Raw genomic sequence first — 111513 nt, forward strand, 5'->3', positions numbered from 1 at the left:
GCACCTTCGAAGGTGCCCCCGGGGAAGAAGGTGGCCGGGATGCCGATCCGCCGTCCGTCGGCATCCCGACCAGCTCTGGGGGGCGCGGCGTGCTGCCCGTGTCGCCGGAGCGGTGGGGGAGAGCGAAAGCGCTCTCTGGGGAGAACATCTACTCGCTTCCGGGAGGTCGAGTCAAGAGAGATCGGATCTCTCGTGTCATATATCAGATATTTAACCCGGTTGGCCGCAGTCGTGATGTACCGGCCGCTGGGACGTCGTGAAAAGGTCGGATCACAGTATTGACCGTGCCCGGAACCCAGGAGTACACCACCGAGTGGACCAGACCACTTGGAGGTCACTGATGTCAGCCAAGTTCCTGCGCCGGGTGCTCGCCGCGTGCGCTTCGATGCTGGTGGTGGCCGGGCTTCTCGCCGCACCCGCGTCGGCCGACCTGCAGAAGCCGTCCCAGCAGTGGCTGCGCGACAGCCAGGCGGGCCTGTTCCTGCACTGGGGCATGCGCACGTCACCCGGCTACACCAGTTGCAGCGCCTGGGAAAAGGCGATCACCGACGGCGGGTGGAGTCCCGCCTACTGGGTCACCGAAGCCAAGAAGCTGCACGCGTCGTACCTCGTGCTCGCGTCGTTCCACAGCCGGCTCGGCTACTCGCGGGCCTGGCCGTCGAAGATCCCCGGCAGCTGTACCACCAAGCGGGACTTCCTCGGCGAGCTGATCGCCGCGGCGAAACCCCAGGGGCTCAAGGTCATCCTCTACATGACCAACGACGCCCAGTGGCACGACGAGGGCGGTCACGAGTGGCTCGACTCGGCGGGCTACTCGAAGTACAAGGGCAAGACCGTCGACCTCGACAGCCAGAGCGGCTTCGGCCAGTTCAGCTACGACAACTTCTTCGAGGTCATGAAGAACTACCCGGACCTCGGCGGGTTCTGGATCGACAACGACAACGCCTACTGGGAGTCCCACGACCTGTACCAGCAGATCTACCAGCAGCGGCCGGACTACTTGCTGAGCAACAACAACGAAGACACGCCGATCATGGACACGATCAGCAACGAGCAGAAGACCGGCATGACGCCGTCCTACGACTACCCGCAGGCGACCTACACGGCGATGCCGCGGCTGACCGAGGCCTGTTTCAAGCTGCCCGACACCGGCTCGTGGTGGTACGGCGGCTCGAACTCGGCGGTGAACAAGGCGCTGAACATCGGACGTCTGGTGACGAACTCGGGCTCGTCGATCAAGTCGCTGATGGCCGAGACGGCGATGGTGAACGGCAAGTTCCCGTCGAACCAGGAAGCGTTCAACAACTTCGCGAACACCTACCTCGCCGCGATCTGGGAGTCCCTCGGCGGGACCGAGGGCGCCGGGTACATGTACGGCGGCATGCAACCCGGCTTCTGGAACGACGGCGCGCACGGCGCCATCACGATCAAGGGCGACACGCAGTACGTGCACGTCCTGACCAAGCCGTCCGGCAGCACCCTGAAGATCCGCGACAACGGCTACCGCGTCTCGAAGGTGACGAACCTGCGCACCGGCGCGGCGATCTCCTTCAGCCAGGGCAGCGGCAGCCTGACGCTCAGCGGCCTGTCCGGCTGGGACACCTACGACACGGTGTTCAAGGTCGAGACGGCCGGTCGCACCGGCACGTACGACCCGAAGACGTTGACGCTCAAGGCGAGCGCGTCCGCGAGTGGCCACAGTGGACAGGCCGCGAGCGACGGGGACTACCTGACGTACTTCGACAACAACAAGACCTTGCCGGTCAACCTCGACTACGACCTCGGCTCGGCGAAGAAGGTCCAGTACCTCGGCCTGAACCAGCGGGAGGACTCGGTCAGCTACGCCCGGTCGGACAGTGAGCAGTCCGCGCGGATCAAGGCGTACAAGGTGTTCGTGTCGAGCGACGGCAAGAACTGGGGGAGCGCGGTGAAGTCCGGCACGCTCCCGAGCCACCGCGGCGTCCAGTTCGTCGATCTCACGGCGGTGACGTCGAGGTACGTCCGCTTGCAGGTGACGAGCACGTACGCGGCGTCGAGCGACAGCACGCGCTACAAGCGCCTGCGGATCGACGAGACCTGGCTGGGCTCGGACTACGCGACGACGGCCGGCTGAGCCAGCAGGTCCAGGGTCAGCGCCGCGGTCCAGCCGAACGACCGGGCGCCGTGCCCGGCGCCGGTCAGCGGGTCGACGTACTCGGCGAACTCCGTCCGGGACGCCGTCTCGACGAGGTCGTCGCCCAGCCGGGCGGCGAGGGCGTGCTCGCCGTGGCGCTGCAGCCCCTGCCGGACCAGCCAGCCGACGTTGGCCCACGACGGGCCGCGCCAGTAGCGGCCCGCGTCGAAGTCCGCCGCGGTCAGGTCGTGGCTCGGGACGCCGTGGACGCGCCCGAGCCGGAACCGCGGCCCGGTGGCCGTCGCCAGCAGGGCCGGGGCGACGGCCAGGTCCGGCAGCAGCAGCGGCAGCAGGCCCGCGCACGTGTGTGCGCGGGTCCGCTCACCGGTCCGGACGTCCCGGGCGAAGAAGAAGCCGTTGTCCCACAAGGTTTCCTGCATCGCCTTTTCGACGCGCGCCGCGGCTTCGCGGTGCGTGGCGGCGGCCGCGGGCAGGCCGAGTTCGACGGCGATCTCGGCCAGCGCCAGCTCGGCGTCGGCCAGGATCGCGTTGAAGCCGGGGTCCTCCACGACGAAGTCGCCGAAGTCCTGGTAGCCGCTGTCCCGGTAGTCCGCGGCGAGGCGGACGTACCGGCCGTAGTCGTCGTCGCTCGGCCGGTCGGCGGCGGCGCCGTGCTGCAGGTCGCGGCGGACGAACCCGGCCGACGGCGTGACGCGCGCGAGCGGCTCGTCCCAGGCCGGGCTGTTGTCCATGCCGGACTCCCACGGGTGCACGATCGCCGCGAGCCCGCGCCCGCCGGCGTCGCGGTGGGTCCGCAGGTACTCGTGCCAGGCCCGCAGCTTCGGGTACAGCGTGGCGAGGAACGTGTGGTCGGGCTCGGCCTCGTGCACCGCGAGCACCGCCCGCGCGTGCACCGGCGGCTGGATCAGCCCCGACGTCCGCCGCGCGCGCCAGAAGTCCGGGCCGGGGAAGTACGCCTCGGGCGGGGTGTCGGGGTTGAAGAGGATGTGCGGGACGCGGCCGTCGCGCCACTGCGCGGAGAACAGCGTCAGCAGCTCACGGCGGGCGCGCGAGGGCGACAGGTGCCGCAGGCCGATCGCGATGAACGCCGAGTCCCAGCTCCACTGGTGCGGGTAGAGCGAGCGTGAGGGCACGGTCGACGAGCCGAGCCAGTTGTCTTCCAGCACAGCCGCGGCCCGCCCCCATGTTACGTCCATGTGTCCAATCTATCTCCGACTTGTGTATTGTCAATGGACAAAAGTACGGGGGAGGGCGATGACGACCAGCGCCGGCGAGCTGTTGCAGCTGGTCAGGACCGGGCAGGCGACCACGCGGAAAGTCCTGCTCACGCGCAGCGGGCTGTCCCGGACGACGCTCACCGCGCGGCTGGACCGGCTCCACGCGGCAGGCCTGCTGATCGAGGGCGCTCAGGAGGACTCCACGGGCGGCCGTCCGGCCCGGCGGCTGCGCTTCGACGACCGGCACGCCGTCGTCCTCGCCGCGAGCGTCGACACGATGCACGCCGAGGCCGCGCTCACCGACCTGTCGGGACGCCGGCTGGCCCACCGCGCGGGCGACCTGCGCGTCGCCGACGGGCCGGAGCCGGTGCTCGGCCGGATCGCGGAGTGGTTCGAGGAGATGCTGGCCGGGGTCGACCGGCCGGTGTGCGGCGTGGGGATCTCGGTGCCGGGGCCGGTCGAGCCCGGCGGCGGGCGCGTCACGCAGCCGCCGATCATGCCGGGCTGGGACGGCTACCCGATCGACGCCTTCCTCGGTGCGCGGTTCGGCGCCCCGGTGCTGGTCGACAACGACGCGAACCTGATGGCGCTGGGCGAGCACCGCGCCCGCTACCCGGACACGGCCGCGCTGGTCGTGGTCAAGGCGTCCACCGGAATCGGCGCCGGCCTGGTGATCGGCGGCGAGGTGTACCGCGGCATCGACGGGGGCGCGGGCGACATCGGGCACGTCCGCCTGCCCGGCCACGAGGACGCGCGCTGCTTGTGCGGCTCACTCGGCTGCCTGGCGGCGGTGGCCGGCGGAGGCGCGCTGGCCGCCCGCCTGACGGACCTGGGCCTGCCGACGACGTCGGGCTCGGGAGTCCGTTCGCGGATCCTGGCCGGCTCACCCATCGCGGTGCGGCTCGCCGAGGAGGCTGGGCGGCAGGTGGGGGAGGTGCTCGCGACGCTGGTGTGCGTGGTCAACCCGGGCGTGCTGGTGATCGCCGGAGATCTGGCCGAGCCGCATTTCGTGGCGGGGGTCCGCGAGGTGCTGTACCGGCGCGCGCTGCCGCGTTCGACGCGGAACCTGCGGGTCGAGATCGGGGGGCGCGGGGAAGCTCTCGGTGGGGCGGTGGCCATGGTCGTGGAGGCGCAGTTCGCGCCCGCGGCGGTGGATCGCCGGCTCGGGACGACGGGCTGACGGCCGAACTACCGTCACCCGCGGACTGTCCCGAGTGGACGGAGCAACCGACTTTCGTAGGTGGCAGGAGCCCCGCCCACCTGATCCGCAATACGGCCACAAATCGGACTTACCTCTCATCAAGTATTATTCCTCGCGTAATCCGAGTGACAAATCGGATTTCCGTACCACGCGCGGGACCCCGTGAATTCGCGACCAGATAACGGTTCCGCAAGTACTTCCCCGCGAGCGGAACACCGATCTAGTCTCGTCCGGTGTTCCAGGCCCATTTCCTGGGGGCCGCTTTCGAAGAGGGAGATTTCTGTGCGAAGAAGCTCCACCCTGCTCCTTTCGCTCGCGGTGGTGGGTGGCCTGACCGGCGCCCTGCCGGCGACGGCGTCCGCGCAGGGGCGTCAGGACATTCCGCAGTCGCACCCGTTGTGGGCGAACGCGCAGGCGAAGGTCGCCGACACGGCGCCCGCGTCCAAGCTGAGCTTCCGGGTCTACCTGAACCAGCGCGACAACGCCGGCGCCGAGGCGCTGGCGCAGGCCGTGTCCGACCCGGACAGCAAGACCTACCGCCAGTACCTCAGCCCGGACCAGGTGCGTGACCGGTTCGCGGCCAGCGACGCGACGGTGAACGCCGTCAAGACCTGGCTGACCGGCAGCGGGTTCAGCGTCGGTGACGTCCCGTCGAACCGCGCGTACGTCGAGGCCACCGGCACCGCCGACCAGACGCAGAACGCGTTCGGCGTCAAGCTGGCCAAGTACAAGGTCAAGGGCCAGACCCTCCGCGCCGCCGACAAGAACCTGTCGGTGCCGGCGAACCTGGCGGCCGACGTCCTCGGTGTCGTCGGCGTCGACCAGGCGACCAACCTGTTCAAGCCCGACCACGCCACCGGCTCGGCGACGCCGGCCGACGTCCCGCCCGGCCCCGGCTTCCGCAACGCGCGGCCGTGCAGCGCCTACTACGGCGAGAAGATCGACACCACCGATCCCGCCTACAACGGCAAGCACCTGCCCTACGCCCCCTGCGGCTACACCCCGGCGCAGCTGCGGTCGGCCTACGGCGTCGACAAGGTCGGCGCGGACGGCAAGGGCACCACGATCGCCATCGTGGACGCGTTCGCCTCGCCGACCATCTACTCCGACGCGAGCACGTACGCGAAGAAGAACGACCCGCAGCACCCGCTGAAGCAGAGCCAGTTCAAGCAGCACGTGTTCCCGGCGAACCCGGTTCTCGAGCCGCCGGACCAGTGCGACGCGGCGGGCTGGTACGGCGAGGAGACCCTCGACGTCGAGGCCGCTCACGGTCTCGCGCCGGGTGCCGACATCCTGTACGTCGGCGGCGAGTCCTGCGAGGACAACGCCCTCGACGTGGCGCTGAACTACGTGATCGCCGGCCACAAGGCCGACATCGTGTCGAACTCCTACGGCGACACCGGCGAAGACATCCCGGCCGACGAGGTCAAGGTCTTCAACCAGATCTCGCTGCAGGCGGTGCTCGAGGGCATCGGCGTCTACTTCTCCTCGGGCGACAACGGTGACGAGGTCGCGCGCCTCGGCACGCCGTCGCCGGACTTCTCCGCCTCGGCGCCGTGGATCACCGCGGTCGGCGGCACGTCCATCGCGATCGGCAAGGACGGCAAGCGGATCTTCGAGACCGGCTGGGAGACCAGCAAGTCGCTGCTGACCAACGGCGTCTACGGCCCGGCCAACTACACCAGCGGTTCCGGTGGTGGCACGAGCCGGCTGTTCGCGCAGCCCTTCTACCAGAAGGGTGTCGTGCCGGACGCGCTGGCGAAGAAGAACCAGACCGGCAACAACAAGGGCCGTGTGGTGCCCGACATCTCCGCGGTCGGCGACCCGAACACCGGCTTCCTGGTCGGCCAGACGCAGACCTTCCCGGACGGCGCCTACTACGACCAGTACCGGATCGGCGGCACGAGCCTCGCGTCGCCGGTGTTCGCCGGCATCATGGCGGTGGCCGACAGCTTCGACCACTTCCACCACGGCTTCATCAACCCCGTGATCTACAAGCTGACCTCCCGCACCTCGGCGATCAGCGACGTGAAGCACGTGGACGCCGCCGTGGAGCGCGTCGACTACGCGAACTCGGTCGACGCTTCGGACGGCCTGCTCACCTCGGTGCGCACGCTCGACTACCAGGGTCTGACCATCCACACGACCCCGGGCTACGACGACGTGACGGGTCTCGGTACGCCCAACGGGCTGCTGTTCCTGCTGCTCGTCTAGCGAGTGATTCCCGAAGGGCCCCCTCGTCGCTGCGGCGAGGGGGCCCTTTCACGTCCGGAGCGGGATGGCCGCCCGGACTGTCGTCCCGCCGTCGTCGCTCGTGACGTGCAGCTCGCCGCCCAAGGCTTCGACGCGGTCGCGCAGGCCCGCCAGCCCGGTTCCGCCCTCGAGCGACGCGCCCCCGACACCGGCGTCGCGGACTTCGAGGCGCAGCTCGGCGCCCTCGACCGCGATCCGCACGACCACGTCGTCGGTCCGCGCGTGCTTGAGGGCGTTCGTCAGCGCTTCCGACGCCACGAAGTAAGCCGTGGCCTCGACGGCCGCGTCCAGCCGGGGCACCGTGCCGACCTTCAGGGCGACCTCCATCGGGATCCGGTCGGCCAGCGAGCGCACCGCCGCGACCAGGCCCGCTTCGGTGAGGATCGCCGGGCGGATCCCGCGGGCCAGTTCCCGCAGCTCGGTGATCGCCGTCTGCAGCTCGTCGACCGTGCCGGACAGCAGCGCCCGGACCTCGGCCGGCAACGCGCCGCCGTACCGCCGGCCGGTCATCCGCAGCAGCAGCACCACGCTCACCAGCCGCTGCTGGGCGCCGTCGTGCAGGTCGCGTTCCAGGCGGCGGCGTTCCTCGTCACCGGCCGCGACGAGCCGGGCCCGCGACGCCCGCACCTCGGCCAGCCGCTGCTCCAGCTCCGCCGTCAGCCGCTGGTTGTCCAGCACCAGGCCGGCCGCCGCGTTCAGCGCGTCGATCGACCGGCTGTCCTTCCACACCTCGTCGTCCTGCACCAGCGCGGCCAACCCGGTGCCGTCGCGTTCCAGCAGCAGCCGGATCATCTCGGCGTTGCCGACGCGGGCGCGCAGCACGCCGGCCAGGAACGCCAGCGGCCACAGGCAGAACAGGATCCGGTAGACCTGCAGCAGCGGCTCCGACAGCGGGTGCCCGTCTCCGAGCGCCGTGCCGACCCCCGACGCGAGCGCGCCGGACAGCGCGATCGCGATCACCGGCGACAGCAGCCGCCGCTGCGGCAGCCGGCCGGTCAGCCACCGGTAGAGCAGCACGGTGATCACGCCGAGGCTGATCGCCGTGGCGGTGAGCTCCAGCACGCGGTCGGCGATGCCGTGGCCCGCGTGGCCCGCGGAGATCGCCAGCAGGTCGCGCGGGTCGTCGCCGAAGAGCAGCCCGAGCACGCCCAGGCCGAACACCACCAGGTAGGACGCGGCGACGAGCAGCCGTTCCCACCGCGACCGGAGCCTCCCGTGCGGGAAGGCGAGCACGAGGTGCGCGATCACCGGGCCGGACGCGGCGCGCAACGGCACGGCGATCGTGTAGAGCACCGGGTCCGGGGTGAACTGCAGGTCCTCGAGGAACACCGCGACACCGGCGAGCGCGATGAGCACGCCGATCGGGTTGGCCGGGCGCCGCACGTGCGCGACCGCGCCGGCCAGCAGGAACAGGAACCCCGTGGCGGTGCTCAGGGCCGTGTCGAGCGCGGAGTGGGCGCCGTCGGCCACCTTCAGCGTCAACGCGGTGACGCCGAGCGCGAAACCGGCGGCCAGCAGGCCGGTCATCGCGAGCGTCCGCGGGTGCTCGGCCACGCAACCCTCCCGTGGGCCCCGCCGGGTGATCCTGACGGGTGTGTGCGGCGGTCCGGCAACGGCCAACCGTGATTCGCCCGTTCGGGCCGTCGCGTTACACCACGCGGCCGCGCTTTAGGGTGAACGCGACAGGAGGCAGCACATGAGCGGCTTGGGTGCGGAGGTCTTCGGCGGGCGCATGCCCACCGGAGGTCGTGACCTGGCGATCGAGACCCACGGCATCGCGCCGGTGCCCGAGGGCAACCGGTTCGGGCGGCCGTGGCGCCTGTTCAGCGTGTGGTTCGCGCCGAACCTGACCATGACGGCGGTGTTCACCGGCACGCTCGCCGCGGCGTACGGCCTCGGGTTCTGGACGGGCCTGGCCGCGATGCTCGCCGGCACCGTGCTCGGGTCGCTGCCGGTGGCGTACCTGTCCACCTGGGGACCGCGCACCGGCACCGGCCAGCTGCCGCTCGCCCGGCTGCCCTTCGGCGGCGGCGTCGTGCTGCCGGGGCTCCTCCAGTGGCTCGGCTCGATCGCCTGGGACGCGCTGGTCGGCCTGTTCGGCGGTGAGGCGCTGGCCGAGCTGACCGGGCTGCCGTTCTGGGCGGCGGTGCTGATCGTGCTGGTGCTGCAGTGCGCGCTCGGCGTGTTCGGCTACGCCCTGATCCACCGCGTGCAGGCGGTGATGAGCGTGCTGCTGGTGCTCGCCTTCGCGGCGCTCGCCGTGAAGGTCCTTTCCGGACACCCGATCGCGACCGCCGACACGGCCTCGGGCGCCGACCTGGCGGGCAGTGTCGTGCTGTTCACGACGATCACGCTGTCACTGGCGATCTCGTGGGCGCCCTACGCGTCGGACTTCAGCCGCTACCTACCCGCTTCGACGTCCTCGCGAAGCGTCTTCTGGGCGACGCTGCTCGGTCTCGTCGTTTCGTACACGATCGGCGAAACCCTGGGGCTCGCGCTGGGGTCGTCGCTCGGCGACCAGACGGCCACCGGCGTCGCCGCACTCCTCGGCGGCGGCTTCCTGGGCGCGCTGGCGCTGGCGGTGATCGCGCTCGCGGCGGTGTCGTCGAACGCGATGAACGACTACAGCGGCTCGCTGGCCCTGCAGACCGTCGGCGTCCGGCTGCGACGCCCGGTGTCGGCGGTGATCGTCACGGTGCTCGCGTTCGCGCTGATCCTCTGGATGCACAGCGGCGAGCTGGCGGCCAAGTTCCAGAACGTGCTGCTGTTCGTCAGCTACTGGATCCCGCCGTTCCTCGGCGTCGTCATCCCGGACTGGCTCGCCCGGACCCGCGGCGGGCGGCGCGTGGACGTGCTGGAGTCGACGTCCGTGCGTCCCTGGGCCGCACTCGTGGCGTTCGTGGTGGGGTTCGGCGCGGCGGTGCCATTCATGAACACGTCCCTCTACACCGGACCGGTCGCCTCGGCGCTGCACGGCGCCGATCTCGCGTACTACGTCGGGCTCGTCGTTTCGCTGGCAGCGTACTTCCTGCTGCGGCGCCGCCTTGACCTCAAGTAATATAGAGGTTTGACGATGGTGTGGTACCCCTCGAAGGAGGAACCATGCCAACCGCACTCGTCACCGGTGCGTCCGCGGGCCTGGGCCGCGCCCTCGCCGCCGCACTGGTGAGTCGCAAGTGGACAGTCATCGGCGACGGCCGGGACGCGGCCGCTCTGGGTTCCGCCGCCCGCGAGACCGGCTTCACGGCCGTTCCCGGCGACGTCACCGACCCGGCCCACCGCGCCGCGCTCGCCGACGCCTGTCCGTCTCTGGACCTGCTCGTCAACAACGCCAGTTCCCTGGGCGTCAGCCCGTTGCCGCCGTTGGGGAGCTATCCCTTGGCGGAGCTGGAAAACGTCTACCGCGTGAACGTGTTCGCGCCGCTCGCCCTGACGCAGCTGCTGCTGCCCGCGCTGACGCGCGCCCGGGGCACCGTCATCGACATCAGCTCGGACGCCGCCGTCGAAGCGTACGAAGGCTGGGGCGGGTACGGCTCGGCGAAGGCGGCGCTCGACCAGGTCACCGCCGTGCTCGGCGCGGAGAACCCGGACCTGGCGGTGTACGCGGTCGACCCGGGCGACCTGCGCACGGCGATGCACCAGCGCGCGTTCCCGGGCGAGGACATCTCGGACCGGCCGCTGCCGTCGTCCGCGGTCCCGGCGTTCCTGCGGCTGCTGGATTCGCGTCCGCCCAGTGGCCGCTACCGGGCCGCCGACCTGCTGGTGAGCGCATGAACATCCGGTTCGACCTGCCGGACGAGCTGTCGGCGTCGGCGCCTCCCGAGGCGCGCGGCTTGGCGCGGGACGAGGTCCGCCTGCTGGTCGCGTCGCCCGCGGGCGTCCACCACACGGTGTTCTCGTCCCTGGGTTCGCACCTTCGGCCGGGGGACCTGCTGGTGGTCAACACCTCGGGAACGTTGCCGGCGGCGGTCGACGCCGTGCGTGCGGGCCGGCCGATCGTGGTCCACTTCTCGACCTCGCTCGACGACGGTTCGTGGGTCATCGAGCTGCGCGCGCCCGGCGGCCCCCTGCTCGATGGCCGGGCGGGGGAGCACCTCGAGCTGCCCGGGGGCGCGTCACTGACGTTGCTGGCTCCGGCTTCGCCGGGGGTCGCGCGGTTGTGGCGGGCCGCGGTGGCGATGGAGGGTTCGGTGCCGGGGTTCCTGTCGGCGGCGGGCCGCCCGATCCGCTACGGGTACGTGCCGCGGGCGTGGCCGTTGCCGGACTACCAGACGGTGTTCGCCCGCGAGCCGGGAAGCGCGGAGATGCCCTCGGCGGCGCGGCCGTTCTCGGAGTCCCTGGTGGTGCGCTTGGTGACCGACGGTGTGCTGTTCGCGCCGCTGGTGCTGCACACGGGGGTCTCGTCACCGGAGGCGGGCGAGCCACCGCAGGCGGAGCGGTTCCGGGTGCCCCCGACAACGGCGGCGCTGGTGTCGTGGGTGCGCTCCCAGGGGGGCCGGGTGATCGCGGTGGGCACCACGGCGGCGCGAGCACTGGAGTCGGCCGCCGAGGGGACTGCGGAGGGGTGGACGGATTTGGTCCTGGGCCCCGAACGTCCGGCGCGGGTGGTGGACGGGATCGTCACGGGCTTGCACGCACCGGACGCGTCCCACCTGCTGTTGCTGGAGGCGGTGGCGGGAAGGGACCTGGTCCAGCGAGCGTACGACGCGGCGGTGGAGCGCCGGTACCTGTGGCACGAGTTCGGCGACGTTTCCCTGCTGCTGCGCCGGTGACTCGGTGTGGCGTTTGGTGCTGTGGGGGCAGCGGTGTTGCGCTGCCGGCCGAGCGCCCCCGCCCCAGAGCAGCCCCCGCCCTCTCCGGGGGTCCGGCCCCGCATCCAGCCTACCGGCGCCACCCGACGAAAAGCCGGAAAAACGACAGCCCGGGCCTGCCCCTCCACATCAGGCCCGGGCTGTGGACAAAGGCGAGCCGCTACCGCCGCGCCGGCTCTTCGCGACGTCGGGCTCGCAGCAACCCCGCCACCGATACCACCGCGATCCCCAGCCCCACCCCGGTGACGATCGAAGCCACCAGGCTCGCCTCGCCCGTGACCAGGCCGAACGCCCCGCCCAGGTACACCGGGATGCTCACCGCCACCGGCAGCCAGTTCCGCAACGAAAACGCCCGGTCCGACGCCAGCCACAGCACCAGCGTCACCGCCGCCCCCGTGAAGACCGGGATCGCCCAGACCACCAGGCTCGTCACCGCGTCCATCCCCAGTGACCTGAACCACTCGAACGTCGCCTGGCCCATCCCGATGAACAGCACGACCAGCGCCACGCGGACGCCGGTGGCTCCCTGGCCCCGTCGGCTTGTCATGTTTCCTCCCGAATTCGTCGTCACTCGTACCACGTTCAGGTGACGTCGGAGGTTGCCTCGGTGCGCCGGACGGTTCGCCACCGCGCGAGCGCGACCAGCAAGAAGATCACCAGCGGGACCGCCGTGAAGACGAGCACGAACGTGTGACCGCGGGTCGCCGACCCGGTGACCAGGCCGGACAGGCCGAGGACGGTGACCGGGGCGGCCAGGCCGAGCAGCGGGGCCGTCCGGCGGGCCGGGCGCTTGCCCGTGAACCGCCAGAAGAGGAATCCGACGGCCACGCAGGCCGGGCCCAGCGCGGCCGCCAGCACCACGGCCGTCCACTCGCCCAGGCCGATCGCGGTCAGCCAGTCGGCCCCGATCGGCCCGAGCGCGAAGCCCGCCCACACCGCGTACGCCACCAGGACCATCAGCCGGATCTCCGCGACCGTCTTCATCCGTTCCCCCTCGAAGTCGTCCGACTACCACCACGCGCGAGGGGGCCGGGTGGTTGCCTATAGGCGCACGCCGATACCCGTGTCAAGAAATCTCAGCGGATTTCCCGGGATGCGGATGGCTATGCGCCTGAGTGGGTGACCGTGCGAACCTCGCCCCGACACCGATCCCGCGAAAGGCGACGCTGACGTGCGCACCCACCACAGAACCCGCTTCCTGGCCTCGGCGCTGGCCGCCCTGACCGCCGTGGGCGTGCTCGCGGGCTGTTCCCGCGCCGCGGAGAACACCGCCGCCCCGGCCGCGAACGCCGGTGCCGCCGGCGAGGTGCGGCTCGGGTACTTCCCGAACGTCACGCACGCGCCCGCGCTGATCGGCGTCAAGAAGGACTTCTTCAAGCAAGAGCTGGGCTCGACCAAGCTCACCACCCAGACCTTCAACGCCGGCCCCGACGAGGTCAACGCGCTGCTGGGCAACTCGCTCGACATCGCCTTCATCGGCTCGGGCCCGGCGATCAACGCCTTCACCAAGTCCAAGGGCACGATCCAGCTGATCTCGGGCGCCGTCTCCGGCGGTGCGCAGCTGGTCGTCAAGCCGGACATCACCGGCGTCGACCAGCTCAAGGGCAAGACGATCGCCACGCCGCAGCTGGCCAACACCCAGGACGTCGCCCTGAAGAAGTTCCTGGCCGGCAAGCAGCTGACCGACCAGGTCAAGATCACCAACCTGGACAACTCCAAGACGCTCGACGCCTTCAAGAAGGGCGAGCTCGACGGCGGCTGGCTGCCCGAGCCGTGGGCGTCCCGGCTGGTCCTCGACGCCGGCGCGAAGGTCCTGGTCGACGAGAAGGACCTGTGGCCCGGCGGCCGCTTCCCGACCACCGTCGTCATCGTGCGCAGCGAGTTCCTGCAGCAGCACCCGGACACCGTCAAGGCGGTGCTCAAGGGCCAGCTCGCCGCGATCGACTGGGCGAAGGCCAACCCGGCGGACGCCAAGACCGTCGTCAACAGCGCGCTCAAGGAGCTCGCCGGCAGCAGCCTGAGCCAGGGCGTCATCGACCGCGCGTTCTCCGGCATCGAGCTGACCACCGACCCGATCCCGGCCGAGTTCCCGCAGCTCGCGCAGGACTCGGTGACGGCGGGGGTGGTCAAGTCGGCGGTCGCGCTGAAAGGCTTCGCCGACTTCGGCCCGCTCAACGACGTCCTCAAGGAGAAGAACCAGCCCGCCGTGAACGCGCCCGAACTCGCCAAGTGAGAGGCACCCAGCGATGACCACGACCCTCCCGACCGGCCGGAGCAGCTTCACCGGCGCGACCGCGGTCCGGCTCGACGGCGTCCGCAAGACGTTCGGCCCGGCCGGCCGGGCGGTCGTCGCGCTCGACGGCGTGGACCTCACGGTCGCGCCCGGCGAGTTCGTCTGCCTGCTCGGCGCGTCCGGGTGCGGCAAGAGCACGCTGCTGAACCTGGTCGCCGGGCTGGACGCGCCGTCGGCGGGGGAGATCACGCTGAACACCTCGCGGCCCGCGGTCATGTTCCAGGAGGCCGCGCTGATGCCGTGGCTGACCGCCGCCCGCAACGTCGAGCTGCCGCTGCGGCTGGCCGGCTTCGGACGCGCCGAGCGCCGCGAAAAGGCCGCCGAGCTGCTGGAGCTCGTCCGGCTGAACGGCGCGGGCGGCAAGCGGCCGCACGAGCTGTCCGGCGGGATGCGGCAGCGGGTCGCGCTGGCCCGCGCGCTGGCCGCGACCCTGCGCGTCGGCGGCGACCCGGAGCAGGCGCTGCTGCTGATGGACGAGCCGTTCGCCGCGCTCGACGCCATCACCCGCGACGTCCTGCAGGGCGAGCTGCTGCGCGTCTACCGCAGCACCGGCACGTCGGTGCTGTTCGTGACCCACGACGTGCGCGAAGCCGTCCGGCTCGGGCAGCGTGTCGTGCTGCTGTCGTCGCGGCCGGGCAAGGTCGTCCGGGAGTGGACGGACGTCCCGCTGGCCGACGCCGAGGAGCTCACCGATGAGATCACCGGGCACCTGCGAGAGGTGATCAGTACCCATGCCGCAGCTTGACCGGTCCGAGACGGACGCTGTCGAGGACCTCGACGCGGTCGGTGCCGGACTGGATTCGCTCGACGCCCCGGTCGGCGAGCGCCGCCCGAGCTTCTGGAAGCGGTTCGCCTGGGGTTTCCTGCCGCCGGTGCTCGCGCTCGTCCTGCTGATCGTCGTCTGGCAGGTCCTCTGGGCGGCGGCGTTCTGGTCGGAGGCCCAGCTGCCCGCGCCGCTGGCGGTGTGGGACGAGTTCTGGGGCCGCGTCGCCGACGGCCAGGTGTTCGGCTTCGTCTGGACGTCGGTCCACCGCGCCGCGCTCGGTTTCATCGCCGGCGTGGTCATCGGCACGCCGCTGGGCCTGGTCGTGGCCAAGGTCCGGGTGGTGCGGGCGGCGATCGGGCCGCTGCTGAGCGGGCTGCAGAGCCTGCCGTCGGTGGCGTGGGTGCCGGCCGCGATCCTGTGGTTCGGCATCAACGACGGCGCGATCTACTTCGTCGTCCTGCTCGGCTCGGTGCCGTCGATCGCGAACGGCCTGGTGTCCGGCATCGACCAGATCCCGCCGATCCTGCCGCGCGTCGGGCAGGTGATGGGCGCGAACCGGCTCTCGTCGGCCCGGCACATCCTGCTGCCCGCGGCCCTGCCCGGCTTCCTGGCGGGGCTGAAGCAGGGGTGGGCGTTCTCGTGGCGTTCGCTGATGGCCGCCGAGCTGATCGCGTTGTCGCCACAGCTGGGCGTCGGCCTCGGCGCGTACCTGAACCAGGGGTCGTCACTGAACAGCATCGAGACGGTGATCGCGGCGATCTTCCTGATCCTGCTGGTCGGCGTCGGGATCGAGCTGCTGGTGTTCCGCCCGATGGAGCGCGCGGTGCTGCGGGCTCGCGGGCTGACTTCTTCGCTCTAGTTCCCCGCCCGATGTCGAAGCCTGGTCGCCGGCGTCGACGTCCCCTTCGAAAGCCGACGAAGGGAGCAGGCGATGGTTGTCCCGGTGCTGGTGGCGGCGGTGGCCGCGGTCGTGGTGAGCGCGGTCTGGTACACGGTGTTCGGACGGGTCTGGGCCGAGCTGAGCGCGGCGGGCGCGGCGGCGCGGCCCTCGCCGTGGCGGATGGGTGCGGAGTTCGGGCGGACGCTCGCGCTGGTGGTGGTGTTCGCGGTGCTGGCGGCGGCCACCTCTTGGCCGGTGCTCGGCCTGGCGGTGCTGGTGTGGGCCGGGTTCCCGGTGATCATCCTGGCGGGTTCGGTGCTGCACGAGCGTGTCCCGGTCCGGCTGGCCGCGTTGCACGCGGGCGACTGGCTGGTGAAGATCGTCGTCGTGGCACTGGTGCTGGGAGGGTGGCGATGACGGAACCGCTCCTCGACGGGATCGCGTTCGGCGAGTCCCCGCGCTGGCACGACGGCCGCCTGTGGTTCGCCGACTGGCTGGCCCACGAAATCGTCGCCGTCACCCCGGCGGGACAGCGCGAGGTGGTCTTCCGCGCGGACTTCCCGACCATGCCGATGTGCTTCGACTTCCTCGACGGGCAGCCGCTGGTCGTCTCCTCGTCGGACGGCCTCCTGCTGCGGCTCACCGAGTCCGGTCCGGTCACCCACGCCGAGCTGGGCGAGTCGGGATACAACGAGATCGTGGTGGCGCGCGACGGCGGCTGCTACGTAAACGGGGGCGGCTTCGACCTGATGGCGGGGGAGGACTTCCGGCCCGGGCTGGTCCTCCACGTGAGCCCGGCGGGCGAGGTCCGCGAGGTCGCCGACGGGATCGCGTTCGGCAACGGCATGGCCCTGACCCCGGACGGCTCGACGTTGATCGTGGCCGAGTCGTACGCGAAGCGGCTGACCGCGTTCTCCGTCCGGCCGGACGGCTCGCTGACCGGCCGCCGGGTGTGGGCCGACCTGGGCGACGGCGTCCCGGACGGCATCGCGCTCGACGCCTCGGGCGCGGTGTGGGTGTCGGACGTCCCGAACCGGTCGTGCACCCGCGTCCGCGAGGGCGGTCGGGTGCTGGAGCGGCTGACGTTCGCCCACGGCTGTTTCGCCTGCGCGCTGAGCGACGACACGCTGTTCGTGGTGACCCAGGAGTGGCGGGGCGTCGGCGGCGTGGACGCGGCGGACCGGACGGGCGAGATCCTGGCCCACCCGGTTCCGGTCGGCCGCTCAGTCCTCCGGTGAGTCGACGGCGACCTCGAGGGAGAGCTGCTGGAGGAGGTGCAGGACGTCCGGCCCGGGGTTCTCCTCCTCGTAGGCCTCGACGACCTTGACGAACCCCATCAGCAGCCCGCGCATGACCGCCTCCTGGCGGTGCGCCAGCTCGTCGACCGCCTGCTTGACGATGTCCTGGACGTCGGCGAGGTACTCCGGTGGCACGGGGGAGTCCGCCGTCATCGTGAAGTCGAGCGCTCCTTCGAGCAGCTCGGGGTAACCGCTCGCGCCGGCCTCGCCGTCGTTCTCCAGGTTCTGGCGAAGTCGGTAGACCGACGCCAGCAGGCCGATACCGGTCTGCACCAGGTCCGTGTCCTCCATCACGGAAGCATGGCACGCCATCGGCGCCCTCGCCGTCGACGGAGACGACTCGACCCCGGGCCGGCGGCCCGGGGTCGAGTCGTTCGCTTGCCGGCTCAGCGGCCCCGGCGGCCGCCCGCACGGGTGCCGGACGAGAAGGCCGCCGCGCCCCCACTCGAGCCGGAGCCCGAACGGCGGCCGCCCGCGGCCGCGGGAGCGCCGGAGCGTCGTGCCCCACCCGAAGCGGCCGGGGCGCCGGAGCGTCGCGAACCGCCGGAAGCGCCCGCCGACCGGCCGGAACCCTGGCGCTCCGACCGCGGCTGCTGCGCCTCGTCGCGGCGGGCCTGGCCGTTCGCGCGGGAACGCTGGCCGCCGCGGTTCTCCTTCGGCGTGGCGGGAGCGCCACGGCGGCCGCGGCCGCCGCCCGGCGCCGCGCCCGAAGCGGTGACCTTCTTCGGCCGGTCGTCCACCGGCGGCCGCTTCGGCGACGCCGTGAACGAACGCTCACCCGGGGCCAGCTCCGCCAGCAGCGGGTGACCCGGGCCGAGCTGGGTCGTCGTCGGCTTGATGCCGGCCTTGCGCGTCAGGTCGCGCACGTCGCGGACCTGCGCGTCCGTCATCAGCGTCACGACCGTGCCCGACGCGCCCGCGCGCGCCGTGCGGCCCGAGCGGTGCAGGTACGCCTTGTGCTCGACCGGCGGGTCCGCGTGGATGACCAGGCGGACGTCGTCGACGTGGATGCCGCGGGCCGCGATGTCGGTCGCGACCAGCGTCTTGGCGGCGCCGGACGAGAACGCCTCCAGGTTGCGGGTGCGCGCGTTCTGGCCCAGGTTGCCGTGCAGCTCGACCGCCGGGACACCGGACGCCACGAGCTTGCGCGTCAGCGCCTTCGCGCGGCTCTTCGTCCGGGTGAACACCAGCGTGCGGCCCGGGGCCGCGGTCAGGTCGACCAGCACCGGCAGCCGGTGGGTCTCCTCGAGGTGCAGGACGTGGTGCTCCATCGTCGACACCGGCGACTGCGCCGAGTCGACGCTGTGCGTGATCGGGTCGTTCATGAAGCGCTTGACCAGCACGTCGACGCCGTTGTCCAGCGTCGCGGAGAACAGCATGCGCTGCCCGCGCGACGGCGTCTGGTCCATGATCCGGCGCACCTCGGGCAGGAAGCCCAGGTCGGCCATGTGGTCGGCCTCGTCGAGGACGGTGATCTCGATCGCGTCGAGCTTCACGTGGCCGGAGCGCATGTGGTCGGCGAGCCGGCCGGGGCAGGCGACGACGACGTCGACGCCGTCACGCAGCCGCGTGATCTGCGGGTTCGCGCTCACGCCACCGAAGATGGTGGTCGTCTTCAGGCCCAGCGGCTTCGCCAGCGGCAGGATCGAGGCTTCGATCTGGGTCGCGAGCTCGCGGGTCGGCGCCAGGATCAGCGCGCGGGGGCGGCCCGGCTTGCGCCGCGTCGGGCCCGCCGAGAGGCGCGCCAGCAGGGGCAGGACGAAGCCGTAGGTCTTGCCGGAGCCGGTCCGGCCGCGGCCGAGCACGTCGCGCCCGGCGAGGGTGTGCGGCAGGGTCGCCGCCTGGATGGGGAAGGGCTCGGTGACGCCCTGCGCGGCCAGTGCGTCCACCAGGGTCGTGGGCAGGCCGAGTTCAGCGAAAGTGCTCATAAGTGCATGCGGGCGCCACTGCGCCCTGGTCTCCGTAATCTGAGAAGGGTTGTCCTGCCCGGCGCAGACCGGTCAACGGCCGCGGCGCGTGGTAGTCGACAACAGCAGCGGGCCGAGGCAGAACTGAGCGGCCCGCAAGATCAGTGTAGCCGGTGGGAGTGACGTACCCCTAGTGAGATTGCCCGCACTCGAGGAGACTTGCTAAGTTACCGGTCGGTAATCGAAGAGGAGTGCCATGCTGCTGAACCCGCACGAGTACGACCCGAGCCACTTCGACGCGGAGACGCGCCGGCTGCTCCGGGCCACCATCGACTGGTTCGAGCAGCGCGGCAAGGCGAAGCTGGCCGAGGACTACCACGCCCGCACCTTCTACGCGGACTTCCTCGAGTTCGCGGGCAAGGAAGGCCTGTTCTCGACCTTCCTGACGCCGGCCGCGAACGCCGGCGGGAACCCGGACAAGCGCTGGGACACCGCCCGCGTCGCCGCGCTGTCGGAGATCCTCGGGTTCTACGGCCTGAACTACTGGTACCCGTGGCAGGTCACGATCCTCGGCCTCGGCCCGGTCTGGCAGAGCGGCAACGACGTCGCCCGCAAGCGCGCGGCGGACGCCCTCGACGCCGGCGGCGTCGGCGCCTTCGGACTGTCCGAAAAGGACCACGGCGCCGACATCTACTCGTCCGACCTGGTACTGACGAAGGACGGCGACGGCTACCGCGCCACCGGCTCGAAGTACTACATCGGCAACGGCAACTGCGCGCGCACGGTGTCGGTCTTCGGCCGCATCGACGGCGTCGAGGGCCCGGACCAGTACGTCTTCTTCTACGCCGATTCCGAGCACCCGAATTACCACGTGGTGAAGAACGTGGTGCCGTCGCAGATGTACGTCGCGGAGTTCCGGCTCGAGGACTACCCGGTGCACGCCGACGACATCCTCCACGTCGGCGCCGAAGCCTTCAGCGCCGCGTTGAACACGGTCAACATCGGCAAGTTCAACCTCTGCTTCGGCGGCATCGGCATGGCGACGCACTCGCTGTACGAGGCCATCACGCACGCGCACAACCGCGTCCTGTACGGCAAGCCCGTCACGAACTTCCCGCACGTGCGCCGCGAGTTCGTCGAGGCCTACGCGCGGCTGACCGCGATGAAGCTGTTCTCCGACCGCGCCGTCGACTACTTCCGCAGCGCGCACGCCGAAGACCGCCGCTACCTGCTGTTCAACCCGATCACCAAGATGAAGGTGACGACCGAGGCGCAGAAGGTGATCGGCCTGGTCGCCGACGTCGTCGCGGCCAAGGGCTTCGAGGCCGACACGTACCTCGCGATGTCCAAGAACGACATCGATGGCCTGCCCAAGCTCGAAGGCACGGTGGCCGTGAACCTCGCGCTGATCGCGAAGTTCATGCCCGCGTACCTGTTCGCGCCGCAGGAGTACGCGCCGGTCGGGACCCGCACCGACGCCGCGGACGACGAGTTCCTCTTCCGCCAGGGTCCGGCGCGCGGCCTGTCGAAGGTCCGCTTCCACGACTGGAAGACCGCCTACGCCGGCGCCGCGCACATCCCGAACGTCGCGCTGTTCACCGAGCAGGCGGGGTACCTCGTCAAGCTGCTCACGGAGGCCGCGCCGGACGAGGCCCAGCAGGCCGACCTCGACTTCGGGCTCGCGCTGACCGAGCTGTTCACGCTCATCGTCTACGGCCAGCTGATCCTGGAGCAGGCCGAGATCACCGGCCTCGACGAGGAGGTCGTCGACCAGATCTTCGCCGTGCTGGTGCAGGACTTCAGCGCCGCGGCGGTCGACCTGAACGGCAAGGCGAGCTCGACCGACGCCCAGCAGGCGATCGCCCTGGCCGCGCTGCGCAAGCCGGTGGTGGACGCCGAGCGCTTCGAGAACGTCTGGACGAGGGTCCGCGAGCTTTCCGGGGTCTACGCTATGCACCCGTGATGGCCAGGAAGTACCAGCTCGGCGTGATGCGCAAGGCCGCGAACGTCGTCGTGACGGCGTTGCTGGAGCGCGGGATCCCGGTCAACGGGCGCACCGGCTACCTGCTGACCACGCGAGGACGCAAGAGCGGAGTGGACCGGACCACTCCGGTCAACGTCCTCGAGGTCGGCGGTGACCGCTGGCTCGTCTCGCCGTACGGGCAGGTCGGCTGGGTGCACAACCTGCGCGCCGACGCCACCGCCCGGCTGCGGCGCGGCCGCACGCGCGAGACGTGGTCCGTCGAAGAGGCCGACGCCGCGGCGGCCGGGCCGGTGCTGCGCGCGTACGTGCGCAAGATCCCCGTGACGGCGCCGTTCTTCGACGCGAAGCTCAGCGACTCCGCCGAAGCCTTCGCCGCGGAAGCCGATCGACACCCGGTCTTCCGGTTGGCAAGATCGCGAGGGTGAACCGAGAGCGGGCGGCGGAACTCATCTGGGATGCGTGGCAGACCGGGAAACGCCTCGACGGCCTTCCCGACGACGCCCGCCCGCGCGACCTCGCCGAGGGCATGGCCGCGCAGACGGCGCTCGCCGCGCTGGCCGGGCCGGTGTCCGGCTGGAAGATCGCCGCGACGACCGCGTACGCCCGCCAGTACCTCGACGTCCCCGGCCCGCTGGCGGGGGTGATGTTCGAGCGGTTCCGCCACGCCGAGGGCGAGCCGGTGCCGGCCGACACGATGACGATGGGCGTCGCCGAGCCCGAGTTCGCCTTCCGGCTCAAGGCCGACCCCGGGCTGTCGCCGTCGCTGACCGCGGTGCTCGACGCCGTGGACACGATGGTCCTCGCGCTCGAGATGCCGGACAGCCGCTACACCGACCACCGGCACGCGGGCGGGCCGCAGCTGCTGGCCGACGTCGCGTGCGCGGGCCGGTTCGTCGAGGGGCGGGCGGTGCCGGGCTGGCGCGACCTCGACCTCCCGCGGCAGCAGGTCGTCCTGCACGCCGACGGCGAGGAGTTCTCGCGCGGCAGCGGCAGCCTGGTGCTCGGCGACCCGCGGCTGGCGCTGCACTGGCTGGCGATGGAACTGCCCCGCCACGGCCTCGCGTTGCGCCCCGGCGACATCGTGACGACGGGGACGGCGACCCCGCCGTGCCCGATCCACGCCGGCGGGCAGGTGGTCGCCGACTTCGGCGCGCTGGGCGCGGTCGAGGTGCGGTTCGCCGGGGGAGGGTAATTCGGCGGATCCGGGGCTATCGTCGGCGCGTGGGCGAGCGCGGCAGGCCACGGCACCCCGACCGGCTGACCCCCGCCGAGTGGCGGGTGGTCGACGCGGTCCGCCACGGCCTGAGCAACGGCGAGATCGCGAGGCGGCGCGGCACGAGCCGGGACGCCGTCAAGTTCCACGTCGGCAACGCCGTCCGCAAGCTCGGCCTGACCGGACGGGCCGAGCTGCGCACGTGGCGCGGCGCCGCGGCGGACAGTGCGCTCGCGGGCCGGGTTTCGGAGGAGGCACCGATGCTGGGACCGATCGGCCAGGTTTCGCGGACCGTGACGGATCTCGACCGGGCAAAGGCGTTCTACGGCGACGTGCTCGGCCTGGAACACCTCTACACGTTCGGGGACTTGGCGTTCTTCGACTGCGACGGCGTCCGGCTGTTCCTGACGGCGGGCGAGCCGCGCGGAGCGGAGTCGGTGCTGTACTTCACGGTCCCGGACATCGACGCGGCGTACGACTCGCTGCGCGCGCGGGGCGTCGAGTTCGTCGGCGCGCCGCACCTGATCTTCCGCCACGAGTCCGGGGTGGAGGAGTGGATGGCGTTCTTCACCGACCCCGACGGCCACGCGACCGCGATCATGGCGCGCGTTCCGCCTGGTTAGAGTGACCGGGTGCTGACGTTCCGTGCCGGGTTCGTGGTGTTGGCCACGGTGGTCTTCGTGCTCGACGCGGGGTTCTGGTGGTTCGCGCGGGCTCAGCACCAGACGACGGCCCGCATCGGCTTCCTCGTGGCGTTCGTCGTGCTGCTGGCGCTGCTCGCTTTGGCCGCCGGGCTGGTCCGGTGGGAGATCGCGGCCCCGCTGGGAGCGGCGTCGACGTCCGGCTTGTTCTTCGTGGGGGCGGCGGCGATCTTCAGCGTGGGCTTCGGGTTCCTGCTGGCGGCGGTGGTGGAGGCGGCCCTGCTGAGGCGGCTGGTGCTGGACGCGTCCCCGGTGGGCTGGCGCGGCGGAACCGGGGTGATCAGCTCGGCGGCCGCGGTGGTGCCGGGGGTGTTGTTCGTGGTCGGCTTGGCCGCGCTGCGCTGAGCGCGACGGGATCGCAGAGGATGCTTTGCAAAGGGCTCTCTGCGGTTTAGGCTGAGCCCATGACCGAGGATCGCCGGACCGGGGCGTCACGACCGATCGACGCGCGGATGCTCCGGGCGCTGGCCCACCCGCTGCGGATGCGCATGCTCGACCTGTTGCAGGCGGACGGTCCCGCCACCGCGACCGGGCTGGGGAAGCGGGTCGGCGAAAGCTCCGGAACCACCAGCTGGCACCTGCGTCTGCTGGCCGGAGCCGGCCTGGTCGAAGAGGACACCGAACGCGGGAACAAGCGCGAGCGCTGGTGGCGCTCGGTGGAGGAGTCGACGCGGATGCGGGCCGCGGACTTCATCGACGACCCGGACCTCGCCGCTCCCATGGACATGTTCCTGCGGTCCGTGATCGAGCAGCGCTACCAGGCGGAGTCGCAGTTCCTCAGCGAACTGCCGAGGTGGGTGGGGGAGTGGTACGACAAGGCCGTTTTCGGCGACGCGAGGTTGTCCCTCACGCCCGAGGAAACGGTGGCGATGAGCGACGAGATCGACGCGGTGATCAACCGCTACCGCCGGGACGCGCGCCCGGGCGACCACAGCGTGATCGCGCACTGGTCGGCGTTCCCGCGGCAAGCGCAACCAGAGGAACCCGACACATCGAAGCCAGGCTGAGGGGGACGAACGTGGTGCACTTCTTGATGGCGGAAGACCTGGTCCGCGAACGAGAGACCGAGCTGAGAGCGGCGCGGCGCCAATCTCGCGGGCGGACCGTCACGCGACGGCAGCGCCTCGGGTGGCTGCTCGTCGAAACGGGCCTGAGGCTCGTGGCGAGCCGGGATCGGACGCGCCGCAGTCAGGCAGCGGTTTCTGCGGTCACGTGACACGGCTGGTGGTGGGCCTGGCCGCGCTACGCCGACCCGGGCGTGCCCCCGCCACTCCTAGGGGGGCGTGCCCTGGTCCAGTCTATCGGCGCTCACCGACGAACCTGGCCGGAAAGCCACCGACCGGCGGAGTTGTCCACAACTCCGCCGGCCTGTGGATACCGAGGTCCTACTTGCCGAACCCGGCGCGCCGCAGCGCGTCCGCCATCGAGCCGCTGCCGCCCGAGCCGGAGCCGGAATTCCCGCCCCGACCGCCACCACCACCGGAGCCGCCGCGCTGACCGCCCCCGCCGCCCGAACCGCCACGACGCTGACCACCGCCGCCACCGCCTTGACCCCGGTCACGACCCCCACCGCCGCCACCGCGGTTCCCAGCCGGGGCACCCGGCTCGTCGTCCAACCGCAGCGTCAGCGAAATCCGCTTCCGCGGCACATCGACGTCCAGAACCTTCACCTTCACGATGTCCCCGGGCTTCACGACTTCCCGAGGATCCTTCACAAAATTCTTCGACAGCGCCGAAACGTGCGCGAGCCCGTCCTGGTGCACGCCCACGTCGATGAACGCCCCGAACGCCGCCACGTTCGTCACGACTCCCTCGAGCCGCATTCCCGGCTTCAGGTCGCCGATCTTGTCCACGCCCTCCGCGAACGTCGCCGTCTTGAACGCCGGGCGGGGGTCGCGGCCCGGCTTGTCCAGCTCCGCCAGGATGTCCGTCACCGTCGGGAGACCGAACGTCTCGTCCACGAACTGCGCCGGCTTCAACGACGACAGCGTCCGCGTGTTGCCGATCAGCGAGCGCAGGTCCGTGCCCGTCGCCGACAGGATGCGCCGGACCACCGGGTACGCCTCCGGGTGCACCGACGACGAGTCGAGCGGGTCGTCGCCGTCCGGGATGCGCAGGAAGCCCGCGCACTGCTCGAACGCCTTCGGGCCGAGGCGCGCGACCTCCTTCAGCGCCGTCCGGGAGCGGAACGGCCCGTTCGTGTCGCGGTGGGAGACAATGTTCTCCGCCAGCCCCGTCGTGATGCCCGAGACGCGGGTCAGCAGGGGCGCCGACGCCGTGTTGACGTCCACGCCGACCGCGTTCACGCAGTCCTCGACCACCGCGTCGAGGGAGCGCGACAGCGAAACCTCGGACAGGTCGTGCTGGTACTGCCCGACACCGATCGACTTCGGGTCGATCTTCACCAGCTCGGCCAGCGGGTCCTGCAGCCGTCGCGCGATCGAGACCGCGCCGCGCAGCGAGACGTCCATGTTCGGCAGCTCCGCCGAAGCGAACGCCGACGCCGAGTACACCGACGCGCCCGCCTCGGACACGATCGCCTTGGTCAGCTTCAGCTCGGGGTGCTTCTTGATGAGCTCGATCGCGAGCTTGTCCGTCTCGCGCGACGCCGTGCCGTTGCCGATCGAGATCAGGTCGACCTGGTGCCGGGCGCACAGCGCCGCCAGCTCCGCGATCGACTGGTCCCACTTGTTCGCCGGCTGGTGCGGGTAGATGACGTGGGTGTCGACGACCTTGCCGGTCGCGTCCACGACGGCCACCTTGACGCCGGTGCGGAAGCCCGGGTCGAGGCCCATCGTGGCGCGGGTGCCGGCCGGCGCGGCCAGCAGCAGGTCGCGCAGGTTGGCCGCGAAAACGCGCACGGCGTCGTCCTCGGCCGCCTGGCGCAGCCGCATCCGCAGGTCGATGCCCAGGTGCAGGAGGATCTTGGTGCGCCACGCCCAGCGCACGGTGTCGCCGAGCCACTTGTCGCCCGGCCGGCCCTGCTGCGTGATGCCGAACTTCGCGGCGATGCGCGTCTCGTAGTCGGTCGGGCCGACCTGCGGCTCGTCGGTGGGCTCGTCCGGCGACATGGTGAGGTCGAGGACCTCTTCCTTCTCGCCGCGCAGCATCGCGAGGATCCGGTGCGAGGGGAGCTTGGTGTACGGCTCGGAGAAGTCGAAGTAGTCCGAGAACTTCGCGCCTTCCTCCTCCTTGCCCGCGCGCACCTTGGCGACCAGGTGACCCTGGCCCCACATCTTCTCGCGCAGGTCACCGATGAGGTCGGCGTCCTCGGCGAAGCGCTCGACGAGGATCGAGCGGGCGCCGTCGAGGGCGGCCTGCGCGTCCGCGACGCCCTTGTCCGCGTCGACGAACACCGCGGCCGCGGCCTGCGGGTCGGTCGTCGGGTCGTTCAGCAGGCCGTCGGCCAGCGGCTCGAGGCCCGCTTCGCGCGCGATCATGGCCTTCGTGCGACGCTTCGGCTTGAACGGGAGGTAGATGTCCTCCAGCCGTGACTTCGTGTCCGCGGCGAGGATCGACGCCTCGAGGGCCTCGTCCAGCTTGCCCTGGCTGCGGATGGATTCGAGCACCGCGAGCCGGCGCTCGTCGAGTTCCCGCAGGTAGCGCAGCCGCTCTTCGAGCGTGCGCAGCTGCGCGTCGTCGAGCATGCCGGTGACTTCCTTGCGGTACCGCGCGATGAACGGGACGGTCGAACCGCCGTCGAGCAGCTCGACGGTGGCCTTGACCTGTCCTTCGCGCACGCCCAGTTCTTCGGCGATCCTCTGCTCGACCGACACGCTCACTGCTACACGCTCCTGCTTCGCCTGGTTCCGATCGTCTCATTCTGCCGTTTCCGCCACCCCGACTTTCGGATGGGGCTCCTTGACAATCATATTGGTCTAGTCCATTTTGTGGTGACCTGCCTCACCGCCTTCGTGGAGGTCGCCCGTGGTCCCCAAGGTTCGTCTAGCCCTGCTTTCGTTACTTTCCGTGGTCGCGCTGAGTCTCGGCGTGACGTTCGTCCTCGCCGGCAACGCCTCGGCGGCGAACATCCTGGCCAACCCCGGCTTCGAAGCCGGCACCTCGGGCTGGACGTGCACCTCCCCGCCGACCGCGGTGAGCAGCCCGGTCCACAGCGGGAGCCGTGCGCTGAACGTGACGCCGACGTCGTCGGACAACGCGCAGTGCTCGCAGACGCTCACCGTCTCGGCGAACACGGCCTACAAGCTGTCGGCCTGGGTCCAGGGCAGCTACGTCTACCTGGGCGTTTCCGGCTCGGCGACGACCAGCACGTGGACCCCGGGCACCAGCGGCTACCAGCAGCTGTCGCTGAGCTTCACGACCGGCTCGAGCACGTCGCTGACGGTGTACCTGCACGGCTGGTACGGCCAGCCGACGTACTACGCCGACGACGTCAGCCTCGACGGCCCGGGCACCCCGCCGCCGACGACGCCGACCACGCCCACGACGCCGACCACGCCGACGACCCCGCCCACCACCACGACCCCGCCGACGACGACCACGCCGCCGCCCACGCAGGGTGACCTGCCGAAGCACGTCCTGACCGGCTACTGGCAGAACTTCTACAACGGCGCCAAGGCGCTGAAGCTGGCCGACGTCCCGACGAAGTACAACATCATCGCGGTGTCGTTCGCGGACGCCACGGGCACGCCGGGCGCGGTGAGCTTCACGCTCGATTCAGGCCTGTCGTCGCAGCTCGGCGGCTACACGGACGCGCAGTTCAAGGCCGACATCAAGACGGTCCAGGCGCGCGGCCAGCGGGTCATCATCTCGGTCGGCGGCCAGAACGGCACGATCAGCGTGAGCGACTCTTCGTCGGCGAACAACTTCGCGAACAGCGTCAAGTCGCTGATCTCGAACTACGGTTTCGACGGCGTCGACATCGACCTCGAGAACGGCATCAACGCGACGTACATGGGCCAGGCGCTGCGCAGCATCTACAACGGCGGCGGCAAGGTGATCACGATGGCGCCGCAGACGATCGACATGCAGTCCACCCAGGGCGGCTACTTCCAGCTGGCGCTGGGCATCAAGGACATCCTGACGGTCGTCAACATGCAGTACTACAACTCCGGCACGATGCTCGGCTGCAACGGCAGCGTGTACGCGCAGGGCACGGTCGACTTCCTGACGGCGCTGGCGTGCATCCAGCTCCAGGGCGGCCTGCGCGCGGACCAGGTTGGGCTGGGCCTCCCGGCGTCCTCACAGGCGGCGGGCGGCGGCTACCAGGCCCCGTCGAACACGGTGTCGGCGCTGAACTGCCTGGCGCGAGGAACATCGTGCGGCTCATTCAAGCCGTCGGCGACATACCCGACGATCCGCGGCGCGATGACGTGGTCGATCAACTGGGACGCGTCGAACGGGTACGCGTTCGCCAACACGGTGTCGGCCGGGCTCGCGGGCCTGCCGTAACCGTGCGCTGAAAGGCCCTCCCGGAAGCGCGGTCCGGGAGGGCCTTTTCGCGTTCTAGCCGCGCAGCTCGGTCCGCAGCGCTTCGACGTCGGCTTCCGCGGCGAGGAGGATGGTCCGGAACGGGACCCCGGCGTTGCCCGGACGGCCCAGCGGGTTCGCCCACTCCCGCGCGGCCCGCCCGAGGATTCCGAGGAGGGTCCGCCGGCCTTCCGCGTCGCCGCCCAGCAACCGCATCGGCTCCTCGACGACGACCAGGTACCGGTCCGCCGGCAGCCAGTTCAGGTCGCGCAGGCAGTCGGAGAGGGCGTCCCAGTTCCAGCCGAAGTAAGCCGGGAACCGCAGCGCGTCCGAGAACTGGCCGAACAGCTCGTCCTCGCTCCTAGCGGCGGCACCGTCGATCCGGGCGACGGCGACCACGCCTGGCGGCGGGACGGCTTCGACTGCCGCGATCCCCTGGTCCCGGGGCAGGACGATGATGCCAGGTGTCGTCCACATGGGGACATTGTCGTCGCCGGCCGCTCACTTCTCGTAGGTGGTGACGTCGAAGCTGACTTTCGTCGCGCTCACAGCAGTCAGGCGGACCGCCGCGAAGCGTCCGTCGGAAGTCTTGACGCAGTAGCCCTGGCCGGCCGCCAGGTCATCGATTGCGTACCGGCCGTTTTCGTATCCGGTCTCCTCGCGGCACGATTGGTAGCTGCCCGTGGCCGAGCCGGGGAGCTTCACCGTCGCGCTCCAGCCGACGTAGCCGAAGTCGCGACCGTTGAAGCTCAGGTCGTTCTTGCCGGTGAAGGAGCCGGTGGTGCCCCATTGCGGATCCGACGCGGGGCTGTCGAGGTCTACCGTGAAGTCGCGCGCGATGCTGACATTTCCCTCGTGCCGCACGGTTCCCCCAGTCTGGGCCGTGGTGGGGGAGGCTTCGGTGGCCGGCGGGGAAGTCTGCTGCTTCAGGCTGCTGATTTCCTGCTGGGCCGAGGTCAGCCGGCTGCCCCGGTCGGCGGCGGTCGACTCCGCGAGGCTCTTCTCGCGGTTGGCGTTCACCGTCAACAGGGTCAAGAGGCTGGCGGCCACCGTCAGCAACCCGGAGACCACCGCGAGGACCTGGCCGATGGTCTTCCACTTCTCCTCGGAACGGCGCGGCGGCGGCCCGGGCGTCGTCGGGTGGGTGACGGTCACTTCCGGCCTCCGGTCTCGTCGGGAACCGGCTTCGGCCGGTCCACCTGCCCAGAGTCGCCCGAAGCGAGCGAACTGCTACACCGGCGTGATCGGCAACCTCAGTGCCCCCGGCGCCTCCGACGGCACCACCGGGTTCTTCGGCACCACCGGCGCCACCCGCTGATACGGCGACCCCAACGCCGGCCGCGGATCCGACTCACCCCGATTCGGCCAGAAAGCCATCGCCCGCTCGGCCTGCGCCGTGATCGTCAGCGACGGGTTCACCCCCAGGTTCGCCGAGATCGCCGACCCGTCGACAACGTGCAGCCCCGGATACCCGAACACTCGCTGATAAGGATCCACGACCCCGGTCGAAGCCGAATCCCCGATCGCGCACCCGCCGATGAAATGGCCCGTGATCGGGATGTTCGCCATGTCCGTCCACGCGCCCTGGGGCAGCCCGCCGATCTTCGAAGCCACCCGGCGCGTCACCTCGTGCCCGGCCGGGATCCAGGACGGCGAAGGCGCTCCGGAACCCTGGCGAGTCGTCATCCGGCGGCCGAACAACCCACGCTTCGTGTACGTCGTCACCGAATTGTCCAAAGTCTGCATCACCAGCAGCCCGATCATCCGCTCCGACCAGCGCCGCGGGTTGTGGATGCGCAGCAGATGACGGCGCTGCCGCCACAGCTCGCGCAACCCCAGGACCCAGCGACGGCGGCCCGCGACGCCGTCCACCAGCACCGTGGCCATCAGGCCCATCACGTTGCTGCCCCGCCCGTACCGCACCGGCTCCACGTGCGTCACGTCGTCCGGGTGGATCGACGACGTGATCGCGACACCCCGCGTGTAGTCCGTGTCCGGGCGCAGCGACCTCGCCGCCAGTACCGCCTCCGAGTTCGTCCGCGCCAGCAGACCCAGTCGCGGGGAAAGCGAAGGCAGAACACCGGTGTCGCGCATGCGGTGCAACAACCGCTGCGTTCCCAACGCCGCGGCCGAGAACACCACCTGCGACGCCGTGAACGTCCGGCGGGAAACGCCGCCGGTCCGCCGCGTGTCGACCGCGTACCCGCCGGGCACCGGCCGCACCGTCACCGCGGTGGTCAAGGGGTGAACGACGGCACCCGCCTGCTCGGCCAGGTACAGGTAGTTCTTCACCGTGGTGTTCTTCGCCCCGACCCGGCAGCCGGTCATGCACTCGCCGCACAACGTGCACGACGAACGCAGCGGGCCGGCCCCGCCGAAGAACGGGTCCACTCCGGACTGTCCGAAGTAGACGCCGACCGGGGTTCGGCGGTACGTGTGGCCGATGCCCATGTCCTCGGCCACCTCGAGCAGCACCCGGTCCGCGGCCGTCGTCGCCGGGTTCTCGACCACGCCCAGCATCCGCTTCGCCTGGTCGTAGTACGGCGCCAGCTCGTCCTTCCAGTCGGTGATGTGCGCCCACTGGGGATCGGCGTAGAACTTGTCCGGTGGCTCGTACAGCGTGTTCGCGTACACCAGCGAACCGCCGCCGACGCCGGAGCCGCTCATCACGAACGTGTTCTTCAGCAGCGTCAGCCGCTGGATGCCGAAACACCCCAGCGCGGGCGCCCACAGGTACTTCCGCAGCCGCCACGACGTCTTCGCGAACTCGTCGTCGGCGAACCGGCGGCCGGTCTCCAGCACGCCGACGCGGTAGCCCTTCTCGGTCAGCCGCAGCGCCGTGACGCTCCCGCCGAAGCCCGACCCGATCACCAGGACGTCGTAGTCCATCACGCCACCACCCGGAAGTCGGCGGGTTCGAGCCGCCGGGTCCGGCGGTCGTACTCGGTGACCAGGCCCGGCCAGTTGGTCGTCACCCGGCCGTCGGCCTGCCGGTACCAGCTCGTGCAGGCGCTCCACACGCTGTGACCCAGCCGCCCCTGGACCTCCCGGTCGTAACGCTCCTCGACCTCCGCCCGTACGTCCACGTAGGACACGCCGGGCCGCGCGAGCTGCTCGACCGCCTGGCGGATGTAGCGCGCCTGCCGCTCGATCATGTAGATGATGGACCCGGCGCCGAGGTTGGTGTTCGGCCCGTAGACGCAGAACATGTTGGGGAACCCGGGCACGGCGATGCCCAGGTAGGCCCGCGCGCCCCCGGCCCACTCGTCCCGCAGGGACCGCCCGCCGAGGCCGCGCACCTCCAGCCGGCCGAGGAAGTCCGTCGCGGCGAACCCGGTGCCGTAGACCAGGACGTCCGCGTCGATCTCGGTCCCGTCCTCGACGCGCACGCCGCGCGGCGTGATCGAAGAGATCCGCCGCGTCTCGACGTCGACGTCCGGTTGCGCCAGCGCGGGCAGGTACTCGTTGGTGAACAGGATCCGCTTGCAGCCCAGGGGATAGGCCGGCTTCAGCTTCGCGCGCAGCTCCGGGTCCTTGATGTGGCGACGGCGCAGCTGCGCCGTCCGCAGCTCGAACATCTTCGCCAGCACGGGGTGCTTAGTCATCGCGTACGTCGCGTATTCGGCGAGCAGGAAGATCCGCAGCCGCCCGAGCAGCTGCGTGGGCGGCACGTGCTCGAACAGCCAGTGCTGCCACCGCCGGTAGGTCGGATCGGACTTCGCCATGACGTACGGCGGCGTGCGCTGGAAGACCGTGACGTGCTTCGCGCGCTTGCGCAGCTCGGGCACGAACTGGACGGCGCTGGCCCCGGTCCCGATGACGGCGACGCGCTTGCCGGCCAGGTCGACGTCGTGGTCCCAGCGCGCCGAGTGGAAGGCGTCGCCGCCGAAGCTCTCGCGGCCCGGGATGTCCGGCAGCACCGGCCGCGACAGCTGGCCGACGGCGGGGACGAAAACGTTTGCCTCGTGCGTTTCACCGCTCCGGGTCTCGACGCGCCAGACCCCGCGTCCCTCGTCGAACGCGGCGCCGGTGACCTCGGTCCGGTAGCGGATGTGCGGCTCGAGCCCGTACTTCGCGATGACGCGCCGCAGGTAGCCCAGGATGTCCGGCTGGTGCGAGAACCGCTTCGGCCAGCGCGGGTTCGGCTCGAAGGAGAACGAGTAGAGCGGCGACGGGATGTCGCACGCGGCGCCGGGGTAGGTGTTGTCCCGCCAGACGCCGCCGGGCTCGGCCGCGCTCTCCAGGATCGTGAAGTCGGTGAACCCGGCGCGCTTCAGCTCGATCGCCGTCCCGATGCCGCCGAAACCGGTGCCCACGATCAGCACCGACGGCCCCTTCGCCGAACTACTCATGCGAGGAAAGCTACGCAGCCGAAGCCTGTGACAACAGGCCACGAACGGTCACTCGATCGAGAATTCCGGCCAGCCGTCAGTCCGGCGCGTGGATGCGCACCTCCCGGGTCTCCGCGTCCGGCTCCGCCCAGGTCAGCAGGCGTCCGGCCGCGCTCTCCAACGCCGCGAGGTCGCGCTTCGGCAGCTTCTCGAACGGCGACAGCTCCAGCACCGCGGCCTTGCGCTCCCAGAACCCGCGGACGTACCCGCCCACCAGCAGCGTGCCCTTGACCAGCCCGTTCTGCGTGATCACCCGCTTGCGGTGCGCGTCGGAGATGACCCGGGTCCGGTCCGCGTACGACAGGAGCGTCTGGTCGAACGGGCCCAGCAGCCGGGGCGGAGCCGGGACGTCCTCGTCCGGCACGGAAAGCTCCGGCAGGTCCAGCAGCTCGCGCCCGTCTTCATCGCGGTGCCGCCGGAGGTCCATCGAAGCCGCCACCTCGCCCAGCCGGGTGATGCCGGCCCACGTCTGGACGTCGGCCACCGTCGCCGGGCCGAACGCGCGCAGGTAGCGCGAAATCAGCGAAGCGGGCGAAGGTGGGGGTAGCGGCGCGCCCACCCACTGGTCGAGGCACGCGTACGTCGTCTGCCCGGCCTTGCCCCAGATCGCCCGCGGCGGAGTCTGGACCAGCGGCAACCGCCCCCGGGCCAGGTGCGTCAGGGAGGCCGCGGGGACGTCCCAGCGCCGCGCCAGCTCGGCACCCAGCGCTGTGCTGGACAACGCCGAAGCGGCCAGTAGCTCACGCGCCGCCGAGGCGACGGCGTCGTGGTCCAGGCCGGCCAGCGCCTTCGCGTGCAGCGTGTTCGTCTTGAGGTCGCGGTCGTAGAGCACTTGGACCGCCGGCCGCCACGCCAGTGCGTCCGCCGCCGTCACCAGGTGGACCGTGCCGCGCATCAGCGCGATCCGGACCACCTGCCTGCTCTCCAGCAGCGCGGCCAGGTCGGCGGGCCGGAAGCCGTGCAGCCGCGCCCACAGCGCGTAGTACGGCGGGAACGGCGCTTGCGCCTGGAGCCCCGCGAGGTGCTCGACGGCGTCGAGCGCGGACATCTTCGCGCGGCGAAGCAGCAGCTGGCGCTCCAGCGTCGCCCGGTTCAGTGCCTGTCGGCTCACCGTCGTGGTCACCGGGCCACCCTAGCGAGCGGCACCGACAGTTCCGGGTCCATAATCCGGCCATGGCCGAGCTCGCCGCGCCCGCCGTCGGGGACTGGGACTTCCCGCGCGGCACCGCGAGCATCGAGCTGATGACCCGGTTCGCCGCCGACCGCGGCCTGCCCGCCGGGAAGCTCCTCGCCGCGACGACGCTCTCGCCGGAGCTCCTCGCCGACCCGTCGGTGCAGGTCGACGCGCGTCAAGAACTGGCCGTCGTCCGCGCGCTGGCCGAACTGGACGGCTCGGACGCGACGGCACTGGAGCTCGGCCGCCGCTACCGCGTCACCACCTTCGGCATCTTCGGGTTCGCCTGCATCAGCAGCCCGACCCTGCGGGACGCGATGCTGTTCTCCCTGCGCTACTTCGACCTCAGCTTCGCCTTCTGCATCCCGCACGTCGAGCTGGAGAGCGACCGCCTGACGCTGGAACTGGACGACAGCCGCGTGCCCGCCGACGTCGCCCGGTTCCTCGTGCTGCGCGACCTCGCGGCGATCTTCTCGGTGATGCGCGACCTGCTGCCGGAGATCGTGCTGGACGACCTGAGCTTCCGGCACGAGTCGTCCACAGTGGACACCTATCGGGCCGCGTTCGGCCTGGTGCCGCGGTTCGGTGCCGACGCCTGCCGCGCGACGCTCGACCCCGCGCTGCTGATGCTGCCGCTGCCGCAGGCCAACGACCAGACCGTCGCGCTGTGCGCCGCGCAGTGCGAAGCGCTCGTCGCGCGCAAACGCCGCCGGTCGGGCATCTCGCAGCAGGTCCGGGAACGCCTGGTCCGGCTCGGCGGCGTCGACGCCGGCATGGACGAGATCGCACGCCAGCTGACGCTCAGCACGCGCACGCTGCGGCGGCGCCTGACCGAGTCCGGCACCAGCTACCGCGCGCTGGTCGACGAGGTCCGCCAGACGCTGGCCGAAGAGCTGCTCGACACCGGCGTCCTGTCGGTCGAGGACGTCGCGTACCGGCTCGGGTACGCCGAGGCGTCGAGCTTCATCTACGCGTTCAAGCGCTGGACCGGGATGACGCCGGCGGCGTTCGCACGGCGCTTCCGGGCCGCTCGGCAAGCACCGCCGGGTAGGTGAGCTTGAGCAGGTTGAGGATCGAGTCGGTGAGGAAGGTGCGCAGGGCCGCGCGGTCGAGCGTGCCGCGGATCAGCCATTCGCGCGACGCGGCCCGCAGCATCCCGCCGAACGACCGGATCATCGCGCGCAGCTCCTCGCGGCCGTCGGTGACGTCGGTCATTAGCGCGGCTTCCAGCACCCGGTCGGCGGCGATCTCGTCGGCTTCCAGCATGATCCGCTCGATCTCGGGGTCGCGGCCCGCGGACTCGGGGCCGATGACGGTCAGCCAGGCGTCGCGGTTGCGGTCCACGACGTCGATCCACCGCTCGACGCCGATCGTCAGCCGCTCTTCCATCGTGGTGTCCGGCAGCGCTTCGGTGACCGGCGCGGGCACGATCATCAACTGCCGCACCACTTCCAGGTACAGCTCGCGCTTGCCGCCGAAGTAGTGGTTGATGAGCGGCCGCGCCACCCCGGCCGCCTCGGCGATGTCCGAAGTGGACACCGAGGCGTAGCTGCCCGCGCCGAACAGGTGCCGGGCGGCGGCGAGGATCTCCGCGCGCCGTTCGGCCGGTTCGAGACGGCGCCGCCGCGGCCGGGTCCCACTGGTCATCCGCTCAGCCTCGCGGGGGAGCGGCATGCTGTCAACAAGTAGTTGACCCATTGTCAAAGAGTGGCTCCGGTGGCGGGCAACGGGTGTTTCGCGCAAACCTTTGTCGTTACGCAACCGGAACAACCGGCCGGTAACTTCCCGGCGCCCGGATGCGACGAGACGGCAGAGGCCAGCGACCGGGGGTAGGAGCCAGATGACCGAAGAAGGCGCGCCGATCCGGCCGGCCGGACGCTGGGTGAGCGTCCGCCTGCAGCATCGTCACGTCAGCTTCGACGAGGGCTTCGAAGCGGACGAGCCGCTCCCGGACGGCGACTGCGCGGACGACGAGTCCCTGTCGTACTCGGGAATAGTGATCACGGGCTACGACGAGGGTTCGAAGGTTTCCGAGCGCTGGATCCCGTTGGGCATCGACCCGTCCGAAGCGGACGACGAGCGGTTGATCGAGCAACTGCGCGAAGCCCTTCTCTGGCAAGCGGGGCGCCCGCCCCAGGTCGCCGAGGACTGACGCTACGACCCGGTGCGCAGGCCTTCGAAAGCCACCTTGCACACCGCGTCCGCCACCTCCGTCGCCGACGAGCCGCGCCGCGGCTTGTACCACTCGATCAGCGAGTTCACCATGCCGAAGATCAGCCGCGCGGTCACCGCCGGGTCGACGTCCGGGCGGATGTCGCCCTCCGCCTCCGCCTGCTTCACCAGGTCCGTCACCAGCAGGTCGAACTCGCGGCGGCGGGCCAGCGCCGCTCGCTCCACCTTCGTGTTGCCGCGGACCCTCAGCAGCAGCGTCACGAACGGCAGCCGGTCGGCCAGCACCAGCACGCTGCCGCGCACCAGGTGCTCCAGCCGGTCGATCGCGCGCCCGTCGAGCTGCGACGTCGAAGCCGCCACTTCGAACAGCCCGTCCAGCGCCCGGTCGACCGCCAGCCGCAGCAGTTCCTCCTTGCTGGGCACGTGGTGGTAGATCGCCGACTTCGTGATGCCGAGCTTGCGGGAGAGGTCCTCCATGCTCGTGCCGTCGTACCCGCGCTCGTTGAACAGCCGGACCGCCACCTGCAGCAGCGATTCGAGGTCGTAGCCCGGGCGCCCGCGACGCGGTGTGGTCACGTCGGGTTCCGCTGGTCGATGATCCGCCGCATCTTGCCCATCGATCGCTCGAGGGTGTCCGGGTCGACGACGTCCACCGACACCGTCACGCCCACGCCGTCCTTCACGCCCGAGATCAGCGAGGCAGCGGCCTGCTCCCGGGCGGCGGCCGAAGCGTCGTGGCGCGCCTCGACCAGCACGGTCAGGTGGTCGAGCCGCCCGCGCGTGGACCGGACGAGCTGGAAGTGCGGGCTCAGCGATTCCGTGCGCAGCACGATTTCCTCGATCTGCGTCGGGAAGACGTTGACCCCGCGCAGGATGATCAGGTCGTCCGTGCGGCCGGTGACCTTGTCCATCCGCCGGAACGCCGGGCGCGCGGTCCCCGGGGACAGCGCCGTGAGGTCCCTGGTGCGGTAGCGGATGATCGGCAGCGCCTGCTTCGTCAGCGAGGTGAACACCAGCTCGCCGGTTTCGCCGTCACTCAGCACGTTCTCGGCGAAGGGGTCGATCACCTCGGGGTAGAAGTGGTCCTCCCAGATGTGCAGGCCGTCCTTCGTCTCGACGCACTCCTGCGCGACGCCCGGGCCCATCACCTCGGACAGCCCGTAGATGTCGACGGCGTCGATCGCGAACCGCTCTTCGATCTCGGCGCGCATCTGCTCGGTCCACGGCTCCGCGCCGAAGATGCCCACCTTGAGCGAGCTCGCGCGCGGGTCGACGCCCTGGCGCTCGAACTCGTCGAGCAGCGTCAGCATGTACGACGGCGTGACCATGATGATCTCGGGCTCGAAATCGGTGATCAGCTGGACCTGGCGCGCCGTCATCCCGCCCGACGCGGGGATCACCGTGCAGCCCAGCTTCTCCGCGCCGTAGTGCGCGCCGAGACCGCCGGTGAACAGGCCGTAGCCGTACGCGTTGTGCAGCTTGTGGCCCGGACGGCCGCCGGCGGCGTGGATCGACCGGGCCATCACCGTCGCCCAGGTGTCGATGTCCTGCTCGGTGTACCCGACGACAGTGGCCTTGCCGGTCGTGCCGCTGGAGGCGTGGATGCGCCGCACCTGGTCCTGCGGCACCGCGAACATCCCGAACGGGTAGTTCTCCCGCAGGTCCTGCTTCGTCGTGAACGGGAACTTCGCCAGGTCGGCGAGCTCCTTGCAGTCGTCCGGGTGGACGCCGGCGTCGTCGAACTTCTTCCGGTACGCCGGAACGTTCGTGTACGCGTGCCGGAGTGTCCATTGCAGACGCTCGAGCTGCAGGGCGGCCAGCTCGTCGGCGGAGGGGTTCGCCTCGATCATGCATCGCCTCGTTTCGCGGAGATGGCGCGGCTGCGGCCGCGGAATTCGGCGACGACCTCGGGCCCTTCGGGGGTGTCCCGGTGCACGGTGACGTCGTAGATGCCGTTGCGGCCGTAGCGGGTGCGCTCGGTGGCCGTGGCGACGAGGTGGTCCCCGAGCCGGCCGGCCGCGACGAACGAGATTTCGGCGCCGGCGGCGACCGTCACCGGCCCGTGGGTGTTGCAGGCGCAGGCGAAGGCGGTGTCGGCGAGCAGGAAGACGTACCCGCCGTGGGCGATGTCGTGGCCGTTGACCATCGCGGGGGTGATCGTCATGGTCGCCACGGCCCGGCCGTCACCGGCTTCGACCAGCTCGATGCCCAGCGCGCGCGACGCCTCGTCGGCGGCGAACATGGTGTGCGCGGCGTTGGTCATTCGTCCTCCGTGCCTGACCTACCGAATGGACGGTCACCTGGCGGTGTCGCTCAGTAAAGGCAGTGGCCCGGCCGGTGTCAAGCGCCGCCCCTTCCGATCCCGGCGCCTGGCGGCTACCATGCAAATAACTGAACGTCCGGTAGGTAATTCGGTGGAGGTCGGGACCTGATGGCAGTGCTGCGCAGCTACGTCTCCGGGGAGTGGCACACGGCGGACGACGGCGTCCCGCTGCACGACGCGGCCACGGGCGAGGAGGTCGCCCGGATCTCGTCGGCGGGCGTCGACTTCGCGGGCGCGCTGGAGTACGGCCGCCGCGTGGGTGGGCCGGCGCTGCGGGAGCTGACGTTCCACCAGCGTGCGGCCCTGCTGAAGGCGCTGGCCTCGCACCTGCGGGAGCACCGCGAGGAGCTGTACGCACTCTCCGCGCGCACGGGCGCCACGCTGGGTGACTCGAAGTTCGACATCGACGGCGGCATCGGCGTCCTGTTCAGCTACGGCTCGAAGGGCAAGCGCGAGCTGCCCAACGACACCGTCTACGTCGAGGGCGCCGTCGAGCCTCTGAGCAAGGGTGGCACGTTCGTCGCCCAGCACATCGCGACGCCGCTGCGGGGCGTCGCCGTCCAGATCAACGCCTTCAACTTCCCGGTGTGGGGGCCGCTGGAGAAGTTCGCCCCCGCGTTCCTCGCCGGGGTCCCGAGCCTGGTCAAGCCGGCCAGCTCGACGGCGTACCTGACCGCGCGGCTCGTCGAGCTGATCATCGAGTCCGGGATCCTGCCGGAGGGGACGCTGCAGTTCGTCGCCGGCAGCGTCGGCGACCTCCTGGACCACGTCACCGCGCAGGACCTGGTGTCGTTCACCGGCTCGGCGTCCACCGCCCAGAAGCTGCGGGCGCACCCGGCGATCATCCGCAACGCCGTCCGGTTCAACGCCGAGGCCGACTCGCTGAACTGCTCGATCCTCGGTCCGGACGCGGTGCGCGGGACCACCGAGTTCGACCTGTTCGTCAAGCAGCTGACCAGCGAGATGACGGTCAAGGCCGGCCAGAAGTGCACCGCCATCCGCCGCGCGTTCGTCCCGGCCTCGCTGCTGGACGACGTCGCCGCGGCGGCTTCGGAGCGGCTCGCGAAGGTGACGGTCGGGAATCCCACCGCCGAGGGCGTCCGGATGGGCGCGCTGGCCAGCCTGGAGCAGCGTGAGGAGGTCCGGCGGTCGCTGAAGGCGCTGCTGGACGCCGGGAGCGTCGTCTTCGGCGACCCGGAAAAGGTCGACGTCGTCGACGCCGACGCCGAGCGGGGCGCGTTCATCTCACCGGTGCTGCTCAAGGCCGACCCGGAGCGCTCGGAGCCGCACGAGGTCGAGGCGTTCGGCCCGGTCTCGACGCTGATGCCGTACACGTCCACCGAACAGGTCGTCGACTTCGCCGCGCGCGGCGGCGGCAGCCTGGCCGGGTCGATCGTCAGCGCGGACAAGGAGTTCGTCCGCGAGGTCGTGCTGGGCGCGGCGCCGTTCCACGGCCGCCTGCTCGTCCTGGACGCCGAGGACGCGAAGGAGTCCACCGGCCACGGCTCGCCGATGCCGCAGCTCGTTCACGGCGGCCCCGGCCGCGCGGGCGGCGGCGAGGAGATGGGCGGCATTCGCGGCGTGCTCCACCACATGCAGCGCACGGCGGTCCAGGGCTCGCCCGCCGTGCTCAGCGCGGTGACCGGCCGCTGGGTGACCGGCGCACCGCGCACCGAGGGCGACGTCCACCCGTTCCGGAAATCCTTGGCGGAGCTGCGCATCGGTGACTCGGTCGTCGCCGGGCCGCGGACGGTCAGCCAGGAGGACGTCGACCACTTCGCCGAGTTCACCGGCGACACGTTCTACGCCCACACCGACCCCGAGGCCGCGGCCGCGAACCCGCTGTTCGGCGGGATCGTCGCGCACGGCTACCTGGTCGTCTCGTTCGCGGCAGGCTTGTTCGTCTCGCCCGAACCCGGCCCGGTGCTGGCCAACTACGGCCTGGAGAACCTGCGGTTCCTCACCCCGGTCAAGGTCGGCGACTCGCTGACGGTGACGCTCACCGCCAAGCAGATCACCCCGCGGATCGACCAGGAGTACGGCGAGGTCCGCTGGGACGCCGACGTCACCAACGCCGACGGCGAGTCCGTCGCCAAGTACGACGTCCTGACCCTGGTTTCGAAGGAGCAGCCGTGACCTTGGATCAGACACCGCTCCATGAGCACTTCGAGCACACCATCGAGCGCGACCAGCGCATCGAGCCGCGCGACTGGGTGCCGGACGGCTACCGCAAGACGATGATCCGGCAGATCGCGCAGCACGCGCACTCGGAGATCATCGGCATGCAGCCCGAAGGCAACTGGATCACGCGCGCGCCGTCGTTGCGCCGTAAGGCGATCCTGCTCGCCAAGGTCCAGGACGAGGCCGGCCACGGGCTCTACCTGTACTCGGCGGCGGCGACGCTGGGCGCCGACCGCGCGGACCTGACCGACAAGCTGATCACCGGCAGGCAGAAGTACTCGTCGATCTTCAACTACCCGACGCTGACCTTCGCCGACGTCGGCGTGATCGGCTGGCTGGTGGACGGTGCGGCGATCTGCAACCAGGTGCCGCTGTGCCGGTCGTCGTACGGGCCGTACGCGCGGGCGATGATCCGCATCTGCAAGGAGGAGTCGTTCCACCAGCGGCAGGGCTACGAGCTGCTGATGACGATGATGAAGGGCACCCAGCAGCAGCGGGACATGGTCCAGGAGGCCGTCGACCGCTGGTGGTGGCCATCGCTGATGATGTTCGGCCCGCCGGACGCCGACTCGCCGAACACCGCGCAGTCGATGGCGTGGAAGGTCAAGCGGCACACCAACGACGAGCTGCGGCAGCGCTTCGTCGACATGTCGGTGCCGCAGGCTTCCGCGCTGGGCGTCACGTTCCCGGACCCCGACTTGAAGTGGAACACCGAGCGCGGGCACTACGACTTCGGCGCGGTGGACTGGGACGAGTTCAAGAACGTGCTGAAGGGCAACGGCCCGTGCAACGCGTCGCGGATCGCGCACCGGCGCCGCGCGCACGAAGACGGCGCCTGGGTCCGTGAAGCCGCGGTGGCACACGCCGCCAAGAACGAGGAGCGCAAGTGAGCGACCTGACTGCCGAAGGCGGCCACGGCGCCGTCCCGCTGGAGGGCGTCCCCGCCGGACCCGGCCTGGTGAAGCACGCCTGGCCGTTGTACGAGGTGTTCGTCCGCGGCAAGCGCGGCCTGAACCACGTGCACGTCGGGTCGCTGCACGCGGCCGACGACCAGATGGCGCTGCACCACGCGCGTGACCTCTACACCCGCCGCAACGAAGGCGTTTCGATCTGGGTCGTGCGCGCGTCGGACATCACGGCGTCGTCGCCGGACGAGAAGGACCCGTTCTTCGCGCCGAGCGGCGACAAGGTCTACCGGCACCCGACGTTCTACGACATCCCCGAGGAGGTGCCGCACATATGAGTTTCGACAACGTCTACGAGTCGCTGACCGAGGAGAACGACGCCCGCTGGGCGTTCGGCACCGGCTTCGAGGACCCGCTGTCCGGAGTGGACACGTCGGTGCCGTCCGGTGTGGACGGTGCCGCGCTGGCCGCCTACTGCCTGATGCTGGGCGACGACGCGCTGATCTTCTCCCACCGGCTGCAGGAGTGGTGCACCAACGCGCCCGAGCTGGAGGACGAGGTCGCGATCGCCAACATCGGCCTCGACCTGCTCGGCCAGGCGCGCCTGCTGCTCGCCCGGGCCGGCAAGGCCGACGGCTCGTCGCGCACGGAGGACTCGTTCGCCTTCGACCGCGTCGAGAACGAGTTCCGCAACGTCCGGCTCGCGGAGCTGGGCGGCGGCCACTTCGGGCACCTGATCGCGCGGCTGTTCGTGTTCTCGACGTGGCGCCTCGCGCTGCTGCAACGGCTGGTGTCGTCGGTGGACCCGGTGCTCGCGGCGATCGCGGTCAAGGGCGTCAAGGAAGTCACCTACCACCGCGACTACGCGGCGCAGTGGCTGGTCCGCCTCGGCGACGGGACGCCGCTGTCGCGTTCGCGGATGCAGGAGGGCCTGGACGCGGTCTGGCCGTACGTCGGGGAGCTGTTCCGCACGCACCCGCTCGAGCTGGTGGACGCGGCTTCGCTGCGGCCGGAGTTCGACGCGGTGCTGGACCAGGCGCTGGCCGCGGCGACGCTTGTCTTGCCCACCGCCGGTGAGCTGGCGGGCGTTTCGGGCCGGACGGGTCGCGACGGCGTCCACACCGAGCAGATGGGGTTCCTGCTCGCGGAGCTGCAGAGCGTGGCCCGGGCGATGCCGGACGCGAAGTGGTGACCGCGGCGGCCGTCGCGGCCACGGTCACCGACCCCGAGCTGCCGATGCTGACGCTGGCGGACCTGGGCGTGCTGCGCTCGGTGTCCGAGTCGGACGGCCGCGTCGTCGTCGCGATCACGCCGACGTACACGGGCTGCCCGGCGATGGACACGATGCGCGACGACCTCGAGCACGCGCTGGTTTCGGCGGGCTACGCCGACGTCGAGATCCGGACTCAGCTGTCGCCGGCGTGGACGTCGGACTGGATTTCGGCCTCGGGGCGCCAAAAACTGGCGTCGGCCGGCATCGCCCCGCCGGGCGCGGCCCCGCGGCGGTCGGGGCCGATCCCGCTGACGCTGTCGGCGCCGGTCTCGCGGATTCCGTGTCCGCTGTGCGGGTCCGAGGACACGGAGGAGCAGTCCCGCTTTGGCGCGACGGCCTGCAAGGCGCTGCGGCGCTGCCGGTCGTGCGCCGAGCCGTTCGAGCACGTCAAGGAGATCTGAGGTGGCGCTTACCCGAGGGTTCCACGACCTGAAGGTCGCGGGCATCGAGCGGCTGTGCGACGACGCGGTCGCGGTGACGTTCGAGGTGCCGCCCGCCCTGTCGGCGGAGTACGACTTCAAGCCGGGCCAGTCGTTGACGCTCCGGCGCGAGGTGGAGGGCCGCGACGAGCGCCGGTCGTACTCGATCTGCGCGGCGGCGGGTTCCGCGCCCCGCGTAGGGGTGCGCCTGGTGCCGGGCGGGTTGTTCTCGTCGTGGCTGCTGAACGACGTCCGCGCGGGCGACACGATCTCGGTGGCCCCGCCGTCCGGGTCGTTCACGCCCGACCTGTCCGCGGGCGGCCACCACGTGCTGATCGCGGCGGGGTCGGGCATCACGCCGGTGCTGTCGATCGTGGCGTCGTTGCTGCGTTTTTCCGAGGCCACAGTTACGGTTTTGTACGGCAACCGCCGCACGGACACGGTGATGTTCGCGGACGAGCTGGCGGACCTGAAGGACCGCGCGCCGTCTCGCCTGGAGCTGATCCACGTTCTTTCGCGTGAGCCGCGCGAGGCGGATCTGTTCACGGGACGGCTGGACGTGCCGAAGCTGCGTTCCCTGTTCTCTTCGTTGGTGCCGGTGTCGTCGGTGGACCATTGGTGGTTGTGCGGCCCGTTCGAGATGGTGACGGGCGCGCAGGAACTGCTGGCTTCCCTGGGCGTCCCGGAATCCCGGGTGCACCAGGAGCTGTTCTACGTGGACACGCCCCCGGAGCCGGTGGCGCACCTCGACCCGGAGGTGGCGGGGGAGTCTTCGGAGGTCCGCGTGGTCCTGGACGGCCGCTCCAGCACGATGACCCTGCCCCGCACGTCCTCGGTCCTGGACGGGGCGCAGAAGTTCCGGCCGGACCTGCCGTTCGCGTGCAAGGGCGGGGTCTGCGGGACGTGCCGCGCGAAGGTCACGGACGGCAAGGTCGACCTGCGGCGGAACTTCGCGCTGGAGAAGGCGGAGGTGGACGCGGGGTTCGTGCTGACGTGCCAGTCATACCCGGTCTCGGAGACGATCACGGTCGATTTCGACGCTTGAGACTCGGGTTGTCCACAGGGAGGTTTCCTTGTGGACAACCAGGTCCGCCACGGGCATTTCCGCTGGTTCAGTCGGGCGGCACCGATAGAATTGGCCTGGGGACGCGCCCCCTGGGAGCGGTGGGGGCTGTCCGGTGGGGCGGAGGCGAAGGGGCGGTTTCGGCGGAGCTGCGGGTGAGCGAGCCACTGCGACTTTGCCGGGGCCCTGCCTAAGAGCGGTGCGGGCTGTCTGTGGGTCAGCGGTTGCGCCCTCGTCTGCGGCGGCGGGGGCGGGGCTCCGTCTCCTCCTCGGCGGCCGGCTCCGCGACCGGGCTGGTCAGGCCCAGCATCTCCGCCGCCAGTTGCTGCGAGCTCGCGAACATTCCCGTCGGGGCCTCACTCGCCCGCCGCAGCGCTGCCGGGCGCAGGCGGTTGTAGCCGCGGACCGTCACCGGCCTGCGCTGGCGCAGCTCGTACGCCTTCTCCTCCGAAAGCTCCGACGCCAGCTCGCGGTCCACCAGGATCGTGCCCGGGCGGGCCACCGATGTCAGGCGGGCCGCCAGGTTGACCACCGAGCCGTACACGTCACCGAAGCGCGACAGGATGCGACCCGAAGCCATTCCCGCGCGGACCGCCGGCAGGGTCTCGTCCGCCGACGTGCGCTCCGTCAGCGCCAGGGCGATCTCCGCCGCGTCGACCGCCGCGTCCGCCACGAACAGGACCTCGTCGCCGATCATCTTCACCACGCGGCCGTGGTGCTCGGCGATCGTCTCCGTCGCCAGCAGCTCGAACGCGTCGAGGACCCGGCTCAGCTCTTCTTCGTCGATCTGGCGCGTCAGGCGCGTGTAGCCGACCATGTCGACGAACCCGACCACCTGGGTGCGCGCCTCCAGGCTCTCGTCCGGCGCCGCGAACGCCCGCCCGGCGTATGCCGCCAGGTGCCGGCGCCACACGAAGTTCTGCACCCGCTCGAGCTCCGGCAGCAGCCGGTCGACCAGCCGGGCCACCTGGCGCTCGCTGCGCCCCAGCTCCGGCTGCTCCTTGATCAGCTGCCAGAGCATGTCGACCTGCCACTCGGCCAGCCGCGACAGGTGCTGGCCGAGCGCGCGCGTCACCGACACCTCGATGCTCGGGTCGATCAACCCCGACTGGACCAGCTGGTCCGCGGTGCGCATCGCCTCGACGTCCGCGTCGGTGAAGACGACCTCGTCGTCGCGCACCGTCGCGAACCCCAGTGCACGCCAAAGCCGGCGTGACCGCTCCTCGGGCACGCCGGCTTTTTCGGCCACTTCGAGCCGCGTGTACTTCCGCCTGCCGCCGAGCAGGACGCGTTCGAGCCGCTGCTGGAGCTCTTCGCTCGAATCGGTCACGTGCTCAGGTCGTGTGGACGATCAGCACGTCCACGCCGGACTTGCGCGCCACCTCCGACGGCACCGAGCCCAGGATCCGGCCGGCGATCGTGTTCAGCCCGCGGTTGCCGACCACCAGCAGGTCGGCCTCGCGCTCGTGCACGACCTTGCGCAGCGAGTCGACCGGGTCGCCCTTGACCGCGAGCGTGTCGATCTTCTGCGCGCCGGCCCGCACCGCCCGGTCCCGCGCCGACTGCAGCGTGTCCTCAGCCGGCGCCGAGCCGACGACCTGGTACGCCTCGTCGCCGAGGACGTCCTGGGCCTTGTCGACGTCGGTCTTGCTGGCCGGGTAGAACGCACACGCGATGACGAGCGTGGCGCCCGCGTCGCCGGCCACCGCCGCCGCGCGGTCCACCGCCGCGAACGAGGACTCCGAGCCGTCCGTGCCCACCACCACGGTCCGATATGCCGCACCCATGCGCAAAACCTCCAGGTGATCCCGCGTGAGCAGGGACGATAGCCGGTCGGTACCGACCGTGCCTGCTCGTCCGCGCCCGTGTCGGGTGGAAGGTTACTCGCCAGTCGCTTTCTGCGCTCCGCTTGGCCGCGGTGTCGGCTTCGGAGCCGGTTTGGCGGCCTGCTTGGGGGCGGGCTTCGGCTTCGGGACATCGGAAGCCTTGATCCGGATGGTCTGCTCGACGTCGCTCACCGGCGTCGTCTTCCCGGTGTCCTCCGCCGGCTTTTCCGTCTTGAGGTCGTCGGCCTTCAGGTCGGTCGTGACGTCGGCGGGCACCTTGACCTCGTCACCGAGGACGGTGTGCGCCTCGGCCAGCACCGCCCGCGCCGCGCGGACCTGCTCGGCCAGCCCACCGCGCACCTTGCGCAGGCTGTCGACGCGCTCGTTGGCCTGGGTGATCCGCCGGTTCGACTCCTCGGTCGCCGTCGTCACGCGGCGCCGCGCCTCGTCGGCGGCTTCCGCGAGCCGGGCGTTGGCCTCGGTGATCGAGTCCTGACGGCGCTTGTTCGCCTCGGCGATCGACTCCCGCGAACGGCGTTCGATGTCCGCCTTCGCGGTCTTCTCTTCTTCGAGGACCTTCGCGCGGATGTCGGCGGCGTCCTGCGTCGCCTCCTGGACGCGGCGGGCGGCCTCGGCCTTGCTCGCCGCCTCCTGCTCGGCCAGCACGCGCATCGCCTCGGTGCGGCGGGCGGCCATCGCGATCTCGAAGTCTTCTTCGACTTTCGTGCGACGGTCCGACGATTCGGCGTCGAGCTTCGTGCGCTCGGCCTCGGCCTTGTCGGTGATCTCCTTGGCCTGCGCGCGGGCGTCCTCGAGCACCTTGCGGTGCTCTGCCTCCATCTCCTTGCGGCGCAGGTCGAGCTCGGTGAGCAGCTGCTCGTAGCGGGCGCGCATGGCACTCGCGTCGGTCTCGGCCTTGGCCCGGATGTGCCCGGCCTCGGCTTCGGCGCGGGCGCGCGTGTCGGCGGATTCGTCCTGTGCGAGGCGCAGCATCCGCTGCAGCCGCTCGGACAGGCCTTCGACGCTCGTCGGCGGCTGGGCGAGCCGGTCGACCTGCCCGCGCAGGTCCGCGATCTCGCCGCGCGCGATCTCCAGCTGCCGGGCCAGGTCGCCGGCCTGCGCGATGGCGGCGTCCCGATCGGCCGTGAGCATCTTGAGGTCGGCGTCCAGCCGTTCGAGGTGCTCGTCGACCTGCGCTCGGCTGTACCCGCGCTTCGCTACGTCGAAGCCGGCTCCCAGCGGCACAAGCTCCCGTTCATCGCCAAGGCTCATGGGCCTACCGTAGTCGCAGCCCGGTCACGGAAGGGTGAGCACCCGTGCGGTGCGCCGAACGCGCCGTGTGATGCGGCGAAGGGAACTGGCCGGATCCGGTGGTATCCGGGCGGAATCCGACGCCGGGAGCGGCAGCCGCCCCCGGCGTCGTCGTGATCAGCGTCGTGATCAGGCCTCTTGGTCAGGCACCGCGGAAGGCGTTGATCCCCTCGATGTGCTTCGCGCGCTTCTCCTCGTCGCGGACGCCGAGGCCTTCCTGCGGGGCGAGCGCGAGCACGCCGACCTTGCCCTGGTGGGCGTTGCGGTGCACGTCCAGCGCGGCCTGCCCGGTCTCTTCGAGCGGGTACGTCTTCGACAGCGTCGGGTGGATCAGCCCCTTCGAGATCAGCCGGTTCGCTTCCCAGGACTCGCGGTAGTTCGCGAAGTGGGAGCCGATGATCCGCTTCAGGTTCATCCACAGGTAGCGGTTGTCGTACTGGTGCATGTACCCCGAGGTCGACGCGCACGTGACGATCGTGCCGCCCTTGCGCGCGGCGTAGACGGACGCGCCGAACGTCTCGCGGCCCGGGTGCTCGAACACGATGTCCGGGTCGTCGCCGCCGGTCAGCTCGCGGATCTTCGCGCCGAAGCGCTGCCACTCCTTCGGGTCCTGCTCGGTCTCGGACTTCCAGAACTTGTAGTCCTCGGCGCTGCGGTCGATGATCAGCTCGGCACCGAGCTTCCGGCAGATCGCGGCCTTTTCCGGGCTGGAGACGACGCAGACCGGGATCGCGCCGCCGTTCAGCGCGTACTGCGTCGCGTAGGAGCCGAGGCCGCCCGAGGCGCCCCAGATCAGGACGACGTCGCCCTGCTTCATGTCCGCGCCGTTGCGTGAGACCAGCTGGCGGTAGGCGGTGGAGTTGACCAGGCCGGGGGAGGCGGCTTCCTCCCAGGTGAGGTGGTCCGGCTTCGGCATCAGCTGGTTGGCCTTGACCAGCGCGATCTCGGCGAGGCCGCCGAAGTTCGTCTCGAAGCCCCAGATCCGCTGCTCGGTGTCGAGCATCGTGTCGTTGTGCCCGTCCGGGCTCTCGAGCTCGACGTTCAGGCAGTGCGCGACCACCTCGTCGCCCGGCTTCCAGTTGTGCACGCCGACGCCGGTGCGCAGCACGACGCCGGACAGGTCCGAGCCGACGACGTGGTAGGGCAGGTCGTGCCGCTTGGCCAGCGGCGAGAGCTTCCCGTACTTCTTCAGGAACTTGAATGTGGGGATCGGCTCGAAGATCGAGGTCCACACGGTGTTGTAGTTGATGGCGCTCGCCATCACGGCGACCAGCGCCTCGCCCGGGCCCAGCTCGGGCACGGGGACGTCGTCGAGGTGCAACGACTTGCGCGGGTCCTTGTCCCGGCTCTCGAGGCCCTCGAACATGTCGACCTCGTCGGCGCGCACGGTCACCCCGCGATAGCTCTCGGGGACGGGCAGGGAGCCGACCGCGGCGGACTCGCCGTTCAGGATGGCTTGCTGGATCTCGCCGAGCTGCGTCATCGGTTCCTCCGCGGAGATGGGGGTCAACGGCGTTGGCGGCAGAAATTACTCGCCGGTAACTCGCGCACACAACTGTACGAGACGGACAGCACGATTACACGTCGAACTGTGACCGATCAGTCTTGACCGGCTGGCCAGTCAAGCGGATCATCGGCCGTGGGAACACCCACCCGACCAGCAGTTTCACCGACGGAGGTGAGCACGAATGAGTGAAGTCTCTACGCGCGCATGGGCCCGGCCACACGATTGGGCCGAGGTCGTCATCGGGGTCGTCGCCGCTCTTTCACCCCTTTGGCTGAGCACGGACTCGACCGCGATGTGGACGATGGTCGTCCTGGGCGCCTTGATCGCACTCGACGGCCTGGTCTCGCTGGCCATGCCGGGCATGGTCTACGGCGAAGGCATCCAGATCGCGCTCGGTGTGCTGTTCTTCATCGCGCCGTGGGTGATGGGATACACCGAGTTCAACGGCGCGTCCTGGACGTCCTGGATCGCCGGGGTGCTCGTGGTCATCGCCGGCGCGGCAGCGATGCCGGTCGCGAGCGCCGCGCACCGCACGGCAGGCCAGCACTGACGGACCAGGAGGCACCCGCATGACCGAGGATTCGGCGAAGGAGCGCATCCTCCGCGCCGCCGAGGCGCTCTTCGCCGAGTCCGGCTTCGACGCCACCCCGACCTCTCGCATCGCCGAGCGGGCCGGGGTGCCGAAGGGGCTGGTGCACTACTACTTCCGGCACAAGGCGGACCTGCTCACCGCACTGGTCGAGCGACTGCCCGACGAGCGCATCGAGCCGGCCGTGGTCGTCGTCCCCGGCGACCTGGTGGGTAGCCTGCGGCGGCTGGTCCGCGAGCTCGACCACCGCTTCAGCCGGTCGCTCGGGCTCTCGCACCTGCTGTGGCGCGAGGCGGACACCCACCACGTCGTCCGCGACGCCCTCCACGAGCGTTTCCAGGTGCTCGTGCGCCAGGTCCACGCGGTGATCCTGGCGGCAACCGGCGGCGGCGTGCCCGCGGCCGACATCGATCGCGCGTCGGGCCTGCTGGCCCGCGCGGTCAGCCACCGCCACGCGACGGCCCGCCACTCGGACGACGACCTGCCCGCCGAGTTCGACGGCGAGCTGACGTTCATCGCCGACGCCCTCGTGTCGAAGACCGTGCCGGCTTAGCCGTGGCCGGGGCCGTGTGCCCGCGGAGTGCAGCGGGGGCGCGGTTCCGGCGTGCGGGAGCGCGGCGCCGGCGGTGCGAGGGAGTGCGGACGCGCGGTTCCGGCGTGCGAGAGTGCGGCGCGGGCGGTGCGCGCGGTTCCAGCGTGCGGGGATGCGGCGCCCGGCGGGGTGCGGCGGTGCGGCTCCGGCGCGCGGGGATGCGCGGCCGGACTGGGCTCGGGCCGTTGACGCGCCGGCCCGGGAAGTGCCGAAGTCAGCTGGCCTCTCCGTCCCCCCGCCCCGCCCCCACCCCCCCCGCCCTGATTGTTGTCACCGAAGTGTGGTTGCCCCGCGCCGGAGTTGTTGCGCCGGAACGGGTTTGGTGCTCAGTGCGCCGCGCTGTCCTTGGCCGGCTCCACCAGCTCCACCAGGACGCCGCCCGCGTCCTTCGGATGGATGAAGTTCACCCGGCTGTTGGACGTTCCGCGCTTCGCCGCCTCGTACAGCAGGCGCAGGCCCTGCTCGCGCAGTGCCGCGGACGCCGCGTCCACATCGGACACGCGGTACGCCAGCTGCTGCAGCCCCGGGCCGCTCTTGGCCAGGAACTTGCCGATCGCCGAGTCGTCGCGCAGCGGGGCGAGCAGCTGGATCTGCGTCTCCGTGCCCGCCGTGCCGGGCGCGCGCAGCATCGCCTCGCGCACTCCCTGCTCCTCGTTCACCTCCTCGTGCGCCACTTCCAGGCCGAAGTGCGTGCGGTGGAACTCGATGGCCGCGTCCAGGTCCGGGACCGCGATGCCGACGTGGTCGATGGCCGTCACGAACGGCCGCAGGGCGTCATTCATGGAGGCAGGATAGGGGGCGCCCGCCCGGCGTTCCCCCAGAATCGTCGCGTGCCCCGCCTCACACTGGCTCCATCAAGAAGCCCGCCCTCCGGGTATGGTCGGAAAAACTGCCCATGCGCCGAAGCTTGGAGGACGCCGTGTCCGGTTCCGTGATCCTGGGTGCCGCCCGTACACCGATCGGGCGCTTGCTCGGATCCCTCAAGGACTTCACGGGGGCACAGCTGGGCGGGGTCGCGATCAAGGCGGCCCTCGAACGCGCCGGGGTCTCCCCGGACGCGGTGCAGTACACGATCATGGGCCAGGTGCTCACCGCCGGCGCCGGCCAGATCCCGGCCCGCCAGGCCGCGGTCGCCGCGGGCATCCCGATGAGCGTGCCCGCCCTGACGATCAACAAGGTCTGCCTCTCGGGCCTCGACGCCATCGCGCTCGCCGACCAGCTGATCCGGGCCGGCGAGTTCGACATCGTCGTGGCCGGCGGCCAGGAGTCGATGACCCAGGCGCCGCACCTGCTGCCCAAGTCCCGCTCCGGCTTCAAGTACGGCGACACGACGCTCGTCGACCACATGGCCTACGACGGGCTCTTCTGCGCGTTCGACCAGGTCGCCATGGGCTCCTCGACGGAGAAGTACAACTCCCGCTACGGCGTCACCCGCGAGCAGCAGGACGCGTTCTCCGCCCGTTCGCACCAGCGCGCGGCCGAGGCGATCAAGAACGGCTACTTCGCCGACGAGATCGCGCCCGTCTCCATCCCGCAGCGCAAGGGCGACCCGGTCGTCTTCGACACCGACGAAGGCGTCCGCGCCGACACCACCGCGGAAAGCCTCGCCAAGCTGCGCCCCGCCTTCGCTTCCGACGGCACCATCACCGCGGGCTCGGCCTCGCAGATCTCCGACGGCGCCGCCGCGGTCGTCGTGGCCAGCAAGGCGAAGGCCGAGGAGCTCGGCCTCACCGCGATCGCCGAGATCGGCGCGCACGGCGTCGTCGCCGGGCCGGACGCCAGCCTGCACGAGCAGCCGTCGAACGCCATCCTCGCCGCGCTGGCGAAGGCGAACCTCGGCGCCGACGCGCTCGACCTCGTCGAGATCAACGAAGCCTTCGCCGCGGTCGGGCTCGTCTCCACCGAGAAGCTCGGCCTCGACCCCGAGAAGGTCAACGTCAACGGCGGGGCCATCGCCCTCGGCCACCCGATCGGCGCCTCCGGGGCCCGGCTCGCCGTGCACCTGATCCACGAGCTGCGCCGCCGCGGTGGTGGGCTCGGCGCGGCCGCGCTGTGCGGCGGCGGCGGCCAGGGCGACGCCCTCCTGCTGCGGGTGCCGTCCGCGTAAGTGGCCGGCGCACTCGACCTCGACGACCTGGTCGGCCGCGCGCGGGACGGGCAGCCCCGTGCCGTCGCGCGGCTGCTGTCGCTCGTCGAGGACGCCCATCCCCGCGTCGCCGAGATCGCGCGAGCGCTGACCCCGCACACCGGGCGGGCCCGGGTCATCGGGCTGACCGGACCGCCGGGTGTCGGCAAGTCGACATCGACCTCGGCGCTGCTCACCGCGTTGCGCGCGGAGGGCAAGCGGGTCGGGGTGCTCGCCATCGACCCGTCTTCGCCGTTTTCGGGCGGCGCGCTGCTCGGCGACCGGATCCGGATGACCGAGCACGCCACCGACCCCGGCGTGTTCATCCGCTCGATGGCCACGCGCGGGCACCTCGGCGGCTTGTCGTGGGCGACCCCGCAGGCGGTGCGCGTGCTCGACGCCGCCGGTTTCGACGTGGTGCTGATCGAGACCGTCGGCGTCGGACAGTCCGAAGTGGACGTCGTGAAGCTGGCCGACACCACGGTGGTGCTGCTCGCGCCGGGAATGGGCGACGGCATCCAGGCCGCGAAAGCGGGAGTGCTGGAGATCGCCGACGTCTTCGTCGTGAACAAGGCCGACCGCGAGGGCGCGGACGCGACGGTGCACGACCTCAAGCAGATGATCTCGCTGGCGCGCCGCGAGATCCGGGGCGCGAGCTGGCGCCAGCCGATCGTGCGGACGGTGGCGGCGAAGGGCGAGGGCATCGACGAAGTCGTGGACGCGCTGGCCGCGCACCACGACTGGCTGGTGGAGCACGACGAGCTGGCCCGGCGCCGGGTGGCGCGGGCACGCGACGAGGTCGAGGCCATCGCAGTGCGGCGGTTGCGAGCCGAGCTGGCCGACCTGCGGGGTGGGGGACGGCTCGCCGGCGTAGCCGAGCGCGTCGTCGCACGGGAGATCGATCCGTTCGCCGCCGCGGATGAGCTGATCGCGGACCTGCGGGCGTAGTGCGGCCCGGACCGCCGACGCGAGCCGCGTGAGCAGAAACCGTGTCACGGCAACGGGTCTTCGCCGGAATGTCATGACGCTCTCCCCTCGGGTGCGGCGGGTTTGCCGCGTGCTGACCATCGTGCGCCGGGGGTCCGACAATTTCGGGGGTTCCGGCGTCGAGGTTCACCCGACCGCGTGACGCGAGCGACTTTCGCCGGTTCTTGTTGTCGGTGCCGAGCCCTAGACTGCGGGGCGCTCCGGAACCGGGCGATCACTGGGAGGGCGTGCAGGATGAAGAAGACACTCGTCACCGCGCTGGCGGTCGGCGCATTGTTCGCGGCCGGCGGCGGCGTAGCCACCGCGGCGGACGCGCCGCCGCCGAAGACGACGCACGGGCCGTGCCAGTACACCGAGACGCCGGACGAACCGGCGTCGCGGCCGGTGCCGCTGCCGCCCGACCCGCGGCACACGCCGAGCCACGGCAAGGTCGACGTCGCCGTCCCGACCAGCCAGGGCGCGCTGCCGCTGCGGCTCGACCGCGCGAAGGCACCGTGCACCGTGCAGAGCTTCCTGCACCTGGCGAACCACCGGTTCTACGACCACACGGTGTGCCATCGGCTGACCGCGTATCCGACGTTGAAGGTCCTGCAGTGCGGCGACCCGAGCGCGACCGGCGAGGGCGGGCCGGGCTACAAGTACAAGGACGAGCTGCCGGTGGACCTGCCGCCGGCGCCGACCGACCCGACCGGCGCGCGCAAGGTCTACGCGCGCGGGCTGCTGGCCATGGCCAACGCGGGGCCGGACACGAACGGCTCGCAGTTCTTCGTCGTGTACGGCGATTCCGCGCTGCGGCCGAACTACACGGTGTTCGGCACGGTCGGGGCACAGGGGCTGAAGACCCTGGATCGAGTGGCCGCGGGCGGGATCGTGCCGACCGCGGACGACCCGGCGCCGGTCGACGGGACGCCCGCGCTGCGGACGGAACTGCTCCGCGTCCGGCCTGACCGCTGGTTCTGACGGCGAATGCGGGCCACTCCCGGTTCGGGGGTGGCCCGCTCGGGGCATCTCGCGTGATCGAAGGGGCATCACGTGTGTCTGGGGAGGCATCACGCGTGATTGGAGGGGCATCACGCGTGATCGGGAGGTCGACACGCGTGTCTGGAGGGTCGACACGCGTACGCAGACGGACGACACGCGTACACAGACGGACGACTCGCGTACTTGGGGGACGACGCGTGTCTGGGGTTAGGACGTGATTTCCCAGAGGGCTTCTACCAGGGTTTGGGTTGCGCCGGCGAAGGCGTGTTTTGGGGTTGCCGCGTAGCCGACTATCAGGCCGCCGGGGCCGTTGGGGGTCATCCAGTAGTCCGTCAGGCCTTCTAAGCCGAGTGCGCGGCGGCGGCAGGCCGCCAAGGCCGTCGCCTCGGAGGGGCCGTCGGGCGGGAGCCTCAGCAGCAGGTGGAGGCCGGCCGCGATGCCTTGCGGACGGACGAAGTCCGGGAGCGCGGCCATGAGACGAGCGCGGCGTGAGCGGTACTCGGCCCGGCTGCGGCGGACGTGCTGGTCGTACGCGCCCGAGCGGATCAGCTCGGCCAGCGCCAGCTGGTTCAGCACCGCCGGGCGGGACCCGCTGTCGGCCAGTGCCGCGTGGACCGGCTCCACCAGCGTCCGCGGCAGCACCAGCCACGCCAGCCGGAGCGCCGGGGCCAGCGTCTTGCTGGCCGTCCCCGCGTAGATCACCCGCTCCGGGGCGAGCGCCTGCAGCGCCCCGACCTGCTGGCGGTCGAAGCGGAACTCGCCGTCGTAGTCGTCCTCCAGCACGAACGCGCCCGATCGGGCCAGCTCGGTGCGGCGGTGCGGGGCCAGCGTGACGCCGGTGGGGTACTGGTGCGCCGCCGTCACGACCACCGCCGGACTGTCCAAAGCGGACACGTCGAGGCCGTGCTCGTCCACCGGGACGCCGACGACCCGCTGGCCCTGCGCCGCCGCGATCGAGCGGTACATCTCCAGCGACGGGTTCTCGAACGCCATTTCGCCGACGCCGAGCGAGGAAAGCGCGCGGGACACCACGGCGATCGCGTGCGAATACCCGTGGCACACCACGATCCGGTCCGGGTCCGCGACGACTCCGCGGGCCCGGGCGAGGTAGCCGGCCAGGGTGTCCCGCAGCTCGGGCGCGCCCAGTTCCGACTCGTAGCCGAACGCCGACGCCGGGGTCCGCAGCAGGGCGCGGCGGGTCGCGCTGATCCACGCCTGGCGGGGGAACGCCGTCAGGTCCGGACGTCCCGGCCGCAGGTCCCAGCGCGGGGCCGGCTCGCGCGGTGCCTGCCGCGGCGCGGACTGGGGCAGCGAGCCCGCCGTCGCCACGCGGGTCGGCGCGCCCTGGGCCGTGCGCAGGTACCCCTCGGCGGCCAGGTCGGCGTACACGCGGGTGACCGTGCCGCGCGCGACGCCCAGGTCGTGGGCCAGGGACCGGGTCGAGGGCACCGCCGAACCCGCCTGCCACCGGCCCTCGCGGATGGCCGCGCGGATCGCCTCCGCGAGGCCGCCGCGGCCGGTCGAGGGCTCCCAGCCGAGGTGGACGTCGAGGCCGGAACTGGACCACGAATCCGTCATGTGACTGGACCATACCCGTGGACCAGTTCCGGCTAGCGTGGATGCCATGACGAAGCGAATCGGACTCGGGCGCGCGCCCGAGATCTACCAGGCGATGGCGAACCTGCAGGCCGAGGTGAACAAGGCCGCCGCGAACGCGGGAGTCGACCCGAAGCTGCTGGAACTGGTGAAGATGCGGGCCTCCCAGCTCAACGGCTGCGCGTACTGCCTCGACATGCACAGCCGCGACGCCCTCGAGCTGGGCGAGTCGGCCCGCCGGCTGTTCGTGCTCGACGGCTGGCGCGAGACCGACCTGTTCACCGAAGAGGAGGAGGCCGCCCTCGTCCTCACCGAGGCGATGACCAAGCTGTCGGCGACCCAGAGCGTCCCCGACGACGTCTACGAGCAGGCGACGAAGGTGCTCACCGAAGACCAGTACCGCGCGATCGCGTGGGAGGTCATCGCGATCAACAGCTGGAACCGCATGGCCGTGACCAGTCACAGCCCGCTTCCGAAGCGCGACGCGTGAGCGCCGCCGCGCTCAGGGCGCTGCACGTCCCCGGCAAGCCGCTGGTGCTGCCGAACGCGTGGGACGCCGACACCGCCCGGCTCGTCGAGGCCGCCGGGTTCCCGGTCGTGGCGACCAGCTCCGTCGCCGTGGCGTCCGCGCTCGGCTTCCCCGACGGCGAAAAGGCCCCGGCCGGCGAGATGTTCGCGGCGGCGAAACGCATCGCGGACGCCGTGAGCATCCCGGTGACCGTCGACGCCGAGTCGGGCTACGGCCTGTCCGGCGCCGAGCTGGCGTCCCGGCTGCTCGACGCCGGCGCCGTCGGCTGCAACTTCGAGGACACCGACCACGCCACCGGTGACGTGCGGCCGGTCGCCGAGCAGGCGGAGCGCATCGCCGCCCTGCGTGAGGCGGCGGGCGACGGCCTGGTGATCAACGCCCGCGTCGATTCCTTCCGCGGCGTCGATCCGAAGGACCACCTGGTCGACGGCATCGCCCGGGCGAAGGCCTACTTCGAGGCGGGCGCCGACTGCGTCTATCCGATCCACCTGCGCACGCCCGAGGTGCTCGCGGTGTTCGTGCCGGGGGTCGGCGGGGCCGTCAACGCGCCCGCGTGGCCGGGCAGCCCGGGCCTCGGCGGCCTCGCCGAACTGGGGGTGGCGAGGATCTCGCTGGGTGGCGGGCTGTGGCAGTACGCCCGCAAGCACCTCGAAGCGACCCTCGCGGGCGTCGCCGAGGGAAAACTGCCGTACTGACCACGGAATGGCCGAAGGCCGCCGCGAGGGTGACTCGCGACGGCCTTCGGTGTCTCGGGGACGTCAGTGCGCGACGGCCTTCTCGGCGCCCGCGCCGGTCAGGGACCGGACCTCCATCTCGGCGTACTTCTTCTCGTCGTGCTCCTTCGACAGGACCGTGCCCAGCCAGCCCAGGATGAACGCGGCCGGGATCGAGACGATGCCGGGGTTGCTCAGCGGGAACCAGGCGAAGTCCGCGGTCTTGATCATCGACGTGCTCTTGCCGGACACCGCCGGCGAGAAGACGATCAGCACGATCGTGATGGCCAGGCCGCCGTAGATCGACCACAGCGCGCCCTGGGTGTTGAACCGCTTCCAGAACAGCGAGTACAGGATCGTCGGCAGGTTCGCCGACGCCGCCACCGCGAACGCGAGTGCCACCAGGAACGCGACGTTCTGCCCGTTGGCCAGGATGCCGCCGCCGATGGCGAGAGCACCGATCACCACCGCGGTGATCCGGGCGACCTTGACCTCCGAGTCCGGCGACGTCTTGCCCCGCTTGACGACGTTCGCGTAGACGTCGTGCGCGAAGGACGCGGACGCCGTGATCGTCAGGCCGGCGACCACCGCGAGGATCGTCGCGAAGGCGACCGCGGAGATCAGGCCCAGCAGCACCGGCCCGCCCAGTTCGAGCGCGAGCAGCGGGGCCGCGGAGTTCACCCCGCCCGGCGCCTTCTTGATCGTGTCCGGCCCGACCAGCGCACCGGCGCCGTAGCCGAGGACCAGCGTGAACAGGTAGAACACGCCGATCAGGACGATCGCCCAGACCACCGAGCGACGCGCGTCGCGAGCGGTCGGCACCGTGTAGAAGCGCATCAGGACGTGCGGCAGACCCGCGGTGCCCAGCACCAGGGCGATGCCGAGGGAGAAGAAGTCCAGTTTGGACGTTCCGGTGGCGCCGTACTGCTTGCCCGGGCCGAGCAGCGTCTCGCCGGCCTTGCCCGCCTTGTCGACGGCGGCCTGCAGCAGGCTGGAGAAGTTGAAGTTGTACTTGCCGAGCACCCACAGGGTGATCACGAGCGCGCCGACGATCAGCAGCGCGGCCTTGATGATCTGCACCCAGGTGGTGCCCTTCATGCCGCCGATGAGGACGTAGGCGATCATGATGATGCCGACCACGGCGATCACGAGGGCCTGCGCGCCACCGCCTTCGACGCCGAGCAGCAGCGCGACGAGACCGCCGGCACCGGCCATCTGCGCCAGCAGGTAGAAGAAGGACACGGCCAGCGTCGACGTCGCGGCCGCGGCCCGCACCGGGCGCTGCTTCATCCGGAACGCCAGCACGTCGCCCATCGTGAACTTGCCGGTGTTGCGCAGCAGTTCCGCGACCAGCAGCAGCGCGACGAGCCACGCGACCAGGAAGCCGATGGAGTAGAGGAAGCCGTCGTAGCCGTTGATGGCGATCGCGCCCGCGATGCCGAGGAACGACGCCGCCGAAAGGTAGTCACCCGAGATCGCGATGCCGTTCTGGGGACCGGTGAAGGCGCGGCCGGCGGCGTAGTAGTCCGACGCGGTCTTCGTGTTGCGGCTGGCGCGGAACACGATCACCAGCGTGATGAGGACGAAGGCGGCGAAGATGAGGATGTTGAGAAGCGGGTTGCTGCCTTCCACACCCGCGGCGATGTTCGTCGTCATGCCTGCTCCTTCGCGGATTCGCCTTCGATGTCCTCACGGATCTTCTCGGCGACCGGGTCCAGCTTCCGGTTGGCGTACCGGACGTAGAGGCCGGTGATCACGAACGTCGAGACGAACTGCAGCAGGCCGAAGATCAAGCCGATGTTGACGTTGCCGAACACCTTCGTGCTCATGAAGCCGTGCGCGTAGTCCGCGAGGAGCACGTACAGCAGGTACCAGAGGAGGAACACCGCCGTCATCGGGAAGACGAACCGGCGCAGGCGGCTGCGGAGCTCACGGAACTCGGTGCTCTCGTGCGCGCGTTCCCAGATGGTCTCTGACGTGTCCGGGGGCCCGCCGCCGGTGTCCGTCGTGCTCATCGCTGCTCCCTGCGACATTGCGGAAAGTGGTCCGCGTCACCGTAGGGAGGCGTGAGGTCGGAGTGAAGATTCAGCGGCTCAACAGCCGGGCCAGACGACGAACGGTTGACGAACGGTCGCGCGGTCCCGACGAACGGGGTTCGTCCAGGTGCAGGCGCAACATCGCGGCCGTGGACCAGGCGGGTGGCCTGCCCCGCAAGGAGACCAACGCCATTACGCCGAACGCCAGCGGTACCGACCAGGGTGCCGGTTGCTGCACCAAGATCGCCACCCAGCCGTGCAGCGGCGGCCCGGCGAGGGCGAACAGGATCGAGCCCGACGACGCGACGAGCCCGGTCAGCACCCCGGCGATCCCGCCGGCCGCCGTCAGCCGCGGCCACCAGATGCCGAGCACGAGCAGCGGGCAGAACGTCGACGCGGCGACGGTGAAGCCCCACGTGACGAGCACCCCGGCGTCGAGCTCGGCCGACCGCAGCGCCAGCAGCACCATGATCGCGGCGACGCCGAACACCGCGATCCGCAGCCGGCGCAGCCCGCCCGGGACGAGGTCGTGCGCGATCGCGCCGGACATCACCAGCAGCAGGCCGAGCGACGTCGCCAGGAACGCCGCGAACGCGCCCGCGGTGAGCAACGCCGTGAAAAGACCGCCGGCCCAGCCACTGTCCACTTGGTACGGCAGCGCGACGACGACCGTGTCCGTCGCGCCGGAGAGGTAGAGCCCGGGCACGAGCACCCGGCCGAGGACGCCGTAGACGCCGGGGAAGAGGTAGAAGACGCCGAGGAGCGCGACCGTGATCGCGGCGGTGCGGCGGGCGGCGCGGCCGTCGGGGCTGGTGTGGAAGCGCATGAGCACGTGCGGCAGGCCCATCGTGCCGAGCATGGTCGCGATCAGCACCGCCCACGTCCCGAGCAGCGGGTAGCCCTGGTCACCGAGGTCGAGCAGCGGCCGCTGCCAGTCGTGCCCGCCGAGCGGGGCGCCGCCGCGGACCGCCGGGACCGCCGCGCCCGCGCCGAACACGACCTCGTCCTGGCTGCGCGCGATGAACTCGCCGGGCGGCAGGGTTTCCACGACACCGTTGCGCCGCACGGCGGTCGGCTCGCGGATTTCCATCGTGACTTCGACTTCGAACTTCACCGGCGTCTCGCGGGCGAAGTGGGTGAACTCGACCGGGTTCAGGGCGTCGGTCCGGTTGACGGCGCCGGCCTGCAGCACGAGCCAGATGGCCGGGATCAGGAACAGCAGCAGCTTCAGCACGAACTGGAAGGCCTGGACGTACGTCGCCGCGCGCATGCCGCCCAGTGCCAGGGTGACGCTGACCGCGGCGCCGGCCAGCACGACGCCGACCCAGTACGGCGTGTGGCCGACCGCGGTGAGCACCAGGCCGGCGGTGCGGAACTGCGGAACGACGTAGATGGTGCCGATCACCAGCACGACGACGGCGGTGAGGCGGCGCAGGGCGGGGGAGTTGAGCCGTGCCTCGGCGAAGTCGGGGACGGTCAGCGCGCCCGAGCGCCGCATCGGCGCGGCCACGAGTACGAGCATCGCGATGTAGCCGGCGGTGAAGCCGACCGGGTACCACAGCGCCCCGATGCCGTCCTTGACCACGAGCCCGGCGACGCCGAGGAACGACGCCGCGCTCAGGTACTCGCCCGAGACGGCGGCGGAGTTCACCAGCGGAGAGATCCGCCGTGAGGCCACGAGGAAGTCCGACGTCGTGCGCATCGCGGCGACCCCGCGGACGCCGATCAGCAGCGTCACGAGCACGACCGGTGCGACGGCGAGCGCGACGCCCACTAGCCGTCGTCCTCGAGGCGTTCGGCGCGGCGCAGCTGCCAGCGCGCCAGCAGGGCCATCGCCGGGTACGGCAGCACGGCGATCATCAGCCAGGACACCGGGATCCCCAGCAGCCGCGCGGTGTCCAGGCTCGGGAAGATCGCGAAGACGCCGGGCAGGCCGAGGAGGAGGACGAACATCAGGACGAGGGCGGGCACGCCGCGGCGGCGCTGGGCGCGGTAGAGCGTGGTGGCGCGCTGGGTGTTGCCCACGGGGAGGCGGGTTTGCCGCCAGCGGTGCCGGGAGCGGCGCCGGGCGTGCGCGAGGCGGGTCTGCGGGCTGGTCACGGCGACCCGGCGGATCTTGCTCATCGCGAGCCCGGCCCGAGCTGACCTCGTTGAGCGGCTTCCAGCAGCCGGTCCCGCAGGTCACGCGCGTGCCGGCGGCTGACCGGGACGTCGCCGGCGTCCGTGTGGGCCAGCAGGCCGCCCGCCGAGTCGCTGCGCAGTTCCAGCACCGCCCCCACCGCGAGCAGGAACCCGCGGTGCACCCGGCTGAACCCGGTGCCCTCCCAGTACTCCTCGAGCCGCGAGATCGGCATCCGCACCAGGTGCACCCCGCCACGCGTGTGCAGCCGGACGTAGTCGCCGTGGGCCTCCACGAACAGCACGTCGTCGCGGCGGACGTACCGCGTGCGCCCGCCGGACTCCACGGGGAGAGCCGCCATCGCGTCCGGGATCGAGCGCGACGACGGCGTCGCGTTGCGCGTCACCTTGGCCAGTGCGGCGGAAAGCCGTTCGGCCCGCACCGGCTTGAGCAGGTAGTCGACGGCGCCGATGCCGTATGCCGCCACGGCGTGCCCGTCGTGCGCCGTGACGAACACGATCACCGGCGGCTCGCTCAGCTTCGCCAGCAGCCCGGCGAGTTCGAGACCGTCGAGGCCCGGCATCGAGATGTCGAGGAACACCGCGTCGAAGCGGTCGGCTTGAAGCAGCCTCAACGCCTTCAGCGCATCAGCCGCGCCGACGACTTCGCCGACTTCGGGCGCTTCGCGCAGCATGCGGCACAACTCGTCCAACGCCGGCGCAAGGTCGTCGACGGCGAGTACGCGAAGCCCGGTCACGGCAGCACCCCCGGCTGGAACCGCGGCACCCGCACGATCACCCGGGTGCCCGCGCCGACCTCGGTTTCCACGGTCAGCCCGTACCAGGCGCCGTAGACGTCCCGCAGCCGCCGGTCCACATTGGCCAGTCCGAGGCCCGCGGGGTCGTCGTCGCCGGTGCGCCCGGCCAGGATGTCCGCCGCGCGCTTCGGGTTCATGCCCACCCCGTCGTCCTCGACGAAGATCACGCAGTCGTTCCCTTCCGCCTGGCCGTGCACCTGGACCAGCCCGGTACCCGACCGCGGCTCGATGCCGTGCCGGATCGCGTTCTCCACCAACGGCTCCAGCACGAGGTAGGGCACCGCGACGGCGAGGATCTCCGGCGCGACCCGCACCTGGACGCGCAGCCGTTCGCCGAGCACGGCCCGCTGCAGCGCCAGGTACGTCTCGATCGCGCGGAACTCCTCGGCGACCACGGTGTACTCGCCGTGGCGCGCCAGGCTGTAGCGCGTGTAGTCGGCGAAGTCGAGCATGAGGTCGCGGGCGCGGTCGGGGTCCGAGCGCACCAGCGACGCGATGACGGTCAGCGCGTTGTAGACGAAGTGCGGCGACATCTCGGCCCGCAGCGCCCGAAGTTCGGCCTGGGCCGCCTGCTCGGCCGACGCTTCGAGCCGGCCTCGCTCCAGAGCCTGGACGACGAGGTCGGCGGCCTGGCCGGCGACCGCGTCCCGGACGTCGCCGACGACCAGCAGCGCCCCGGCCAGTTCGTCGTGGACGTGCAGCGGCAGCACGAGGACGTCCGGCGCCGAGCCGGGTTCCTCGGTGTGGAGCACGCCGTCGAGGACCGTCGCGACGACCGCGTCCGGCCCCGGCCGCCCCGACCAGAGCAGCGAGCCGGAGAGGTCGGTGAGGCCGAGCCCCGGGAAGCCGAAGAGCCGGCGCAGGCCGTGCGCGGCGCGGCGGGCCCGGGTGCCGGACAGGCCGTCGCGCAGGTCGTCGGTGATCCGGCGGGCGGCGGCGAGCACCGGCAGCGGGTCGGCGCGGGACGCCGGACGCAGGTGCACGGTCATCGGGCCTCCCCTCGGCGACGGTGTCCAGGGGACCAGATCCTACGGCTACGCGGGGTCGTCGCGGTCGGCCAGCACCTGGGCGTGGCGGCGGTGGCGGCGCCAGGTGCGGTAGTCGTCGAGCGCCGTGACCGGGGCGGGCTCCCGGTCCAGCAGGTTCGCGTCGGCGGGGTACGGCCGGTCCGGCAGCGAGATCCAGCCGGTCGTGCGGGTCTCCTTGACCGCCACCGGCACCGGCCGGAACGTCGTCGGGTCGAGCCCGTCGCTGTGCCGGACGACCTCCTCGAAGAACCAGGCCGACGTGATCAGCGCCAGCACCCCGCGCGAGGACTTGAGCGCCGCCCTCAGCGGAGCGGCCTCCAGGAGCCGGAACGTCTGGTTGATCGCCGGCGCGGTGACGCCGAAGTCGTCGAAGGCGACTTCGCCCGCGTGCAGTGCCATCCGCAGCCGGATCCGGGCCCCGGGGTGGTGGGTCAGGTTGTGCCGGTGCACCGCCACGGCGAGCGCGTTGGGCAGGAACTCGACGAAGGGCCCCTTGGGGATCTCCGCCGGGACGAGGACGAAGACGCCGTCCCCGCAGTCTTCCCTCCGGCAGTGCCGCCACGGGACGCCGGCGTCGTCGAAGGCCCGGATCAGCGCGCGGTACAGCCCTTCGCGCAGCGCCAGGCGATGTGGTGTGGTCCTGCGCCGGTCTCCGTAGCCCTCGACGTCCACGGCGAAGATCGTCCGGTGCGCGGCCGGCCGTTCGTAGTTCATCGCACCCTCCCTGCGATCATGCATGTGCTGATGCATGTGCAAGTGAGTGTGACGCCGGGCACCCGAGCGGGGGAACGGGTGGTGCGCCGAACGGTCCTCCCGCGGCGGTGACCGGCAGTGAGCGATTACTGCTGGTGAACCGCTGGTCAGAGCCCCGCAAGAGGTGCGCACACCCCTCGCAGGGCCCTGACGGACGGATCAGCAGGACTGCTTGTAGAAGTACTGAGAGTTGGCGTCCATGTCCGCCTTGGTGATCGAGTGCAGCTCCGCGGTCAGGTTCCGCGTCACCGGCTTGCCCTCGACGGCCGCCACCGCCTGCTGGACGCCCTGGGTGCCGATCGAGGCCGGGTCCTGGGCGATCAGGGCCTGGTACTGGCCGTTCTTGAGGCCCTCGACCTCGGACGGGCTGGCGTCGAAGCCGATCAGGTTCACCGCGCCGACCTTGCCGGAGTTGCGGAGGCCGGTCGCCGCGCCTTCGCCGGTGTTGAGGTTGGTCGCGAAGACGCCGATGAGGTCCGGGTTGGCGGCCAGCGCCGCGGTCACCTTGGACGCGGCCTGGTCGGGCTCGTTCTGGGTGAACTGGATGCCGATGGACTTGAGGTTCGGGGTGTTCTTGAGCTCCTCCTCGAAGCCCTTCGCGCGCGCCGCCGTCGTCGACGTGCCGGCGATGGTGTCGAGCACCAGTACCGAGCCGGCCTTGCCGGCGGCCAGCTTCGCCATGGTCTGCGCGGCGAGCTTGCCGCCGGCGGCGTTGTCGGAAGAGATCGAAGACGCCGCGACGCTCGTGTCCTTCAGCGCTGTGTCGACCTCGACGATCTTCGCGCCGCGCGCCTTGACCTGCTGGATCGGCGCGAGCATCGCCGTGTCGTCGGTCGGCGCGATGAGCAGCGCGGCCGGCGGGTTCGCGCCGAGCGCGTTGACGAGCTGGGTCTGCAGGGGCGCGTCGAACTTCTGGGGAGCCTGCGTGGTCAGTTCGTAGCCGAGCTTCTTCGCCTCGGCCTCCGCGCCGCACTGCAGGGAGATGTAGAACGGCTCGGCCTGCACCCCCGGGATCAGCGCGAGTTTCTTGGCGTTGGCCGAGTTCGCCTGGCTGGTGCCGCCGCCGGTGTCGCCCACCGTGCCGGAACCGCACGCGGTGAGCAGCGCGGCGGCGGACGCCAGCGCGCCGGCCGCGACGAGCGTCTTGGTCAAGTTCATCGAAAGCACCTCTTCGTACTCGGGGAACTCAGCGGGAGTTGCGTTGACGGCGGCGGCGCTGGTCGAACCAGACCGCGGCGATGAGCACGGCGCCGACCGCGATCATCTGCCAGAAGTCCGGGACGCCGGTGATGTTGAACCCCTTCTTCAGCACGGCCGGGATGAACACGCCGATCACGGTGCCGAGCACCGAGCCGATGCCGCCGAAGAGGCTCGTCCCGCCCATCACCGTCGCCGCGATGGCGTTGAGGTTGTCGCTGGTGTGCCCGGTGATGGTGGTCGAGTTGTAGTAGGCCAGCGACAGGAACCCGGCGAGCCCGGCCAGGACGCCGGTCAGCGTGTACACCTTCATCAGGTGCGCGGTGACGCCGATGCCCGCGCGCCGCGCGCCTTCGGCGTTCGAGCCGATGGCGAACGTGTAGCGGCCGAACTTCGTGGTGTGCAGCAGCCACGCGCCGACCAGCGTGATCACCACGGCGATCAGCACCAGGTTCGGGACGACGCCGAACGACGTGCCGTAGCCGAGCTGCTTGTTCAGCACGACCGGGACCGTGCGGACGTCACTGCCGTTGTTGAGCAGCAGGGACGCACCGAGCGCCGCGCCCATCGTGCCGAGCGTGACGATCAGCGGCGGGATGCCCGCGACCGCGATGAGGAAGCCGTTGATCAGGCCCCACACCGTCCCGGCGAGGATGGCGACGATCAGCCCGACGATGATCACGCCCCAGCCCGCGCCCCCGGCGTTGCCCCCGGACATCGCTTCCATCGTCTTGCCGCCGACCATGCCGGCGAAGATGAGCACCGAGCCCACCGACAGGTCGATGCCGGACGTGATGATCACGAACGTCATGCCGACCGAGAGCACCAGCAGGACGGCCGTCTCGATGAGCAGCAGCTGGAAGTTGTACAGCGTCGGGAACGCGCTCGGCGCGAGCACGCTGAACACGATGATCAGCGCCACCAGCACGAGGGCGATCCAGAACGTGTTGGCACCGACCAGGCGCTTGCCCAGCGGCCGCTTGCCGAAACCCGCTTCGGGCGTTTCCTGGATGTCCTGGGTGGGTGCGCTCACGCGGCCTCCTCCTGCACGAGCGCGCCGGTCATCGCCGCGACGAGGTCCTCGAGCTTCGTGTCCGGACCGGTGAACCGCGCGACGCGCTTGCCGAGCCGCAGCACCTCGACGCGGTCGGCGACCGACAGCACCTCGGGCATGTTGTGGCTGATCAGCACGACGGCGATGCCCTTGTCGCGCACCTTCTTGATGACGTCGAGCACGCGCTCGCGCTGCACGACGCCGAGCGCCGCGGTCGGCTCGTCCATGAACACGACCTTCGACGCCCACACGACCGACCGCGCGACCGCGACGCTCTGGCGCTGCCCGCCGGACAGCGAGCCGATCGGGACGTCGGTGCTCTGCAGCGTCACGCCGAGGCGCTGGAACTCCTCGACGGCCTGCCGCCGCATCTCGGCCTTGTCGAGCATGCCGAGCTTGCCGAGGATGCCCTTGCGGTGGATTTCGCGGCCCAGGAACAGGTTCGCCGCCGGATCCAGCTCGGGGGCGACGGCCAGGTCCTGGTACACGGTCTCGACGCCGAGGCGCCGGGCCGTGGTCGGCGAGTCGAAGTGCGCCTCGGCGCCGTCGAGGAGGATCTTCCCCGACGTCGGCTGTTCCGCGCCCGAGAGGCACTTGACCAAAGTGGACTTGCCGGCGCCGTTGTCGCCGATCAAGGCCGTCACCTCGCCCGCGCGGGCCTGGAAAGCCGCCCCGCGCAAGGCTTCGACCGACCCGTAGTGCTTCGTCAGGTCGACCGCTTCCAGCAGGATTTCGCTCATCCGTGCCTCTCCTCCGGCGCCGGCGGACGGCAGCGGATCACCGTCGCCGTGCCGGACAGCTCGGTCTGGCCGGCGTCGAACGGCACGACGTAGGTGTCGCCCTTCGCCAGCGCGTGCTCGCCGCCGTGCTCGGTGCGCAGGGTGCCTTCGCCGTCGAGGACGACGAGCACCGCGAACGACGGGTCGAGTGACAACGTTGTCGTCTCGTCGGTGCGCAGCTGGTCGGCTCGGAAGAACCGCTCCGATCCGCCGGCGAGCAGGTCCACGGTGGACGCGCGATCGCCCGCCGTGCGCTTGACGATCGTCTCGAGCCGCTCGGCGTCCCAGCCCGAAGTGTCGAGCGCCTCGATGGCGGTGTCGAAGCCGAGCCCGAGGTGGCCCTTCTCCGGCGACGCGAGGAAGTCACGCCACTCGATCGTGAGCGAGAAGTCCGTCGGCTGCTGCAGTTCGACGACGAACACGCCCTCGCCGATCGCGTGCGGGAGCCCGGCCGGGATGTAGACGGTGTCGCCCGCGGTCACCGGGACGCTGTTCAGCGCGCCCAGCATGCTCGGCACGTCCTGCTCCCGCGTCCACTCGGACACGGTCGCCTTGGACAGCGTCTCCTTGAAGCCGGGGTAGACGCGCGGGTCGTCGCCGTAGGTGCCGACCACGATCCACGCCTCGGTCTTGCCGAAGTGCGAGTCGAAGTGCTGCTTCGCGAAGGCGTCGTCCGGGTGGAAGTGCACGGGCAGCCGCTGACCCGCGTCGAGCAGCTTGACCAGCAGCCCGGTCGACGTCCCGAGCGCCTCGACGTGCTTGGCGCCGAGCCAGCCGTTCGGGTTCGCGACGACCGCGTCGCGCAGCCAGTCGCCGCCGGGGAGCCGGGTCAGGCCGTTGGTCTCCTGGCCGAACATGGTGCTCACCGAGGCGACCCAGTCTTCCGGGCCGAACTTCTTGTCCGGCGACGCGCCGCGCAGAGCCGCGATGGCGTCGCCGCCGCGGTAGAACTGCGGCGGCTGGTTGGCGGGGAGCCGGAGGGGTTCGAGGGTCACGGGGCGACCTCACCGGAGCCGCGGGCGACGAGATGCACGGGCAGGACGACCTTTCTGGGCGGGGACTGATCTCCTTGGACACGGGCGAAGAGCAGCTCGGCCGCGGCGTGGCCGAGCGCGCTCACGTCGTGCGCGACGACGGTGACCGGCGGGTCGAGCAGGTCCGCCAGCTCGAAGTCGTCGAAGCCGACCATCGCCGGGCGCTGCTCGGCGTGGGCCAGCGCGCGCAGCACGTGCACGGCGACCCGGTTGTTGCCGGCGATCACCGCGGTGGCCGCGTCCGGGCCGTGCATCAGGCGCTTCACGGCGTCGCCGATGTACTCCTGCGTCGGCGTCCGCATGGAGACCAGCGACTCGTCGTAGGAGATCCCGTTGCGGACGCAGCCTTCGCGGAACCCGCGCAGGCGCTCGGCCGCGGTGAAGATGTCCGGGCTGTCGCCGAGGAACGCGATCCGGCGGTGGCCGTGCTTCGCCAGGTGGGTGACGGCCTCGATGGTGCCGCCGAGGTTGTCGACCAGCACCGTGTCGGCCACGATGTCGCCGGCCGGCCGGTCGATGAACACCACCGGCGTGCCCGCGCGCATCTCCGGCACCAGGTAGCCGTGCTGCAGGCCGGCCGGGACGACGAGGATGCCGTCCACCCGCCGCGCGCAGAACTCGAGGACGAGCTCGCGCTCGCGGTCGGAGTTCTCCTCGGACGAGCCGGTGAGCACCTGGCGCCCGAACGACGTCGCGATACGCTCGACCGCACGGTTCAGCTCGGAGTAGAAGGGGTTGCCGACGTCCTCGACGATCAGACCGATGGTGCCGGTGGTCGACCCGCGGCGCAGGTTGCGCGCGCCCAGGTTGCGCCGGAACCCCAGCTGCTCGATGGCCGCCATGACCCGCTCGGCGGTGTCCGGGTGCACCGCCGGTTCGTCGTTGACCACGCGCGAGACGGTCTTGATGCTGACGCCCGCCAGCCGGGCCACATCGCTCATCGTGGCCCGCCTGCTCGCGGTGCGCGGTGCGCCGTCGCGGTCCCGGCCCGGGGGAGACAACGTTGTCATAGTGCACGGGATTGAACGCCACGGCGCCGTGGGTTGTCAACGGTCTGCGTGCGAATTGTGCCGATTCGGCTACCGACGTCGTAGGACAGACGGCTGATCATGCTGTCCCGAAGTGGACAGGACTTGACGGGACCCTTGACGGTCCGGTGAGCCGCTGCCCAAGGTTGCCCCGTTCGACCGACTGCGCGACAAGGTTGTCATTTCGGTCGCGCTGACGACGTGAGAGGCGATGGCCATGGCGCGTTTGCGCTTCAGAGCCGGTTTGACCTTTTTGACACTGGCGGTGACCGCAGCGGTGGCTCCCGCTGTCCCCGCCGCGGCAGCTCAGAGCACCGATTTCGCGAAGTGGGTCAACCCCTTCGTGGGGACGCGGCCCGGCGGGGCCGACCACGGCACCGGGGGCGGTGCCGGCAACACGTTCCCGGGCGCGGTCGCGCCGTTCGGGATGGTCCAGTGGAGTCCCGACACGGTGAAGTCCCAGCCCGGCGGGTACTTCTACGACGACGACGCCCTGACCGGGTTCAGCCTCACGCACCTTTCGGGCGCCGGCTGTTCGACCTATCAGGACATCCCGTTCATCCCTTATGTCGGTGAAGTGACGACTTCGCCGGCGACCGACCCGGCGCACTACACGTCGAAGTTCTCGCACGCCAACGAACACGCGACCGCGGGCGCCTACGACGTCACCCTCGACAGTGGAGCGAAGGTCGAGCTGTCCGCGACCCAGCGCACCGGCTCCGCGCGGCTGTCCTACCCGGCCGGCGCGTCCTCGACGCTGCTGGTCAACACCTCCGGCTCGGTCAACGGCACCGACGACGCGTCGATCACGATCGGCAAGGACACCCTCAGCGGCTGGGCCACGAGCGGCCGCTTCTGCGGCGCGAAGAACAGCTACCGCGTCTACTTCTCGGCCAAGTTCGACACGCCGTTCGCGTCGATCGGCACGTGGAAGAACGGCGCCGTGACGCCGAACAAGGCCGCGGAAACCGGTGGCGCCAAGGCGAAGGTCGCGCAGCCCAACGGCGTCGACGCGTCGATCGCGCGCACCACCACGGCCAAGCAGCAGAACACGACCGTCAGCGGCCCGGGCAGCGGCGGGTACGTCACCTTCGCGAACCTCAACGGCGCCCAGGTGAACGTCCAGGTCGGACTGTCCTTTGTGTCCGTGGACGGCGCCAAGGCCAACCTGAAGGCGGAGAACACCGGCAAGTCGTTCGACACCATCGCGGCGGGCGCGCGCAAGGCGTGGAACGCGCAGCTCGGCAAGATCGCCGTCACCGGCGGCTCGGACGCCGACCTGACGACGTTCTACACCTCGCTGTACCACTCGCTGATCCAGCCCAACGTCTTCTCCGATGTGGACGGTCAGTACCCGGGCTTCGACGGCCGGATCCACCAGGCCGACAAGGGCCACGCGATGTACACCAACTTCTCCGGCTGGGACATCTACCGCTCGGAGGTCCCCCTCCTGGCGACGATCGACCCGAAGGAGACGTCGGACATCGTCCGGTCGATGATGGCCTACGCCGAGCAGGGCGGGTCTTGGGACCGCTGGACGGTGGCCAACGACTACACCGGCGTGATGAACGGCGACCCGTACCACATCATCGTCTCCAGCGCGTACGCGTTCGGCGCGCGTGACTTCGACGCCCAGAAGGCGTTGCTGCTCATGATCAAGGGCGCCACCCAGCCGACGCAGGGCTACACCGAGCGGCCGGGCCTCGACGACTACCAGAAGCTCGGCTACGTGCCGGGCGCCGGCGCGGACACCCTCGAATACACCAGCGCCGACTTCTCCATCGCCCAGTTCGCGAAGCGGCTCGGCGACAGCGCGACGTACACGACGTTCATGAAGCGCGCGCAGAACTGGCAGAACCTCTACAACCCGGGCACCGGCCACCTGCAGCCGCGCAACGCGGACGGCTCGTTCGCCGGCACCTACGACCCCGCCAGCTCGCAGGGCTGGGTCGAGGGCAACGGCGCGCAGTACGAGTGGATGGTGCCCTACGACCTCGGCGGCGTCGTGACGGCGTTCGGCGGGAACACCGCGACCCAGTCGCGGCTGGACACCTTCTTCACCCAGCTGAACGCGGGCACGCAGGAGCCGTACGCCTTCATGGGCAACGAGCCGAACTCCAACGCGCCGTACGTCTACTCCTACGCGGGCGCCCCGGCCAAGACCCAGTCGATCGTGCACCGCTCGATGGACGAGCTGTACAACCCGCGTCCCGAAGGCCTGATCGGCAACGACGACCTCGGCCAGATGTCGGCTTGGTACGTCTGGTCGGCGCTCGGCGTCTACCCGGAGATCCCGGGCCGCGCCGAGACGCTGCTCGTCACCCCGCGCTTCGAGCACGCCGTGCTGACCACCGGCGCGGGCAAGAAGGTCACCATCAACGCCCCGGGCACCGGTGACTACGTGGGCAGCCTCAAGGTCAACGGCGGCGCGGCCGCCAAGGCGTGGCTGCCGGAGGCGCTCATCTCCAGCGGCGGCACGCTCGACTACACCCGCTCCGCCACGGCGACGGCGTGGGGCAGCGCGACGGCCGACGCGCCGCCGTCGTTCCGCGAGCAGGAGAAACCGAGCCTGTCCTTTGTGGACCCGGCACGCGCGGTGACGCCCGCGGGGTCGACGTCCCAGGCGTCCGTGGGAGTCCAGGACCTCTCCGGGACCGCCCGGACCTGGACCTACACCGCGGGCAGCGTCGACGGGATCACGCTGACGCCGGCGTCGGGCAGCATCGCCGTCCCGGCGGGCGGCAAGGCGCACGCCGACCTGACGGTTTCGGTGCCGGCCGGCCTGGCCGACGGCGCCCGCCGCATCCCGGTGACGTTCTCGGCGCCGGGCGTGGCTTCGACGCAAGCGGTGCTGACGGTGCTCGTGGCGCAGCCGAACAGCTGGCTCGCCACGGTCGACAACGCCGGCATCTCGCCGGACTCCGACTCGTCGAAGGCCAACTTCGACGGCGGCGGCTGGAGCTACTCGGCCGACGCGCTGGCCGCGGCCGGCGCCACCCCGGGCGGCACGGTGACGAGTGACGGCATCAAGTTCACCTGGCCGTCGTTCCCGGCCGGCGACCCCGACAACGTGGTCGCGAACGGCCAGACGGTGAACGTCTCCGGTTCCGGACGCCTGGCGCTGCTCGGCTCGGCGTCCAACGGCAACGCGTCCGGAACGCTGACGGTGACCTACACCGACGGCAGCCAGTCGACGGCCACCATCGGGTTCTCCGACTGGACCCTCGGCGGCGGCGGCGCGCAGCCGTCGTTCGGCAACCGGATCGTGCTGTCCACGCCGTACCGCAACGCTTCGGGCAGCGACCCGCAGCAGATCCGCACCATGGTGTTCGGCACCAACCCGATCACCTTGGACGCGGGCAAGACGGTGGCGAGCGTGACGCTGCCGTCGAACGTCAGCGGCGGCGCGCTCCACGTGTTCGCCATCGGTATCGGCGCGTAAACCACGAAGTCGACGGCCCCCTCCCGCACGGGAGGGGGCCGTTCCCATGCCGGCGGAATGGCCGGATCCGGCCAGCGTCATCCCCCGTTCGGCCCCTTACTCGCGATGATCTCTGCGTTACGTTGGTCCGACCCAAGGGGAGTGGGGAGGTGGGGTCGCGCGTGCCGGTTTCGCCGGAACCGTTGGTGTTCCCGGATGTCGAGCAGGCCGTCGCGGAGTTCCTCCGCGCCCGGCCCGAACTGTCCGGCGTCCCGGTGGGAACGTCGGTCCCGCCGGGGTTCGACGGAACGCAGCGCGCCGTCGCGCTCACCCGGCTCGGCGGCGTCTACCTCGACGACGACCGGCTCGACCACGCGGAAGTGCGGCTGGACTCCTACGGTCCGGACAAGACCGCCGCGCACCCGGTCGCGCTGGTCGTGCGGGGTGTGCTGCCGCTGCTGAGCGCGCTCGGCAGCGGCACCGTGTTCTCCGACGTGACCGAGCTCCAGGGTCCGTGTTTCGTGCTCGACCGAAAGCATTCTGACGCGAACCGGTACGTGATGCGGTACCGGTTCGTCGCGAGAGTCGTATCCAGACCGGCCTGAGCGGGCCGGCGGCGCAGTGGGAGGGCTGCTCATGCCAGGACTGAACGCCAGCGAGATCCGGGTGGCCGGAAGCGGAGCCGTCTACGTGGCACCGGCGCACACACCGGCCGACTTCACCAAGCAGTGGACGGCGCCGTGGACGAACCTCGGCTACACCACCGCGGACGGGGTCAAGTTCGTCAAGAAGGACAAGCTCGACCCGGTGGACACGTGGCAGTCGGTGGCCGCGATCCGGTACGTCTTCAGCGATCGCGACTTCTCGGTGAAGTTCTCGCTGCTGCAGATCAACAGCGACACCCTGCAGTTCTTCTTCAGCTCCCCGCCGCCGACGGCGGCCGGTGTCTACAACATCGCCGCCGCGCCGAAGGTCGACGAGCGTGCGCTCGGCATCGAGTTCTCCGACGGCGGGGTCGTGAACCGCTTCTACATCCCGCGCGGGGTGGTCACCGAGACCGACGAAACCGCGATCACGCGGACGTCGGCGATCAAGCTCGGCGTGACCTTCACGGCGCTGACGCCGATCAACGGCACGCCGGAGACCTTGGCGCAGTGGTCCATCAGCGGGACCGCGGCCGCCGCGGCTGCCGAATAACGGGGGAACGCACCACATGGCGAAGTACGACGTCAACGCCGCCCGGGCGCAGCGCCTGGAAGCGCTGGGGGAGCGCTGGGAGTTCGAGCTCGACGGCGACACCTTCAGCCTGCCGACCGAGCTGCCGAGGGACGCGGTGAGCAAGCTGGCGGCACTCGATCCGTCCGATTTGGACGGTCTGCTGCAGGTCCTGCTCGGCGACGAGCAGTTCAAGCGGCTGGACGACCACTCGCTCAGCGTCCAGGACGTCCAGGCGCTGCTGGAGGCCTACGGTCGCGACACCGGTATGGCGCTGGGGGAATCCTCGGCCTCGACGCGCTCCTGAGCGAGCACGGCGAGGCCGTCGAAGCCGACCTGCTCCGGTTCTACCGGGTCGACCTGCTCGACTACCACCGCGGCCGGCTCTCGCCGCGGCGGCTGCGGGTGCTCATCCGCCACCTGCCCCGGGAGTCCGCGCTGGTGCGCGCGCTGCACGGGGACGCGGCCGAGTGGGGCCTGACCGAGCACCTGCTCGCCGGCGCCGTCGACGAGCTGGCGGTCGGCAACTGGCTGTTCGTCACGGCCAACTCCGGGGAGCAGGCCGATCCGCCGCCGCGCCCGCGGCCGGTGCCCCGCCCGGGCGTCGAACCGGAGCCGGACTCCGCGGCCACCCCGGCCGAGATCGCCGCGTTCTTCGGCGCGCCCGCACGAGGAGGGGACTGATGCCCGAACCCGCTTCCGCCGTCACGGGCGCGCAGGCGCAGACGAACGCCTTGGTGGCCGGCATCCAGAAGTCGATCACCGACGCCGTCGCCGGCGCCGCGAACAAGATATCCACGAAGTTCGCCGAGCGTGTCGACAAAGAGCTCGCCGAGATGACGACGAGCTTCAAGGCGACGCACCCGGCGGTCACCCAGGCTGTCACCGACGTCGTCGGCTACACGGACGCGGTCAAGACCACGTCGGTCGCGATCCGGGACAGCGCCAAGCAGCTCAAGGAGACGAGCGCCGCGGTCAAGCAGCTGCCGGCGTCCATCCGGGACGTCCAGACCGGCCTGCGCGACAGCGCGACGGAGGCGGCGAAGCTCGGCCGCGACCTGAAGCAGATGGTCGCCGGTGTGCCCGGCATGGTGCGGGACCTCGCGACCGCCATGAAGACGAACCTGATCCAGGGCTTCAACGCCGTGCGCCAGGGGGCGGTGCAGGGCGCGAAGGCCGTGCTCGACTTCGCCAAGTCGACGTTCACGTTCTCGAACATCCAGAAGGCCGCCACGGCCGTCACCGTGCTTTTCAAGAACGCCGTGAAAGGGCTCGGCAACGCGGTCAAGGCGAATCCCATCGGGTTCGCGGTCACCGTGCTGACCCTGCTCGTCGGCGCGCTGATCTTCGCCTACCAGCGAAGTACGACGTTCCGGAACATCGTCAACGCGGCCTTCGCCGCGGTGCGGTCGGTCGTGACCGCCGCGATGGGCAAGGTCCGCGAGATCATCCACGCCGTCTGGCCCGCGGTGTCCAAAGTGGTCCAGGTCGCGGCGAAGCTGATCCACGGCTACGTGAGCACCTACTTCGGCGCGCTTCGCAAGGTCGTCGAGACGGTGTGGAGCGCGGTGAAGACGGTCGTCACCGGCGCGGTGAACACGGTGGTCGCCACGGTCAAGGGCGTCGGCAAGGTGGCCGGCATCGTCAAGGGCGCGTTCGACCAGGCGAAGACGGCGGTGAGCGGCGCGCTCTCCGGCATCGTCGGGTTCGTGAAGGAGCTGCCGGGCCAGATCGTCAAGGCGCTCGGCAACCTGGGCCGGACGCTCTACGACGCGGGCAAGTCGGTGATCGAGGGTTTCCTCAACGGCATCCGCGACATGGCGGGCAGCATCGTTTCGACGCTGCAGAACTCCGTGATCGACAAGATCCCCGGCCCGATCCGGAAGGCGCTCGGGATCAGCTCGCCGTCGCGGGTGATGGCGCAGATCGGCACCGACATCGGCGCCGGGCTCACCACCGGCATCGATTCGACGCGTGACCGGGTGGCCGAGGCGATGACCAAGCTGGTGCCGCTGCCGAAGTCGGCGACCATCGCGCCCGCGCTGGCCACCCTGCGCACCACCCTGGCCGCCCACCTGACCGGCCCGCTGGCCCGCGTGACCCCGGCGGCCGCCGCCGGCGCGGTGACGGTGAACGTGCACCCCCGGGCCGGGCAGTCGGAGTACGAGATCGGGCGCATCGCGGCCAGGGAGGTGGCATGGGCGGCGAAGCGGTGACCCTGGTCCTGCCGGTGTACGAAGTGGACGGCTGGGCGGGAAACACGATCGACCCCGACGGCGTCGAGTGGTGGGTGACCAAAGAGGACGGCTGGTCCGGCGGCCCGGGGGTGCGGCTGGAGCTGTCCGACCGCCCCCAGCGCGACGGCAGTTTCGACGCGCCTTCGTTCCGGTCGGCGCGCGTGATCACCTTGGAGGGGACGGCGATCGCGCCGGACGGCTCGGCCCGCGAGCGGGCCAAGGACCGCATGGCCGCCCTGCTCGCGGACGGCACCCGGTTGACACCGCTCGTGGTAGCCGAGCGCACGGTACGCCGGAGCGCCCGGGTGCGGCTGTCGTCGGCGATCAAGATCGTGGACACGACGCCGGTGAGCTTCGACTGGTCGGTGCAGGTCACCGCCCCGGACCCGCTCCGCTACGGCGAGGATCTCCACGTCGAGACCTGCGGCTTGCCCCGGCCGGCTCCGGGCATGACCTTTCCCGTGCGGTTCCCACTGGTGTTCGGCCGAGGCGAAGGCGGAACGCTCGCGTTGGCGAACTCCGGGACCGCGACCGTGCGTCCGGTCTGGACGATCACCGGGCCGTGCGTGCAGCCGGCGATCCGCAACGACTCGACCGGCGAGCGGATGGCGTTTTCGCTGAGCCTCGCCGAAGGAGATGTGCTGACCGTCGACTCCGCCGCCCGGACCGTGTTCCTGGGTGAGGCGTCTCGCCGTGCCACGCTGCTGCCGCGGTCGGCCTGGTTCGGCCTGCCACCCGGCAGCACGGCGGTGGGGTTCGAAGCTTTCGACAACACCGCGACGGGCAGGTTGACCGTCCGGTGGCACGACGCGTGGATTTGAAAGAACAGGAGGGGGAACGGCGATGGTAGAGCGGGACCCGGGTTGGGTGGATGGCGTCGACTCCGCCGAAGCGAGGCTCATCACCGGCGCGCTGGTGCAGGTGGAAGGCATCGGCGACGCACTCGATCCGCTGCGGGCGCGCTCGGGGGTGCGCGACAGCCCCGGTGACCCCGGCAAGGTGGCACTCGTCTCGAACAAGTTGCGGGTCAACCCGTTCCAGGCGGTGCTCACCGACCGGACCAAGCCGGCTGACGGCCCGTACATCGTGACCCTGGATGCGGTGAAGGAACTGCCGATCGCCGCGGCGCACGCGTCCTCGGCCCGGTGGGACCTGGTGGTGGCCGAACTGGCCGGCAGCGGTTTCGTGGTGAACGTCTACACGGGGGAGAGTTCGGCCAGTCCCGTGCGGCCCACGCCGAATCCGGGGCCGAGCCTGGTCCTCGCGGAGATCCAGGTGCCGAAGGAGGGCACCCCGCCGACGGTCACCGACCGGCGGCAGTTCACCGCGGGGATGAGCGGGATCCTGCCCGTGCGCGGCGACACCGATCTGCCGCCTGTTGCCACCGCGCACAGCAGCCAGTTCGTGTACCGCGTGGACACCGGTGTCCTTCTGTGCAAGCGGAATTCGGCCTGGGTGCCCTACCGGCCGCCCCGCGGGGACACCTGGCATCCCATGACGCCCCTCGATGGCGGCTGGAAGAACTTCGTGAGCGGTTACAACACCCCCGCCTACACTTTGATGGACGATGGCTGGGTACGGCTGCGCGGCGTGGTCTGCAACGGTGTGATCGGCGAGACGATCTTCACGCTCCCGAACAACTGCAAGCCTCCGGTGCAGTGGCTGCTCGGGGTCAGCACGAGTCCCGACGCGCACGGCCTGGTCAACGTCCTGCCGACCGGCGCGATCAAGGCGACCAAGGGCAACCCCGCCTGGATCTCGCTCGACGGCCTGACCTTCGCCACCTACTAGGCGGACAAGATGGGCGCGACCTACACCTACCTCATCGCCGATCTCCGGACCGGCACCATCCTCGACGAGCTCCCCCTCTCCGGGGTCTCCTTCGACAAGAAGCTCAACGACGCCGGCTCGTTCCGCGGCCGGCTCCGCGTCGACGACCCCGAAATCCGCATCCGCGAACCCCGGGTGCTCGCCGAGCCCGGGCGCTGCGCCGTCTACGTCGACCGGGACGGCGACCTCCTCTGGGGTGGCATCGTCTGGACCAGCCGCTACAGCGCGGCCGGCGGGACGCTGGAGCTCGGGGCCGCCGACTTCCTCTCCTACTTCGACCACCGGCTCGTGCTCGACCCCGCGGACCTCACGGCGACCGTTCCCCTCGGCGGTGACCAGCTCGGCGTCGCCCGGCAGCTGGTCGGTCTCGTGCAGTCCCACGTGGACGGTGACCTGGCCGTGCGGGTCACCGGCCCGGCGACCTCCGGCGTGACCCGCGCCCTGAGCTACGCGCCCGCCGATCTCAAGGTGGCCGGTGAGGTCCTGCGCGACCTGGCCAACACCGACGACGGGCTCGACTTCGCCTTCGACGTCCGGTACGACGCCGGCGGCGTCCCCGAACGCCTGCTGAACCTCGGCTATCCCCGGCTGGGGGCCGAGGCCGGCGCGGACGCCTACGTCTGGGAGTACGGCGCGAACCTGGTGGACTTCGTCTGGCCGAGCGACGCGGCGAACATGGCCACGCGCGTGCTGGGGACCGGCGCCGGCGGCGTGGTGGTGCGAGCCGATCCGGCCGCGCACGACGCCGGCTGGCCGTTGCTGGAAGCCGCCGCGGCGCCGGTGGACACGGCGGACGCGGCGATGCTGACCGCGCACGTCGCCGGGGAGCTCGCCACCCGGCGGCGGCCGGTCGTGCTGCCCGAGCTGACCGTGCGCGCCGACCTCGATCCCGTCGTGGGGTCGTACTCGGTCGGCGACGACGTGCGGGTGGTCGTCGACGACCCGTTCTTCGCCGGCGACCAGCTCGACGTGACCGTCCGGCTGCTCGGCTTGGCGGTGACCCCCGGCGACGACGCCGGGCAGGAAGAGGTCGTGCTGACCGTCGCGCCCCTGCTGGCGCCCTCGTGAGCCGCGTCAACCAGCCGGACACGCTGGTTTCGGTGCTGCGGGAGATCCAGCGGCGTCTTCGCGTGCTCGAAAGCACCCGCCGCACCACGACGTTCGCCGCCGCCCGCGCCCCGGCGCCGGTCATGGCGTTCCAGCCCGCGCGGCCGCAGGAGTGGCCCGGGACGGGTTCCGCCGAGTGGACGCCGCTGGTCCGGCTGCTCACCCGGCCCGGCGAAGTCCTGGTCGTCCTGGACGTCGTGGCGGACTCTGCGGGCGAGGCCCGGGTGCTGGTGGACGGGGAAGCGGTGGCCACCGTCGAGGTGGGCCGCCACGAGGTCACCGTCACCGCGAGCGCCGCGCTGACCGAGCTGGTGGTCGAAGCGCGGCGGACCGGGGCCACGGGGACAGTGCGGGTGACGGCCTTCGCGCTCGCGGGCTGACCGCTGTCCGGAACGAGACAGGTATTCACCGCCCTCTTGACCGGTTCGTCGGGCGTTGCCGAAGGTGTCGGGGGATGACATCGTTGGCAGGAGGAAGCTCAGTGAAGAGCAAGGTCCTGGCGGGCGCGTTGACGCTCGCCGTGGTGGCGACGGGGGTGAGTCCGGTCGTGGCGGAAGCTTCCGGTGGGGACGCCCTCGACGCCGTCAACACGTTCATCGGTACGCAGGACGAGGGCAACACCTTCCCCGGCGCCTCGGCGCCGTTCGGGATGACGCAGGTCAGCCCGATCACCTCGCACTACGCCGGCTACCGCTACACCGACACCGCGATCCGCGGCTTCGGCCACTTCTTCCTCTCCGGGGCGGGCTGCTGGGAGCAGGGCGGCCTCGTCTCGACCCTGCCGACCACCGGCGAGATCGGTCCCGGCAAGGCCTTCGACACCACGAAGGCAGCCACTTTCGACCAGAAGCGTTACGCGGCGCCGTTCACCCACGACGGCGAGGTCGGCAAGCCCGGCTACTACAAGGTCCACCTGACCGGCTACGGCGGCGTCGACGTCGAGACGACCGCGGCGACCCGAGCCGGTGTCGAGCGGTACACCTTCACCAAACCCGGTGATGCCAACGTCTTCGTCAACGTCGGGCAGGCCAACGACAAGGAACCCGTGACGGGCAGCAGCATCCGCGTCGTCGACGACCGGACCGTCGAAGGGACCGTGGAGTCGCAGGCGTTCTGCGGCGGCAAGGCCTACACGACGTACTTCACGACGAAGTTCGACAAGCCGTTCAAGTCCTCGGGCACGTGGTCGCCGACCGGCGGCACGCCGGGCAGTCGCGAGTCGGCGGGTGGCGCCGGTCTGCGCGGCGCCTGGCTGACGTTCGGCGGGCAGAGCCAGGTCACCGCGACCACCGCGATCTCCCAGGTGGACGCGCAGGGCGCGCGGGTCAACCTGGCGGCGGAGAAGATCCGGTCGTTCGACGCCGCCAAGGAGGCGGTCCAGCGCACCTGGCGGCACGAGCTGTCCACTGTGGACATCAAGGGCGGCTCGACCGACGACCGCACGGTCTTCTACACCTCGCTGTACCACGCGTTGCTGCAGCCGCTGACCGCCAACGACGCCGACGGCCGCTACTACGGCTTCGACAAGAAGATCCACCGCGCGGTCGGCTGGACCTACTACGACTTCTTCTCGCTGTGGGACACCTACCGCACGCAGAACCAGCTGCTGGCGCTGCTGCGGCCGGACCGCGCGAAGGACGTCGCGAAGAGCATCCTCGCCATCCACGACCAGGGTGGCTGGCTGCCGCGGTGGGCGTACGCGAGCCAGGAGACGAACACGATGACCGGCGACCCGGTCACGCCGTTCCTGGTCGACCTCTGGCGGTTCGGCGCGCTGTCGGGCAACGAAATGCGCGCCTACCAGGCGTTGCTGCAGAACTCGACGCAGATCCCGCCCGCGTCGTCGCCGTTCCAGGGTCGCTCGGGCAACGCGAGCTACCAGGCCGACGGGTTCGTCCAGTACGACCCGGACTTCCCGAAGAAGGGCCAGGACACCGACCCGAACCACGGCGCGTCGGCGACCCTGGAGTACGCGCTCGGTGACTGTTCGCTATCGGTCATGGCCGCCGCGCTCGGCAAGAAGGACGACGCGGCCGCCCTCAAGCAGAAGGGGCGGACCTATCGGACACTGTGGGACGAAACGCAGGCCGACCGCGGCTTCACCGGCTTCTTCCGGCCGAAGGTCGCGGGCGGCGACTGGTTCACCCCCGCCGACAAGCCGTACAGCCCGCAGAGCCAGGACGGCTTCCACGAGGGCACGGCCTGGCAGTACCAGTGGCTCGTCCAGCAGGACGTCCCCGGGCTCGTGCGGCGCATGGGCGGTTCGGCGGCCACCGGCCAGCGGCTCGACGACTTCTTCGCCTACGACGAGCTGGTGAAGAACCCGGCGACGGCCGTCCGCGAGAACTGGGTCGTCGGCCCGTACGACTACTACGACCAGTTCCGCTACAACCCGAACAACGAGCCGGACCTGCACTCGCCGTGGATGTACGCGCTCACCGGGCAGCCGGCGAAGACGTCGACGGTCGTGCGGGCGGCGCACACGCTGTTCACCGACGCGCCCAACGGCGTCACCGGCAACGACGACCTCGGCACGATGTCGGCGTGGTACGTCTTCAGTGCTCTCGGGCTCTATCCCGCCGTCCCAGGGACTGGGAACTTCGTGCTGAACGCGCCGCGGTTCGCGAAGTCCGTGCTGCACCTGGAGAACGGCCGCGACATCACGATCAACGCGCCGGGCGCCGACGGCTCGAAGCTGCAGTACGTCTCGGGCCTGAAGGTCGAGTCGCGCGCCAGTGATCGCGTGTACGTCAATGTGGACCAGCTGAAGCGTGGCACGACGCTCGACTTCCGCCTGACCACCGACGCCGCCACGGCGACGTGGGGGACGTCACCGGCGTCCGCGCCGGTTTCGCCCTGCTCGGAGTAGACAGCCGACGCTCACGGCCGTGGTTCAGACCACAGTGGACCACGGTCGTGAGCATCGTCACGGGCCCCGGTGTTCCCGTGAGGGCCATCACGCCTCACACTGGTATCAGCACGTCCGACAGCGCCGTTGACGTCCACAGGCAGTCCGCCTTGGACGGTGCGTCGGGCGTTTTTTGCGCAACAACCACAGTGGTGAGACCCCACAGGAGGAAGAAGTGTCCAGCAAGGCCGCTCTAGTTTTCCGCGTGGCCGCAGTCGCCGAAGCCCTTTCCTGGGCGGCGCTGCTTGTCGGGATGTTCCTCAAGTACGTCGTCCACTCCTCCGGTGAGGGCGGCGTGCCCGTCATCGGCATGGTGCACGGCGTGATCTTCGTCCTCTACGTGGTCGTCTCCCTGTCCGTGGCGAAGCCGCTCGGCTGGCGCCCGAAGACGCTGGTCCTCGCCCTGCTCGCGAGCATCCCGCCGCTGTTCACGTGGCTGTTCGAGAAGTGGGCGCTGCGCAACGGCAAGCTCGACGGCCCGCAGCGGCTGACCCACGGCGGTGTCGGCCTGTTCCAGGTCCAGGAACCCGTCGCCGCCTGATCCCGATATGTGAGAAGGGCCCGCACTCCGGTGCGGGCCCTTCTGCTTTCCGGCTGGTTATTCGGTGAAGTCGCCGGCGGCGCGGCGCACCTTCGTCAGCAAGTCCGTGAGCTGCTCGGTCTGCCGCTCGGTGAGCCCGGTCAGCCCGAAGCCGATGTCGTTGACGGCGACGGTCGCGGACTCGCGCCGCTTCCGGCCTTCGTCGGTGATTTCGACGAGCGTCGTGCGCCGGTCGGTCGGGTGCGGCACGCGCTTCACGAGCCCGTCCTTCTCCAGCCGGTCGACTATGTTGGTGACACTGGTGGGGTGCAGCTGGAGCCGCTCGCCCATCACCCGCATCGGCAGGCTGGCGCTGCGGGCGAAGGTGAGCAGCACCAGTGCTTCGTACCGGGCGAAGGTCAGGCCGTGCGGCTTGAGCGCGCCGTCCACCGCGGACTGGATGATCTGCTGGACCCGCATCACGCCGGTGACCGCGGCCATGGTGCCGGAGGGCCCGATCCGGGCCTCCCAGAGCTGTGCCGCGCGGGCGATCGGGTCGAACGGCAGCGGACGGTTCATGACACGCGAAGTTACCAGCGGGTACCGGCGGGTGTCGCCCGACCGGCGGAAAGAACACCGAAGAAGGGACTTCCGACATGATCGTCGCGTTCAGCGTGAGCCCGTCCGGCGGGGAGCCCGACGGCGGGGTGAGCGAGGCCGTCGCCCGCGCCGTCAAGGTCGTCCGCGACTCGGGGCTGCCCAACTCGACCAACGCGATGTTCACCAACATCGAGGGCGAGTGGGACGAAGTGATGGACGTCGTGAAGCGCGCGGTCGAGGCGGCGGGGGAGGGCTCGGCGCGCGTCGGCCTGGTCCTGAAAGCGGACATCCGGCCCGGCTTCGAAGGTCAGCTCGAGGCCAAGGTGGACCGCGTCGAAGCCCACCTGCGCGACTCCTGACGGACCGGTCAGGGGAGCGGCGGGGTGAAGGCGACCGTCCAGCGGCCGTCTTCGCTCGTCACGTTCAGCGGGTAGCTGAACGGCGTGCCGTCGCCGAGGGCGCCGGTGATCGTCGCGCGGGCCGGGGCCGCCGCGTCCGGGCCCAGCTCTACGCGCACGTCGTGGACGCCGCGGTCCGCCAGCACCGTGACGTAGTCCTTCGCGAAGTCGCCGCCGCCGGAACCCGGGTAGTCGAGCAGGCCCGCGAACGCGTCGGCGTCGTGCCCGGAAAGCGCCGAGGCGAGACGGTCGCGCAGCTCGCCGGGGGAGCCGGCACCCGGGTCCGGTTCGTGCACGATGAGCAGCGTCACCGCGCCGATCCAGGCGACGGCGGCCACGATCGACAGGCCCACCTTCACGTCACGCCGGATGTGCACCCGGCCGAGCCTGCCCCAGCGGCGCCGTCCTGCCAAGCGGACCGGCCGGGCACCCGGTGAAACGCTCCGGCGCGCGTGCCAGGATGGAGAGGTGACCCAACCACGCGGATCTGCAGCGAAGTCAGCGGCCTTGTCCGCCGCCCTTTCCGGCGCGGTCGACCTGTCCGCGCTCAAGGCCCGCGCCGAAACGGCGCACAGGCAGCCGGCCCCGCCGGCCGGCCCGTCCGGAGGCGACGCCCCGCCGCCGTCCGCCCCGGGTTCGTCCGAGGCCGTGATCGATGTCACCGAGGCCACCTTCCAGGCCGAGGTCGTGGAGCGGTCCCTGCACCAGCTGGTGATCGTCGACCTCTGGGCCGAGTGGTGCGGCCCGTGCAAGCAGCTGTCCCCGGTGCTGGAGCGGATGGCCGCGGAGTCCGGCGGCGCCTGGATCGTCGCGAAGGTGGACGTCGACGCGAACCCGCGCATCGCGCAGCTGTTCGGCGCGCAGTCCATCCCGACGATCGTCGCCATCGGCGGCGGCCAGCCGGTCGACGCGTTTTCCGGCGCGCTGCCCGAGCCCGAGATCCGCAAGTGGATCAACGCGCTGCTCGACGCCCTGCGCGACAAGCTCCCGGCGATCCGCGAGGCCGAGGCCAACGGCGCCGGGCCGGTCGAGGAGCCCGAGGACCCGCGCTTCACCGAGGCGGAAGAGGCGTTCGAGCGAGGCGACTTCGCCGCGGCGCAGGCGGCGTACGAGCGCATCCTCGACGTCGAGCCGGCGAACGAGCTGGCGAAGAACGCCCTGGCCCAGGTCAAGTTCACCGCCCGCGCGGAGAGCGCCGACCCGGAGGCCCGCGCGAAGGCCGACGCGGACCCGTCCGACCTGGCGGCCCAGCTCGACGCGGCCGACCTGGAGATCGCGGAGAACAACGTGGAGGCGGGCTTCAAGCGCCTGATCGACACGGTCCGCCGCACGGCGGGGGAGGACCGCAACAAGGTCCGCGAGCACTTGGTGGCCCTGTTCGACCTCTTCGACCCGGCCGACGACCGCGTCATGAAGGCCCGCCGCGACCTGGCGAGCGCTCTCTTCTAGGACTCATGAGAAAGGCCCCCCACCACGCGGTGGGGGGCCTTTCCCATGAACTCAGGCGTACTGCTTCGAACAGACCGAAGACCCCTCGAGGTACCCCCGCCGCAGCGACTCGACCCGGTCGAAACCGCTGTCCGGGCGCTTCCCGTTCACGTCCGCCGAGATCAGGCTCTCCGGCTGCAGCAGGTCCGCGATCGCCTCGTCGAGGTCGCCCGCCGAGAGCCGCAGGTCGCCCGGGCGGTTCGTGAACGCCGCCCACGCTCCCACCAGGCAGGCCGTGCGCAGCCCCGCGTTCGCGTTGTCGATCGACGCGCCGACGCCCTTCTGGATGCCCAGCGCGTACCGCGAAGCGACCTCCGAGAACGCGGCGAAGTCACCCATGCCGCCCGGGTCGTCGCCCTTCATCTCGGCTTCGCGGTCGATCGGCTGGGCCAGCTGCGAAAGCTTCGCCAGGTCGATGGCCACCGTGTTGTCGCCGGGGCAGTACGACGCCGGCGGCGTGGTCTGGCAGCTTCCGCCGTCGGCGATCTCCGGCGCGGCCACCCCGGCGCCCTTGAACGCCTCGTCGAGGCTCTTCTTCAGCAGGTCCACAGCCTGGGCGTTGAACTTCGCGTCGCCCTTGCCCTTGTCCCCCGCGTCGAACGGGCGCTCGGTGAGGCGGGCCTTGACGTTCTCGGTGTTCATCGCCGCGCACTCCTTCGGGCCCTTCTCGAACCCGGTCTGGAACGCGAAGGTGCGGTCGAACGCCGTGCCGTGCGCGCCGCGGTCGGCGCCGCTGGTGCCCGCCTGGTCGCGGATCAGGAACATCGCCGCCATCACCTGGTTCAGGCCTTCGGACGTCGACACCCGGTAGTACTTGCTCTTGTCCTCGGCGACCCAGCGGAAGTACCCGCCGGCGAAGCAGTCGGCCTGCTGCTCCTTCACGACGGTCGGGGTGCTCTTGGTCATGTTGGCCTTGTCGCCGAGCCGGTACTGCACGGCGTGGCCGAACTCGTGCGCCAGCACGACGACCACCGACATCGGCCCGAACCGCTGGCGCAGCATCGGCAGCAGCACCCCGCGGTCCCACGCCACCGAGTCGTCGACCGAGCAGTAGAACGCGTTCACGAGCTTCTTGACGCTGCCGCAGCCGGTCTTCTCGGTGTCGGTCTGCGAGTCGTAGGACAGCAGGGACTTCACCGGCTCGAACTGCTGCCCGAAGTCGGCGGGCAGCCGCTCGCCCCAGTACGTCTGGACGTCGTCGATCGCCGCGGTGGCGAGCTTGTCGTCCTCAGTGCCGGCGGCGTTCTTGACTTCGATGCCCGGCGTGGGGGCGTCCGGCTTGAGGCCGCTCTCGAAGTGCGTCACCGGCAGCCCGGCGACGGCTCCGGCGCCGGTGTCCTTGCCGGGGTCGCCCGTGGCGCCGTCCTTGCTGTTGCACCCGCTCACGGCGACCGCCGCGACCGCGAGCAACGCGACCAGCGCGCGCCGTCCTCCCCCTGAGGTCATCTTCACTCGCTCCACTCCCGAACCGCCCGTAACCGACTGGCCAGGACCATACCCAGGGCATACGCGGGGCGTGCACGTTATCCCCGAACTCCTCCTGCGCAGGTCGGGCCGCGGCCCGATATCGTCGCTTCCCATGCGTGCAGTCCGCCGGTTCACCGTTCGCGCCAGCCTTCCCGAGTCGCTGTCCGGCCTGGGCGCGCTGGCCACCAACCTGCGCTGGACGTGGCACCCGCCGACGCGCGACCTCTTCGCGTCGATGGACGCCGAGCTGTTCAACGCCGTGCGCGACCCGCTGCGGATGCTCACCGCGCTGCCGCCGTCGCGCCTCGACGAGCTCGCCGTCGACGACGACTTCCTCGCCCGGGCCCGGGACGCGGCCGCGGACCTGGAGAACTACCTGTCCGAGCCGCGCTGGTACCAGCAGCGTGACGACGACCTGCCACCCGCGGTCGCCTACTTCTCGATGGAGTTCGGCGTCACCGAAGCGCTGCCGAACTACTCCGGCGGCCTCGGGGTGCTGGCCGGCGACCACCTCAAGGCCGCGTCCGACCTGGGCGTGCCGATGATCGGCGTCGGGCTGCTCTACCGCAACGGCTACTTCCGGCAGTCGCTGTCGCTGGACGGCTGGCAGGTCGAGCACTACCCGGTGATCGACCCCAACGCGTTCCCCCTCGAACTGCTCACGGCCGGGGGACGGCCGGTGCTGATCGGCGTCGCGATGCCGGGCGGGCGCGAGCTGTGCGCCCAGATCTGGCAGGCCCGCGTCGGGCGGGTGCCGCTGCTGCTGCTCGACACCGACACCGAGGCCAACGACGACGACCTGCGCGGCGTCACCGACCGGCTCTACGGCGGCGACGCCGACCACCGGCTGCGCCAGGAGATCCTCGCCGGCATCGGCGGGTTCCGCGCGGTCCGGAAGTACTGCGAGCTGACCGGCCACCCGCAGCCGATGGTGTTTCACACGAACGAGGGACACGCGGGCTTCCTCGGTCTCGAACGCGCCCGCGAGATCGTCCAGGCCGACGGCCTCGCCTTCGACGAGGCCATGCCCGCGGTCCGCGCCGGGACGCTGTTCACCACGCACACCCCGGTCAGCGCGGGCATCGACCGGTTCCCGGTGGACCTGGTCCAGCGCTACTTCAACGACGGCCGGCTGGTGCCCGACATCGACCCGCGGCGTGTACTCGCGCTCGGCGCCGAAGACAACCCCGGCCTGTTCAACATGGCGCACATGGGCCTGCGGCTGGCGCAGCGCGCGAACGGCGTCTCCCGGCTGCACGGGCGCGTCACGCGGAAGATGTTCTCGCGGCTGTGGCCCGGGTTCGACCACGACGAGGTACCGATCTCGTCGGTGACGAACGGCGTCCACGGCCCGACGTGGGTGGCGCGCGAGCTGAGCACGCTGCTCGGCCGCGAGTGGGGTCTCGACGTCGGGGAAGGGCCGTTGCGGGACGGCGTCTCGGACGCCCAGCTGTGGGCGCTGCGGCGCGAACTGCGCGAGAAGCTCGTGTTCGAGGTGCGGCGCCGGGTGCGCGCGGCGTGGCTGCAGCGCGGCGCGTCCCCGCTGGAGCTGGGCTGGGTGGACTCGGTGTTCGACCCGGACGTGCTGACCGTGGGCTTCGCCCGTCGCGTCCCGACGTACAAGCGGCTGACGCTGATGCTCCGCGACCCTGAGCGGCTGCGCACGCTGCTGCTCGACGACGACCGCCCGATCCAGGTCGTCGTCGCCGGGAAGTCGCACCCGGCCGACGAGAACGGCAAGCAGCTGATCCAGCAGATCGTCCGGTTCGTCGACGGCGCGGACGTGCGGCACCGGATCGTCTTCCTGCCGGACTACGACATGTCGATGGCGCGGTACCTCTACCGCGGCTGCGACGTCTGGCTGAACAACCCGGTGCGGCCGCTCGAAGCGTGCGGGACGTCGGGGATGAAGTCGGCGCTCAACGGCGGGTTGAACCTGTCGATCCGCGACGGCTGGTGGGACGAGTGCTACGACGGCAGCAACGGCTGGGCGATCCCGACCGCGGACGGCGTCACCGACCCCCTGCGCCGCGACGACCTCGAGGCGGCGGCGCTGTACGAGCTGCTCGGCCAGCAGATCTCCCCGCTGTTCTACGACCGGTCGGGTGACGGCGTGCCGACCGGCTGGCTGTCGATGGTGTGGCACACGCTGGAGACGCTCGGCCCGCGGGTCCAGGCGTCCCGGATGGTCCGCGAGTACGTCGACAACGGCTACCTGCCGGCGTCCCGCATGGTCGCGGCGGCCACCGGCGACGGCTACCGGGGCGCGCTCTCGCTGGCCGACTACCGCACCAAGCTGGAGGTGTCGTGGCCGCGGCTGCGGATCTTCGACTCCGAGCTGCAGGTCGAGGCGACCGAGCCGCTGGTCGTCGGCACGGAGGTGACGATCCGGGCGCGCATCGACCTGGCGGGCCTCGATCCGTCCGAAGTGGACATCCAGGCGGTGGTCGGCCGGGTCGGCGACGACGACGAGCTGCGCGACGCGGTGACGGTCCCGATGACGGCGGACGGCATCGGCGCGTTCGCGGCCCGGCTGAAGCTCCCACGGCCGGGGTCGATCGGGTACACGGTCCGGGTGCTGCCGAAGCATGGCCTCCTGGCGGCCCCGGCCGAACTGGCCCGCGTGGTGCTGGCCTGACCTGGAGTCACTCCACCTCGAAATCGCTGCGCACCAGGGCACGGGCGGCGTTAAGTTGAACGCATGCGCTTCGGAATGTTCGTCCCGCAGGGGTGGCGGCTGGACCTGGCCGGCATCGATCCCGCGGACCACTGGAAGACCATGCTCGGCCTCGCGAAGCACGCGGAGGCCGGGCCCTTCGAATCGATCTGGGTCTACGACCACTTCCACACCGTGCCCGTCCCGACCGAGGAGGCCACGCACGAGGCCTGGTCGCTGATCTCGGCGTTCGCCGCCGCGACCGACACCGTGCGCCTCGGCCAGATGTGCACCTGCATGGGGTACCGCAACCCCGCCTACCTCGCGAAGGTCGCCGCCACCGCCGACACCATCGCCGGCGGCCGCGTCGAGATGGGCATCGGCGCCGGCTGGTACGAGCACGAGTGGCGGGCCTACGGCTACGGCTTCCCCAGCGCCGGCGAGCGCCTCGGGCAGCTGGACGAGGGCGTGCAGATCATGCGCGACCTCTGGACCACCGGCACGTCCACACTGGACGGCAAGCACTATCAGACGGACGGCGCGATCCTGCGGCCGTTGCCGCCGCAGGAAGGCGGCATCCCGCTGTGGATCGCCGGCGGCGGCGAGAAGAAGACGCTCAAGATCGCCGCCAAGTACGCGAAGTACACGAACTTCGCCGGCGACCCCGAGACGTTCACCCGCAAGTCGGAGATCCTCGCGCAGCACTGCAAGGACGTCGGCACCGACTTCGACGCGATCGTCCGCTCGGTCAACCACAACGTGGTCATCGGGGAGACGGAGAAGGACGTCCAGGACAAGCTGGCCTGGCTCAAGTCCCACCTCGACAAGTACGCGCCGGCGGACGCGGCGGAGCGGTGGCACGGCGTCTTCGTGAACAGCCCCACCACCGGCACGCCCGAGCAGGTCACCGAAAAGCTCGCCGCGCTGGGTGAGCTCGGCATGTCCTACGCGATCTTCAACTTCCCGGAAGCCGCGTACGACCGTTCCGGCATCGACCTGTTCACCGAAAAGGTCGCCCCGGCGCTGGCCTAAGGCACCGCGGGGCTGCCGCCGGTCTCCACCGGGAGGCCGGCGGCCGCCCAGGCGCGGAAGCCGCCTTCGAGGTCCGTCGCGTTGCGCAACCCGAGCCGCTGCAGGTCCGCCGCCGCGAGGCTCGACGAGTAGCCCTCGTTGCACAGCACGACGACCGTCGTGTCCGGCGTCACCGACGGCAGCTTCCACTCGCTGTCCGGCGCCAGCCGCCACTCCAGGTGGATCCGCTCGACGACCACCGAGCCCGGGATCTCGCCCTCGGCCTGCCGGTTCGCGAGGGGACGGATGTCGACGAGCAGCGCGCCCGCCTCCTGCAGTTCGAGGGCCCGCGGCGGCGCGACCCGGTCCAATCCGGACCGGGCCTTCTCCAGGAACGAATCGATGGCGCTCATCCCCGGACGATAACCGGCAGCGGCGGGATCTCGGCCGGGACGTCCGCGAGCGTCGCGTACTCCCGCGTCGGCACCAGCGGCGGCGAGTACGCGTGGACGCTCGCCGCGGGCGCGTCCCCGATGCCGGTGACCTGGTGGGCGCGGCCGGCGCCGAAGCCGATGCCCTCGCCGGCGACGTGCGTGCGGCGCCGGACCGGGCCGCCGGGGTAGCGGTACTCCTCGCCCAGCTCGCCCTGCAGGACCGTGAACGAGCCGGACGCGCCGCCGTGGTCGTGCGGCTTGGTGTGCTGGCCGGGCAGCCACGACAGCAGCCACAGCTCGACGCCGTCGGTCAGGGCCAGCCGGGCCCACCAGCGGCGGTCGTCGTCGAACCGCAGGATGTTCTTGACGCTCGCGGTCAGCTCGGTGGTCACGGTGGCGGTGAGGTCCGCCAGCTCACGCGGGGTCCACAGCAGCCGCGACGGGTGCAGCAGCTCGGGCAGCAGCGGATCGGTCAGCTGCGGGTGGATCTCGACGGCGGGACGGGTGATCGAAGTGGTCAACGCGGGTGCTCCTCGGACGCGAAGGTGATCGGGACGCGAACCAGCGCGGCACCGCACCCGCCCGTGAGGGCGCGAGGGATCAGCGGAGCCGCGCCCGCGTACACCCGGCCGAAGCGACGAGAAGCAGGTCGATCGCACGACGGCGCCAGAACGAGCCCCGGGTGACGGGGGTGGCGTGCACGTCGGCTGACATGCTGCCGATCCTGCCACAACCGCGTGGCGCGCGGCACTTCCGGTGTGCGCCGTTCCACGTCGTGGACACGCTCCGACCAGCCGGTTCGCCGTCTCGCCCGGGCGGGTGCGCACGCGCGCGCGTCGGCAGACAGAATGGGCTTCGTGAGCGAGCCGATCCAGCCCAGCGAACTTGACGATCTCGTGGTCCGGATGGCCGGTGTCGGCGTCCGCCGGGGGACCAACGACCTCCTCGCCGGCCTCGACTGGTCCGTGGAACTGGACGAGCGCTGGGTGGTGCTCGGCCCGAACGGCGCGGGCAAGACCACCCTGCTGCGCCTCGCCGCGGCCGAGCTGCACCCGACCACCGGCGAGGTGGACCTGCTCGGCGAGCGGATCGGCCGGGTCAACATCTTCGACCTGCGTCCGCGCATCGGCTTCACCTCGGCGGCCATCGCCCAGCGCGTGCCGGGTGACGAGCTGGTCAAGGACGTCGTGGTCAGCGCCGGTTATGCGGTGCTCGGCCGCTGGCGTGAGGAGTACGACACCCTCGACACCGCCCGCGCGACCGAGCTGCTGGAAGCGATGGGCATCGGGAACCTCGCCGAGCGCACCTTCGGCACGCTGTCCGAGGGCGAGCGCAAGCGGGCCCTGATCGCCCGCTCGCTGATGACCGACCCGGAGATGCTGCTGCTCGACGAGCCGGCCGCCGGGCTCGACCTGGGCGGCCGTGAGGACCTGGTCGCGCGCCTCTCGGCGCTGGCCTTGGACCCGGACGCGCCGGCGCTCGTGCTGGTCACCCACCACGTCGAGGAGATCCCGCCGGGGTTCACCCACGCGCTGCTCCTGCGCGACGGCCACGCGGTGGTGTCCGGGCTCGTCGACGACGTCATCACCAGCGAAAACCTCTCGAAGACGTTCGACCAGGACCTCGTGCTCGAGCGTTCCGGGGATCGCTTCTTCGCCCGCCGTCGCTAAGCTGTCGCTTACCCGCCGGTAGCGTGCTGGCAGATCGTCAACGAGGAGGATGGGCGTGGGAGAGTTCGCAACCCTTGAAGTCAAGGACGGGGTCGGCACGATCCGGCTCGACCGGCCGCCGGTCAACGCCCTGAACGCCCAGGTCACCGCCGAACTCGCCGAGCTGGCGAAGGAGGCCACCGAGCGCGACGACGTCCGCGCGGTGATCCTCTACGGCGGCGAGAAGACCTTCGCCGGCGGCGCGGACATCAAGGAGATGGCCACCCGCACGTACCCCGAGATCGCGAAGTTCGGCGCCACCCTCACCGGCACCCTCGCGGCCATCGCGAACATCCCGAAGCCGGTCGTCGCGGCCATCACCGGCTACGCCCTCGGCGGCGGGCTCGAACTGGCGCTCACCGCGGACTGGCGGGTCGCCGGCGACAACGTCAAGGTCGGCCAGCCCGAGATCCAGCTCGGCGTCATCCCCGGCGCGGGCGGCACCCAGCGCCTGGCGCGCCTGATCGGCCCGAGCAAGACCAAGGACATCGTCTACACCGGACGGTTCGTCAAGGCCGAAGAGGCGCTGTCGCTGGGCATCGTCGACCAGGTCGTGGCCCCGGACGACGTCTACGCGGCCGCGCACAAGTGGGCGGCCCAGTTCGCGAACGGCCCCGCCGTCGCGCTGCGCGCGGCGAAGGCGGCCATCGACGGCGGCCTCGACACCGACCTCGCGAACGGGCTCAAGCTCGAATCGCACCTGTTCGCCGCCCTCTGGGCGACCGAAGACCAGCGGAACGGCATGAAGTCGTTCATCGAAAACGGGCCCGGCAAGGCCACCTTCGAAGGGAAATGACGCCTTGACCGACGTGAACGACCCGGCCCCGAACCCGCACGCCACCGCCGACGAGGTCCAAGCGGCCTGGGCCGACCCCAAGCTGGCGAACGTGCTGTACCACGACTGGGAAGCCGGCACCTACGACGAGAAGTGGTCGATCTCGTACGACGAGCGCTGCATCTCCTACGCCACCGACGTGTTCAACGCCGTCGCGGGCGAGGACGGCCAGCCCTACCAGCACGCGATGGAACTGGGCAGCGGCACCGGGTTCTTCCTGCTGAACCTCATGCAGGGCGGCGTCGCCAAGAAGGGGTCGGTCACCGACCTCTCACCCGGCATGGTCCAGGTCGCGCTGCGCAACGCCGAGAAGCTCGGCCTCGACGTCGACGGCCGGGTCGCCGACGCCGAGCGCATCCCGTACGAGGACAACACGTTCGACCTCGTCGTCGGGCACGCCGTGCTGCACCACATCCCGGACGTCCAGGCGGCGTTCCGCGAGGTGCTGCGCGTGCTCAAGCCGGGCGGCCGGTTCGTCTTCGCCGGCGAGCCGACGAAGATCGGCGACTTCTACGCCCGCAAGCTCGGCCAGTTCACGTGGTTCCTGACGACCCGCGTGACGAAGCTGCCCGCGCTGAGCGGCTGGCGCCGTCCGCAGGAGGAGCTCGACGAGTCCTCCCGCGCCGCCGCGCTGGAAGCCGTGGTCGACATCCACACCTTCGACCCGTCGGAGCTGGAGTCGTGGGCCCGCGGGGCCGGCGCGCAGGACGTCCACGCGGTCACCGAGGAGTTCGCCGCGGCGCTCGCGGGCTGGCCGATCCGGACGTTCGAAGCCGCGGTGCCGCAGGAGAAGCTGACCGTCCGCTGGCGGCTGTTCGCCTACAAGCTGTGGCTGCGGTTGTCCGCTGTGGACAAGAAGCTGCTGTCGAAGATCTTGCCGCGCGAGCTGTTCTACAACGTGATGATCACCGGGACCAAGCGGCCGTCCTGAGTGGGCTATTCGTTCAGCCTCGGCGACGTCGCCTACCTGCGCTCCGGTGCGGGTGAGGCGGCGCTCGCCGAGGTTTCGTCGTTGCCGCTGACCGATCGCATCGCCTCGGTGGCCGCCGTGCGCCGCCTGGCCGGCGAGGACTACGCGAGCGCCGTGCTGGAAACCGTGCTGCTGCGCCGGAAAGCCGTGTCCAAAGTGGATTCCGACGGCTGGCTGTTCACTTCGGACGCGCTCCAGCAGGCGAGCGCCACGCCCGTCGCGCGGCACCGGGCTGCCCGGTTGGCCGGGCTCGACGTCCACGACGTCACGTGTTCCGTCGGCGCGGACCTCGTCGAGATCGCGCGGGTGGCGCGGCGCGCGCTCGGGTCGGATCTGGACCCGGTGCGGCTGGAGATGGCCCGGCACAACGGAACCACCGCCGGCGTCGCGTTCGGGCTGGCCCGAGCCGACGCGCTGCGTCCGGTGAGCCGCGCGGGCGTCGTCGTCGCCGACCCGGCTCGCCGCGACTCCGCGGGACGGCGGGCGTGGAAGCCCGCGGACTTCGCGCCACCGCTGGACGGGCTGGTCGAGGCCTATCCGGGGCGGGCCCTGTCCGTGAAATGCGCGCCCGGCCTCGACTTCGCGCTCACGCCGTGGGCCGACGAGGTCGAGCTGGTCTCGCTCGACGGCCAGGTCCGCGAGTCCTGCCTCTGGCGGGGGCTCGGCACCGGCGTCACCCGGCGGGCGACCGTGCTGCGCTCGGACGGGACACAGTGGACGGTCACCGACGCCGAACCGGACGAACTGCCCACACGGGAGCCGGGGGAGTGGATCGTCGACCCCGACGGCGCCGTCGTCCGGGCCGGCCTGGTCCGCCACTACGCGGCGCGGCACGGGCTCTGGCAGCTCGACGAACGCATCGCGTACCTGACCGGTGACACCCCGCCGCCGGGCGTGCGGGCCTTCCGCGTCCTGGAGCACGGGCCCTACAGCGAAAAGTCCTTGAAAACCGTCCTCAAGCGACACGACGTCGGCCGCCTGGAAATCCTGGTGCGCGGCCTCGACGTCGACCCGGACGCGTTGCGGCGGCGGCTGAAACCCCGTGGTGGTGCGGAAGCTTCGGTGGTGTTGACGCGGATCGGGCGCTCGCCCGTCGCGTTCGTCTGCCGGGCCGAACGGCCAAAGTGAACGGAAACTTTCGAGGGGTGGAACTCCGGGTGAACGTGACGTAGGTTCCCCGGGGTCGTCAAGTTTCCACTGGAGGGTCGCCGTGTCCGGAAAATTCTCAGGTCTCGTCAAGCTCGCCGCCGCCGCGGCCATCGGCGCCACCGTCGTCTCGGGGGCCACCGCGCTCGCCGGCTCGGACGACGCGACCGCCGCCCGGTCGAAGGAACCGGCCAACATCGGCCAAGTCAAGAACGACGTCAAGGCCTACTACGGCGACTACCTCGACGCCGCCGGCAAGCACCACTACTCCGACACCAGCCGGTTCGTGAAGGACACCGACCGCATCGTCTCCGACGCGAAGCGCTACCTGCAGCAGCAGCTCGGCAAGGTCAAGAACCCGGCGATCGTGCTGGACGTCGACGACACCTCCGAGATCACCTACGGCTGGGAGGCCGACAACGACTTCGGCTTCGACCCGGTCAAGCAGCAGCAGGCCATCGACAACGGCACGTTCGTCGCGAACAAGCCGGTGCTGGCGCTGGCCAACTGGGCCGTGCAGCACGGCGTCAAGCTGTACTTCCTGACCGGCCGCAACGAGCTGCAGGGCCCGCAGTCGCTGAAGAACCTGGCCAACGAGGGCTACCCGGCCCCGGCGGGCGCGTTCTTCAAGCCGAAGGTGACCGCGCCGGACTACCTGCCGTGCGGTCTGACCTGCAACACCGTCCAGTACAAGTCGGGCACGCGGGCGCACATCGAGGCGACCGGCGCGAAGATCGTGCTGAACGTCGGTGACCAGTTCAGCGACCTCGAGGGCGGCTACGCGCTGCACCCGACCAAGCTGCCGAACCCGATGTACTACCTGCCCTGAGGTGGAATAACCGCCGGGTCCCGGGTGCTGGTCCCAGTACACGACTTTTTCGAGGAGCTGACATGCCGGAGAAGAAGGTGCTGGTCCCGGGCCCGGACCACCCGATCACCGTCGAGCCGACCAAGGCGCGCGTGGTGGTCAAGGCGGGCGGGCGCGTGGTGGCCGACAGCCGCAACGCGCTGACGCTGCAGGAGTCGAACTACCCGGCGGCGCAGTACATCCCGCGGGCGGACGTCGACTTCAGCCTGCTGGAGCGGACCGACCACGAGACGTACTGCCCGTACAAGGGCGACAGCAACTACTACAGCCTGAACGCCGGTGACGTGAAGGCGGAAAACGCGATCTGGACGTACGAGAAGCCGTACGACGCGGTCGCGGCGATCAAGGACCACGTCGCGTTCTACCCGAACGTCGTGGACTCGATCGAGCTGATCGAGGACTGAGCTGGACCTCGACCTGCTGAGGACGTTCCTGGCCGTTCACCGGGCAGGATCGCTGACCGGCGCGGCGCCGTCGCTGGGGTTGTCCCAGCCGACGGTGACCGCGCAGGTCAAGGCCCTCGAAGAGCAGCTGGGCCGGCAGCTGTTCGTCCGGCGCGCCCGCGGCGTCACCCCGACCCCGGCGGCCGACGAACTGGCCGCCCGGATCGCCCCGCACGTCGACGCGCTGTCTTCCGTGACCTTCGGTGAGGCCGACCCCTTCACCGCGCCGGTGCACCTGGCCGGCCCGGCCGAGCTGATGACGCTGCGGGTGCTGCCCGCGTTGACCGGGCTGGTCACGTCCGGGCTGAAGCTGCGGGTGACGTTCGGCCTGGCCCACGACCTGCTCACGGGTCTCTCGCAACGCCGGTTCGACCTGCTGGTCTCCACGATCCGGCCCCGCGGCCGCGGTCTCACGGCAACTCCGCTGACCGACGAGGAGTTCGTCCTGGTCGGCCCCCGCGGGTTTTCCGGCGACCCTCGCACCGCACCGCTGGTGGCCTACGCCGAGGACCTGCCGATCATCCGCCGCTACTGGCGTTCGGTGTTCGGCACCCGGCCACCTTCGGGGCCTTCGGTCGTGGTTCCGGACCTGCGCGGGGTGCTGACGTGCGTGCTGGCCGGGTTCGGCGTCAGCGTGCTCCCGCGCTACCTGTGCGCGGCCGAGCTGGCTTCCGGCTCGCTGATCGCCCTGCTCGACCCGGAGGAGCCACCGATCAACACGCTCTTCGCGGTCACGCGGACCGAGCCGTGCCAAGCGGGGCCCGCGGCGGTGCGGGACGCACTGCTCGCGGACGCCGCCCGGTGGTAGGTCAGCCCGTGTAACCGGCGAAGATCTTCGCGAACTCGTACTTCGACTGCGGCACGTTGGTGCACTTGTAGAGCGCGCCGGTGCACGCGTTGGCGTCGCGGCCGGCCTCCCAGAACGACAGCATGCCCAGGTGGACGGTCTTCGCGAACGCCACCAGCGCCTTCGCGTCCTTCTGGTAGAAGATCTCGTTCTGCGAGTCGTTGACGCCGATCATCGGGGTCACGCCGACCTTCTTCCACGCCGCCGCGTCGCTGAGCCCGAAGATGGACTTCAGCTGCGCCTGGGTGGCCTTCGCCGCGGAAATCGCTTTCGCGCCTTGGTCTCCCGCGCCCTGGTAGTAGTCCATCGCCATGATGTTGACCATGTCGAGGGTGACGCCCGCGTTCTTGGCCGCGTTGACGACGTTGACGCCGTTCGAGTCGAGTCCGTTCGGCAGGACCGGCAGCGTCAGCGAGATCTTCAGGCCCGGGTTGTTGTTCTGGAGGGTTTTGAGGGCTTGAGAGCGGCGGGCGATCGACGCCGGGTCCGCGACGGCCGCGCCCTCGATGTCGAAGTCGGCGTACTTCAGGCCGTACGCCTTGACGACGGCGTCGTACTCGGCGGCGACCTGCGCGGACGTGCTGCACGCCTGGGCCAGCTCGATGCCGGACGCGCCGCCGAAGGAGATCTTGACGTCACCGCCGGCGTTGCGGATCTTGGTGATTTCGTCCTTCTGCCAGGCGGTGCGCGGGTCGTAGGCGCCGAACCAGCTGGCCTTGCAGCCGTAGGAGTTGACGAAGGCGAGCGTGAAGCCCTTGATACCGCTGGCCGCGGACATCGCCGAGAGGCTGGGGGTGGGCCAGGCACCCATGTCGACGTAGGGCCCGACGGGGATCGGCGACCCGGCGGCGGCTTCGGCGGGAGCGCCGAGCCCGGTGCTCACGAGCGCGAGGCCGGCCAGCCCGGCCAGCAGGGAACGGAGACGCATGGTGGAACCTCCACGACGACGAGCGCGGCGGCGGGGATTTCCGGACCTAATTGGTATAGACCATTAATGTGGTCCGGACCATAGGCTGAACGGGCTACCCTCGTGACCGGTGGTGACGGACGGCCTAGGATTCCGGTGGTGCTGATCACCACGGAACGGCTCACGCTCCACTCGTGGGCCGAGGAGTACTTCGACGAGCTGTTCGCGCTGGCCCAGATTCCGGAGACGGTCCGGTACGTCGGAACCGGCGAGCCGTGGACCCCCGAGTACACCCGGGCCAAGCACCAGGCAACGCTCGCCCACTGGGCGACGCACGAATTCGGCTGGTTCGCGGTGTCCGCGGCCCCGGGCTCGTTCGACGGAGTGGTATCGCTGGTGCGCCGCAGCTCCACGGAGTCCGGCTTGGGGTTGCCGGCGGTGGAGATGGGCTGGTGGATAGCACCATCGGGCTGGGGCCGTGGTTACGCAACCGAGGCGACGACGGCGGCCCGCGACTTCGTCTTTTCAGCAGGGTTCACGGATCGTCTGCTGGCGGTGTACGAGCCGGCGAACAAGGCATCGGCGCGGGTGGTGGAGAAGCTGGGCTTCACCCCGCACAGCCGGTTCACGCTGGAGGGAAGGGTCGAGCAGCGGGCAGTCTTGGACCGCCCGCACTGACCTGTCCCCAGGCCGGCCCGAATGTGGACAACTCGAGCGCTTGCCGCGCGATCCGGCGGTTTCGACCTACCCCACCGATAGACTGGACTCGGGGACGCCCCCCAGGGAAGGGCGGGGGCCGCGGTGCTGCCTATCCGGCGGTGCACAGCGTCTGCGGGGGCCCTCGTTGCCCCGGACCCCAGCGCGTGAGCCTCCCTCGAGTGCGTGGGCGGTCGTAACCGAGCCGCGACCCGGCACCGGCGGAAACCCGACTTCATCGGGACTCTGCCCGAGAACGCGGACGCTGCCTGTCGACTGCCGCAGGAGTCGCGGCTCGGTTCGGAACACCGGCGATAATGAGCCGATGCCGATTCTGGTGCGCTCAAAGCATCCTGCTCGGCATCCCGGCGGGCAACTACCGCTCCGGTCAAAGCCCTTCTTGCCCACCATGACTTGGCGGGGCCCGCAGAAATACGGCAATTTGCCGCCGAGGTCAACCCGGTATGGCCTTGGCAGTTGCTCAACCGCTGCGTCCCGAGCCAGGCCCGCGATGTGCAGATCGCGACGTTGCCGACGCGAGGACCGTCGCCCTGGGATCAGGGCACAGTCACTCGCCGCCGGCCGGCAAACCGCTGGACACCGCCGGGACGGGGTTGGTTCCCACCCAGCGGCGCACAGCCTCCGCGAGCCCCTCGTCGCCCGCCCCCGATGTGCCCACCCAAGCCGCGTGCCCATCCGGCCGCAGCAGCACCGCGTCGATGTCCGAAGTGGACGGACTCGAAGCCGTGACCACCTCCACCGCCGACGACCAAGCGCCAAAAGCCCCCGTCAAATCCAGCAAAACCGCTCCCCCCGGGTGCAGCAACGCGGCCAAGTGCGTCTCGGTCGCACCCACGACGAGCGGCACATCCGGGGCCAACCGTCCCAGCCACGGATGCCCGCCCGGCTCGTAACACGCGTCCAACCCGGTGATGATCTCCGCCAAGGCCCGGTTCCCCGCCGGGTGCGCCGCGACCCGCCGCATCAGGTCGGCGAGCGGCTCGTCCGGAGCCTCGTCCAACGCCACCTGCGCCCGCGTGTTCGCCAGGATCCGCGCGCCCGCCGTGTGGCGCTCGGCGTGGTACGTGTCCAGTAACCCCTCCGGCGCTGTCCCTCGCACCGTCGCCGCGAGCTTCCAGCCCAGGTTGAACGCGTCGTCCAAAGCCACGTTCACCCCGATCGCCCCGGCCGGCGGGTGGATGTGCGCCGCGTCGCCCGCCAGCAGGACCCGGCCTTCGCGGTAGTGCGTCGCCAAACGGGCCGCGTCGCCGAAACGCGTCAGCCAACGCGGTGAACGAAGCTTCACGTGCCGGCCGAGCACCGCGTCCACCTGGGCCTGCAGCCGCTCGAGCGTCACCGGCGCGTACTTGTCGGCCGGCGGGTCGTCCTCGCGCACCACGATCCGGACGTACCCCGGCCGCGGGATGACGAACACCGTCCGGCCGTCCGGGCCGGCCGAAACCCCGTACGGCAGCTCGCATTCGACGTCGCCGAGCAGCGCGTACCAGCGCGCGTCGACACCGGGAAAGCCGATCCCGGCCTGCTTGCGGACCTCGCTGCGCCCGCCGTCGCACCCCACCAGGAAGCGCGCCGTGATCGTCCGGCCAAATTGTCCATTGTGGACTACTGTGGAAACGCTTTCCGGGGACTGCGTGAACGACCGCAGCTCGTGACCCCGCAGGATTTCGACGCCGAGGTCGGCGGCCCACCCCTCCAGGACCTCCTCGACGCGGGTCTGCGGGATCCCCAGCGAGAACGGGTGATCGGTCGCCGCGTCGGTGAGCTGCAGTGGCCCGGGCAGGCCGGTGACCGGCGCGTGCGGCACCCGGTGCCCCTCGGCGACCAGGCCCTCGGCCAGGCCGCGGCGGGCCAGCAGGTCCAGTGAGCGCGAGTTGAGGTTGAAGCCGCGGCAGTACGGCGGCCGCACGGGATGGCGTTCGACGATCGTGGTGCGGACGCCGCCCAACGCGAGCTCCGCGGCCAGGAGCAAGCCGGCCGGGCCGGCGCCGGCGACGAGCACATCGGTTTCGAGCACGATTTCCCCTCAGGAGTGGTCGGGCCAGGGCAGGGAGCCGGCGCGGATTTCGGCGGCGGTGGCGCGGGCCCAGTCGAGCTCGGCCTGCCACGCGTGCCGGACGAACTCGACTTCGATCATGAACAGCCGCGGCGCGCCCTGGCCGACGGTCTCGTCGAGGGCCTTGTTCGCGCCGTCGATGCGGTCGGCGAGGTGACGCGCGCGTTCCTCCAGCGCGGCGGCGGCGCGCTCCGGGCCGAGCGCGCCGAGGTAGCTCACCGCCGCGACGAACTTCGGGTACTCCGCGACCGGCTCGCGGACGAGTTCGTCGAGCCACGCGATGAACTCCTGGCGGCCGAGCTCGGTGTGCGCGTAAACGGTCCGCTCCGGCCGGTTGCCCTCCCGGACCGTCTCGACGGGCTCGATCCAGCGGTGCTTCGCCAGCGACTCCACGGTGTCGTAGAGCGAGCCGGGGTTGATCTTGAAACTGCTGTCCTTGAAGCGTTCGCGCAGTGTGGACGCCATTTCGTACGGGTGCATCGGCCGTTCCAGCAGCAGGCCGAGCAACGCCAGCGCGAGGGTGTTGCGGATCTTGCGAGGTGGCACTAGTCGCTCCCTATTAGTCGGAACCGACTATATGACGTCCGTCAAGTCAGGTTGCCGACGCAGGTGTGCAGCAGGTCCGCCAGGTAGCGTCGTTGATCAGCCGACAGGTCGCCGAGCATCTCTTCTTCGACCCGTGTGATCAGCTCTTCGGCGGCGCGCAGCTTCGCGCGGCCGGACGTCGTCAGTGCCACCGGTCGCGCCCGGCCCGTGCTCGCCTGCTCGGCCACGGTGACCAGTCCCGCCGATCGCAGTCCGCCCAGGACGTCCCGCAGTGACTGCCGGGTGACGAACGTGATCCGCGCCAGCTCGGCCGACGACGCGCCCGGGTGGTCGTCGAGCGCGCGCAGCACGGCGTACTGCGACATCGACAGCTCCAGCGGCCGCAATCGGTCCGTGCAGGCCTGGTTGAGCGCCTGCTGGGCGCGTTTGATCAGGTAGCCGGGTCGATCGCCGGTCTGGGGGTGACTCATGACAGGAACCTTACACATGCTCGTCTTCAGGTAAGGACCCTGACATCAAGGCGGACTCGCGCCGATGCCGCCGTCGACGCGGACGCGACCGTCGCCCGGGCCTCAGAACTTCGTGTTCTCCCGCCAGTGCCGGAACAGTCCCGCGTCGCCGGAAATCGTCAACCGCGGGTCGTCCGCGGCGATGCGCCCGGTCAGCGCGAGGAGCAGGTCGGCGGCGCGGCCCGCGACGACGACATCGGCGTCGGCCTGCTCGAGACTCACTTCGACGCCCGACGGTGTCCGCCGGGCGAGCCAGGCCAGATCCGGTGCGGTGGCCCGGAACAGCAGGGTCTCGCCGGTGCCGCGCAGCGCCGTCCGGTCCAGCGCCGGGTGCTCCAGCTTCGAGAAGACGGCCACCAGGTCGAGGCCTTCGGCGATCCCGTCCGCGGCCAGATCGCCGTCGACTTCGTACGGTTCGCCGGTCGCGAACGCGGCGTCCGCGCGGTGCACGACGGTCTCGTGGGTGAGCCGGCGCGTCCAGAACCCGGCGCGGCGATCGGGCGTCCAGGTCGACGTCGGCGTCTCGGGGCCGACGTCGGTCACCGCCTCGACGAGCCGCTCCGCGCCGTCGACGAGCCAGTCGCCGAGAGCGTCGAAGCCCGGTGGGTCGTCAACGGTGACGGCGTCGAACGGCACGTACTCCGTGGGCCGGCTCGCGATGATCGCGGCCGACTTGTGGTAGGCCAGCCCGACGTGGCAGGTCAGGTCACGCAGGGTCCATTCGGGACAGGTCGGGACGCGCACCTCCGGGCCCGCGCCCTCGATCGCCATCCCGAACAGCTCCGCCTCGGCGATGAGCGCCTCGGCCAGCCGGTCGTGGCTCAAGGATTTCACCCGGCCACCGTAGTGGGAATCGAGGCCGCCGTGGGAGGGTTTCAGCCGCTCCGGCCCGACTCCCGCAGCCGGGCGGCCCGCGTCAGGAGATACCGCTGCTCCGGGGTGTTCGTCGTCCGCGCGACCGCGGCGTCGTAGTGCCGGACGGCACCGTCGACGTCCCCGGCCAGCTCCAGCAGGTGCGCGCGGACGGCGTCGAGCCGGTGCCCGGCCAGCTCGACGGTTTCCAGCAGCGCGAGCCCGGCGTCGGGCCCGTGCACCATCGCCGTCGCGATCGCGCGGTTGAGCGTCACCACCGGGTTGTCCGTCAGCCGCTCCAGCCGCCGGTAGGTCCGCAGGATCCGGTCCCAGTCGGTGTCTTCGACGCGCGGCGCGATGTCGTGCGCGGCGGCGATCGCGGCCTGCAGCCGGTACTCGCCCGCGTCGCCGAGGGCGAGCGCCTCGGTGACCAGTGCGACGCCTTCCCGGATCTGGTCACGGTCCCACTTCGCCCGGTTCTGCTCGGCCAGCGGCACCAGCTCGCCGGAGGGCCCGGTGCGGGCCAGGCGCCGCGCGTCCGTGAGCAGCATCAGCGCCAGCAGACCGGTGACCTCGCCGTCGGCCGGCAGCATCCCGTGTAGCAGCCGGGTCAGCCGGATCGCCTCGCCGGACAGCTCGGTGCGGTGCAGGCGACCGCCCGCGCTGCTCGTGTAGCCCTCGTTGAACACGAGGTAGAGCACGTGCAGCACCGACCTCAGCCGGGCTTCGCGTTCTTCGCTCGCGGGCAGGCGGAACGGCACGTCCGACGCCTTGATCTTCGCCTTGGCCCGGGTGATCCGCTGCGCCATCGTCGCTTCCGGGACCAGGAACGCCCCGGCGATCTCGGCCGTGGTCAGGCCGCCGACCGCGCGCAGGGTCAGGGCGATCGCCGACGCGGGCGTGAGCGCCGGGTGGCAGCAGAGAAACAGCAGCACGAGGGTGTCGTCGCGATCCGGGACATCCGGCGGCGGTGGTTCGAGCGCCGCGGCGTCTTCCCGGCGGCGACGGGCCTGGTCGCTGCGGAGCTGGTCGGTCAGCCGGTTGACGGCGGCCTGGATCAGCCACCCACGCGGGTTGTCCGGCAACCCCTCGGACGGCCAGTGCCGCGCGGCCGCGAGCAGCGCCTCCTGCACGGCGTCCTCCGCGGCGTCGAAGTCGCGGAACCGCCGCGCGACGACGCCGAGGACCTGCGGCGCGAGCGTCCGCAGCAGGTCCTCGACCTCGACGGCGACCATCAGGCGGGCGCGCTCATCACCTGGCGGACCTCGATCGGCTGCCCGATCGGCACCCCGCCCGGCCCGGGCGCGGCCGAGGCCTGCGCCGCGATCTCCAGCGCGCGCTCCTCGCTCTCGACGTCGACGATCCAGTAGCCGGCCAGCAGCTCCTTGCCCTCCGGGTACGGCCCGTCGGTGACCACGGGGCTGGTCCGGCCGTCGGAGACGACCGTCTTCGCCACGTCGGGGCCGGCCAGGCCCTGCGCGTCGACGAGCTCACCCTTGTCCCGCAGCTCGGCGTCGAGCGCGTGCTGGAAGTCGATGTGCGCGCGGATGTCCTCCGGCGGCCATTCGCCCATCGGCAGGTCGCACGCGGTGCTCCCGCTGTAGCTCATCAGCAGCATGTACTTCGCCATGATCGGCTCCTTCTTCGGCGCCCCGGTGGCGCGTTCACGGGAAAGGACGGAGTCCGGGCCGCGGTCTCTACATGGTTCGCCGATTTTCCGTCCACGTTTTCGCCAGCCGCTTCGGTGCCCGGCACAACCAGGCCTCGACCAGCACTTCTTCGAGCGTCGGCAGGTCGATCCGGTCGAGCTCGACGAGGATCGCGGGGAAGCCGCGGAAGTGCGGAGTCGTGAAGAAGACGGCCGGGTCGTCGGCGACCAGCGCGTCCTTGACCCCGACGTCCGGCACGTAGGCGCCCACCGGCCCGGTGGGCGCCCGCGCGCCGAGCGCCTCGACGTCGCCCTTGCGCAGCGGGCGCTCCCAGGCGAAGCCCTTCTTGCCGACCTGCCACGCCAGGTATCCGCGCGAGCTGTCCTCGGCCACCTCGGGCAGCCCGCGCGCGATCCGGCCGACGTCGTCCCAGCTGACCACGGCGATCAGGATAATCGCCGAAGTGACCGAGGACCTGAGACGCGCTCGCCGGGGAGTTTCCGTCGTCTTCGCCGTCTGCGGCGCGGCGTTCGCGACCTGGCTGGCGCGGGTGCCGGCGGTGCAGGAGCAGCTGGGCCTGACCACGGGCCAGCTCGCGACCGGCCTCTTCGGCCTGGCCCTGGGGTCGGTGGTCGCGCTGGTGGCGGCGGGGGCGCTGCTCACCCGGATCGGCAGCCGTGCGGCCGTCGTGCTCGGCGCGGTGACCCTGTGCGGCGGGCTCCCGCTGGTGGCGTTCGCGTGGTCGGCGCCCGTGTTCGTCGCGGCGCTCGTCGTGCTCGGCGTGGGCAACAGCCTGCTCGACGTCGCGATGAACGCGCACGCGGCCCGCGTCGAGGAGGGCTACGGGCGCCCGATCTTCGCCGGCTTCCACGCGTTCTGGAACATCGGCGGCCTCGCGGGTTCCGGCGTCGACGCGCTGATGGAGGCCCTGCACGTCCCGGTTTCGGTGCACTTCCCGATCGCCGCCGCGGTGCTGCTCGCGCTGGCGCTGCGGGGGAGGGCGCGCTTCCTGACCGGAGCCGACCGCGGCCAGGGCGACGCGGCGTTCGCGTGGCCGAGCCGGGCGCTGGTGCCGCTCGGCGTGATCGCGTTCTGCGGGTTCGTCGCCGAAGGCGCGGTCAACAGCTGGAGCGCGGTGTACCTCGCGGACGTCACCGGCGCGACGCCCGCGCTCGCGTCGCTGGGTTACTTCGCCTTCTCCGGGACGATGATCGCGGTCCGCCTGGTCGCCGACCGGGTGGTGGCGCGCACCGGCGCGGTGCGGTTCGTCCGCGTGGCGACCACGGTCGCGGTGCTGGGCTTCGCCGTGGTCCTTTTCGCGCCGTGGCCGGTCGCGGTGGTGTCCGGCTTCGCGGTGGTCGGCCTCGGCGTGGCCGGGATCGTGCCGATCGCGTGGAGCGTGGCGAGCCGCAAGCAGGCGGACGCGCCGGGGCGCGCGGTCGCCGCCGTCGCCGCGTGCGGGTACCTGGGTTTCCTGGTGGAGCCGGTGCTGGTGGGGGCGCTGGCGACGCGGATCGGCCTGCACTGGGCGTTGTCGTCGGCGGTCGTGGTGACCTTCGGGATCTTGTTCCTGGCGCCTTCGCTGCGGGTCCGCGAGCCGGCACTCACGCGCTGAGGAGCCGCTTCAGTCCTTCGGCCGACGGCGTGCCCGGCGCCGCCGTGTAGACGAGGAGCCGGTGCTCGTGGCCGGGGACGGCGAGGATCTCGCAGTCGAGTTCCAGCGGACCTGCGACCGGGTGGACGGTCCGTTTCGTCAGCGTCCGCTGCACGACGACCTCCCGCTCCGCCCACAACCGGGCGAACTCGGGGCTTTCCCTGAGGAGGTCGTCGACGAGTGAACGAACGGCGTGATCCGCCGGGTACCGCCCGCTCGCCCGCAGGTCCGCGACACACAGCCGGGCCAGGTCCAGGCGGTTGCCGGTGATCGTGTCGCCGGTGTCGAACAGCCGGCGCAGCCGGTTTCGTCGCCGTGGTGACCACGCGGCCGGGTCGCCGACCAGCGCGACCAGCATCCGGTTCCAGGCCACCAGGTCGTAGCGCGCGTCGATCACCATCGCCGGCACGTCGCCGAGGCGGTCGAGCAGCCGCAGGACGTTCCCGGGTACCGGCCGTGGCGAGGGCACCGGAGCCGGACGCGCCAGCCGCCGCAGGTACGCCTGTTCGTCGCCGGTCAGGCGCAGCGCGCGGCCGAGCGCGGTGAGGACCTGGTCCGAGGGCTGCGGTCCGCGGCCCTGTTCGAGCCGCAGGTAGTAGTCGACGGAGATCCCGGCCAGCAGCGCCACCTCCGCGCGCCGCAGCCCCGGCGTCTGCCGCCGCCCGCCGGGCACGAGGCCGACGTCGGCGGGCTGCAGCCGGGCTCGCCGGCTACGCAGGAACCCGCCCAGCTCCGCCCTGTCCACGCCTCCATCATCACCCCGCGCCGGGGTGGTACCGCCAGTGCCTACCCCGTTCCGTCCACGCGGGACGAACCTTCGGACATGACGATTCTGGTGACTGGCGCCCGCGGGAACGTCGCCCGCGCGCTGGTGGGACAACTGCTCGAAGACGGACACGAGGTGCGCGCGGCCGGTCGTGACCCGGGCCGGGCCCGGCTGCCCGGCGGGGTCGAGGTGGTCGCCGCCGACCTGGCCCGGCCCGAGAGCTGGGACGCGGCCCTGGACGGCGTCACGAAGGCGTTCCTCTACGCGGGCACGGCCGGGCTCGCCGGGTTCCTCTCTCGGGCGGGCGGCCTGGCACAGGTCGTGCTGCTGTCCGCCCTGGGCGCGGATCCCGCGTCGGAGGACGCCATCACCCGCGCCCACGGCGAAGCCGAGCAGGCCGTCCGGGATTCGGGGATCCCGTGGACGTTCCTGCGCCCTGGCGGTTTCGCGGCCAACCGGCTGATGTGGGCGGAGCCGGTCCGCGACGGCGTCGTGCGCGACCCGTTCCCCGACTCGCACGCGGCGTTGATCCACGAAGCCGACATCGCCGCCGTCGCCGCGTGCGCGTTGACGTCCTCCGGCCACCTCGGTGCGGCGTACGCCTTGACCGGGCCCGAGTCGCTCACGGTGCGGGACCAGGTCTCGGTACTCGGCCGCGTGGCCGGACATCCGGTCCGCCTCGAGACCCAGGACCTCGGCGACTACCGCCGTGAGCTCGCGGCGGCGTTCGAGGCCCGCGGGCTCGGCCGCGTCGGTTCGGCGGAGGTGATCGAAGCCCGCATCCGGCGGCTGGCCGCCCTGGTGGACCGGCCGCAGGCGACGACGGAGACGGTCCTGGCGGTCACCGGCCGTCCGGCGCGAAGCTTCGCGGAGTGGGCCGGCGACCACGCCGGGGACTTCGCGTGAGTCAGCCTTCGTGTTCCCTCAGCAGCCGGCGGACGGCCTTCCGGTCGCCATCGACCGTCATCCGACCATCGGCGATCGCTGCGTCGAGGTCCTGGGGTCGGTCGAGGAGCGCGTTCAACGTCGGCGGGTCGGTCCGGATCGTCGCGTCGGGTGCGACGGGTTCGCCCGGCTCGACCGTCAGCCGGCCGGGCTCTGTGCGGACCGTCCACACGCGAGCGTCCAGTTCGACGCGGTAGCGGGCCGTCGCGCTGGGGCGCGCGGAGCCGCGGAGGAACAGCAGCATCGACGTCGCGCCGAGCGTCGCCGGCCGGGGGAGGGGGACGCGGGCGGCCCACGCCCCCAGCGCCAGCACGATCGGCTCCAGCTCACGACCCCACTCGGTCAGTTCGTAGACCGTCGACGCCGCCGGGGGCGGCAGCTTCCGGCGGGTGACGACGCCGTGGCCTTCGAGCTCGCGGAGCCGGTCGGTGACCAGGTTGGAGCTGGCGCCGGGCAGCGCGCGGCGGACGTCGGAGAAGCGCTGGGGCCCGAGCAGCAGCTCGCGCACGACGAGCAGCGCCCAGCGTTCCCCGACGACGTCCAGCGCGCGGGCGGTGGCGCACGCGTCCCCGTAGCTCCGGCTCGTCGGCATGGTGCCAACCTACAACTTGGAGGTTGTTTTTAACAACTAGCGGCGTACGGTAGCCGCCATGGGCAATCCGGTAGTGCACTTCGAGATCATCGGCACCGACCCGGCGCGCTTGCGCGGGTACTACGGCGAGCTGTTCGGCTGGGACTACGACACGTCCGGGCCGGTGTCGGACCAGGTGTCGGAAGCGGGGAACTACGGCTTCGTCGAAACGGGGACCATTCCGGGCGGCGTCGGCGGCGGCGCGGGACACGAGAGCCACGTGGTGTTCTACGTGGGCGTCCCGGACGTCGCGACGGCACTGGCCGAGGCCGAACGCCTCGGCGGAACGCGTCGGATGGGCCCGGACCGCGCGCCGGGGCGAGACCTGGTGGTCGCCCACTTCTCCGACCCCGAAGGCAACCTGATCGGGCTCGCCGGCCCGGCTTAGAGGTCTGGCGCCGTGCCTTGGACGTCGGCGCGGCAGGCTTCGAGGAACCGGTCGCCGGACTCGCTGATCCCCGTCAGCACGTGGTCGAGGCTGGCGCGCCGCACCGTCGTCTCCCCGGAGTCCAGTTCGGCGAGGATGGCGTTCACCCCGTTGCGGGCGACTTTCCACAGGTCCTTGCCGCGGCGGCGGGGTTCGTCGGTGCCGAACAAGGCGACCTGGTTGTGCGCTTTGCGCAGCTCGTTGCGCCGTTCGCGCCACCGGGCCTCGACCTCGTCGCGGTTCTCCGGTCGCAGTGTGGCGAACTCCGACCGGATCAGCTGGAAGGCTTCTTCGCCCGCGTTCGACATGCCCGCGTAGGCCTTGACCCGTTCGTCACGCAGCCAGTTGGCGTGGTCGGCCGCGCGCTTCTGCGCCTCGGCGTGCCGAGTCGCCTTGAGCTTGCGGCCCTCCACGAACGTCGTGGTCAGCAGCGTGAGCACGACGCCGCCGAGCGTCGCTCCCACGGTGATCAGCTGCGTGGTCGTCCCCGAGTCCATGGCGGAATTGTCCAGCACTCGCGCACGGAGGTTGACCTCGACCTTGCTGGAGCTTCAAGACTGGCGTCATGACGATCTGGATCTGCGGAACCTGCGGGGTCGAACACCCCGACACCGACCAGCCCCCGGCGGGCACCTGCGCCATCTGCGCCGACGACCGCCAGTGGGTGCCCGCCTCCGGGCAAGTGTGGACGACCCTCGACAAGCTGTCGGCCGGCGGCCACGACGTGGTGCACGAGGAACTGGAACCGGGGCTGCACCGGTTCAACCGTGAGCCGCCGTTCGGCATCGGCCAGTGGACGCACCTGGTCCGCACCACCGAGGGCAACCTGCTGTGGGACCCGCCGAACCACCTCGACGCGGCGCTCGCCACCCGTATCGAGGAACTCGGCGGCGCCGCGGTGATCGTGGCCAGCCACCCGCACATGTACGGCTCCCAGGTCAGCTGGAGCCACCGGCTCGGCCGAGTCCCGGTACTGGTGCACGCCGCCGACCGGCAGTGGGTGCAGCGCGAGGACCCGGTGATCCGGGAGTGGTCCGGCACCGAGCGGGTCCTGCCCGGCGTGACGCTGGTCGAGGCCGGCGGCCACTTCCCGGGCGCGGCGGTGGCCCACGTCGAGAACGAGACGGGCGGAACCCTGCTGGTCGGCGACACGATGCTGCCGGTGGCGGCGGCGGGTTGGGTGACGTTCATGCGGAGCTACCCCAACCGGATCCCGCTGTCGGCCGGCCTGGTGCGGCGGATCGTGGACCGGCTGGAGCCGTACGAGTTCGACCGTCTGTACGGCCTGCTGGGCGGCAAGATCCTGGGGGATGCGAAGGGGGCGGTCCGCCGGTCGGCCGAGCGCTACATCGAGTGGGTCAGCGGGGCGAACGACCACCTCGGCTGAGGGGCGGTCAGCGGCCGACTCGGCGAGGCGAGTCCGAGCAGGCCGACTCGGTTGCAGGGTGCGCTGGCCAGACGACGCCGCCGCCAGCCGCCCGGCCACGGTTTCCGGGCGGCCGTCGGGTCGCCCCCGGTGGCGTCCGACTCGGCTCCGGCGGTGCCCACTCTGCGATGCCGATGGTGGCTGGTGTTGGTTTCGGGTGGCCGCCGGAAGTCGGATGGCGGCGGACTCCGTTCCGGGGGCGTGCCGACGGCCCACCTTGACTCCGGGCGGCCGCCTTGGTTCCGAGGGCTGCCACCGAACAATGTCGCGTGATCGACCACCACTCCCACCAGGCAGCGAGCCGTTCAGCCGCGCAAGCGCGTGTTGAGCCGCGCGGCCTGCCGGGTCAAGTGGTCGCGTTCCGCGAGGTTCGGTGCCTTCTGCGCCGCTTCCGCGTACAGGCGCGCGGCCGTCGCCAGGTCGCCGTCGCGTTCGCGGAGGTACGCCGCCACCGCCGCGTGGCGGGGCAGCGCCTCGTCCAGTTCGGCCAGCGCCGCCAGGCCGGCGCGCGGTCCGTCGGCCTCGCCCACCGCCACCGCGCGGTTGAGCCGGACGACCGGGCTGCCGGTCAGGCTCGCGAGCTCGTCGTACCACTCGACGATCTGCACCCAGTCCGTCTCCTCGGCGGTCGGCGCGTCGGCGTGCAGAGCCGCGATCGCCGCCTGGGCCTGGAACTCGCCCAGCCGGTCGCGGGCGAGCGCCGTCTGCAGGATCGCGACGCCCTCGGCGATCGCGGAGGTGTCCCACCGGCCGCGGTCCTGCTCGGCGAGGGGCACCAGGCTGCCGTCGGCCGCGGTCCGCCCGGCGCGTCGCGCGTGGTGCAGCAGCATGAGCGCCAGCAGCCCCGCGACCTCGGGGTGGTCGATCGTGGCCGCGAGCTGCCGGGTCAGCCGGATGGCCTCGGCGGCCAGGTCGACGTCGCCGGAGTAGCCCTCGTTGAAGACCAGGTAGAGGACACGCAGCACGGTCGCGACGTCACCGGGCTGGTCGAACCGCACCTGTCCGACCGTGCGCTTGGCCCGGCTGATGCGCTGCGCCATGGTCGCTTCGGGGACCAAGTAGGCCTGCGCGATCTGGCGGGTGGTCAGCCCGCCGACCGCGCGAAGCGTGAGCGCGACCGCCGAAGACGGCGTCAACGACGGATGCGCGCACAGGAAGTACAGCTGCAGCGTGTCGTCCGCGGCGGCCGCCGGCCCGGGCGCCGGCTCGACGTCGACGAGGTCCTCACGCCGCCGGCGAGCGGTGTCCGACCTGTTCGCGTCGAGGAACTTGCGCCAGGCGACCGTCACCAGCCAGCCCTTGGGATCGCGCGGCGGTTCGGCCGGCCAGACGCGGAACGCCTCGACCAGCGCGTCCTGCACGGCGTCCTCCGCCGACGCGAAGTCGGCGCCGCGCCGCACGACGATGCCGAGCACGTGCGGCGTCAGGCTCCGGAGCAGGACCTCGTCCACTGTTCACCCGACCTTTTCGGCCAGCTCGACGATGATCCCCGCGGGGCCGCGCAGGTAGCAGAGCCGATAGCTGTCCTCGTACTGCGCGACCTCGCCGACGAGCTCGGCGCCGTGCTTCCGCAGCCGCTCGACGACGTCGTCGAGGTCCGCGACCTCGAACAGGATGTGCCGGAGGCCGGGCGTGTTCGACGGCGCGGCCGAGTCGCCGGCCGGACCCACGGGCGTCCGGTACCTGATCAGTTCGAGGCATCCGTGGCCGTCCGGGGTCCGCATCATCGCG

General features: G+C 71.1%; 113 protein-coding genes (1 of these 113 only partly in view). 61 read left to right on the plus strand and 52 right to left on the minus strand.

The window, feature by feature from the left end:
- Positions 1-340: 340 nt before the first annotated feature.
- On the plus strand, positions 341-2113 hold the full coding sequence (locus tag ABZ342_RS03385) for an alpha-L-fucosidase (RefSeq protein ID WP_360468408.1): 1773 nt from the start codon (positions 341-343) through the stop codon (positions 2111-2113).
- Here the strand turns inward: ABZ342_RS03385 and ABZ342_RS03390 are convergent.
- Positions 2092-3330 (minus strand): trehalase family glycosidase, encoded by a 1239-nt coding sequence (locus ABZ342_RS03390; RefSeq protein WP_360468409.1) that lies wholly within the window; start codon positions 3328-3330, stop codon positions 2092-2094. The two genes, ABZ342_RS03385 and ABZ342_RS03390, sit on opposite strands and share 22 nt — an antisense overlap.
- A gap of 58 nt (positions 3331-3388) precedes the next feature.
- Here ABZ342_RS03390 and ABZ342_RS03395 point away from each other — a divergent pair, with 58 nt between their 5' ends.
- Both ABZ342_RS03395 and ABZ342_RS03400 read left to right on the plus strand, forming a co-directional pair.
- Entirely contained in the window at positions 3389-4531 is a 1143-nt protein-coding gene (locus tag ABZ342_RS03395) for an ROK family protein (RefSeq protein WP_360468410.1), read from the plus strand.
- 303 nt (positions 4532-4834) lie between these two features.
- Positions 4835-6766 carry a S53 family peptidase gene (locus ABZ342_RS03400; protein ID WP_360468411.1) on the plus strand — a complete coding sequence of 644 codons (1932 nt, stop codon included), beginning with the start codon at positions 4835-4837 and terminating at the stop codon, positions 6764-6766.
- Between the two features lie 48 nt (positions 6767-6814).
- Here the strand turns inward: ABZ342_RS03400 and ABZ342_RS03405 are convergent, their stop codons facing one another.
- Positions 6815-8332 (minus strand): sensor histidine kinase, encoded by a 1518-nt coding sequence (locus ABZ342_RS03405; protein WP_360468740.1) that lies wholly within the window; start codon positions 8330-8332, stop codon positions 6815-6817.
- A 169-nt stretch (positions 8333-8501) separates the two neighbouring features.
- Here ABZ342_RS03405 and ABZ342_RS03410 point away from each other — a divergent pair, with 169 nt between their 5' ends.
- Genes ABZ342_RS03410 through ABZ342_RS03420 form a run of 3 tightly spaced genes read left to right on the plus strand, consistent with a single transcriptional unit; the run spans position 8502 to position 11577 of the window.
- Positions 8502-9863, plus strand: coding sequence for a cytosine permease (locus ABZ342_RS03410; RefSeq protein ID WP_360468412.1), 1362 nt, complete (start codon positions 8502-8504; stop codon positions 9861-9863).
- Positions 9864-9907: 44 nt separating this feature from the next.
- Positions 9908-10579, plus strand: coding sequence for an SDR family NAD(P)-dependent oxidoreductase (locus tag ABZ342_RS03415; protein ID WP_360468413.1), 672 nt, complete (start codon positions 9908-9910; stop codon positions 10577-10579).
- Positions 10576-11577, plus strand: a complete 1002-nt coding sequence (locus tag ABZ342_RS03420; RefSeq protein WP_360468414.1) for an S-adenosylmethionine:tRNA ribosyltransferase-isomerase — start codon at positions 10576-10578, stop codon at positions 11575-11577. The genes ABZ342_RS03415 and ABZ342_RS03420 overlap by 4 nt, the downstream gene beginning before the upstream one ends.
- A gap of 199 nt (positions 11578-11776) precedes the next feature.
- Here the strand turns inward: ABZ342_RS03420 and ABZ342_RS03425 are convergent, their stop codons facing one another.
- On the minus strand, positions 11777-12163 hold the full coding sequence (locus ABZ342_RS03425; protein ID WP_155544927.1) for a hypothetical protein: 387 nt from the start codon (positions 12161-12163) through the stop codon (positions 11777-11779).
- Between the two features lie 35 nt (positions 12164-12198).
- Positions 12199-12600: a hypothetical protein gene (locus ABZ342_RS03430; RefSeq protein ID WP_360468415.1), complete on the minus strand. Its 402-nt coding sequence runs from the start codon at positions 12598-12600 to the stop codon at positions 12199-12201.
- Positions 12601-12787: 187 nt separating this feature from the next.
- Here ABZ342_RS03430 and ABZ342_RS03435 point away from each other — a divergent pair, with 187 nt between their 5' ends.
- The 5 genes from ABZ342_RS03435 (at position 12788) to ABZ342_RS03455 (ending at position 16793) form a co-directional block, all read left to right on the plus strand.
- The gene (locus ABZ342_RS03435) at positions 12788-13849 is read left to right on the plus strand and encodes an ABC transporter substrate-binding protein (RefSeq protein ID WP_360468416.1); all 1062 of its coding nucleotides are present in this window, start codon (positions 12788-12790) and stop codon (positions 13847-13849) included.
- A 13-nt stretch (positions 13850-13862) separates the two neighbouring features.
- A complete protein-coding gene (locus ABZ342_RS03440) occupies positions 13863-14654 on the plus strand; it encodes an ABC transporter ATP-binding protein (protein ID WP_155544930.1) in 792 nt (263 codons plus the stop codon).
- Positions 14641-15534, plus strand: coding sequence for an ABC transporter permease (locus ABZ342_RS03445; RefSeq protein WP_360468417.1), 894 nt, complete (start codon positions 14641-14643; stop codon positions 15532-15534). The genes ABZ342_RS03440 and ABZ342_RS03445 overlap by 14 nt, the downstream gene beginning before the upstream one ends.
- A gap of 72 nt (positions 15535-15606) precedes the next feature.
- Positions 15607-15972: a DUF1761 domain-containing protein gene (locus tag ABZ342_RS03450; RefSeq protein WP_155544932.1), complete on the plus strand. Its 366-nt coding sequence runs from the start codon at positions 15607-15609 to the stop codon at positions 15970-15972.
- Positions 15969-16793, plus strand: a complete 825-nt coding sequence (locus ABZ342_RS03455; protein WP_360468418.1) for an SMP-30/gluconolactonase/LRE family protein — start codon at positions 15969-15971, stop codon at positions 16791-16793. Before ABZ342_RS03450 ends, ABZ342_RS03455 begins: the two co-directional genes overlap by 4 nt.
- Here the strand turns inward: ABZ342_RS03455 and ABZ342_RS03460 are convergent.
- Positions 16779-17144 (minus strand): hypothetical protein, encoded by a 366-nt coding sequence (locus ABZ342_RS03460; protein WP_155544934.1) that lies wholly within the window; start codon positions 17142-17144, stop codon positions 16779-16781. The two genes, ABZ342_RS03455 and ABZ342_RS03460, sit on opposite strands and share 15 nt — an antisense overlap.
- A gap of 95 nt (positions 17145-17239) precedes the next feature.
- Positions 17240-18781, minus strand: coding sequence for a DEAD/DEAH box helicase (locus tag ABZ342_RS03465; protein ID WP_155544935.1), 1542 nt, complete (start codon positions 18779-18781; stop codon positions 17240-17242).
- A gap of 235 nt (positions 18782-19016) precedes the next feature.
- Between ABZ342_RS03465 and ABZ342_RS03470 the strand changes: the two genes are divergently transcribed.
- From ABZ342_RS03470 to ABZ342_RS03495, 6 genes are read left to right on the plus strand one after another with little or no spacing between them, the layout of a single operon-like run.
- A complete protein-coding gene (locus ABZ342_RS03470; RefSeq protein WP_360468419.1) occupies positions 19017-20723 on the plus strand; it encodes an acyl-CoA dehydrogenase in 1707 nt (568 codons plus the stop codon).
- Positions 20723-21169, plus strand: a complete 447-nt coding sequence (locus ABZ342_RS03475; RefSeq protein WP_360468420.1) for a nitroreductase family deazaflavin-dependent oxidoreductase — start codon at positions 20723-20725, stop codon at positions 21167-21169. The genes ABZ342_RS03470 and ABZ342_RS03475 overlap by 1 nt, the downstream gene beginning before the upstream one ends.
- The gene (locus ABZ342_RS03480; protein WP_360468421.1) at positions 21166-21936 is read left to right on the plus strand and encodes a fumarylacetoacetate hydrolase family protein; all 771 of its coding nucleotides are present in this window, start codon (positions 21166-21168) and stop codon (positions 21934-21936) included. The genes ABZ342_RS03475 and ABZ342_RS03480 overlap by 4 nt, the downstream gene beginning before the upstream one ends.
- Positions 21937-21965: 29 nt before the next feature.
- Positions 21966-22580 (plus strand): VOC family protein, encoded by a 615-nt coding sequence (locus tag ABZ342_RS03485; protein ID WP_360468422.1) that lies wholly within the window; start codon positions 21966-21968, stop codon positions 22578-22580.
- Positions 22581-22589: 9 nt separating this feature from the next.
- The gene (locus tag ABZ342_RS03490; RefSeq protein ID WP_360468423.1) at positions 22590-23003 is read left to right on the plus strand and encodes a hypothetical protein; all 414 of its coding nucleotides are present in this window, start codon (positions 22590-22592) and stop codon (positions 23001-23003) included.
- Between the two features lie 59 nt (positions 23004-23062).
- Positions 23063-23665, plus strand: a complete 603-nt coding sequence (locus ABZ342_RS03495) for a helix-turn-helix domain-containing protein (RefSeq protein ID WP_360468424.1) — start codon at positions 23063-23065, stop codon at positions 23663-23665.
- 378 nt (positions 23666-24043) lie between these two features.
- Here the strand turns inward: ABZ342_RS03495 and ABZ342_RS03500 are convergent, their stop codons facing one another.
- Positions 24044-26440, minus strand: a complete 2397-nt coding sequence (locus tag ABZ342_RS03500; protein WP_360468425.1) for a Tex family protein — start codon at positions 26438-26440, stop codon at positions 24044-24046.
- A 145-nt stretch (positions 26441-26585) separates the two neighbouring features.
- On the opposite strand from ABZ342_RS03500, the gene ABZ342_RS03505 reads away from it, so the two are divergent.
- The gene (locus ABZ342_RS03505; protein ID WP_360468426.1) at positions 26586-28070 is read left to right on the plus strand and encodes a glycosyl hydrolase family 18 protein; all 1485 of its coding nucleotides are present in this window, start codon (positions 26586-26588) and stop codon (positions 28068-28070) included.
- 54 nt (positions 28071-28124) lie between these two features.
- Here the strand turns inward: ABZ342_RS03505 and ABZ342_RS03510 are convergent, their stop codons facing one another.
- The 5 genes from ABZ342_RS03510 to ABZ342_RS03530 form a co-directional block, all read right to left on the minus strand.
- Positions 28125-28565: a barstar family protein gene (locus tag ABZ342_RS03510; RefSeq protein WP_360468427.1), complete on the minus strand. Its 441-nt coding sequence runs from the start codon at positions 28563-28565 to the stop codon at positions 28125-28127.
- Between the two features lie 24 nt (positions 28566-28589).
- Entirely contained in the window at positions 28590-29243 is a 654-nt protein-coding gene (locus tag ABZ342_RS03515) for a hypothetical protein (RefSeq protein ID WP_360468428.1), read from the minus strand.
- A gap of 75 nt (positions 29244-29318) precedes the next feature.
- Positions 29319-30977 (minus strand): GMC family oxidoreductase, encoded by a 1659-nt coding sequence (locus ABZ342_RS03520; protein WP_360468429.1) that lies wholly within the window; start codon positions 30975-30977, stop codon positions 29319-29321.
- Positions 30977-32440, minus strand: coding sequence for an NAD(P)/FAD-dependent oxidoreductase (locus ABZ342_RS03525; RefSeq protein WP_360468430.1), 1464 nt, complete (start codon positions 32438-32440; stop codon positions 30977-30979). Before ABZ342_RS03525 ends, ABZ342_RS03520 begins: the two co-directional genes overlap by 1 nt.
- Before the next feature lie 76 nt (positions 32441-32516).
- Complete coding sequence (locus ABZ342_RS03530; protein ID WP_360468431.1) at positions 32517-33602, minus strand: winged helix DNA-binding domain-containing protein; 1086 nt, start codon at positions 33600-33602, stop codon at positions 32517-32519.
- Between the two features lie 50 nt (positions 33603-33652).
- Here ABZ342_RS03530 and ABZ342_RS03535 point away from each other — a divergent pair, with 50 nt between their 5' ends.
- The gene (locus ABZ342_RS03535; RefSeq protein ID WP_360468432.1) at positions 33653-34708 is read left to right on the plus strand and encodes an AraC family transcriptional regulator; all 1056 of its coding nucleotides are present in this window, start codon (positions 33653-33655) and stop codon (positions 34706-34708) included.
- On the opposite strand, the gene ABZ342_RS03540 is transcribed toward ABZ342_RS03535, so the two are convergent.
- Complete coding sequence (locus ABZ342_RS03540; RefSeq protein WP_360468433.1) at positions 34629-35300, minus strand: TetR/AcrR family transcriptional regulator; 672 nt, start codon at positions 35298-35300, stop codon at positions 34629-34631. The two genes, ABZ342_RS03535 and ABZ342_RS03540, sit on opposite strands and share 80 nt — an antisense overlap.
- Before the next feature lie 193 nt (positions 35301-35493).
- Here ABZ342_RS03540 and ABZ342_RS03545 point away from each other — a divergent pair, with 193 nt between their 5' ends.
- A complete protein-coding gene (locus ABZ342_RS03545) occupies positions 35494-35805 on the plus strand; it encodes a hypothetical protein (protein ID WP_360468434.1) in 312 nt (103 codons plus the stop codon).
- 2 nt (positions 35806-35807) lie between these two features.
- Here ABZ342_RS03545 and ABZ342_RS03550 read toward each other — a convergent pair whose 3' ends face one another.
- From ABZ342_RS03550 to paaI, 3 genes are read right to left on the minus strand one after another with little or no spacing between them, the layout of a single operon-like run.
- On the minus strand, positions 35808-36401 hold the full coding sequence (locus ABZ342_RS03550) for a TetR/AcrR family transcriptional regulator (RefSeq protein WP_360468435.1): 594 nt from the start codon (positions 36399-36401) through the stop codon (positions 35808-35810).
- Positions 36398-37675 (minus strand): phenylacetate--CoA ligase PaaK, encoded by a 1278-nt coding sequence (paaK, locus tag ABZ342_RS03555; protein WP_360468436.1) that lies wholly within the window; start codon positions 37673-37675, stop codon positions 36398-36400. Before paaK ends, ABZ342_RS03550 begins: the two co-directional genes overlap by 4 nt.
- Entirely contained in the window at positions 37672-38088 is a 417-nt protein-coding gene (gene paaI / locus ABZ342_RS03560) for a hydroxyphenylacetyl-CoA thioesterase PaaI (RefSeq protein ID WP_360468437.1), read from the minus strand. The genes paaK and paaI overlap by 4 nt, the downstream gene beginning before the upstream one ends.
- 168 nt (positions 38089-38256) lie before the next feature.
- Between paaI and paaZ the strand changes: the two genes are divergently transcribed.
- The 6 genes from paaZ to paaE all read left to right on the plus strand — a co-directional run bounded on the left by paaZ (position 38257) and on the right by paaE (position 43971).
- Positions 38257-40284 carry a phenylacetic acid degradation bifunctional protein PaaZ gene (paaZ, locus tag ABZ342_RS03565; protein WP_360468438.1) on the plus strand — a complete coding sequence of 676 codons (2028 nt, stop codon included), beginning with the start codon at positions 38257-38259 and terminating at the stop codon, positions 40282-40284.
- Entirely contained in the window at positions 40281-41219 is a 939-nt protein-coding gene (paaA, locus tag ABZ342_RS03570) for a 1,2-phenylacetyl-CoA epoxidase subunit PaaA (RefSeq protein WP_360468439.1), read from the plus strand. The genes paaZ and paaA overlap by 4 nt, the downstream gene beginning before the upstream one ends.
- A gap of 68 nt (positions 41220-41287) precedes the next feature.
- Positions 41288-41572 carry a 1,2-phenylacetyl-CoA epoxidase subunit PaaB gene (paaB, locus tag ABZ342_RS03575; protein ID WP_360468742.1) on the plus strand — a complete coding sequence of 95 codons (285 nt, stop codon included), beginning with the start codon at positions 41288-41290 and terminating at the stop codon, positions 41570-41572.
- Positions 41569-42426 (plus strand): 1,2-phenylacetyl-CoA epoxidase subunit PaaC, encoded by an 858-nt coding sequence (gene paaC / locus ABZ342_RS03580; RefSeq protein ID WP_360468440.1) that lies wholly within the window; start codon positions 41569-41571, stop codon positions 42424-42426. Before paaB ends, paaC begins: the two co-directional genes overlap by 4 nt.
- Positions 42420-42908 carry a 1,2-phenylacetyl-CoA epoxidase subunit PaaD gene (paaD, locus tag ABZ342_RS03585; protein ID WP_155544958.1) on the plus strand — a complete coding sequence of 163 codons (489 nt, stop codon included), beginning with the start codon at positions 42420-42422 and terminating at the stop codon, positions 42906-42908. Before paaC ends, paaD begins: the two co-directional genes overlap by 7 nt.
- Before the next feature lies 1 nt (position 42909).
- A complete protein-coding gene (gene paaE / locus ABZ342_RS03590; RefSeq protein WP_360468441.1) occupies positions 42910-43971 on the plus strand; it encodes a 1,2-phenylacetyl-CoA epoxidase subunit PaaE in 1062 nt (353 codons plus the stop codon).
- Between the two features lie 235 nt (positions 43972-44206).
- Here paaE and ABZ342_RS03595 read toward each other — a convergent pair whose 3' ends face one another.
- The 4 genes from ABZ342_RS03595 to ccrA form a co-directional block, all read right to left on the minus strand.
- Complete coding sequence (locus ABZ342_RS03595) at positions 44207-45319, minus strand: adenylate/guanylate cyclase domain-containing protein (RefSeq protein WP_155544960.1); 1113 nt, start codon at positions 45317-45319, stop codon at positions 44207-44209.
- A gap of 4 nt (positions 45320-45323) precedes the next feature.
- Positions 45324-45776: a universal stress protein gene (locus ABZ342_RS03600; RefSeq protein ID WP_155544961.1), complete on the minus strand. Its 453-nt coding sequence runs from the start codon at positions 45774-45776 to the stop codon at positions 45324-45326.
- Positions 45777-45869: 93 nt separating this feature from the next.
- Positions 45870-47087 carry a chromosome segregation protein gene (locus ABZ342_RS03605; RefSeq protein WP_230862682.1) on the minus strand — a complete coding sequence of 406 codons (1218 nt, stop codon included), beginning with the start codon at positions 47085-47087 and terminating at the stop codon, positions 45870-45872.
- Between the two features lie 181 nt (positions 47088-47268).
- On the minus strand, positions 47269-48609 hold the full coding sequence (ccrA, locus tag ABZ342_RS03610; RefSeq protein ID WP_155544962.1) for a crotonyl-CoA carboxylase/reductase: 1341 nt from the start codon (positions 48607-48609) through the stop codon (positions 47269-47271).
- 205 nt (positions 48610-48814) lie between these two features.
- On the opposite strand from ccrA, the gene ABZ342_RS03615 reads away from it, so the two are divergent.
- Positions 48815-49183: an SPW repeat protein gene (locus ABZ342_RS03615; protein ID WP_196425492.1), complete on the plus strand. Its 369-nt coding sequence runs from the start codon at positions 48815-48817 to the stop codon at positions 49181-49183.
- A 19-nt stretch (positions 49184-49202) separates the two neighbouring features.
- The gene (locus ABZ342_RS03620) at positions 49203-49775 is read left to right on the plus strand and encodes a TetR/AcrR family transcriptional regulator (protein WP_360468442.1); all 573 of its coding nucleotides are present in this window, start codon (positions 49203-49205) and stop codon (positions 49773-49775) included.
- Positions 49776-50140: 365 nt separating this feature from the next.
- On the opposite strand, the gene mce is transcribed toward ABZ342_RS03620, so the two are convergent.
- On the minus strand, positions 50141-50596 hold the full coding sequence (gene mce / locus ABZ342_RS03625) for a methylmalonyl-CoA epimerase (RefSeq protein WP_360468443.1): 456 nt from the start codon (positions 50594-50596) through the stop codon (positions 50141-50143).
- 137 nt (positions 50597-50733) lie between these two features.
- On the opposite strand from mce, the gene ABZ342_RS03630 reads away from it, so the two are divergent.
- From ABZ342_RS03630 to ABZ342_RS03640, 3 genes are all read left to right on the plus strand, one after another.
- Positions 50734-51921 carry an acetyl-CoA C-acetyltransferase gene (locus ABZ342_RS03630; protein ID WP_360468444.1) on the plus strand — a complete coding sequence of 396 codons (1188 nt, stop codon included), beginning with the start codon at positions 50734-50736 and terminating at the stop codon, positions 51919-51921.
- A complete protein-coding gene (gene meaB / locus ABZ342_RS03635) occupies positions 51922-52887 on the plus strand; it encodes a methylmalonyl Co-A mutase-associated GTPase MeaB (protein WP_360468445.1) in 966 nt (321 codons plus the stop codon). It begins immediately after the preceding gene.
- A gap of 273 nt (positions 52888-53160) precedes the next feature.
- Positions 53161-53886 (plus strand): peptidylprolyl isomerase, encoded by a 726-nt coding sequence (locus ABZ342_RS03640; RefSeq protein ID WP_360468446.1) that lies wholly within the window; start codon positions 53161-53163, stop codon positions 53884-53886.
- A gap of 228 nt (positions 53887-54114) precedes the next feature.
- Here the strand turns inward: ABZ342_RS03640 and ABZ342_RS03645 are convergent, their stop codons facing one another.
- Positions 54115-55485, minus strand: a complete 1371-nt coding sequence (locus ABZ342_RS03645; RefSeq protein ID WP_360468447.1) for a PLP-dependent aminotransferase family protein — start codon at positions 55483-55485, stop codon at positions 54115-54117.
- A 46-nt stretch (positions 55486-55531) separates the two neighbouring features.
- Here ABZ342_RS03645 and ABZ342_RS03650 point away from each other — a divergent pair, with 46 nt between their 5' ends.
- Together ABZ342_RS03650 and ABZ342_RS03655 are read left to right on the plus strand one after the other, a co-directional pair.
- Entirely contained in the window at positions 55532-55993 is a 462-nt protein-coding gene (locus tag ABZ342_RS03650; protein ID WP_196425493.1) for a carboxymuconolactone decarboxylase family protein, read from the plus strand.
- Positions 55990-56727 carry an isocitrate lyase/phosphoenolpyruvate mutase family protein gene (locus tag ABZ342_RS03655; protein WP_360468448.1) on the plus strand — a complete coding sequence of 246 codons (738 nt, stop codon included), beginning with the start codon at positions 55990-55992 and terminating at the stop codon, positions 56725-56727. The genes ABZ342_RS03650 and ABZ342_RS03655 overlap by 4 nt, the downstream gene beginning before the upstream one ends.
- 63 nt (positions 56728-56790) lie before the next feature.
- Here ABZ342_RS03655 and ABZ342_RS03660 read toward each other — a convergent pair whose 3' ends face one another.
- From ABZ342_RS03660 to ABZ342_RS03715, 12 genes are all read right to left on the minus strand, one after another.
- Complete coding sequence (locus tag ABZ342_RS03660) at positions 56791-58401, minus strand: cation acetate symporter (RefSeq protein ID WP_360468449.1); 1611 nt, start codon at positions 58399-58401, stop codon at positions 56791-56793.
- Positions 58398-58760 (minus strand): DUF485 domain-containing protein, encoded by a 363-nt coding sequence (locus tag ABZ342_RS03665; protein ID WP_155544972.1) that lies wholly within the window; start codon positions 58758-58760, stop codon positions 58398-58400. Before ABZ342_RS03665 ends, ABZ342_RS03660 begins: the two co-directional genes overlap by 4 nt.
- 70 nt (positions 58761-58830) lie before the next feature.
- On the minus strand, positions 58831-60555 hold the full coding sequence (locus ABZ342_RS03670; RefSeq protein ID WP_360468450.1) for a cation acetate symporter: 1725 nt from the start codon (positions 60553-60555) through the stop codon (positions 58831-58833).
- A complete protein-coding gene (locus ABZ342_RS03675) occupies positions 60555-60905 on the minus strand; it encodes a hypothetical protein (protein ID WP_360468451.1) in 351 nt (116 codons plus the stop codon). Before ABZ342_RS03675 ends, ABZ342_RS03670 begins: the two co-directional genes overlap by 1 nt.
- A complete protein-coding gene (locus ABZ342_RS03680; protein ID WP_360468452.1) occupies positions 60902-61657 on the minus strand; it encodes a LytTR family DNA-binding domain-containing protein in 756 nt (251 codons plus the stop codon). The genes ABZ342_RS03675 and ABZ342_RS03680 overlap by 4 nt, the downstream gene beginning before the upstream one ends.
- Positions 61654-62706 (minus strand): histidine kinase, encoded by a 1053-nt coding sequence (locus ABZ342_RS03685; protein WP_196425494.1) that lies wholly within the window; start codon positions 62704-62706, stop codon positions 61654-61656. Before ABZ342_RS03685 ends, ABZ342_RS03680 begins: the two co-directional genes overlap by 4 nt.
- A 45-nt stretch (positions 62707-62751) precedes the next feature.
- The gene (locus ABZ342_RS03690) at positions 62752-63459 is read right to left on the minus strand and encodes a hypothetical protein (RefSeq protein ID WP_360468453.1); all 708 of its coding nucleotides are present in this window, start codon (positions 63457-63459) and stop codon (positions 62752-62754) included.
- Positions 63460-63657: 198 nt separating this feature from the next.
- Entirely contained in the window at positions 63658-64656 is a 999-nt protein-coding gene (locus ABZ342_RS03695; RefSeq protein ID WP_155544977.1) for an ABC transporter substrate-binding protein, read from the minus strand.
- A gap of 28 nt (positions 64657-64684) precedes the next feature.
- A complete protein-coding gene (locus ABZ342_RS03700; protein ID WP_155544978.1) occupies positions 64685-65728 on the minus strand; it encodes an ABC transporter permease in 1044 nt (347 codons plus the stop codon).
- Positions 65725-66489: an ATP-binding cassette domain-containing protein gene (locus ABZ342_RS03705; RefSeq protein ID WP_360468454.1), complete on the minus strand. Its 765-nt coding sequence runs from the start codon at positions 66487-66489 to the stop codon at positions 65725-65727. Before ABZ342_RS03705 ends, ABZ342_RS03700 begins: the two co-directional genes overlap by 4 nt.
- The gene (locus ABZ342_RS03710) at positions 66486-67523 is read right to left on the minus strand and encodes a class I mannose-6-phosphate isomerase (RefSeq protein WP_360468455.1); all 1038 of its coding nucleotides are present in this window, start codon (positions 67521-67523) and stop codon (positions 66486-66488) included. The genes ABZ342_RS03705 and ABZ342_RS03710 overlap by 4 nt, the downstream gene beginning before the upstream one ends.
- Positions 67520-68503 (minus strand): LacI family DNA-binding transcriptional regulator, encoded by a 984-nt coding sequence (locus tag ABZ342_RS03715; protein WP_155544981.1) that lies wholly within the window; start codon positions 68501-68503, stop codon positions 67520-67522. The genes ABZ342_RS03710 and ABZ342_RS03715 overlap by 4 nt, the downstream gene beginning before the upstream one ends.
- A 304-nt stretch (positions 68504-68807) precedes the next feature.
- Between ABZ342_RS03715 and ABZ342_RS03720 the strand changes: the two genes are divergently transcribed.
- The 12 genes from ABZ342_RS03720 to ABZ342_RS03775 all read left to right on the plus strand — a co-directional run bounded on the left by ABZ342_RS03720 (position 68808) and on the right by ABZ342_RS03775 (position 81849).
- Complete coding sequence (locus ABZ342_RS03720; protein ID WP_360468456.1) at positions 68808-72032, plus strand: GH92 family glycosyl hydrolase; 3225 nt, start codon at positions 68808-68810, stop codon at positions 72030-72032.
- A 161-nt stretch (positions 72033-72193) separates the two neighbouring features.
- Positions 72194-72616: a hypothetical protein gene (locus tag ABZ342_RS03725; RefSeq protein ID WP_360468457.1), complete on the plus strand. Its 423-nt coding sequence runs from the start codon at positions 72194-72196 to the stop codon at positions 72614-72616.
- A gap of 31 nt (positions 72617-72647) precedes the next feature.
- Entirely contained in the window at positions 72648-73208 is a 561-nt protein-coding gene (locus ABZ342_RS03730) for a phage tail protein (protein ID WP_360468458.1), read from the plus strand.
- A gap of 16 nt (positions 73209-73224) precedes the next feature.
- Entirely contained in the window at positions 73225-73533 is a 309-nt protein-coding gene (locus ABZ342_RS03735) for a hypothetical protein (RefSeq protein WP_360468459.1), read from the plus strand.
- Between the two features lie 98 nt (positions 73534-73631).
- Positions 73632-73910 carry a hypothetical protein gene (locus ABZ342_RS03740; RefSeq protein ID WP_360468460.1) on the plus strand — a complete coding sequence of 93 codons (279 nt, stop codon included), beginning with the start codon at positions 73632-73634 and terminating at the stop codon, positions 73908-73910.
- The gene (locus tag ABZ342_RS03745; RefSeq protein ID WP_360468461.1) at positions 73910-75442 is read left to right on the plus strand and encodes a hypothetical protein; all 1533 of its coding nucleotides are present in this window, start codon (positions 73910-73912) and stop codon (positions 75440-75442) included. Before ABZ342_RS03740 ends, ABZ342_RS03745 begins: the two co-directional genes overlap by 1 nt.
- Positions 75424-76284 (plus strand): phage tail protein, encoded by an 861-nt coding sequence (locus tag ABZ342_RS03750; protein WP_360468462.1) that lies wholly within the window; start codon positions 75424-75426, stop codon positions 76282-76284. The genes ABZ342_RS03745 and ABZ342_RS03750 overlap by 19 nt, the downstream gene beginning before the upstream one ends.
- 46 nt (positions 76285-76330) lie before the next feature.
- Complete coding sequence (locus ABZ342_RS03755; RefSeq protein WP_360468463.1) at positions 76331-77254, plus strand: hypothetical protein; 924 nt, start codon at positions 76331-76333, stop codon at positions 77252-77254.
- A gap of 9 nt (positions 77255-77263) precedes the next feature.
- Complete coding sequence (locus ABZ342_RS03760; protein WP_360468464.1) at positions 77264-78361, plus strand: hypothetical protein; 1098 nt, start codon at positions 77264-77266, stop codon at positions 78359-78361.
- The gene (locus ABZ342_RS03765) at positions 78358-78780 is read left to right on the plus strand and encodes a hypothetical protein (protein ID WP_360468465.1); all 423 of its coding nucleotides are present in this window, start codon (positions 78358-78360) and stop codon (positions 78778-78780) included. The genes ABZ342_RS03760 and ABZ342_RS03765 overlap by 4 nt, the downstream gene beginning before the upstream one ends.
- A gap of 74 nt (positions 78781-78854) precedes the next feature.
- Complete coding sequence (locus tag ABZ342_RS03770; protein WP_360468466.1) at positions 78855-81269, plus strand: GH92 family glycosyl hydrolase; 2415 nt, start codon at positions 78855-78857, stop codon at positions 81267-81269.
- A gap of 214 nt (positions 81270-81483) precedes the next feature.
- Entirely contained in the window at positions 81484-81849 is a 366-nt protein-coding gene (locus ABZ342_RS03775; protein WP_360468467.1) for a DUF3817 domain-containing protein, read from the plus strand.
- 57 nt (positions 81850-81906) lie between these two features.
- Here ABZ342_RS03775 and ABZ342_RS03780 read toward each other — a convergent pair whose 3' ends face one another.
- Positions 81907-82407 carry a MarR family transcriptional regulator gene (locus ABZ342_RS03780; RefSeq protein ID WP_155544994.1) on the minus strand — a complete coding sequence of 167 codons (501 nt, stop codon included), beginning with the start codon at positions 82405-82407 and terminating at the stop codon, positions 81907-81909.
- 77 nt (positions 82408-82484) lie between these two features.
- On the opposite strand from ABZ342_RS03780, the gene ABZ342_RS03785 reads away from it, so the two are divergent.
- Positions 82485-82787, plus strand: coding sequence for a thiamine-binding protein (locus ABZ342_RS03785; RefSeq protein ID WP_155544995.1), 303 nt, complete (start codon positions 82485-82487; stop codon positions 82785-82787).
- Between the two features lie 8 nt (positions 82788-82795).
- Here the strand turns inward: ABZ342_RS03785 and ABZ342_RS03790 are convergent, their stop codons facing one another.
- Positions 82796-83203 (minus strand): hypothetical protein, encoded by a 408-nt coding sequence (locus ABZ342_RS03790; protein WP_155544996.1) that lies wholly within the window; start codon positions 83201-83203, stop codon positions 82796-82798.
- A 91-nt stretch (positions 83204-83294) separates the two neighbouring features.
- Here ABZ342_RS03790 and ABZ342_RS03795 point away from each other — a divergent pair, with 91 nt between their 5' ends.
- Positions 83295-84275, plus strand: coding sequence for a tetratricopeptide repeat protein (locus tag ABZ342_RS03795; RefSeq protein ID WP_360468468.1), 981 nt, complete (start codon positions 83295-83297; stop codon positions 84273-84275).
- 51 nt (positions 84276-84326) lie between these two features.
- On the opposite strand, the gene ABZ342_RS03800 is transcribed toward ABZ342_RS03795, so the two are convergent.
- The gene (locus tag ABZ342_RS03800; RefSeq protein WP_360468469.1) at positions 84327-85760 is read right to left on the minus strand and encodes a neutral zinc metallopeptidase; all 1434 of its coding nucleotides are present in this window, start codon (positions 85758-85760) and stop codon (positions 84327-84329) included.
- 133 nt (positions 85761-85893) lie between these two features.
- Between ABZ342_RS03800 and glgP the strand changes: the two genes are divergently transcribed.
- Both glgP and ABZ342_RS03810 read left to right on the plus strand, forming a co-directional pair.
- The gene (gene glgP, locus ABZ342_RS03805; RefSeq protein WP_360468470.1) at positions 85894-88419 is read left to right on the plus strand and encodes an alpha-glucan family phosphorylase; all 2526 of its coding nucleotides are present in this window, start codon (positions 85894-85896) and stop codon (positions 88417-88419) included.
- A 63-nt stretch (positions 88420-88482) separates the two neighbouring features.
- A complete protein-coding gene (locus ABZ342_RS03810) occupies positions 88483-89469 on the plus strand; it encodes an LLM class F420-dependent oxidoreductase (protein WP_360468471.1) in 987 nt (328 codons plus the stop codon).
- On the opposite strand, the gene ABZ342_RS03815 is transcribed toward ABZ342_RS03810, so the two are convergent.
- Together ABZ342_RS03815 and ABZ342_RS03820 are read right to left on the minus strand one after the other, a co-directional pair.
- The gene (locus tag ABZ342_RS03815) at positions 89466-89861 is read right to left on the minus strand and encodes a rhodanese-like domain-containing protein (RefSeq protein ID WP_155545001.1); all 396 of its coding nucleotides are present in this window, start codon (positions 89859-89861) and stop codon (positions 89466-89468) included. The two genes, ABZ342_RS03810 and ABZ342_RS03815, sit on opposite strands and share 4 nt — an antisense overlap.
- Positions 89858-90403: a cysteine dioxygenase family protein gene (locus ABZ342_RS03820; protein ID WP_360468472.1), complete on the minus strand. Its 546-nt coding sequence runs from the start codon at positions 90401-90403 to the stop codon at positions 89858-89860. The genes ABZ342_RS03815 and ABZ342_RS03820 overlap by 4 nt, the downstream gene beginning before the upstream one ends.
- A gap of 327 nt (positions 90404-90730) precedes the next feature.
- On the opposite strand from ABZ342_RS03820, the gene ABZ342_RS03825 reads away from it, so the two are divergent.
- The 7 genes from ABZ342_RS03825 to ABZ342_RS03855 all read left to right on the plus strand — a co-directional run bounded on the left by ABZ342_RS03825 (position 90731) and on the right by ABZ342_RS03855 (position 96661).
- Positions 90731-91552 carry an ABC transporter ATP-binding protein gene (locus tag ABZ342_RS03825; RefSeq protein WP_196425495.1) on the plus strand — a complete coding sequence of 274 codons (822 nt, stop codon included), beginning with the start codon at positions 90731-90733 and terminating at the stop codon, positions 91550-91552.
- A 55-nt stretch (positions 91553-91607) separates the two neighbouring features.
- On the plus strand, positions 91608-92387 hold the full coding sequence (locus ABZ342_RS03830; RefSeq protein WP_155545004.1) for an enoyl-CoA hydratase-related protein: 780 nt from the start codon (positions 91608-91610) through the stop codon (positions 92385-92387).
- A gap of 4 nt (positions 92388-92391) precedes the next feature.
- A complete protein-coding gene (locus ABZ342_RS03835) occupies positions 92392-93357 on the plus strand; it encodes a class I SAM-dependent methyltransferase (RefSeq protein ID WP_360468473.1) in 966 nt (321 codons plus the stop codon).
- Positions 93358-94524: a class I SAM-dependent methyltransferase gene (locus ABZ342_RS03840; protein ID WP_360468474.1), complete on the plus strand. Its 1167-nt coding sequence runs from the start codon at positions 93358-93360 to the stop codon at positions 94522-94524.
- Between the two features lie 82 nt (positions 94525-94606).
- Complete coding sequence (locus tag ABZ342_RS03845; RefSeq protein WP_360468475.1) at positions 94607-95371, plus strand: HAD family acid phosphatase; 765 nt, start codon at positions 94607-94609, stop codon at positions 95369-95371.
- Positions 95372-95433: 62 nt separating this feature from the next.
- Positions 95434-95814, plus strand: a complete 381-nt coding sequence (locus tag ABZ342_RS03850) for a DUF427 domain-containing protein (protein WP_155545008.1) — start codon at positions 95434-95436, stop codon at positions 95812-95814.
- Between the two features lie 16 nt (positions 95815-95830).
- Positions 95831-96661 carry a LysR family transcriptional regulator gene (locus ABZ342_RS03855; RefSeq protein ID WP_360468744.1) on the plus strand — a complete coding sequence of 277 codons (831 nt, stop codon included), beginning with the start codon at positions 95831-95833 and terminating at the stop codon, positions 96659-96661.
- A 1-nt stretch (position 96662) separates the two neighbouring features.
- Here ABZ342_RS03855 and ABZ342_RS03860 read toward each other — a convergent pair whose 3' ends face one another.
- Positions 96663-97628, minus strand: coding sequence for a chitinase (locus ABZ342_RS03860; RefSeq protein WP_360468476.1), 966 nt, complete (start codon positions 97626-97628; stop codon positions 96663-96665).
- A 138-nt stretch (positions 97629-97766) separates the two neighbouring features.
- Here ABZ342_RS03860 and ABZ342_RS03865 point away from each other — a divergent pair, with 138 nt between their 5' ends.
- A complete protein-coding gene (locus ABZ342_RS03865) occupies positions 97767-98285 on the plus strand; it encodes a GNAT family N-acetyltransferase (RefSeq protein WP_360468477.1) in 519 nt (172 codons plus the stop codon).
- Positions 98286-98871: 586 nt separating this feature from the next.
- Here ABZ342_RS03865 and ABZ342_RS03870 read toward each other — a convergent pair.
- The 7 genes from ABZ342_RS03870 to ABZ342_RS03900 all read right to left on the minus strand — a co-directional run bounded on the left by ABZ342_RS03870 (position 98872) and on the right by ABZ342_RS03900 (position 104374).
- A complete protein-coding gene (locus tag ABZ342_RS03870) occupies positions 98872-100338 on the minus strand; it encodes an FAD-dependent monooxygenase (protein WP_360468478.1) in 1467 nt (488 codons plus the stop codon).
- A gap of 9 nt (positions 100339-100347) precedes the next feature.
- Positions 100348-100923, minus strand: coding sequence for a PadR family transcriptional regulator (locus ABZ342_RS03875; RefSeq protein WP_360468479.1), 576 nt, complete (start codon positions 100921-100923; stop codon positions 100348-100350).
- A gap of 41 nt (positions 100924-100964) precedes the next feature.
- The gene (locus ABZ342_RS03880; RefSeq protein WP_360468480.1) at positions 100965-101393 is read right to left on the minus strand and encodes a MarR family transcriptional regulator; all 429 of its coding nucleotides are present in this window, start codon (positions 101391-101393) and stop codon (positions 100965-100967) included.
- Between the two features lie 102 nt (positions 101394-101495).
- Entirely contained in the window at positions 101496-102266 is a 771-nt protein-coding gene (locus ABZ342_RS03885) for a maleylpyruvate isomerase family mycothiol-dependent enzyme (protein ID WP_360468481.1), read from the minus strand.
- Positions 102267-102307: 41 nt separating this feature from the next.
- The gene (locus ABZ342_RS03890) at positions 102308-103519 is read right to left on the minus strand and encodes a sigma-70 family RNA polymerase sigma factor (protein WP_360468482.1); all 1212 of its coding nucleotides are present in this window, start codon (positions 103517-103519) and stop codon (positions 102308-102310) included.
- Positions 103519-103914, minus strand: a complete 396-nt coding sequence (locus tag ABZ342_RS03895) for a YciI family protein (RefSeq protein WP_155545018.1) — start codon at positions 103912-103914, stop codon at positions 103519-103521. The genes ABZ342_RS03890 and ABZ342_RS03895 overlap by 1 nt, the downstream gene beginning before the upstream one ends.
- Positions 103915-103981: 67 nt before the next feature.
- A complete protein-coding gene (locus tag ABZ342_RS03900; protein ID WP_360468483.1) occupies positions 103982-104374 on the minus strand; it encodes an MmcQ/YjbR family DNA-binding protein in 393 nt (130 codons plus the stop codon).
- A 22-nt stretch (positions 104375-104396) separates the two neighbouring features.
- Between ABZ342_RS03900 and ABZ342_RS03905 the strand changes: the two genes are divergently transcribed.
- Positions 104397-105548: an MFS transporter gene (locus ABZ342_RS03905; RefSeq protein ID WP_360468484.1), complete on the plus strand. Its 1152-nt coding sequence runs from the start codon at positions 104397-104399 to the stop codon at positions 105546-105548.
- Here ABZ342_RS03905 and ABZ342_RS03910 read toward each other — a convergent pair.
- Positions 105538-106332, minus strand: a complete 795-nt coding sequence (locus tag ABZ342_RS03910) for a helix-turn-helix transcriptional regulator (protein WP_360468486.1) — start codon at positions 106330-106332, stop codon at positions 105538-105540. The genes ABZ342_RS03905 and ABZ342_RS03910 overlap by 11 nt on opposite strands.
- A gap of 78 nt (positions 106333-106410) precedes the next feature.
- On the opposite strand from ABZ342_RS03910, the gene ABZ342_RS03915 reads away from it, so the two are divergent.
- On the plus strand, positions 106411-107259 hold the full coding sequence (locus ABZ342_RS03915; RefSeq protein WP_360468488.1) for an NAD(P)H-binding protein: 849 nt from the start codon (positions 106411-106413) through the stop codon (positions 107257-107259).
- Position 107260: 1 nt separating this feature from the next.
- On the opposite strand, the gene ABZ342_RS03920 is transcribed toward ABZ342_RS03915, so the two are convergent.
- Positions 107261-107890, minus strand: a complete 630-nt coding sequence (locus tag ABZ342_RS03920; protein WP_360468490.1) for a winged helix-turn-helix transcriptional regulator — start codon at positions 107888-107890, stop codon at positions 107261-107263.
- Positions 107891-107948: 58 nt separating this feature from the next.
- Here ABZ342_RS03920 and ABZ342_RS03925 point away from each other — a divergent pair, with 58 nt between their 5' ends.
- Positions 107949-108317 carry a VOC family protein gene (locus tag ABZ342_RS03925; protein ID WP_360468492.1) on the plus strand — a complete coding sequence of 123 codons (369 nt, stop codon included), beginning with the start codon at positions 107949-107951 and terminating at the stop codon, positions 108315-108317.
- On the opposite strand, the gene ABZ342_RS03930 is transcribed toward ABZ342_RS03925, so the two are convergent.
- Entirely contained in the window at positions 108314-108853 is a 540-nt protein-coding gene (locus tag ABZ342_RS03930) for a hypothetical protein (protein ID WP_360468494.1), read from the minus strand. The two genes, ABZ342_RS03925 and ABZ342_RS03930, sit on opposite strands and share 4 nt — an antisense overlap.
- A 68-nt stretch (positions 108854-108921) precedes the next feature.
- Here ABZ342_RS03930 and ABZ342_RS03935 point away from each other — a divergent pair, with 68 nt between their 5' ends.
- Positions 108922-109743 (plus strand): hydrolase, encoded by an 822-nt coding sequence (locus ABZ342_RS03935; protein WP_360468496.1) that lies wholly within the window; start codon positions 108922-108924, stop codon positions 109741-109743.
- Positions 109744-110087: 344 nt separating this feature from the next.
- Here the strand turns inward: ABZ342_RS03935 and ABZ342_RS03940 are convergent, their stop codons facing one another.
- Together ABZ342_RS03940 and ABZ342_RS03945 are read right to left on the minus strand one after the other, a co-directional pair.
- Entirely contained in the window at positions 110088-111233 is a 1146-nt protein-coding gene (locus tag ABZ342_RS03940; protein WP_360468498.1) for a DUF6596 domain-containing protein, read from the minus strand.
- 3 nt (positions 111234-111236) lie between these two features.
- Positions 111237-111513: the 3' portion of a VOC family protein gene (locus tag ABZ342_RS03945; protein ID WP_360468500.1), read on the minus strand. The gene runs 173 nt beyond the window's last position; only the last 277 of its 450 coding nucleotides appear in the window; the start codon falls outside the window, past its right edge — the gene reads right to left on this strand; the stop codon is at positions 111237-111239.

Source organism: Amycolatopsis sp. NPDC005961 (genome assembly GCF_040629235.1).
In the GTDB taxonomy this organism is placed as follows: domain Bacteria; phylum Actinomycetota; class Actinomycetes; order Mycobacteriales; family Pseudonocardiaceae; genus Amycolatopsis; species Amycolatopsis camponoti.

Bases quoted from the DNA above. Each gene is read 5' to 3' on its own strand.
- ABZ342_RS03545 (WP_360468434.1), top strand. From the start codon at position 35,494: ATGACCGAAGAAGGCGCGCCGATCCGGCCGGCCGGACGCTGGGTGAGC.
- ABZ342_RS03785 (WP_155544995.1), top strand. From the start codon at position 82,485: ATGATCGTCGCGTTCAGCGTGAGCCCGTCCGGCGGGGAGCCCGACGGC.
- ABZ342_RS03780 (WP_155544994.1), bottom strand. From the start codon at position 82,407: ATGAACCGTCCGCTGCCGTTCGACCCGATCGCCCGCGCGGCACAGCTC.
- ABZ342_RS03620 (WP_360468442.1), top strand. From the start codon at position 49,203: ATGACCGAGGATTCGGCGAAGGAGCGCATCCTCCGCGCCGCCGAGGCG.
- ABZ342_RS03410 (WP_360468412.1), top strand. From the start codon at position 8,502: ATGAGCGGCTTGGGTGCGGAGGTCTTCGGCGGGCGCATGCCCACCGGA.
- ABZ342_RS03650 (WP_196425493.1), top strand. From the start codon at position 55,532: ATGACGAAGCGAATCGGACTCGGGCGCGCGCCCGAGATCTACCAGGCG.
- ABZ342_RS03825 (WP_196425495.1), top strand. From the start codon at position 90,731: ATGGGCTTCGTGAGCGAGCCGATCCAGCCCAGCGAACTTGACGATCTC.
- ABZ342_RS03930 (WP_360468494.1), bottom strand. From the start codon at position 108,853: ATGGACTCGGGGACGACCACGCAGCTGATCACCGTGGGAGCGACGCTC.
- ABZ342_RS03645 (WP_360468447.1), bottom strand. From the start codon at position 55,485: ATGACGGATTCGTGGTCCAGTTCCGGCCTCGACGTCCACCTCGGCTGG.
- ccrA (WP_155544962.1), bottom strand. From the start codon at position 48,609: ATGACGCAGCTCGGCGAGATCCAGCAAGCCATCCTGAACGGCGAGTCC.
- ABZ342_RS03920 (WP_360468490.1), bottom strand. From the start codon at position 107,890: ATGCCGACGAGCCGGAGCTACGGGGACGCGTGCGCCACCGCCCGCGCG.
- mce (WP_360468443.1), bottom strand. From the start codon at position 50,596: ATGAATGACGCCCTGCGGCCGTTCGTGACGGCCATCGACCACGTCGGC.
- paaK (WP_360468436.1), bottom strand. From the start codon at position 37,675: ATGATCGAGGCGAACCCCTCCGCCGACGAGCTGGCCGCCCTGCAGCTC.
- ABZ342_RS03390 (WP_360468409.1), bottom strand. From the start codon at position 3,330: ATGGACGTAACATGGGGGCGGGCCGCGGCTGTGCTGGAAGACAACTGG.
- ABZ342_RS03720 (WP_360468456.1), top strand. From the start codon at position 68,808: ATGGCGCGTTTGCGCTTCAGAGCCGGTTTGACCTTTTTGACACTGGCG.
- ABZ342_RS03760 (WP_360468464.1), top strand. From the start codon at position 77,264: ATGGGCGCGACCTACACCTACCTCATCGCCGATCTCCGGACCGGCACC.
- ABZ342_RS03705 (WP_360468454.1), bottom strand. From the start codon at position 66,489: ATGAGCGAAATCCTGCTGGAAGCGGTCGACCTGACGAAGCACTACGGG.
- ABZ342_RS03665 (WP_155544972.1), bottom strand. From the start codon at position 58,760: ATGAGCACGACGGACACCGGCGGCGGGCCCCCGGACACGTCAGAGACC.
- ABZ342_RS03385 (WP_360468408.1), top strand. From the start codon at position 341: ATGTCAGCCAAGTTCCTGCGCCGGGTGCTCGCCGCGTGCGCTTCGATG.
- ABZ342_RS03535 (WP_360468432.1), top strand. From the start codon at position 33,653: ATGGCCGAGCTCGCCGCGCCCGCCGTCGGGGACTGGGACTTCCCGCGC.
- ABZ342_RS03640 (WP_360468446.1), top strand. From the start codon at position 53,161: ATGAAGAAGACACTCGTCACCGCGCTGGCGGTCGGCGCATTGTTCGCG.
- paaZ (WP_360468438.1), top strand. From the start codon at position 38,257: ATGGCAGTGCTGCGCAGCTACGTCTCCGGGGAGTGGCACACGGCGGAC.
- ABZ342_RS03815 (WP_155545001.1), bottom strand. From the start codon at position 89,861: ATGAGCGCCATCGATTCGTTCCTGGAGAAGGCCCGGTCCGGATTGGAC.
- ABZ342_RS03615 (WP_196425492.1), top strand. From the start codon at position 48,815: ATGAGTGAAGTCTCTACGCGCGCATGGGCCCGGCCACACGATTGGGCC.
- ABZ342_RS03685 (WP_196425494.1), bottom strand. From the start codon at position 62,706: ATGACCGTGCACCTGCGTCCGGCGTCCCGCGCCGACCCGCTGCCGGTG.
- ABZ342_RS03850 (WP_155545008.1), top strand. From the start codon at position 95,434: ATGCCGGAGAAGAAGGTGCTGGTCCCGGGCCCGGACCACCCGATCACC.
- paaI (WP_360468437.1), bottom strand. From the start codon at position 38,088: ATGACCAACGCCGCGCACACCATGTTCGCCGCCGACGAGGCGTCGCGC.
- ABZ342_RS03520 (WP_360468429.1), bottom strand. From the start codon at position 30,977: ATGGACTACGACGTCCTGGTGATCGGGTCGGGCTTCGGCGGGAGCGTC.
- ABZ342_RS03800 (WP_360468469.1), bottom strand. From the start codon at position 85,760: ATGACCTCAGGGGGAGGACGGCGCGCGCTGGTCGCGTTGCTCGCGGTC.
- ABZ342_RS03510 (WP_360468427.1), bottom strand. From the start codon at position 28,565: ATGTGGACGACACCTGGCATCATCGTCCTGCCCCGGGACCAGGGGATC.
- ABZ342_RS03415 (WP_360468413.1), top strand. From the start codon at position 9,908: ATGCCAACCGCACTCGTCACCGGTGCGTCCGCGGGCCTGGGCCGCGCC.
- ABZ342_RS03440 (WP_155544930.1), top strand. From the start codon at position 13,863: ATGACCACGACCCTCCCGACCGGCCGGAGCAGCTTCACCGGCGCGACC.
- ABZ342_RS03735 (WP_360468459.1), top strand. From the start codon at position 73,225: ATGGCGAAGTACGACGTCAACGCCGCCCGGGCGCAGCGCCTGGAAGCG.
- ABZ342_RS03895 (WP_155545018.1), bottom strand. From the start codon at position 103,914: ATGGCGAAGTACATGCTGCTGATGAGCTACAGCGGGAGCACCGCGTGC.
- ABZ342_RS03540 (WP_360468433.1), bottom strand. From the start codon at position 35,300: ATGACCAGTGGGACCCGGCCGCGGCGGCGCCGTCTCGAACCGGCCGAA.
- ABZ342_RS03450 (WP_155544932.1), top strand. From the start codon at position 15,607: ATGGTTGTCCCGGTGCTGGTGGCGGCGGTGGCCGCGGTCGTGGTGAGC.
- ABZ342_RS03880 (WP_360468480.1), bottom strand. From the start codon at position 101,393: ATGAGTCACCCCCAGACCGGCGATCGACCCGGCTACCTGATCAAACGC.
- ABZ342_RS03660 (WP_360468449.1), bottom strand. From the start codon at position 58,401: ATGACGACGAACATCGCCGCGGGTGTGGAAGGCAGCAACCCGCTTCTC.
- ABZ342_RS03460 (WP_155544934.1), bottom strand. From the start codon at position 17,144: ATGGAGGACACGGACCTGGTGCAGACCGGTATCGGCCTGCTGGCGTCG.
- ABZ342_RS03425 (WP_155544927.1), bottom strand. From the start codon at position 12,163: ATGACAAGCCGACGGGGCCAGGGAGCCACCGGCGTCCGCGTGGCGCTG.
- ABZ342_RS03475 (WP_360468420.1), top strand. From the start codon at position 20,723: ATGGCCAGGAAGTACCAGCTCGGCGTGATGCGCAAGGCCGCGAACGTC.
- ABZ342_RS03715 (WP_155544981.1), bottom strand. From the start codon at position 68,503: ATGAGCGATGTGGCCCGGCTGGCGGGCGTCAGCATCAAGACCGTCTCG.
- ABZ342_RS03395 (WP_360468410.1), top strand. From the start codon at position 3,389: ATGACGACCAGCGCCGGCGAGCTGTTGCAGCTGGTCAGGACCGGGCAG.
- ABZ342_RS03420 (WP_360468414.1), top strand. From the start codon at position 10,576: ATGAACATCCGGTTCGACCTGCCGGACGAGCTGTCGGCGTCGGCGCCT.
- ABZ342_RS03695 (WP_155544977.1), bottom strand. From the start codon at position 64,656: ATGAACTTGACCAAGACGCTCGTCGCGGCCGGCGCGCTGGCGTCCGCC.
- ABZ342_RS03750 (WP_360468462.1), top strand. From the start codon at position 75,424: ATGGGCGGCGAAGCGGTGACCCTGGTCCTGCCGGTGTACGAAGTGGAC.
- ABZ342_RS03770 (WP_360468466.1), top strand. From the start codon at position 78,855: ATGACATCGTTGGCAGGAGGAAGCTCAGTGAAGAGCAAGGTCCTGGCG.
- ABZ342_RS03745 (WP_360468461.1), top strand. From the start codon at position 73,910: ATGCCCGAACCCGCTTCCGCCGTCACGGGCGCGCAGGCGCAGACGAAC.
- ABZ342_RS03430 (WP_360468415.1), bottom strand. From the start codon at position 12,600: ATGAAGACGGTCGCGGAGATCCGGCTGATGGTCCTGGTGGCGTACGCG.
- glgP (WP_360468470.1), top strand. From the start codon at position 85,894: ATGCGTGCAGTCCGCCGGTTCACCGTTCGCGCCAGCCTTCCCGAGTCG.
- ABZ342_RS03890 (WP_360468482.1), bottom strand. From the start codon at position 103,519: ATGGTCGCCGTCGAGGTCGAGGACCTGCTGCGGACGCTCGCGCCGCAG.
- ABZ342_RS03810 (WP_360468471.1), top strand. From the start codon at position 88,483: ATGCGCTTCGGAATGTTCGTCCCGCAGGGGTGGCGGCTGGACCTGGCC.
- ABZ342_RS03495 (WP_360468424.1), top strand. From the start codon at position 23,063: ATGACCGAGGATCGCCGGACCGGGGCGTCACGACCGATCGACGCGCGG.
- ABZ342_RS03915 (WP_360468488.1), top strand. From the start codon at position 106,411: ATGACGATTCTGGTGACTGGCGCCCGCGGGAACGTCGCCCGCGCGCTG.
- ABZ342_RS03465 (WP_155544935.1), bottom strand. From the start codon at position 18,781: ATGAGCACTTTCGCTGAACTCGGCCTGCCCACGACCCTGGTGGACGCA.
- ABZ342_RS03730 (WP_360468458.1), top strand. From the start codon at position 72,648: ATGCCAGGACTGAACGCCAGCGAGATCCGGGTGGCCGGAAGCGGAGCC.
- ABZ342_RS03445 (WP_360468417.1), top strand. From the start codon at position 14,641: ATGCCGCAGCTTGACCGGTCCGAGACGGACGCTGTCGAGGACCTCGAC.
- ABZ342_RS03455 (WP_360468418.1), top strand. From the start codon at position 15,969: ATGACGGAACCGCTCCTCGACGGGATCGCGTTCGGCGAGTCCCCGCGC.
- ABZ342_RS03605 (WP_230862682.1), bottom strand. From the start codon at position 47,087: ATGAGCCTTGGCGATGAACGGGAGCTTGTGCCGCTGGGAGCCGGCTTC.
- ABZ342_RS03925 (WP_360468492.1), top strand. From the start codon at position 107,949: ATGGGCAATCCGGTAGTGCACTTCGAGATCATCGGCACCGACCCGGCG.
- ABZ342_RS03405 (WP_360468740.1), bottom strand. From the start codon at position 8,332: ATGACCGGCCTGCTGGCCGCCGGTTTCGCGCTCGGCGTCACCGCGTTG.
- paaC (WP_360468440.1), top strand. From the start codon at position 41,569: ATGAGTTTCGACAACGTCTACGAGTCGCTGACCGAGGAGAACGACGCC.
- ABZ342_RS03525 (WP_360468430.1), bottom strand. From the start codon at position 32,440: ATGAGTAGTTCGGCGAAGGGGCCGTCGGTGCTGATCGTGGGCACCGGT.
- ABZ342_RS03935 (WP_360468496.1), top strand. From the start codon at position 108,922: ATGACGATCTGGATCTGCGGAACCTGCGGGGTCGAACACCCCGACACC.
- ABZ342_RS03690 (WP_360468453.1), bottom strand. From the start codon at position 63,459: ATGAACTACGAACGGCCGGCCGCGCACCGGACGATCTTCGCCGTGGAC.
- ABZ342_RS03860 (WP_360468476.1), bottom strand. From the start codon at position 97,628: ATGCGTCTCCGTTCCCTGCTGGCCGGGCTGGCCGGCCTCGCGCTCGTG.
- ABZ342_RS03600 (WP_155544961.1), bottom strand. From the start codon at position 45,776: ATGGGTGCGGCATATCGGACCGTGGTGGTGGGCACGGACGGCTCGGAG.
- ABZ342_RS03470 (WP_360468419.1), top strand. From the start codon at position 19,017: ATGCTGCTGAACCCGCACGAGTACGACCCGAGCCACTTCGACGCGGAG.
- ABZ342_RS03675 (WP_360468451.1), bottom strand. From the start codon at position 60,905: ATGAGCAAGATCCGCCGGGTCGCCGTGACCAGCCCGCAGACCCGCCTC.